Annotated in this window: 120 protein-coding genes, 1 pseudogene, 3 riboswitches and 2 other annotated features (2 of these 126 cut by a window edge); of the genes and pseudogenes, 44 read left to right on the top strand and 77 right to left on the bottom strand. The window is 46.6% G+C overall.

Annotation, left to right across the window (positions count from 1 at the left end; genetic code table 11):
* On the top strand, positions 1-483 hold the final stretch of the coding sequence (locus tag ACFPTP_RS17470) for a site-2 protease family protein (protein WP_381447765.1). Its footprint begins 591 nt before the window's first position; only the last 483 of its 1074 coding nucleotides appear in the window; the start codon falls outside the window, past its left edge; the stop codon is at positions 481-483.
* 76 nt (positions 484-559) lie between these two features.
* Positions 560-1243, top strand: a complete 684-nt coding sequence (locus ACFPTP_RS17475) for an MOSC domain-containing protein (protein WP_381447472.1) — start codon at positions 560-562, stop codon at positions 1241-1243.
* 46 nt (positions 1244-1289) lie between these two features.
* On the opposite strand, the gene ACFPTP_RS17480 is transcribed toward ACFPTP_RS17475, so the two are convergent.
* Genes ACFPTP_RS17480 through ACFPTP_RS17490 form a run of 3 tightly spaced genes read right to left on the bottom strand, consistent with a single transcriptional unit; the run spans position 1290 to position 4944 of the window.
* Positions 1290-2351: a ribonucleotide-diphosphate reductase subunit beta gene (locus ACFPTP_RS17480; protein WP_381447474.1), complete on the bottom strand. Its 1062-nt coding sequence runs from the start codon at positions 2349-2351 to the stop codon at positions 1290-1292.
* Complete coding sequence (locus ACFPTP_RS17485) at positions 2297-2746, bottom strand: flavodoxin (RefSeq protein ID WP_381447477.1); 450 nt, start codon at positions 2744-2746, stop codon at positions 2297-2299. The genes ACFPTP_RS17480 and ACFPTP_RS17485 overlap by 55 nt, the downstream gene beginning before the upstream one ends.
* Complete coding sequence (locus tag ACFPTP_RS17490) at positions 2731-4944, bottom strand: ribonucleoside-diphosphate reductase subunit alpha (RefSeq protein ID WP_381447480.1); 2214 nt, start codon at positions 4942-4944, stop codon at positions 2731-2733. The genes ACFPTP_RS17485 and ACFPTP_RS17490 overlap by 16 nt, the downstream gene beginning before the upstream one ends.
* A gap of 164 nt (positions 4945-5108) precedes the next feature.
* Positions 5109-5289, bottom strand: a riboswitch (cobalamin riboswitch).
* A gap of 149 nt (positions 5290-5438) precedes the next feature.
* Here ACFPTP_RS17490 and ACFPTP_RS17495 point away from each other — a divergent pair.
* Complete coding sequence (locus ACFPTP_RS17495) at positions 5439-5804, top strand: PH domain-containing protein (RefSeq protein WP_381447482.1); 366 nt, start codon at positions 5439-5441, stop codon at positions 5802-5804.
* A 31-nt stretch (positions 5805-5835) separates the two neighbouring features.
* Here ACFPTP_RS17495 and ACFPTP_RS17500 read toward each other — a convergent pair whose 3' ends face one another.
* From ACFPTP_RS17500 to ACFPTP_RS17510, 3 genes are all read right to left on the bottom strand, one after another.
* The gene (locus ACFPTP_RS17500; RefSeq protein ID WP_381447485.1) at positions 5836-7092 is read right to left on the bottom strand and encodes an erythromycin esterase family protein; all 1257 of its coding nucleotides are present in this window, start codon (positions 7090-7092) and stop codon (positions 5836-5838) included.
* 435 nt (positions 7093-7527) lie between these two features.
* Positions 7528-8709: a DUF3221 domain-containing protein gene (locus ACFPTP_RS17505; RefSeq protein WP_381447487.1), complete on the bottom strand. Its 1182-nt coding sequence runs from the start codon at positions 8707-8709 to the stop codon at positions 7528-7530.
* Between the two features lie 243 nt (positions 8710-8952).
* Positions 8953-10101 (bottom strand): DUF3221 domain-containing protein, encoded by a 1149-nt coding sequence (locus ACFPTP_RS17510; protein WP_381447489.1) that lies wholly within the window; start codon positions 10099-10101, stop codon positions 8953-8955.
* Positions 10102-10198: 97 nt separating this feature from the next.
* Positions 10199-10415 (top strand) — a binding site (T-box leader).
* Positions 10416-10462: 47 nt separating this feature from the next.
* Here ACFPTP_RS17510 and argS point away from each other — a divergent pair.
* Positions 10463-12127 (top strand): arginine--tRNA ligase, encoded by a 1665-nt coding sequence (gene argS, locus ACFPTP_RS17515; RefSeq protein WP_381447491.1) that lies wholly within the window; start codon positions 10463-10465, stop codon positions 12125-12127.
* A gap of 56 nt (positions 12128-12183) precedes the next feature.
* Here argS and ACFPTP_RS17520 read toward each other — a convergent pair whose 3' ends face one another.
* The 5 genes from ACFPTP_RS17520 to ACFPTP_RS17540 all read right to left on the bottom strand — a co-directional run bounded on the left by ACFPTP_RS17520 (position 12184) and on the right by ACFPTP_RS17540 (position 18364).
* Complete coding sequence (locus ACFPTP_RS17520) at positions 12184-13569, bottom strand: alanine/glycine:cation symporter family protein (RefSeq protein WP_381447494.1); 1386 nt, start codon at positions 13567-13569, stop codon at positions 12184-12186.
* A gap of 282 nt (positions 13570-13851) precedes the next feature.
* Entirely contained in the window at positions 13852-15792 is a 1941-nt protein-coding gene (locus tag ACFPTP_RS17525; protein ID WP_381447496.1) for an FtsX-like permease family protein, read from the bottom strand.
* Positions 15770-16546 carry an ABC transporter ATP-binding protein gene (locus tag ACFPTP_RS17530; RefSeq protein WP_381447498.1) on the bottom strand — a complete coding sequence of 259 codons (777 nt, stop codon included), beginning with the start codon at positions 16544-16546 and terminating at the stop codon, positions 15770-15772. Before ACFPTP_RS17530 ends, ACFPTP_RS17525 begins: the two co-directional genes overlap by 23 nt.
* Before the next feature lie 101 nt (positions 16547-16647).
* A complete protein-coding gene (locus ACFPTP_RS17535; protein ID WP_381447500.1) occupies positions 16648-17664 on the bottom strand; it encodes a sensor histidine kinase in 1017 nt (338 codons plus the stop codon).
* Positions 17665-17680: 16 nt separating this feature from the next.
* Positions 17681-18364 (bottom strand): response regulator transcription factor, encoded by a 684-nt coding sequence (locus tag ACFPTP_RS17540; protein ID WP_408020210.1) that lies wholly within the window; start codon positions 18362-18364, stop codon positions 17681-17683.
* Positions 18365-18916: 552 nt separating this feature from the next.
* Between ACFPTP_RS17540 and ACFPTP_RS17545 the strand changes: the two genes are divergently transcribed.
* The 3 genes from ACFPTP_RS17545 to ACFPTP_RS17555 are packed head-to-tail and all read left to right on the top strand — an operon-like array spanning position 18917 to position 21605.
* A complete protein-coding gene (locus tag ACFPTP_RS17545) occupies positions 18917-20056 on the top strand; it encodes a betaine/proline/choline family ABC transporter ATP-binding protein (RefSeq protein ID WP_381447502.1) in 1140 nt (379 codons plus the stop codon).
* Positions 20053-20712 carry an ABC transporter permease gene (locus ACFPTP_RS17550; RefSeq protein WP_381447505.1) on the top strand — a complete coding sequence of 220 codons (660 nt, stop codon included), beginning with the start codon at positions 20053-20055 and terminating at the stop codon, positions 20710-20712. Before ACFPTP_RS17545 ends, ACFPTP_RS17550 begins: the two co-directional genes overlap by 4 nt.
* Entirely contained in the window at positions 20709-21605 is an 897-nt protein-coding gene (locus tag ACFPTP_RS17555; RefSeq protein ID WP_381447507.1) for a glycine betaine ABC transporter substrate-binding protein, read from the top strand. The genes ACFPTP_RS17550 and ACFPTP_RS17555 overlap by 4 nt, the downstream gene beginning before the upstream one ends.
* 199 nt (positions 21606-21804) lie before the next feature.
* Here the strand turns inward: ACFPTP_RS17555 and ACFPTP_RS17560 are convergent, their stop codons facing one another.
* The 4 genes from ACFPTP_RS17560 to ACFPTP_RS17575 all read right to left on the bottom strand — a co-directional run bounded on the left by ACFPTP_RS17560 (position 21805) and on the right by ACFPTP_RS17575 (position 24491).
* On the bottom strand, positions 21805-22722 hold the full coding sequence (locus tag ACFPTP_RS17560; protein ID WP_381447509.1) for a nuclease-related domain-containing protein: 918 nt from the start codon (positions 22720-22722) through the stop codon (positions 21805-21807).
* A 127-nt stretch (positions 22723-22849) separates the two neighbouring features.
* On the bottom strand, positions 22850-23203 hold the full coding sequence (locus ACFPTP_RS17565) for a VOC family protein (RefSeq protein WP_381447511.1): 354 nt from the start codon (positions 23201-23203) through the stop codon (positions 22850-22852).
* The gene (locus ACFPTP_RS17570; RefSeq protein WP_381447513.1) at positions 23200-23985 is read right to left on the bottom strand and encodes a nucleotidyltransferase domain-containing protein; all 786 of its coding nucleotides are present in this window, start codon (positions 23983-23985) and stop codon (positions 23200-23202) included. Before ACFPTP_RS17570 ends, ACFPTP_RS17565 begins: the two co-directional genes overlap by 4 nt.
* Positions 23986-24050: 65 nt before the next feature.
* Positions 24051-24491: a YybH family protein gene (locus ACFPTP_RS17575; RefSeq protein WP_381447515.1), complete on the bottom strand. Its 441-nt coding sequence runs from the start codon at positions 24489-24491 to the stop codon at positions 24051-24053.
* A gap of 196 nt (positions 24492-24687) precedes the next feature.
* Between ACFPTP_RS17575 and ACFPTP_RS17580 the strand changes: the two genes are divergently transcribed.
* Entirely contained in the window at positions 24688-25281 is a 594-nt protein-coding gene (locus ACFPTP_RS17580) for a uracil-DNA glycosylase (RefSeq protein WP_381447517.1), read from the top strand.
* On the opposite strand, the gene ACFPTP_RS17585 is transcribed toward ACFPTP_RS17580, so the two are convergent.
* Complete coding sequence (locus ACFPTP_RS17585) at positions 25278-26012, bottom strand: hypothetical protein (protein ID WP_381447520.1); 735 nt, start codon at positions 26010-26012, stop codon at positions 25278-25280. The two genes, ACFPTP_RS17580 and ACFPTP_RS17585, sit on opposite strands and share 4 nt — an antisense overlap.
* A gap of 194 nt (positions 26013-26206) precedes the next feature.
* Here ACFPTP_RS17585 and ACFPTP_RS17590 point away from each other — a divergent pair, with 194 nt between their 5' ends.
* Entirely contained in the window at positions 26207-26383 is a 177-nt protein-coding gene (locus tag ACFPTP_RS17590; RefSeq protein ID WP_381447522.1) for a hypothetical protein, read from the top strand.
* 71 nt (positions 26384-26454) lie between these two features.
* On the opposite strand, the gene ACFPTP_RS17595 is transcribed toward ACFPTP_RS17590, so the two are convergent.
* From ACFPTP_RS17595 to ACFPTP_RS17610, 4 genes are all read right to left on the bottom strand, one after another.
* Complete coding sequence (locus ACFPTP_RS17595; protein WP_381447524.1) at positions 26455-27000, bottom strand: P-loop NTPase family protein; 546 nt, start codon at positions 26998-27000, stop codon at positions 26455-26457.
* 6 nt (positions 27001-27006) lie between these two features.
* The gene (locus ACFPTP_RS17600) at positions 27007-27531 is read right to left on the bottom strand and encodes a GrpB family protein (RefSeq protein ID WP_381447526.1); all 525 of its coding nucleotides are present in this window, start codon (positions 27529-27531) and stop codon (positions 27007-27009) included.
* Between the two features lie 360 nt (positions 27532-27891).
* Positions 27892-28206: a hypothetical protein gene (locus ACFPTP_RS17605; RefSeq protein WP_381447529.1), complete on the bottom strand. Its 315-nt coding sequence runs from the start codon at positions 28204-28206 to the stop codon at positions 27892-27894.
* Positions 28184-28579: a hypothetical protein gene (locus tag ACFPTP_RS17610; protein WP_381447532.1), complete on the bottom strand. Its 396-nt coding sequence runs from the start codon at positions 28577-28579 to the stop codon at positions 28184-28186. Before ACFPTP_RS17610 ends, ACFPTP_RS17605 begins: the two co-directional genes overlap by 23 nt.
* Before the next feature lie 73 nt (positions 28580-28652).
* Here ACFPTP_RS17610 and ACFPTP_RS17615 point away from each other — a divergent pair, with 73 nt between their 5' ends.
* Positions 28653-28859 (top strand): hypothetical protein, encoded by a 207-nt coding sequence (locus ACFPTP_RS17615; protein WP_381447534.1) that lies wholly within the window; start codon positions 28653-28655, stop codon positions 28857-28859.
* Here ACFPTP_RS17615 and ACFPTP_RS17620 read toward each other — a convergent pair.
* Positions 28849-29340 (bottom strand): GNAT family N-acetyltransferase, encoded by a 492-nt coding sequence (locus tag ACFPTP_RS17620; RefSeq protein WP_381447536.1) that lies wholly within the window; start codon positions 29338-29340, stop codon positions 28849-28851. The two genes, ACFPTP_RS17615 and ACFPTP_RS17620, sit on opposite strands and share 11 nt — an antisense overlap.
* Positions 29341-29454: 114 nt before the next feature.
* Between ACFPTP_RS17620 and ACFPTP_RS17625 the strand changes: the two genes are divergently transcribed.
* The 3 genes from ACFPTP_RS17625 (at position 29455) to ACFPTP_RS17635 (ending at position 32324) form a co-directional block, all read left to right on the top strand.
* Positions 29455-30204: a class I SAM-dependent methyltransferase gene (locus ACFPTP_RS17625; protein ID WP_381447538.1), complete on the top strand. Its 750-nt coding sequence runs from the start codon at positions 29455-29457 to the stop codon at positions 30202-30204.
* A 66-nt stretch (positions 30205-30270) separates the two neighbouring features.
* Complete coding sequence (locus ACFPTP_RS17630) at positions 30271-30981, top strand: hypothetical protein (RefSeq protein WP_381447540.1); 711 nt, start codon at positions 30271-30273, stop codon at positions 30979-30981.
* A 116-nt stretch (positions 30982-31097) separates the two neighbouring features.
* Positions 31098-32324, top strand: a complete 1227-nt coding sequence (locus tag ACFPTP_RS17635; protein WP_381447542.1) for an eIF2A family protein — start codon at positions 31098-31100, stop codon at positions 32322-32324.
* An 11-nt stretch (positions 32325-32335) separates the two neighbouring features.
* Here ACFPTP_RS17635 and ACFPTP_RS17640 read toward each other — a convergent pair whose 3' ends face one another.
* Positions 32336-32893 carry a carbon monoxide dehydrogenase gene (locus ACFPTP_RS17640; RefSeq protein WP_381447545.1) on the bottom strand — a complete coding sequence of 186 codons (558 nt, stop codon included), beginning with the start codon at positions 32891-32893 and terminating at the stop codon, positions 32336-32338.
* 140 nt (positions 32894-33033) lie between these two features.
* Here ACFPTP_RS17640 and ACFPTP_RS17645 point away from each other — a divergent pair, with 140 nt between their 5' ends.
* Complete coding sequence (locus ACFPTP_RS17645) at positions 33034-33468, top strand: hypothetical protein (RefSeq protein WP_381447547.1); 435 nt, start codon at positions 33034-33036, stop codon at positions 33466-33468.
* A 28-nt stretch (positions 33469-33496) separates the two neighbouring features.
* Here the strand turns inward: ACFPTP_RS17645 and ACFPTP_RS17650 are convergent, their stop codons facing one another.
* The 4 genes from ACFPTP_RS17650 to ACFPTP_RS17665 form a co-directional block, all read right to left on the bottom strand.
* Entirely contained in the window at positions 33497-34042 is a 546-nt protein-coding gene (locus tag ACFPTP_RS17650; RefSeq protein ID WP_381447769.1) for an HAD-IIIA family hydrolase, read from the bottom strand.
* An 18-nt stretch (positions 34043-34060) separates the two neighbouring features.
* A complete protein-coding gene (locus ACFPTP_RS17655; RefSeq protein ID WP_381447549.1) occupies positions 34061-34765 on the bottom strand; it encodes an SRPBCC domain-containing protein in 705 nt (234 codons plus the stop codon).
* Positions 34749-35072 (bottom strand): ArsR/SmtB family transcription factor, encoded by a 324-nt coding sequence (locus ACFPTP_RS17660; protein ID WP_381447552.1) that lies wholly within the window; start codon positions 35070-35072, stop codon positions 34749-34751. The genes ACFPTP_RS17655 and ACFPTP_RS17660 overlap by 17 nt, the downstream gene beginning before the upstream one ends.
* Before the next feature lie 82 nt (positions 35073-35154).
* Complete coding sequence (locus ACFPTP_RS17665; RefSeq protein ID WP_381447554.1) at positions 35155-35442, bottom strand: YciI family protein; 288 nt, start codon at positions 35440-35442, stop codon at positions 35155-35157.
* An 81-nt stretch (positions 35443-35523) separates the two neighbouring features.
* Between ACFPTP_RS17665 and ACFPTP_RS17670 the strand changes: the two genes are divergently transcribed.
* Positions 35524-35817 carry a hypothetical protein gene (locus ACFPTP_RS17670; RefSeq protein WP_381447556.1) on the top strand — a complete coding sequence of 98 codons (294 nt, stop codon included), beginning with the start codon at positions 35524-35526 and terminating at the stop codon, positions 35815-35817.
* Positions 35818-35990: 173 nt separating this feature from the next.
* On the opposite strand, the gene ACFPTP_RS17675 is transcribed toward ACFPTP_RS17670, so the two are convergent.
* The 10 genes from ACFPTP_RS17675 to ACFPTP_RS17720 form a co-directional block, all read right to left on the bottom strand.
* Complete coding sequence (locus ACFPTP_RS17675) at positions 35991-36863, bottom strand: dioxygenase family protein (RefSeq protein WP_381447559.1); 873 nt, start codon at positions 36861-36863, stop codon at positions 35991-35993.
* A complete protein-coding gene (locus tag ACFPTP_RS17680; protein ID WP_381447562.1) occupies positions 36811-37926 on the bottom strand; it encodes a muconate cycloisomerase family protein in 1116 nt (371 codons plus the stop codon). Before ACFPTP_RS17680 ends, ACFPTP_RS17675 begins: the two co-directional genes overlap by 53 nt.
* Positions 37923-38558, bottom strand: a complete 636-nt coding sequence (locus ACFPTP_RS17685; protein WP_381447771.1) for a 3-oxoacid CoA-transferase subunit B — start codon at positions 38556-38558, stop codon at positions 37923-37925. Before ACFPTP_RS17685 ends, ACFPTP_RS17680 begins: the two co-directional genes overlap by 4 nt.
* Positions 38512-39237: a CoA transferase subunit A gene (locus ACFPTP_RS17690; RefSeq protein WP_381447564.1), complete on the bottom strand. Its 726-nt coding sequence runs from the start codon at positions 39235-39237 to the stop codon at positions 38512-38514. The genes ACFPTP_RS17685 and ACFPTP_RS17690 overlap by 47 nt, the downstream gene beginning before the upstream one ends.
* A gap of 1 nt (position 39238) precedes the next feature.
* Positions 39239-39946, bottom strand: coding sequence for a carboxymuconolactone decarboxylase family protein (locus ACFPTP_RS17695; RefSeq protein ID WP_381447567.1), 708 nt, complete (start codon positions 39944-39946; stop codon positions 39239-39241).
* Positions 39939-40790, bottom strand: a complete 852-nt coding sequence (locus ACFPTP_RS17700; protein WP_381447569.1) for an alpha/beta fold hydrolase — start codon at positions 40788-40790, stop codon at positions 39939-39941. The genes ACFPTP_RS17695 and ACFPTP_RS17700 overlap by 8 nt, the downstream gene beginning before the upstream one ends.
* Complete coding sequence (locus ACFPTP_RS17705; RefSeq protein ID WP_381447571.1) at positions 40787-42334, bottom strand: 4-hydroxyphenylacetate 3-hydroxylase family protein; 1548 nt, start codon at positions 42332-42334, stop codon at positions 40787-40789. Before ACFPTP_RS17705 ends, ACFPTP_RS17700 begins: the two co-directional genes overlap by 4 nt.
* Positions 42335-42475: 141 nt before the next feature.
* Positions 42476-42943 (bottom strand): flavin reductase family protein, encoded by a 468-nt coding sequence (locus ACFPTP_RS17710; RefSeq protein WP_381447573.1) that lies wholly within the window; start codon positions 42941-42943, stop codon positions 42476-42478.
* A 476-nt stretch (positions 42944-43419) separates the two neighbouring features.
* Positions 43420-44766, bottom strand: a complete 1347-nt coding sequence (locus ACFPTP_RS17715) for a GntP family permease (protein WP_381447575.1) — start codon at positions 44764-44766, stop codon at positions 43420-43422.
* 3 nt (positions 44767-44769) lie between these two features.
* The gene (locus ACFPTP_RS17720; protein ID WP_381447578.1) at positions 44770-45906 is read right to left on the bottom strand and encodes a glycerate kinase; all 1137 of its coding nucleotides are present in this window, start codon (positions 45904-45906) and stop codon (positions 44770-44772) included.
* A 253-nt stretch (positions 45907-46159) separates the two neighbouring features.
* Between ACFPTP_RS17720 and ACFPTP_RS17725 the strand changes: the two genes are divergently transcribed.
* Complete coding sequence (locus ACFPTP_RS17725; protein WP_381447580.1) at positions 46160-47242, top strand: CdaR family transcriptional regulator; 1083 nt, start codon at positions 46160-46162, stop codon at positions 47240-47242.
* 580 nt (positions 47243-47822) lie between these two features.
* On the opposite strand, the gene ACFPTP_RS17730 is transcribed toward ACFPTP_RS17725, so the two are convergent.
* The 3 genes from ACFPTP_RS17730 to ACFPTP_RS17740 form a co-directional block, all read right to left on the bottom strand.
* Positions 47823-49160, bottom strand: a complete 1338-nt coding sequence (locus tag ACFPTP_RS17730) for a vWA domain-containing protein (RefSeq protein ID WP_381447582.1) — start codon at positions 49158-49160, stop codon at positions 47823-47825.
* Positions 49161-49536: 376 nt separating this feature from the next.
* Positions 49537-49671 carry a hypothetical protein gene (locus ACFPTP_RS17735; RefSeq protein WP_381447584.1) on the bottom strand — a complete coding sequence of 45 codons (135 nt, stop codon included), beginning with the start codon at positions 49669-49671 and terminating at the stop codon, positions 49537-49539.
* 5 nt (positions 49672-49676) lie between these two features.
* Complete coding sequence (locus ACFPTP_RS17740) at positions 49677-49913, bottom strand: glutaredoxin family protein (RefSeq protein WP_381447587.1); 237 nt, start codon at positions 49911-49913, stop codon at positions 49677-49679.
* A 92-nt stretch (positions 49914-50005) separates the two neighbouring features.
* Between ACFPTP_RS17740 and ACFPTP_RS17745 the strand changes: the two genes are divergently transcribed.
* Positions 50006-50740, top strand: a complete 735-nt coding sequence (locus ACFPTP_RS17745; protein ID WP_381447589.1) for an MBL fold metallo-hydrolase — start codon at positions 50006-50008, stop codon at positions 50738-50740.
* Between the two features lie 97 nt (positions 50741-50837).
* Positions 50838-51854: an AI-2E family transporter gene (locus ACFPTP_RS17750; protein WP_381447591.1), complete on the top strand. Its 1017-nt coding sequence runs from the start codon at positions 50838-50840 to the stop codon at positions 51852-51854.
* 62 nt (positions 51855-51916) lie between these two features.
* On the opposite strand, the gene ACFPTP_RS17755 is transcribed toward ACFPTP_RS17750, so the two are convergent.
* The 11 genes from ACFPTP_RS17755 to ACFPTP_RS17805 all read right to left on the bottom strand — a co-directional run bounded on the left by ACFPTP_RS17755 (position 51917) and on the right by ACFPTP_RS17805 (position 63854).
* Entirely contained in the window at positions 51917-52453 is a 537-nt protein-coding gene (locus ACFPTP_RS17755; RefSeq protein WP_381447593.1) for a PepSY domain-containing protein, read from the bottom strand.
* A gap of 87 nt (positions 52454-52540) precedes the next feature.
* Positions 52541-53158 (bottom strand): PepSY domain-containing protein, encoded by a 618-nt coding sequence (locus ACFPTP_RS17760; protein WP_381447595.1) that lies wholly within the window; start codon positions 53156-53158, stop codon positions 52541-52543.
* Positions 53159-53197: 39 nt separating this feature from the next.
* Positions 53198-54559 carry a sensor histidine kinase gene (locus tag ACFPTP_RS17765; protein WP_381447598.1) on the bottom strand — a complete coding sequence of 454 codons (1362 nt, stop codon included), beginning with the start codon at positions 54557-54559 and terminating at the stop codon, positions 53198-53200.
* Positions 54549-55250, bottom strand: a complete 702-nt coding sequence (locus ACFPTP_RS17770; RefSeq protein ID WP_381447600.1) for a response regulator transcription factor — start codon at positions 55248-55250, stop codon at positions 54549-54551. Before ACFPTP_RS17770 ends, ACFPTP_RS17765 begins: the two co-directional genes overlap by 11 nt.
* Before the next feature lie 88 nt (positions 55251-55338).
* Positions 55339-56166: an undecaprenyl-diphosphate phosphatase gene (locus tag ACFPTP_RS17775; RefSeq protein WP_381447602.1), complete on the bottom strand. Its 828-nt coding sequence runs from the start codon at positions 56164-56166 to the stop codon at positions 55339-55341.
* A 3-nt stretch (positions 56167-56169) separates the two neighbouring features.
* Positions 56170-56781, bottom strand: coding sequence for a DedA family protein (locus ACFPTP_RS17780; protein WP_381447604.1), 612 nt, complete (start codon positions 56779-56781; stop codon positions 56170-56172).
* Positions 56782-57112: 331 nt separating this feature from the next.
* Positions 57113-58396 (bottom strand): DUF4139 domain-containing protein, encoded by a 1284-nt coding sequence (locus ACFPTP_RS17785; RefSeq protein WP_381447606.1) that lies wholly within the window; start codon positions 58394-58396, stop codon positions 57113-57115.
* Between the two features lie 550 nt (positions 58397-58946).
* The gene (locus ACFPTP_RS17790) at positions 58947-60569 is read right to left on the bottom strand and encodes a long-chain fatty acid--CoA ligase (protein ID WP_381447608.1); all 1623 of its coding nucleotides are present in this window, start codon (positions 60567-60569) and stop codon (positions 58947-58949) included.
* Between the two features lie 108 nt (positions 60570-60677).
* Positions 60678-61826 carry an acyl-CoA dehydrogenase family protein gene (locus ACFPTP_RS17795; protein WP_381447610.1) on the bottom strand — a complete coding sequence of 383 codons (1149 nt, stop codon included), beginning with the start codon at positions 61824-61826 and terminating at the stop codon, positions 60678-60680.
* A gap of 13 nt (positions 61827-61839) precedes the next feature.
* Positions 61840-62607 (bottom strand): 3-hydroxyacyl-CoA dehydrogenase, encoded by a 768-nt coding sequence (locus tag ACFPTP_RS17800; RefSeq protein ID WP_381447612.1) that lies wholly within the window; start codon positions 62605-62607, stop codon positions 61840-61842.
* Between the two features lie 98 nt (positions 62608-62705).
* Positions 62706-63854 carry a thiolase family protein gene (locus ACFPTP_RS17805; RefSeq protein WP_381447614.1) on the bottom strand — a complete coding sequence of 383 codons (1149 nt, stop codon included), beginning with the start codon at positions 63852-63854 and terminating at the stop codon, positions 62706-62708.
* Positions 63855-64053: 199 nt separating this feature from the next.
* Here ACFPTP_RS17805 and ACFPTP_RS17810 point away from each other — a divergent pair, with 199 nt between their 5' ends.
* The 5 genes from ACFPTP_RS17810 to ACFPTP_RS17830 all read left to right on the top strand — a co-directional run bounded on the left by ACFPTP_RS17810 (position 64054) and on the right by ACFPTP_RS17830 (position 67600).
* Complete coding sequence (locus ACFPTP_RS17810) at positions 64054-64407, top strand: lmo0954 family membrane protein (protein WP_381447617.1); 354 nt, start codon at positions 64054-64056, stop codon at positions 64405-64407.
* A 13-nt stretch (positions 64408-64420) separates the two neighbouring features.
* Positions 64421-65059, top strand: coding sequence for a PspA/IM30 family protein (locus ACFPTP_RS17815; protein WP_381447620.1), 639 nt, complete (start codon positions 64421-64423; stop codon positions 65057-65059).
* 189 nt (positions 65060-65248) lie between these two features.
* Positions 65249-65950 (top strand): cell wall-active antibiotics response protein LiaF, encoded by a 702-nt coding sequence (gene liaF / locus ACFPTP_RS17820; protein WP_381447622.1) that lies wholly within the window; start codon positions 65249-65251, stop codon positions 65948-65950.
* Complete coding sequence (locus tag ACFPTP_RS17825; protein ID WP_381447624.1) at positions 65947-66993, top strand: sensor histidine kinase; 1047 nt, start codon at positions 65947-65949, stop codon at positions 66991-66993. Before liaF ends, ACFPTP_RS17825 begins: the two co-directional genes overlap by 4 nt.
* Complete coding sequence (locus ACFPTP_RS17830; RefSeq protein ID WP_381447626.1) at positions 66968-67600, top strand: response regulator; 633 nt, start codon at positions 66968-66970, stop codon at positions 67598-67600. Before ACFPTP_RS17825 ends, ACFPTP_RS17830 begins: the two co-directional genes overlap by 26 nt.
* 381 nt (positions 67601-67981) lie before the next feature.
* On the opposite strand, the gene ACFPTP_RS17835 is transcribed toward ACFPTP_RS17830, so the two are convergent.
* Positions 67982-69793 carry a mechanosensitive ion channel gene (locus tag ACFPTP_RS17835; RefSeq protein WP_381447628.1) on the bottom strand — a complete coding sequence of 604 codons (1812 nt, stop codon included), beginning with the start codon at positions 69791-69793 and terminating at the stop codon, positions 67982-67984.
* 145 nt (positions 69794-69938) lie between these two features.
* On the bottom strand, positions 69939-73025 hold the full coding sequence (locus ACFPTP_RS17840; RefSeq protein ID WP_381447631.1) for an efflux RND transporter permease subunit: 3087 nt from the start codon (positions 73023-73025) through the stop codon (positions 69939-69941).
* 99 nt (positions 73026-73124) lie between these two features.
* Here ACFPTP_RS17840 and ACFPTP_RS17845 point away from each other — a divergent pair, with 99 nt between their 5' ends.
* On the top strand, positions 73125-73961 hold the full coding sequence (locus tag ACFPTP_RS17845; RefSeq protein WP_381447633.1) for a TetR/AcrR family transcriptional regulator: 837 nt from the start codon (positions 73125-73127) through the stop codon (positions 73959-73961).
* Positions 73962-74013: 52 nt separating this feature from the next.
* Here ACFPTP_RS17845 and ACFPTP_RS17850 read toward each other — a convergent pair whose 3' ends face one another.
* Entirely contained in the window at positions 74014-74478 is a 465-nt protein-coding gene (locus ACFPTP_RS17850) for a DinB family protein (protein ID WP_381447635.1), read from the bottom strand.
* A 77-nt stretch (positions 74479-74555) separates the two neighbouring features.
* Positions 74556-74891 carry a hypothetical protein gene (locus tag ACFPTP_RS17855; RefSeq protein ID WP_381447637.1) on the bottom strand — a complete coding sequence of 112 codons (336 nt, stop codon included), beginning with the start codon at positions 74889-74891 and terminating at the stop codon, positions 74556-74558.
* A gap of 174 nt (positions 74892-75065) precedes the next feature.
* On the opposite strand from ACFPTP_RS17855, the gene ACFPTP_RS17860 reads away from it, so the two are divergent.
* Positions 75066-75716 (top strand): CPBP family intramembrane glutamic endopeptidase, encoded by a 651-nt coding sequence (locus ACFPTP_RS17860; protein WP_381447639.1) that lies wholly within the window; start codon positions 75066-75068, stop codon positions 75714-75716.
* On the opposite strand, the gene ACFPTP_RS17865 is transcribed toward ACFPTP_RS17860, so the two are convergent.
* From ACFPTP_RS17865 to ACFPTP_RS17880, 4 genes are all read right to left on the bottom strand, one after another.
* Positions 75685-76719 carry a potassium channel family protein gene (locus ACFPTP_RS17865; RefSeq protein WP_381447641.1) on the bottom strand — a complete coding sequence of 345 codons (1035 nt, stop codon included), beginning with the start codon at positions 76717-76719 and terminating at the stop codon, positions 75685-75687. The genes ACFPTP_RS17860 and ACFPTP_RS17865 overlap by 32 nt on opposite strands.
* 128 nt (positions 76720-76847) lie before the next feature.
* The gene (locus ACFPTP_RS17870) at positions 76848-79055 is read right to left on the bottom strand and encodes a sensor histidine kinase (RefSeq protein WP_381447643.1); all 2208 of its coding nucleotides are present in this window, start codon (positions 79053-79055) and stop codon (positions 76848-76850) included.
* The gene (locus tag ACFPTP_RS17875; protein WP_381447646.1) at positions 79055-79234 is read right to left on the bottom strand and encodes a hypothetical protein; all 180 of its coding nucleotides are present in this window, start codon (positions 79232-79234) and stop codon (positions 79055-79057) included. Before ACFPTP_RS17875 ends, ACFPTP_RS17870 begins: the two co-directional genes overlap by 1 nt.
* Positions 79212-79901, bottom strand: a complete 690-nt coding sequence (locus ACFPTP_RS17880; protein WP_381447649.1) for a response regulator transcription factor — start codon at positions 79899-79901, stop codon at positions 79212-79214. Before ACFPTP_RS17880 ends, ACFPTP_RS17875 begins: the two co-directional genes overlap by 23 nt.
* Positions 79902-80542: 641 nt before the next feature.
* On the opposite strand from ACFPTP_RS17880, the gene ACFPTP_RS17885 reads away from it, so the two are divergent.
* The 6 genes from ACFPTP_RS17885 to ACFPTP_RS17910 all read left to right on the top strand — a co-directional run bounded on the left by ACFPTP_RS17885 (position 80543) and on the right by ACFPTP_RS17910 (position 85716).
* Positions 80543-80725 (top strand): hypothetical protein, encoded by a 183-nt coding sequence (locus tag ACFPTP_RS17885; RefSeq protein ID WP_381447651.1) that lies wholly within the window; start codon positions 80543-80545, stop codon positions 80723-80725.
* Positions 80726-80778: 53 nt separating this feature from the next.
* Positions 80779-81038: a binding site (T-box leader), on the top strand.
* A gap of 194 nt (positions 81039-81232) precedes the next feature.
* Positions 81233-82930 carry a methionine--tRNA ligase gene (metG, locus tag ACFPTP_RS17890; RefSeq protein ID WP_381447774.1) on the top strand — a complete coding sequence of 566 codons (1698 nt, stop codon included), beginning with the start codon at positions 81233-81235 and terminating at the stop codon, positions 82928-82930.
* Positions 82931-83101: 171 nt separating this feature from the next.
* The gene (locus ACFPTP_RS17895; RefSeq protein ID WP_381447653.1) at positions 83102-83302 is read left to right on the top strand and encodes a hypothetical protein; all 201 of its coding nucleotides are present in this window, start codon (positions 83102-83104) and stop codon (positions 83300-83302) included.
* 67 nt (positions 83303-83369) lie between these two features.
* The gene (locus ACFPTP_RS17900; RefSeq protein ID WP_381447655.1) at positions 83370-84227 is read left to right on the top strand and encodes a hypothetical protein; all 858 of its coding nucleotides are present in this window, start codon (positions 83370-83372) and stop codon (positions 84225-84227) included.
* A complete protein-coding gene (locus ACFPTP_RS17905; RefSeq protein WP_381447657.1) occupies positions 84220-84783 on the top strand; it encodes a hypothetical protein in 564 nt (187 codons plus the stop codon). Before ACFPTP_RS17900 ends, ACFPTP_RS17905 begins: the two co-directional genes overlap by 8 nt.
* Positions 84784-84825: 42 nt before the next feature.
* Positions 84826-85716: a CPBP family intramembrane glutamic endopeptidase gene (locus ACFPTP_RS17910; RefSeq protein ID WP_381447659.1), complete on the top strand. Its 891-nt coding sequence runs from the start codon at positions 84826-84828 to the stop codon at positions 85714-85716.
* Positions 85717-85889: 173 nt separating this feature from the next.
* On the opposite strand, the gene ACFPTP_RS17915 is transcribed toward ACFPTP_RS17910, so the two are convergent.
* The 3 genes from ACFPTP_RS17915 to ACFPTP_RS17925 all read right to left on the bottom strand — a co-directional run bounded on the left by ACFPTP_RS17915 (position 85890) and on the right by ACFPTP_RS17925 (position 88345).
* Positions 85890-86768, bottom strand: a complete 879-nt coding sequence (locus ACFPTP_RS17915) for a DMT family transporter (RefSeq protein ID WP_381447661.1) — start codon at positions 86766-86768, stop codon at positions 85890-85892.
* A 66-nt stretch (positions 86769-86834) separates the two neighbouring features.
* Positions 86835-87251 carry an SRPBCC family protein gene (locus ACFPTP_RS17920; RefSeq protein WP_381447663.1) on the bottom strand — a complete coding sequence of 139 codons (417 nt, stop codon included), beginning with the start codon at positions 87249-87251 and terminating at the stop codon, positions 86835-86837.
* A 77-nt stretch (positions 87252-87328) separates the two neighbouring features.
* Entirely contained in the window at positions 87329-88345 is a 1017-nt protein-coding gene (locus ACFPTP_RS17925; RefSeq protein WP_381447665.1) for a hypothetical protein, read from the bottom strand.
* 206 nt (positions 88346-88551) lie between these two features.
* Positions 88552-88596: riboswitch (PreQ1 riboswitch) on the top strand.
* 6 nt (positions 88597-88602) lie between these two features.
* Here ACFPTP_RS17925 and ACFPTP_RS17930 point away from each other — a divergent pair.
* From ACFPTP_RS17930 to ACFPTP_RS17940, 3 genes are all read left to right on the top strand, one after another.
* Positions 88603-89088 carry a QueT transporter family protein gene (locus ACFPTP_RS17930; protein ID WP_381447667.1) on the top strand — a complete coding sequence of 162 codons (486 nt, stop codon included), beginning with the start codon at positions 88603-88605 and terminating at the stop codon, positions 89086-89088.
* A 49-nt stretch (positions 89089-89137) separates the two neighbouring features.
* The gene (locus ACFPTP_RS17935) at positions 89138-89368 is read left to right on the top strand and encodes a helix-turn-helix domain-containing protein (RefSeq protein WP_381447670.1); all 231 of its coding nucleotides are present in this window, start codon (positions 89138-89140) and stop codon (positions 89366-89368) included.
* Positions 89369-89634: 266 nt separating this feature from the next.
* The gene (locus tag ACFPTP_RS17940) at positions 89635-91152 is read left to right on the top strand and encodes a glycine betaine uptake BCCT transporter (protein ID WP_381447672.1); all 1518 of its coding nucleotides are present in this window, start codon (positions 89635-89637) and stop codon (positions 91150-91152) included.
* A gap of 44 nt (positions 91153-91196) precedes the next feature.
* Here the strand turns inward: ACFPTP_RS17940 and ACFPTP_RS17945 are convergent, their stop codons facing one another.
* Positions 91197-92183 carry a homoserine dehydrogenase gene (locus tag ACFPTP_RS17945; RefSeq protein ID WP_381447675.1) on the bottom strand — a complete coding sequence of 329 codons (987 nt, stop codon included), beginning with the start codon at positions 92181-92183 and terminating at the stop codon, positions 91197-91199.
* Between the two features lie 147 nt (positions 92184-92330).
* Positions 92331-93629 (bottom strand): O-acetylhomoserine aminocarboxypropyltransferase/cysteine synthase family protein, encoded by a 1299-nt coding sequence (locus ACFPTP_RS17950; protein WP_381447678.1) that lies wholly within the window; start codon positions 93627-93629, stop codon positions 92331-92333.
* A 119-nt stretch (positions 93630-93748) separates the two neighbouring features.
* Positions 93749-93864: riboswitch (SAM riboswitch) on the bottom strand.
* A 305-nt stretch (positions 93865-94169) separates the two neighbouring features.
* Between ACFPTP_RS17950 and ACFPTP_RS17955 the strand changes: the two genes are divergently transcribed.
* Positions 94170-94805, top strand: coding sequence for a glycerol-3-phosphate acyltransferase (locus ACFPTP_RS17955; RefSeq protein WP_381447680.1), 636 nt, complete (start codon positions 94170-94172; stop codon positions 94803-94805).
* A 154-nt stretch (positions 94806-94959) separates the two neighbouring features.
* Here ACFPTP_RS17955 and ACFPTP_RS17960 read toward each other — a convergent pair whose 3' ends face one another.
* The 6 genes and pseudogenes from ACFPTP_RS17960 to ACFPTP_RS17985 all read right to left on the bottom strand — a co-directional run bounded on the left by ACFPTP_RS17960 (position 94960) and on the right by ACFPTP_RS17985 (position 98348).
* Positions 94960-95727: a sulfite exporter TauE/SafE family protein gene (locus tag ACFPTP_RS17960; RefSeq protein WP_381447776.1), complete on the bottom strand. Its 768-nt coding sequence runs from the start codon at positions 95725-95727 to the stop codon at positions 94960-94962.
* 65 nt (positions 95728-95792) lie between these two features.
* Positions 95793-96020 carry a sulfurtransferase TusA family protein gene (locus tag ACFPTP_RS17965; RefSeq protein WP_381447682.1) on the bottom strand — a complete coding sequence of 76 codons (228 nt, stop codon included), beginning with the start codon at positions 96018-96020 and terminating at the stop codon, positions 95793-95795.
* A gap of 26 nt (positions 96021-96046) precedes the next feature.
* Positions 96047-97159: an MBL fold metallo-hydrolase gene (locus ACFPTP_RS17970; protein WP_381447779.1), complete on the bottom strand. Its 1113-nt coding sequence runs from the start codon at positions 97157-97159 to the stop codon at positions 96047-96049.
* 84 nt (positions 97160-97243) lie between these two features.
* A pseudogene (locus ACFPTP_RS17975) lies at positions 97244-97513 on the bottom strand (rhodanese-like domain-containing protein); the annotation flags it as partial.
* Between the two features lie 16 nt (positions 97514-97529).
* Positions 97530-98018, bottom strand: a complete 489-nt coding sequence (locus ACFPTP_RS17980) for a DsrE/DsrF/DrsH-like family protein (protein WP_381447684.1) — start codon at positions 98016-98018, stop codon at positions 97530-97532.
* Between the two features lie 66 nt (positions 98019-98084).
* On the bottom strand, positions 98085-98348 hold the full coding sequence (locus tag ACFPTP_RS17985) for a metal-sensitive transcriptional regulator (RefSeq protein ID WP_381447686.1): 264 nt from the start codon (positions 98346-98348) through the stop codon (positions 98085-98087).
* A gap of 419 nt (positions 98349-98767) precedes the next feature.
* Here ACFPTP_RS17985 and ACFPTP_RS17990 point away from each other — a divergent pair, with 419 nt between their 5' ends.
* Positions 98768-98998: a DUF2187 family protein gene (locus tag ACFPTP_RS17990; protein WP_381447688.1), complete on the top strand. Its 231-nt coding sequence runs from the start codon at positions 98768-98770 to the stop codon at positions 98996-98998.
* A 68-nt stretch (positions 98999-99066) separates the two neighbouring features.
* Here ACFPTP_RS17990 and ACFPTP_RS17995 read toward each other — a convergent pair whose 3' ends face one another.
* Both ACFPTP_RS17995 and ACFPTP_RS18000 read right to left on the bottom strand, forming a co-directional pair.
* Positions 99067-99708, bottom strand: a complete 642-nt coding sequence (locus ACFPTP_RS17995; RefSeq protein ID WP_381447690.1) for an HD domain-containing protein — start codon at positions 99706-99708, stop codon at positions 99067-99069.
* Between the two features lie 117 nt (positions 99709-99825).
* Entirely contained in the window at positions 99826-100821 is a 996-nt protein-coding gene (locus ACFPTP_RS18000; RefSeq protein ID WP_381447692.1) for a YeiH family protein, read from the bottom strand.
* Between the two features lie 109 nt (positions 100822-100930).
* Here ACFPTP_RS18000 and ACFPTP_RS18005 point away from each other — a divergent pair, with 109 nt between their 5' ends.
* Genes ACFPTP_RS18005 through ACFPTP_RS18020 form a run of 4 tightly spaced genes read left to right on the top strand, consistent with a single transcriptional unit; the run spans position 100931 to position 104779 of the window.
* Positions 100931-101827 (top strand): LysR family transcriptional regulator, encoded by an 897-nt coding sequence (locus ACFPTP_RS18005; RefSeq protein ID WP_381447694.1) that lies wholly within the window; start codon positions 100931-100933, stop codon positions 101825-101827.
* A 55-nt stretch (positions 101828-101882) separates the two neighbouring features.
* On the top strand, positions 101883-102542 hold the full coding sequence (locus tag ACFPTP_RS18010) for a lysoplasmalogenase (RefSeq protein ID WP_381447696.1): 660 nt from the start codon (positions 101883-101885) through the stop codon (positions 102540-102542).
* 37 nt (positions 102543-102579) lie between these two features.
* Positions 102580-103806: a peptidase T gene (gene pepT / locus ACFPTP_RS18015; protein WP_381447698.1), complete on the top strand. Its 1227-nt coding sequence runs from the start codon at positions 102580-102582 to the stop codon at positions 103804-103806.
* 13 nt (positions 103807-103819) lie between these two features.
* Complete coding sequence (locus ACFPTP_RS18020) at positions 103820-104779, top strand: DMT family transporter (protein ID WP_381447701.1); 960 nt, start codon at positions 103820-103822, stop codon at positions 104777-104779.
* Between the two features lie 416 nt (positions 104780-105195).
* Here ACFPTP_RS18020 and ACFPTP_RS18025 read toward each other — a convergent pair whose 3' ends face one another.
* The 5 genes from ACFPTP_RS18025 to ACFPTP_RS18045 all read right to left on the bottom strand — a co-directional run bounded on the left by ACFPTP_RS18025 (position 105196) and on the right by ACFPTP_RS18045 (position 110174).
* Entirely contained in the window at positions 105196-106269 is a 1074-nt protein-coding gene (locus tag ACFPTP_RS18025) for an ABC transporter substrate-binding protein (protein WP_465269812.1), read from the bottom strand.
* A gap of 38 nt (positions 106270-106307) precedes the next feature.
* On the bottom strand, positions 106308-107096 hold the full coding sequence (locus ACFPTP_RS18030) for an ABC transporter ATP-binding protein (RefSeq protein ID WP_381447706.1): 789 nt from the start codon (positions 107094-107096) through the stop codon (positions 106308-106310).
* Positions 107097-107100: 4 nt separating this feature from the next.
* The gene (locus tag ACFPTP_RS18035) at positions 107101-107922 is read right to left on the bottom strand and encodes an ABC transporter permease (RefSeq protein WP_381447708.1); all 822 of its coding nucleotides are present in this window, start codon (positions 107920-107922) and stop codon (positions 107101-107103) included.
* A 193-nt stretch (positions 107923-108115) separates the two neighbouring features.
* Complete coding sequence (locus tag ACFPTP_RS18040; protein WP_381447710.1) at positions 108116-108469, bottom strand: rhodanese-like domain-containing protein; 354 nt, start codon at positions 108467-108469, stop codon at positions 108116-108118.
* A 433-nt stretch (positions 108470-108902) separates the two neighbouring features.
* Complete coding sequence (locus ACFPTP_RS18045) at positions 108903-110174, bottom strand: acetyl-CoA hydrolase/transferase family protein (RefSeq protein WP_381447712.1); 1272 nt, start codon at positions 110172-110174, stop codon at positions 108903-108905.
* A 256-nt stretch (positions 110175-110430) separates the two neighbouring features.
* Here ACFPTP_RS18045 and ACFPTP_RS18050 point away from each other — a divergent pair, with 256 nt between their 5' ends.
* Positions 110431-110982 (top strand): hypothetical protein, encoded by a 552-nt coding sequence (locus ACFPTP_RS18050; protein ID WP_381447714.1) that lies wholly within the window; start codon positions 110431-110433, stop codon positions 110980-110982.
* Here the strand turns inward: ACFPTP_RS18050 and ACFPTP_RS18055 are convergent.
* Entirely contained in the window at positions 110979-111257 is a 279-nt protein-coding gene (locus ACFPTP_RS18055) for a hypothetical protein (RefSeq protein WP_381447716.1), read from the bottom strand. The genes ACFPTP_RS18050 and ACFPTP_RS18055 overlap by 4 nt on opposite strands.
* A 71-nt stretch (positions 111258-111328) precedes the next feature.
* On the opposite strand from ACFPTP_RS18055, the gene ACFPTP_RS18060 reads away from it, so the two are divergent.
* From ACFPTP_RS18060 to feoB, 3 genes are all read left to right on the top strand, one after another.
* On the top strand, positions 111329-111643 hold the full coding sequence (locus ACFPTP_RS18060) for a CHY zinc finger protein (RefSeq protein WP_381447718.1): 315 nt from the start codon (positions 111329-111331) through the stop codon (positions 111641-111643).
* A gap of 345 nt (positions 111644-111988) precedes the next feature.
* Positions 111989-112216: a FeoA family protein gene (locus tag ACFPTP_RS18065; protein ID WP_381447721.1), complete on the top strand. Its 228-nt coding sequence runs from the start codon at positions 111989-111991 to the stop codon at positions 112214-112216.
* Positions 112213-114076, top strand: the 5' portion of a protein-coding gene (feoB, locus tag ACFPTP_RS18070; RefSeq protein ID WP_381447723.1) for a ferrous iron transport protein B. It continues 146 nt past the right edge of the window; the window shows 1864 of its 2010 coding nt (coding positions 1-1864); it begins with the start codon at positions 112213-112215; the stop codon falls past the right edge of the window. Before ACFPTP_RS18065 ends, feoB begins: the two co-directional genes overlap by 4 nt.

The raw sequence follows: 114076 nt of genomic DNA on the forward strand, positions 1-114076 counted from the left end.
AAAACGACGGAAGTTAACAAATGGAACGCGGATTTGATTAGACAAATGGAAAGGCTATTAAGTTCCGAGGATCCAACTGCGAAAAGCCTTCTGCCTACAATAGGATATTACTACTTGCCAGAGAAGCCGGAAAAAGTGCTCGATATCGGACGGACCTCCGCCTTCACTAGGGAAACCGCCGCTTTTGATTATTACGCTGATTGTGCCGATATCACCTTTGCCACGGCCCTTTTCTTTAATGAACAACTGAAGGATTACCCGTTGATTGAAGAGGAGCTCCGAAAGATCGGGAAATCGGATGCAATAATGGATTTGAAACGTGATGCCCTTCTTTCATACATCAACGGTGATTTTCCGGGAGCCTTCGAGCATCTGAACAACGCCAAGGATGCGCTCGGCAAATGGCATCCGCTCTATTTGCGGGGAGAGTCGGAGCGGAAATTGCTGCAATCGATGATCGAGACGATGAAAAAGGAATGTTGATAATTCGTGTCCTTCACTCATTTCTTAATTGATATATACTTATAATTATATAGAATGCCATAGGGGTGAATGAAACGTGCAGAACATCGAAATCCAATCATTGAATGTCGGAAAACCGAAAGAAAGACAGTTCGGGAATAAAGAAGTTTTGACCGGTATTTGCAAACAGCCGGTAACGGAACCTGTATTTTTATCCAAAGCAAATTTTGACGGCGACGGGCAAGGCGATCTTGTCAACCACGGTGGAGTGGATAAAGCGGTATGCGTCTATCCGTACGAGCATTATCTTTATTGGGAAAAGGAGTTAGGAAAGCCGCTGGATGCAGGTGCATTCGGCGAAAACTTGACGTTGCGGGGATTGATTGAGGATGAAGTTTGCATCGGGGATTCATTCCAAATCGGTGAAGCGGTCGTACAAGTGAGCCAGCCGCGGCAGCCTTGCTTTAAATTGTCACTTGTTCATGACCGGAAAGACATGCCGGTTCTCGTGCAGGATACAGGTTTTACGGGGTTTTATTTCCGAGTATTGAAGGAAGGAATGGTCTCCCCTTCCGATAAGTTGGAGCATATCGCGCGTCCTGAACTCGCCATTACTGTATCCGAAGCGAATCGACTTATGCACCACACGAAAGATGACTTGGACGGCGCACGGAAAATTCTTCAGTTGGATGAATTATCGACAAGTTGGCGAAAAACGTTCAACAAGCGGATCGCAGGCGATGTAGTGAATACAAGCGAACGATTAACGGGGAATAAATGATAAAAAGAACGCATGGCCACTTCGAATAGCCAGCGTTCTTTTCGTTTTATAAATCATCAAACCCATTCAAATCACTCGTCTTCACGTATTGCCTCGATGTCTGCTCGAAGAAATCCGTTTTCGTGTCATCGAAGTTGTCGACGTATGCACGGATCCATTTCATCGGGTTGTCCGTGAACTCGGGGTAAATTTCGCTTAGCCCAAGCATGCGCAACATTTTATTCGCGCGGTATTTTACGTAGCCCGCCATCTCATCCAAGTCGATGCCATCAATCTCCCCTAACACGTAGCGGCTCCAAATGATTTCATGTTCGACAGAGTGACGGAATTGATCGTAAATCCATTCTGTAAACGCTTCGGTATTATACTGTGGATTTTCGGCAAGCGTTGCACGGAAAATGTCGCTGATTGCCTTGCCGTGCTGCAATTCGTCACGATTGATGTACGATATCATCGTCGATGTACCGACCATTTTCTGATGGCGTGCGAGATTATAAAAGAATGCGAAACCGCTATAAAAGAATAAGCCTTCCAATAGAGTCGTGTACACCATCGCTTTCAGCACCGTTTCAATCGTCGGGCTCTCTGCGAATTCATTATAGATGTCGACGATCCGCTCGTTCCGCTTCATGAGCACTACATCGGTGCGGCCCATTTCAAATGAAGCCATCTGCTTGTCCAGCGTCGTGACAGAGGAAAGGACGTACGCATAGCTGTGATTATGCTCGCTTTCCTGATCGGCGATTGTCGCCATGATTGATTTCACCGAAGGATCGGTTGCGAAGTCTGCAATTTTCATGGCAATGACCGTTTGAGGTCCATCCAATGTCGCGAGCAATCCGATGATTTTGAGGAATGCTTCCTGCTCCGCTTTCGTCAAGTTCGGAAATTGCTTCACATCCTGCGTCATATCGACTTCATTCGCCGTCCAAAATAGGGAACGGATCCTTTGTCGCAATGTGTAGAAATGGGGGTGGGCAAGGTCGTTCCAATTTAAGATACCGCTCGCTTCCCCCCCGAAAATAGCCGTTGATTTATTCGGTTGAGCCGGATTCAATACTTTAACGCGTGTAAGTGTTGCCAATGTTGAACTACTCCTTTCGACCATTCAATGACTTTCTTCTCTTGCGTGCCGCGGGGGCTTTGCTCGATTTTAAGAGGGGCAATTGCAGATTCATAAAACCGTGCCAGTTTGACAGCGGCATGGCAAAAAAGATCCTCCCCTCCAAACTGCGTATCTCCTGTTCCGAAAACATACACATTCCTCGGTTTGTAGCCGATGTCCGCGACGAAATCCTTCACTTCTTCGGGTGTGGCCCCCTTATCCCAAGTGAATGAACCGAGGACCAGCGCTGCAAACTGCCGCGGATCAGGCATTGGACCAATTCCGATCCGATGCACTGCCACGTCCATCCCTTCAGAAAGCAGCGTCTCCTCCACAATTTCCGCCACTTCCTCCGTATTGCCGCTCCACGAAGCATAAGCGATCAGGAATGACACCATTCGCACTCCTCAATATCCGACGCGGTTGACCGCATGTAATACGTCGTTTTCATGCCCGATTTCCACGCCTGCACATGCATATCAAGGAGGACCGATGCGCGGATATTATTCGGCACGTAGACATTGAACGAAATCGCCTGGTCGATATGGCGCTGCCTTGCTGCATTTTGCTTGATCGACCAGCGCTGATCGACGATATACGCGGAGCGGCGGTACACGTCATACGTGTTGTGATCGAGATCCGGCGCAATGACCGGCAGCTTGTAGTCTTTCTTTTCCTCATGATAGAACGGCTTGAAAATCGGGTCGATGGAAGCCGTCGACCCCGCGATGACCGATGTCGAGCTGTTCGGCGCGACCGCCATCAAATAGCCGTTCCGGATGCCGTTCGTCGCTACGTCGATCCGCAGTTCACGCCATTCTTTCGAGTCATAACCCCGTTGTTCGAAATAATCCCCGTTCTGCCAATCCGATCCTTCGAATAAAGGGTAAGCCCCTTTTTCGCTCGCCAATTCCATTGAAGCCTTGATCGTCAAATAGGCAATTCTCTCATACAGTTTATCTGCATAATTGACCGCTTCCTCCGACTCCCATTGGATAGTTTTCAAAGCGAGTAGATGATGCCAGCCAAACGTTCCGAGTCCAATGCCTCGGTATCTTGCATTCGTCCGTTGCGCTTGGACGACCGGTATTTTATTCAAATCAATGACATTGTCGAGCATACGAACTTGGATCGTGATGAGTCGTTCCAATACATCCGCTGTAACGGCACGTCCAAGATTCACGGACGACAAGTTGCAAACGACAAAATCACCTGGCTTCGAGCGAGTCACGACGATATCATCTTCAAGCGTGACGGATTCGAATTCGGTCGGGCTCTGATTTTGCGCTATTTCTGTACAAAGATTACTCGAATACACCATGCCCCGATGCTTATTCGAATTCGCCCGGTTCACTTCGTCGCGATAAAACATGAACGGCGTCCCCGTTTCAAGCTGGCTGCGCATTATGCGCTTCATAATTTCAATCGCCGGCACGGTTTCCTTCGTCAATTCAGGATTGTTGACGCATTCCTCGTACTTCTCACGGAACGAACCGGACCCCTTCGTTTCATCATAATGATCCTCAAGCGAATACCCCATCACCGTTCGCACTTCATGCGGATCGAATAAATGCCAGTCACCGCGGGCTTCGACTTGCTCCATGAAAATATCCGGCAAGCAGACGCCCGTGAAAATATCATGTGCACGCAAACGATCGTCGCCATTGTTCAGTTTTAGGTCGAGAAATGTAAAAATATCTTTATGCCATACGTCAAGGTAAACCGCGATCGCCCCTTGGCGTTGGCCGAGCTGATCAACGCTGACGGCTGTGTTGTTCAGCTGCTTAACCCACGGAAGAACGCCGCTTGAAGCGCCTTTGAAACCGCGGATGGAAGACCCGCGGGAACGGACCTTGCCCATGTAAACACCGATACCGCCGCCGTATTTCGATAGATTCGCAATGTCGGTATTACTGTCATAAATGCCTTGAAGCGAATCATTGACCGTATCGATGAAGCAGCTCGACAGCTGTCCATGCGGCTTTCCTGCGTTCGCGAGCGTCGGCGTCGCGACAGTCATGTACAGGTTGCTCATCGCCCAATACGCCTCTGCCACCTTGTCGAGACGGTTCTCGGTTTCATTTTGCATAAGCGTCATCGCAATGATGAGCCAACGTTCCTGTGGGAGCTCGACCGGCTGTTTATTGAAATCAACCGCAACGTAACGGTCTACGAGCGTTTTCAATCCTATGTAAGTGAAAAGCTTGTCCCGCTCCGGCTCAAGGATTGTTCCCAGCTTTTCCAATTCCTCATGCGAATATTTTTCAATCAAAACAGATGTATACAAGCCTTTCTTAACGAGTCGCTCTACGTTGTCGGCAAAATCCGTATATGCTTTTGCGCCCCTTATGTTTTCCTGGCAGGAATAAATTTCCTGCAGGTAAATCCGCGCAGCAACAAATGTCCAGTAGGCAGATGCCTCATCAATATTGCTAAGCGCCTCCAGAATCATCGCTTTCGACCAGTCAGAGTCAGTCCCTTCAGGATGCCGCTCCTTCCACCGTTCACTCGCCTTCAAAAGTAGCTCCAGCTTGTCCGCTCCGAATTCGGCTTGCAGCTTGTCCATAATGCTTGTCGTTTCAGTGATAATCGTCATTCAATCCATCTCCTTTAGGTTAGCTTCGCAATGAAAAAAGCGATGATTCCACCTTTTTCGGTAGAGTCATCGCTCATGGATTTTGATTAGGAAACAGATCGGGATCGCCTGAAAAATGAAAGCAAAAACCCGCTCGCTTCCACCTCTCAACCCCCGAAGAAAGTGTCGCTTGACGATGGACGGCAGGTCTACTGGCTAACGCTTCCTCCTTCCATCTCCCCTTCCCGCGGCATCATGCTGCAGTGGTTTTTGAGACGGTCGTCTGCGTTTACAGTTGCGGGGACAGCTCCGATTTGCGGATTCCCTTTTAAACCGATAACGGTACCATTCCATCGTTCAATACTATATATTGTGCCTTATGTACATCTATTACCCTAACATGTTGTGTTTCAATCGTAAATAGGTAGAAAGATATTTTTCCATAATTCAATTTCCACCTATACTTCTTATCTCGCATATGTGATGATAATTATTAAAAAGAAGGAGGGTTTCCGATGGCTGATTTAACTGCACTGATGACTTGGACGTTTATGGAGGAAGTTCCAGTCCCCGAGGAAATCAAGGAATTGCTCATTGACGGTGAAGTGGCTGAGGTTGCGTATAAAACAATTCGCGACGTTGCTGTCGTTACGAATAAACGATTCATCATCGCAGACAAGCAAGGTCTTACAGGTAAAAAGGTGGAAATCTACACAATCCCGTTCAATTCGATCAATATGTATTCCACTGAAAATGCGGGCCGCATCGATTTCAACGCAGAAATCGAACTATGGACCAAGGCTGGAAAACTCAAACTCAATTTAAATAAAAAAGTAGATATCCGCAAACTTGATAAAATCATCGCAAATGCCATACTTTGAAGGTAAGAGCCGTGCAAACGATGCATGGCTCTTATTTGTTGAAGGGCTTCAACGCATTGGTTTGATCCACAAAAATAAATCCATCATATCGGCTGCCAACTCTTGATGACACATAATTCCCATAAGCTTCAAACTCCGGATTATAAACGACCCCGATGGCGCGATGTCCGATCCATTCATTGAATAAATGACGGTTCTCCTCAGTAAATAAAATCACTTGATCCTCGGCCGCCGCTGCATGCATCTGCCCTTCCCATGAATTGAACTTAGCTGGAGGAACATCCATCACTTCATAAGGCTCCCCCCAGCTTTCACCGGCAATGACGGTCCCTTCATACGTCCCAAAGCCAATGGCAAACGTGTCCGTCCTACCATATTTCTCCCGGACGAGCTGACCGACGTTGGTCATATCGTGGTCGGCCATCGTTGTTTCCGACGCATCGCCGACATGGGTGTTGTGCTCCCAAATAATGATTTTCGTTTCGTCACCGTGATAGTTCAAAATCTCTCCGATCGCCTCCACCATATGCATATCACGGATATTCCACGAAATAGCGTCGTCCTGCATCATGGCGCGATAATACGATTCGGCATTTTTCGCGACTAACGCATTCATCGTCATATTCAAGTCCTTCTCCTGCTCGTTCGAATAAAGGTCTTCATGACTGCGGATTGTTGTCAGCAAGTTCGTCACCTCACGAATGCATTCGTCCGTGAAATGGGCGGTCGACAGGGCATAATGCTCTGGCATCCGGTTATACGGCTCGAAACAGGAGAATGCCTTTTTCGCCAACTCCAAATCTGCCTTAAACTGCGGGTTTTCCTGGAGAAACCGAAGCAATTCATCGATCGATTCGTACAAGCTATACATGTCGATGCCGTAAAATCCGGTTTTGTCAGCTGCATCCTTTCCATCATTTTCACGTTTTAGCCATTCGACAAGCTCCCCAACTTCTTCATTCGCCCACATCCACGTCGGCCAGCGATTGAAAGATTGTTCCAGTACTTGCCTTGCGGACTTCCCCTTTTCATCAAACTCTTTCACATAACGATTGACCACCTGCGCAGATGGCCAATCGCCCTCCACAGCAATGATTGTGAACCCCTTTTCCTGAATGAGCCGTTTGGATATGGCGGCGCGGATTTTGTAGAATTCCGAGGTCCCATGCGTCGCTTCCCCTAACATGACAATCCGGGCATCCCCAATTGCGTCCATAACTGTATCAAGCGCTTGATCATTCAACGTGAAGGCGTGCTCCTGTATGGCAGACACTAATCTTTTCGACAAATCAATCCTCTCCTTCATCCATAGCATACCCATGGCAGTTGGATGGAAACCGGGGGAGTTTTTATTGCAGCGTAAAATGGTTACCACCGACTCAGGCGGGTTTACCACCGACTCTCGGGCGGTTACCACCGATTCGCCAGTGTTTACCACCGATTCGGAGCACTTTACCACCGACTCTAGTGAATTTATCACCGATTGACTACAATTTGAGGGGTTTTTGAATGAATTTCTGCGCTTCTCGTAGTAATTTTCAGTTCCAAAAACGTTTATCACCGCTCAGGCACACTTTATCACCGATTAGAAGGAGTTTATCACCGCTTAGACAACCGTTATCACCACTCAGCCGAGGTTTATCACCGCTCAAGCAGCCTTTATCACCGTTCGCCACTTTTCCACCATAAAAAACAACCGCCAGAAGTGACGGTTGCCCCCAATTTATTGATCTGCAACTTCCAGCGTTGCTTCCTTGTCATCTTGCATTATCTTTAAAATCCACTTCGTTTCTTTCTCATCAAAAGTAATTTCTTGAATAACCAAGAAGCCAAATGTTGTTTTCCCATCGGTCATTTCGATGGCCTTCGCCACAGCCTGCGATTCGGAAAGCGTTGCACCAGCCGGTTTATAATCCGGCAATACCTCCACAAACTTCGCCTTCCCCTGGCCTGGAAGGGATAACATTATCCCTCCGGATGCCTCCACTTTGACACGTTGCCCTATTTGCAGCTTATCTGCTTCAGGAAACTCATAATAAACAGCACCTTCTGTTCCGCCCGCAACAAAAATCTTCCCTTCACCAGCGGACAATATGAATCCGCCTTCCGTCACCGGAGTATCCGTGAATGTCTCTTCAGGCATGATGATGCTGGATTCACCAGGCTCCGCAACTATTCTGCCATCTTGTTCAAAATGGAACTTGTTGTCCGGGAACATTCCCTCCAGTTCCTTTTGCTGCGCTGGTTTCAGAAAGTCATGGCTGATTTCCACGACTCCAGTAATTGTATTAACCGATAATCCATATGACCCCCGTTCCGATCTCATCCCTTTCAGCGCTAGTCCGACTTCATCCTGTTGTTCATGCAGTTCCTTTTGTGTATGCGGGCTACGGAAAATATAGATCGGCTCCGCTAGGATTTCGCCTGCATCCACTTTCGGTTGCAGCTCATCAAGCAACTTTTGCACACGCTCATCCGGCTCCTTCACGCCGATCCAAATGCCGGATTGCTCCGCACCACTCATTTGATTTTCAAAAAAGAGGATGCCTTCGTTTTCGAAACTTTCGTGGCCGCCATAGACCTTCTCCATCGCCTCTATTGCGATCGGTCCCTCGATTGCCTGCACCGCCATATCCTCCGCCAATTCTGGATTCGGTTCTCCGTATAATCCCTCTTTGTATTCATAGCTTTCCGTTTGTGCAGCAGCTGCCTTGTCCCGTTTAGGCGATTCTTTAACTGTTTGCTTCAATTCAGCAATGACTTCGCGTCCACTCACTTTTTTCAACGTCTTCCATCCGCTCTCCTCAACCGCACCATTTTTCAGGGTTGCACCCGAGCCAGCCGTTCCACATCCTCCTAGCAATAAAACAGCACTTACCGTTATCAAAGACATTCTATATTTCATTCCAAAACCTCCCAGTCAATAAATTAGACGGGCAACCCTAGTTAACGTTACGCATTTTTTGTTCCAAAATCGTTTATCACCGTTCAGGCACACTTTACCACCAATTAGAAGGAGTTTTTCACCGCTTAGACAACCATTATCACCGCTCATCCGAGGTTTATCACCACTCAAGCAGCATTTATCACCGTTCGTACACTTTTCCCCTTTAAAAAAACCGCCAACAAGTGACGGTTTCTCAAACTTCTATTGATCCTCAACTTCCAACGTCCCTTCCCCGTCATCCGGCCAAAACTTGAATACCCACTTCTTTTCATTTTCATCAAACGTAACTTCCTCGATCAGAACAAAGCCATTCGACAATTTCTCACCGGCTATGTCCATTGCTTTCGCTACAGCTTGTGACTCGGAAAGCTTTGCATTCGCCGGCTTATAGTCCGGCAAAACTTCCACAAACTTTGCAGTTCCATGTCCAGGATACGATTTCGAAATCATTCCTGATGCTTCCACATTCACACGCTGGCCGACTTTCAATTTGTCGGCTTCCGGGAATTTGTAAAAGACAGGGTCTTCAGTTCCGCCTGCTACAAAAATTTTTCCATCGCCGGCGGCCAATACGAATCCACCTTCACTCACCGGAGTATCCGTGTATGTTTGTTCAGGAGCAATAAGGGTTGATTCCCCCGGCTCCGCGACCATCCTTCCATCTTGCTCGAAATTGATCGTATAGTCGGCGAATAAATTCCGCAACTCCTCTTGTTGCTCCGGTTTCAGGAAATCATGGGTGACATCAATATCACCTGTTTTGACATTGACGTAAAGGTTGAAAGATCCCAGCTCCGATTCGATGCCTTTCAATACTTCCGCAACTTCCTCCTGTTGATCATAAAGTTCCTTTTCCGTATGAGGGCTACGGAAGATATAAATCGCTTCCGCTAGAATTTCGCCTGCATCCACTTGTGGCTGTAATAGATCAAGTAATTGTTGAACACGTTCATCCGGCTCCTTGATCCCGATCCACACGCCGGATTGATCAGCACCTCCCGTTTGATATTCATTGAAGATGACGCCTTCATGATGAATCCCACCCTCGCCGTAAACTTTTTCCACCGCCTCGAAGACAGCGAGCCCTTCAATTGCTTTGACATTTAGATCTTCCACCGTTTCTTTCGAAGGCTCCTCAACCCCAGGGGGCGTTTCTATAGTCGCCCTCTCGTCCCGTTTAGGCGTCTCTTCAACGGTTTGCTGCAGTTCGGCAATGATTTCACGTCCACTCACTTTTTTCAACGTTGGCCACTCGCCATCTTCAACCGCAGCATTTTTCGGTGATGCATCCGTTCCACATCCTCCCAACAATAAAGCAGCGATAAACAAAGTTGATAAGATATTTTTCATTCCGATACCTCCCGCTTATTAAGTTAGACGAATGAGTCGTGTAAAAGTTTCGACAATTCCCTATTGACACCTAGCCTCCAATTTGATACATTCAACTACAATATCGATGACGAAGAGAGTAATGGGTCGGAACTTCTGTAGCGAGCCGGGGTTGGTGGGAGCCTGGCGGGGTGGATTCATGAAGCGCACTTCGGAGATGCTTTTCTGAATGAAGTAGGAGAAGCCGGTGACTCGCCGTTAGGAGAAAGGGGCCTCTATCCATACATGACAGGGGCAATTTGAGTGGTACCGCGGAACAAGCTTTCGTCTCATTTATTGAGATTGAAGGCTTTTTATTTTTCCTGAAAAGGGGTTCATATAAATGAAAAACGATATTTTACAAGCTTTACAGACAGTCAGCCCAATCCAATTGGAGGAGCATATGCTGGAGCGGCCGGCCAATTCAAAATTAGGCGATTTTGCATTGCCTTGTTTTCCGTTCGCAAAAGTCTTGCGGAAATCCCCCGTTGCCATCGCGGAAGAAATTGCGAGTTCCGTTAAGCACCCGTTGATCCGCAAAGCAGAAGCCGTGAATGGGTACGTCAATCTTTTCATGGATCGGGAAGTTATCGCCGATTCGCTCCTTCAAACAATCCTTAAGCAATCCGCCGCATACGGATCATCCAATGAAGGCAACGGCGGAGTGGTGACAATCGATCTATCCTCGCCAAATATCGCAAAACCGTTTTCGATGGGGCATCTGCGCTCAACAGTCATCGGGAATTCCATCGCTTTATTGCTCGAGGGAAATGGCTACCAGCCGGTGAAAATCAACTACATCGGTGATTGGGGCACGCAATTCGGGAAGTTGCTCACCGCGTACCGGAAATGGGGCAACGAGGAAGATGTCCGTAAAGAGCCCATCAAGACATTACTGAATCTGTACATCCGTTTTCACGAAGAAGCAGAGGCGGATCCTTCCTTGAACGATGAAGGACGCGCCGCATTCAAAGTACTTGAGGACGGCGATGCCGACGCACTCGCTCTGTGGGAATGGTTCAAAACCGAGTCATTGAAAGAATTCCAAAGGATTTATGATTTGCTCGGCGTCTCCTTTGATTCCTATAACGGAGAGGCGTATTACAACGACAAAATGGAACCGGTCGTGCAAGAACTCGAAGACAAGGGGCTATTGGTCGAATCGGACGGTGCCATGGTCGTGGAAATGGAAGACGGCATGCCTCCTTGTTTGATTAAAAAATCGGATGGAGCGACGTTGTACGCAACACGTGATTTGGCTGCTGCCATCGATCGAAAAAACAAGTACGACTTCGTCAAATCCATTTACGTCGTCGGGAATGAACAAAGCCTCCACTTCACACAAGTAAAGAAAGTGCTCAACAAAATGGGCCATGAATGGGCGAACGACATCGTTCACGTACCATTCGGGCTCATCTTGCAAGGCGGCAAGAAGATGTCGACGCGGAAAGGCAAGATTGTCCTGCTTGAGGAAGTCTTGAAAGAAGCGATTGCACTCGCACAGAAAAACATTCAGGAGAAGAATCCGGCGCTTGCCAATCAATCCGAAGTGGCAGAAGCTGTCGGAGTCGGCGCCATCCTTTTCAGCGACTTGAAACAGCATCGGAAGCATGACATCGAATTCGATCTTGAAACAATGCTTCAGACAGAAGGCGAAACGGGTCCATATGTCCAATATGCGCATGCGCGAGCGAACTCCATCGTGCGGAAAGCGGGAGCAACCGACGAGTTCGCGATTAACGAAGTGAACGATCACGAATGGGATATCGTCAAACTGCTGAGCCAATTCCCGCAAGCAGTCAAGCGCGCGAACGACGAATTGGATCCTTCCGTCATCGCAAAATACGCGGTTGACCTCGCCCAAGCGTTTAACTCGTTTTATGGGAATGTGCAAGTCTTGTCCGACTCCGCAAACAAGGCATACCGAACTGCGCTAACCGAATGTGTCATCATCGTATTGAAAGAATCATTGCGCCTGCTTGGCATGAGAGCGCCTGAAGAGATGTAAGTACAAAGTAAAAAGCAATCGTTCCACCATTCACTGGCGGGACGATTGCTTTCAATTCATTTATCCTTCCAACATTCGGCACCTTTCAAACTAGGATCCGCTTTAAACACGGGATTCTTCCCTTGTTTCCGCTGCTTCGTATAATCATCCAACACGTGGAAAGCGACTTTTCCGAGAAGAAGGATGACGAGAAGATTTATGATTGCCATAAGGCCCATGAACAAGTCCGCCATGCTCCAGACGATATCCACTTTTGCCATTGCACCGAACATGACCATTACAAGAACCGCAATTCGGTAAAACGTCATCCACGACTTATGCGCATTGATGAACTCGATGTTCGTTTCACCGTAATAGTAATTCCCGATGATCGAGCTAAACGCGAAGAACAAGATTGCGATTGCGACAAAATAGGGCGCCCAAGAACCGACATGAACGGCCATGGAGGACTGCGTCAGCAAAATGCCGCTCTCCTCTCCTTTGTCATATAGGCCCGCAAGAATAATGATGAATGCGGTCGCTGAACAAATGATGATCGTATCGAAAAAAACGCCAAGGCTTTGAACAAGACCTTGCTTCGCCGGGTGCGTGGCACTCGCCGTTGCAGCAGCGTTCGGCACACTCCCCATCCCAGCCTCATTCGAGAATAAACCACGCCGGATCCCCTGCATCATAGCTGCCCCGACACCACCTCCAGCCATTTCCTTAATGCCGAAAGCATGCTCGAAAATCAAGGCAATCATAGCGGGCACTTCCGTAATATTTATGATGACGACAAATAAAGCGATAAGAATATAAAACGTTGCCATGATCGGAACAATCGCTTGCGTCACTTTCACGATCCGCTTCACACCGCCGAAAATGATGACCGCCGTCAAAATGACGAGTATCAAACCGACTGCCCAATAAGGAATATTGAAAACATCATTGAACGATTGACTGATCGTGTTCGATTGGACCGAGTTGAAAATGAATCCAAAACACATCGTCAGGAGAATCGCGAAAACGATTCCGAGCTTCCGAAGGCCTAGCGCCTTCTCCATGTAATATGCCGGCCCTCCGCGGAATGTATCGCTGTCCCGCACTTTATACACTTGTGCTAGCGCGCTTTCCACGAACGCCGTCGCCATGCCGATGACGGCGATCACCCACATCCAGAAAACGGCGCCCGGCCCGCCAATTCCAATGGCAAGCGCCACGCCGGTGACATTTCCCGTTCCGACCCGCGAAGCAGCACTGATTGTGAACGCCTGAAACGCCGAAACTCCATGGTCGCCCTCCTTCTTCTCGAAGATGAGACGGAACATCTCCCCGAAAAGGCGAATTTGGACAAACTTCGTCCGAAGAGTAAAATAAAGACCGATGACAAGTAGAAGACCAATCAATATATAAGTCCAAATAAAATCATTCGCCGGCCCGACGAGCCACTCCAATACACGCATCAAAAACACTCCTTCCAATTCACGAGTCTCCAACTCTCTACCCTTTTCATCCTTGGAAATCACCTGCTTCAAGAAGAAAAGCAACCGAGTCGGCATGGGCTCGATTGCTTGGATTGGTTATCACCGACTTAGGGCGGTTTACCACCGACTTTGGGCACTTTACCACCGATTCGGGCGAGTTTACCACCGATTCTCGGCACTTTACCACCGATTAGGGCGAGTTTACCACCGACTCTCAGCACTTTACCACCGAATCGTCATTTTTCACAGGCTTTTCGCCAATCAAAGCGCAGCCTTCACCGTCTTCCGATAATATCCGACCGTCAAAAATGCGAACACGAGATAAATCAACGCATAGATGCCCATGGCGATGGATGCGGGCAATGTAATGTCGGACATGAACATGAAGGATGCCGCTTTTATCGCAAAAATCGAGTGCAGCAAGCCAATCAGCAACGGCAAGCCGAAGACGAATACTTGCTTACGGACGATGCCGCGCATAATGTCCTGCACGGTGAAGCCCAGTTGGCGCAACGTTGCATAGCTGCTTTTCTCCTGCTCCGCTTCCGTCATTTGCTTAAAGTATAAAATGCTGCCTGTCGAAATGAGGAACACGAGCCCCAAGAAACCGGAGATGAAAATGAATAGGCCATTATTCTCCATGCCCGAAGCGTATTGGGAATAGTAATCAAATCCGTGCTGTTCATCTTCCTCATTCATTCGCTTGAAAATCGCGGAAGCTTCGGCAAGCTGATCTCGTTCCAACACATCGATGGCGTAGGTGTTTAAAATGCGCCACTCATTTTCATCATTCAGAAATAGAGCTTTTAATTCTTGATAAAATTCATCTTTTACAATAAGTTGAGTCGCCGCTGCAGAATTCAATGCATTTCCTTCGTTCACTTTCACAACTTTCATGTCAGATTCTATTTCTGCATTCGATAATTTGACATTGAATGGAACTTCCATCGTTTTCAACAACCAATAGATACTCGCATCATAAAGGTACGCGGCATCGGAATGGGGAATTTGAATATCCACTCCCGCTTGCTGCAATTGTTTGTCGCTTATTATTTTTGCCCCAAACGAATTGGACATCAATTCCGATACACTGCCACCTTCAAATTCCCCGTCCACTTCCAGCGTTTCAACTGTTGCAGACGTATACGTAATCTCTTGCTTATCCAGTTCGCCGATGAATTTCTCTGCAGAGCCTTGACCGTCTTCATACCAAAAATCATCAAATGAAAAATCAAACGGATAAATCAGGCGGACTTCCTTTTCCGTTGAATAATAAAGGGAGTACACGCCCGCCAACATTGTCAGCGTCATTGCGGACAATACTGTAATGATCGTCAATGAATTCGCATTCCCCTTCATCCGATGCATGATCGGCGCAAGCGACAAGCTGTTATACAGTCCGAGATGGCCTTGCTTTCTTTTGCGGATTTGATAAAGCACCCAGCTGATCGCGACGCGGAACAATAAATACGTACCGAGGATTGTTGAAGCCAAAACGACGATCATATTGATGAGCAGCCAGGCATTCAACATCCGTCCGGATAACCAGTAACCGAATGCGATGAGTGCCATCCCTAAAATTGCTAGAAAGGTTGATCTGAATGCTTTCGGCTTCTTCGGATGCTCGCCGGTTTTCTCTGCATTGAATAATCCAAGCAACGTATTGCGGTAGACCGCAACGAGCATTTGCATCGATGTAAGAATCGTAATTCCAAGGAATACAATGACCGTCTGGATGACTGCCGCCGTCGAGAACGTCACTTCAATAAAACCGTCGAATCCGATGAGCTTCATTAACAACAATAAAAACACGCGTGATACAAGAATTCCCGCGCCAATCCCGATCGCCAAAGCTCCTGCGCTTAGCAAAGCGTTTTCGATGATCAACAAACGCGAGACAGAACCTTTCGTCAGGCCAATCAATTGATAGAGCCCGATTTCACGGCTCCTTCTTTTCAAGAAAATCGCATTCGCATAGACAACGAAAATTCCTGCGATGAATAATAATAGAATTCCTGCCACTTTGAACGCCGCACCCATGCTGCCGCCTGATCGCGCCACAACCGACGGGTCATGCTGCAAAGTCGCAAAAACGAAATACAGGACGACGCTTAAAATAAGCGCGAAAAAGTAGAGATAGTAATGCTTGATGTTTTTCCGCATGCTGCGGATGACAAGGTCAAAGAGCGTCAACGCTGTCACCCCCGAGGACACCTTGCACATTCAGGATTTCCTGGAAGAAGGCCTGTCTCGTTTTGTCGCCGCGGTACAGCTCCGAGTAGATGTTGCCGTCTTTCAGGAAGACAACCCGGCTGCAATAGCTCGATGCGACGGGGTCATGCGTCACCATCATGATCGTGACGCCACGTTGTTTATTGACGTCTTCCAAAGTCCCGAGCAAGGATGACGCCGATTTCGAGTCAAGCGCGCCTGTCGGTTCATCCGCGAACACCATCGACGGCTTGTTAATGAGCGCCCGCGCTGCAGACGTCCGCTGTTTTTGACCGCCGGAGATTTCGTGTGGATATTTATCCGCCAATTCCTTGATGCCTAAAATATCTGCGATTGATTTGAATTGGTCTTCCGCCACCCGCTTTTTCATTTTGCCGAGCGACACCGGCAACAGGATATTCTCCTTCACTGTCAATGTATCGAGGAGATTATAATCTTGGAAGATGAACCCTAATTTATCGCGCCTGAATGCGGATAGTTCCCTGTCCTTCATCTTCGAAATATCAGCATCTCCAATGAGAATCGACCCTTCCGTCGTACGGTCGATCGTCGCGAGGACATTCAACAGCGTCGTTTTCCCGGCACCCGATGCGCCCATGATCCCGACGAACTCCCCTTCCATCACACGTAGGTCGATTCCTTTCAATACTTGTTGCACATTGCCGCGAGTCCCGAACGATTTGCGGACATTCCGTGCGTGTAAAACTGTTTTATGTTGTTCCATCATTGTCCCCTCCCTGTTTGCTGTACCTTAATTGTATCGGGCGGACTTTTTCCCGTCGTGCGATTCAGATGACAAACAGGCCGGCCAATGTGACATTATTGTCACGTTCGGGTTGCGTCGAATTCATTTTCGGTTGAAAACGTCATGTTCATCGTCGTTCCTTCGTTCATTCCAGATTGCGCCGACAGGGAAATCCCGATTTTCTTAGCCACTTGTTGGGCAAGATACAAACCGAGTCCCGTCGCCGCATTATGAAGCCTTCCCGTGCCCCCGGTGAACCCTTTGTCGAAAATACGGGGCAAATCGTGAGACGGGATTCCCGGACCTGCGTCTTTGATGGATAAAACCGGATGTCCCTCCGTTGTATGGACTGCCTTAATGCAGATGGTGCCCCCGTCCGGACTGTATTTCACAGCGTTCGTCAACAATTGGCGGATGATGAAGCGACACCATTTGCTGTCCGTGAGTACTTCCCTCTCCTCGCCTTCGAGTTCAACCGCGATATTTTTCTCGATGCACCAAGATCGAAGCTCGCGGATTTCCGGTGTGATGAGCTGCTGCACTTCAATTTTCTCCAATACATAATCCGTATTGAGCGACGGCAAACGTGAAATATATAGCTGCCGGTCGATGAGTAAATGGACACGGAGCCAATCGGACTCGACTTTCCGGATGGCCGGATCTTGCCGATTCGCATCGATCGTCATTTTCATCGATGTGAGCGGCGCCTTCACTTCGTGCACCCAAGCCGCGGTATAATCGCTTTCCATAAGGTTGGCGGCATTCATTTCCGACAACTTCTTCAAATGATCTTGTGCAACTTGCTGCAGCAGATCGTTGATTGTTTCGTCTCGATTGAAAAGCGGTTCCGGCAGTCCTTCCTGCCAATCCCGTGAACGGTCCTCCGCTTGATGCTGGAGCCCTCTCATGTATTGCGTCTCTTTTTTGAAGCGCCATAAGAGGAATGAAATGAAGAGCGCCATGAGCAGCAGGTTGAGGTAGATAAGAGATCCCGTCCTCATTGCCAGTCCCTTATCAATTAAAACCAATAAGTCCGTCAATACAATTGAACCGATGAACAACAGTATCCAGCTTTTCATGTCTCTCAGATATGCCATGAACATCGAATCCCCCCTACAGGCTGACCGCCATATACCCCATGCCTTTTTTTGTGTGAATCGCGTCACCAAGTCCGATGTCCGCAAGCTTTTGGCGCAGCCGCGTCACATTGACCGTCAGCGTGTTGTCGTTGACGAATCGCTCATCATCCCATAATTTGCGGATCAGCTCGTCGCGTGACACGATTTCGTCTTTCGCTTGGACAAGCACAGCTAAAATGAAAAACTCATTTTTTGTCAATTCCACTTCATTGCCTTTCGCTCGGATGACGCCTCGCTTCATATCGATCATCGCGCCGTTCCACTCAAGCACATCTGCCGCCTCATCCGTGTACGCATACGTGCGCCGAAGCGTCGCCTGAATTTTCGCCAGCAGCACGTCCGTATGGAACGGCTTCTGAATATAATCATCTGCTCCCATATTCATCGCCATCACCATGTCCATCGGATGATCGCGCGACGACAAGAAGATGATCGGCACTTTTGAAACTGCCCGTATCTCCCGGCACCAGTGGAATCCGTCGTAGGCGGGCAGTTGAATATCGAGGATGACTAGATGCGGCTTCGCTTCAACAAATGCCCCCATCACATCATGGAAGTTTGACGGCCCCGATACATGAAGCGACCACTGCCCAAGCCGCTCTTTCAGGGAATCGAAGATCGCTTGATCATCCTCCACTATGAAAATATTCATATCCATCCGCTGCACACCCTTTCGTTAGTTAGTATTATAATCCATTTCCGTTGAAATCGGACACTTCCTCTAGCGGTTCGGCGTTTACCACCGATTCTTGGCACTTTACCACCGAATCTCACCGCTTTACCACCGATTCGGCATTTTTAATCGATTTGCCTCGCTAAATCCCAGGACGCATAGTAGGATTAAAGACTCATTTCCATAGGTGTTTTCCATTATCATCGACTCTCGGCACTTTATCACCAATTCAGGCGAGTTTATCACCGACTTTCAACGCTTAATCAGCGACTCTGCATGGTTTATCACTGCTTCACTAATTTTTAACAAACAGCGACCACCTAGACCTTACCGACTATTAATTTCTTATACTAATAACCTACCGAATTTCCAGATTTGCAATACTTCCATCTCCGAAGTGTGTTATACTGTTTACATAAGACATCGCACCTGGCTTGTTCAGGCAGCATATATGTCTTCTTTTTTTTAGCCGTTGTTTAATATTTTCATTCCAAAACGAACGGCGTACAGTTTTGTAAAAAAACATAGGGGGATTTTATGCTTAAGTTTGAAAACGTCAGTAAAGTGTATGAAGACGGGTTCAAGGCTGTTGATTCTGTCAGCTTTGAGATTCCGGAAGGCGAGCTGCTCGTTCTCATCGGTCCGAGTGGTTCAGGTAAATCGACTACGATGAAAATGATCAATCGTATGCAACCGCATACAAGCGGGAAGATTTCGATAAACGGAAAGGATAACAAATCGTACGTCGCTTCCGAGCTGCGTAGAGGGATCGGCTATGTGATCCAACAGATCGGTTTATTCCCGCACTATACGATTGAAAAAAACATTGCCATCGTGCCCGAGCTGAACGGCTGGAGCCCTGATAAAATCAGAACACGGGTAACCGAACTGCTGGAATTGGTCGGACTCGATCCTGAAATTTACGCTAGCCGCTACCCGAAAGAACTTTCCGGCGGACAGCAGCAGCGTGTCGGCATCGCCCGCGCACTTGCATCCGATCCTGAAATCATCTTGATGGATGAACCGTTCAGCGCATTGGATCCGATTACAAGGGAACAGTTGCAGGGCGAACTCATTTCATTGCAAAAAAAACTGAATAAGACAATCATTTTTGTTACACATGACATGGACGAGGCACTCAAAATGGGTGACCGCATCGCCATTATGAAAGACGGCAAGCTCCTTCAGTTGGACACTCCAGAAAAATTACTTCATGAACCTGCCCACGGTTTTGTCGAGGAGTTCATTGGCAAGCATCGAATCATTCAAAACCCTGAACTGATGCCTGTCATTGACATTATGTCCGAATCGGTCGTCACGACTCTTCCTCAAAGTTCTCCTGAAAAGGCAATTTCACTTATCCGCCAGAGGAAAATCACAGATCTCATCATTGTGGATGAATCAAAAGAATTGCTAGGCATCGTGTCCGCCTATGATGTCATCAAGAAAGTGAACGATATCCGCACCATCGCAGAAATCATGCAGCCGATCGGGTACTTCTTGGAAGATACCGCTTCCGCAAGAGACGCTATTATCATGATGGATGAATCGCCGTTCGGCTTGATTCCGATCGTGGATGAAAAGACTAAGGTTGTCGGCCTTGTCACGCGCGGTTCATTGCTATCCGCATTGTCCAGCCAATGGACGGAAACGAAAGTTGAGGTGGTTGCCATATGAATAATTTATCGATTTGGCAACAATTGACCGAACAATCACAGTTGCGCTGGAGGGAAGTTCTCGAAGCGACATCCGTCCATATCCAACTTGTGTTCTTCTCAATGCTGATCGCCATCATTCTCGGCGTTTCACTCGGCATCCTTGTCACCCGGGTTCCGCAACTGACGACTCTTGTGCTCGGCGGTACGGGCGTCATGCAGACGATTCCTAGCCTTGCGTTGCTCGGTTTCATGATTCCTATCTTCGGGATCGGCGTGAAAACAGCGATTGCAGCGCTATTCCTTTACTCACTGCTGCCGATTGCCCGAAACACGTACGCAGGAATCACCGAAGTCGACCCGGCTACGCGGGAAGCCGCTAAGGGAATGGGAATGACGAGCGCTCAAATCCTTTTCAAAGTGGAGCTGCCACTCGCGATTCCCGTCATCATGGCTGGAATCCGAACAGCCGCTGTCATTAACGTCGGTAACGCTACCCTCGCCGCATTCATCGGCGCAGGCGGACTTGGCGATTTCATTTTCCTCGGCATCACGCGCGGAATTGACGGATTGATCCTGCTCGGTGCAATCCCAGCCGCACTGCTTGCAATCATCCTCGAAGTGTTCTTCAGTTCGGTTGAGCGCTGGACAACGCCGAAAGGATTGAAGACGGAATGAGGAAGAAATTCTTTGGTTTTTTACTCATTGCAGTTGTAGCAAGCATGCTATCAGGCTGTATTTTCATTGAGAAGGATTCGCTGATCCTCGGTTCCCGGAACAACACGGAAAGCATTATTTTGTCGCATGTGATGGGACAGTTGATTGAGAATAAAACAGATATCAAAGTCATTTATAAAGAGAACCTCGGCGGCTCGAACGTCGTGTGGAATGCGATGTTGAACGGCAATATCGACGTCGTTCCCGATTATACGGGGACGATTGTCGTCAACTATTACCACGAAGAGCCGGGGAACGCAGAGGAGACGTTGGAATTGACGAGACACCTCGTCGGTGAAGACGGCATCATCGCCTTCAACACATTCGGCTTCAACAACACGTACACTCTCGCGCTAGACGAATCAAAAGCGGAAGAACTCGGCGTCGTCACATTCAGCGACTTCGCTGCGTATTCGGAAGACTTCACGCTAGGCGCTGTCTTCGAATTCATCGACCGCCCGGACGGATTGCCCGGCTTTCAGAAGGAATACGGGTTGAAGTTCAAGAATGTCAAAGGCATGGACCACGGCATCATGTACCGCTCGATCAATGCTGGCGAAGTTGACGTCATCAACTCCTACACGACAGACGGCCAGCTGCAGGAATTCGACTTGCGTGTATTGGAAGACGACAAATCCTACTTCCCTCCGTACCACGCGCTCCCGCTCGTACGGAAAGAAACGCTGAAAGAGTACCCTGAAATCGAAGCGGTCTTAAGGCAGCTCGAAGGCGCAATCAACGAAGAAGCAATGCAAAAAATGAACGCCAAAGTCGACAACGATGGGATGATGGTGGAGAGGGTTGCGGAGGAGTTTTTGGTGGAGAGTGGGTTAATTGAGGGGGTTGCACGGTAGGTTATTGCCGACTTCTGGAGAGTTATCACCGATCTGGCAAGTCAAACTCAGCAAGTCGCCGGAGGGATTTCAGTTACCACCGACTCGTGGGAGTTTACCACCGACTTAGGCGACTTTACCACCGACTCTCGGGGCGTTACCACCGACTTTCGAAGGTTTACCACCGACTCGGTATTTCACCATCAAAAAAGCGCACAATTCATGTGCGCTTTTTGCGTTCCGAGTGAAGTTCCATTGTGTAAACTCGATCCCGATAAGTCCCCTCCGACTCTAAATCCATTGACACCAATAGCCGATGAGCAGTCTGCTGCCGATTAACTCTCAAAAACTCCCGACAATCCATATTCCGCATTCCACCGCCAAACAAAAGGAACCAATCTCGGATAGCCTGCTTATGCGCGTCCCGACTTGCACCGTTACAAGCTAAACAGCGCCACCCACCCATATATTTCTCCATGCCAACAAACCCACACCCCGGACAAATCACACCCGTCCGGATGTCGCTACGTCGAATCGAATACGCTTCACAAACAGGAGAAGGGATGAAATCGCGATGGGAGCTGCTGAGCTGTACTAAAAGGTCGGCGAAAGTTTCGTCATCCAACAATGGGGAGGTTGTTGGGAGTTTGCGGATGAAGGAGGGAACCGCACTTGGGAATAAAATAGGGATATTCGTGTCGAAAACTTCGATGCGTTGCTTGGCATACGCCAGCACAACAGCACCGTATACCGGCAATGAAGCATCTCGGCTGTACAGCCAGTCTTGAAACAGTTCACAGTTGTTTTCCAGTTGGGCAATCGGGCTTTTGAATCCGCTCACTTGTCCTGAATCCAGCACGCGGATCAATTGCGGCGGGTTTTCCGTCACCGTCAGTTCGCCCGCGATGTTCTTCACTTCAAATAAAACCGCGTACCACGGGGTGATAAACAGTGTATCTACTTGAAAATATGTACTGGAGGCCAACGATAGATCGTGAAAAACGCCATGCTTCATTGAAAAAGCATAGCTCTCAAACACCTTGTCCAACTCCTGCTCGCCGCCAAATCCGGCTTGTACCGCCGCATGCTTTGAACGCAAAACAGGAGTCGCTTCGTGGTGGCCCGGCAATCGCCTCATCGCCGCCTCCAGCCCCTCCAACAATAGAGGCGCCTTTCTCAGTTTATGGATGAATATGACTCAACTCCTTAAATAATATTCCGTTATTTACTAGTTTAGCATATTCATCCAATAAAAAACTAATTATTCAATCAAACTGCAAATACTCCCAAACATTCCCGAATGGATCTTTGAAACTGATATATTTTCCTGGCGGGCAGTCCGCAGGTTCGGCGATAATCAATTCCACGCCTTTCTCTTTCAACTTGCTTAAAGATTGATGGATATCATCCGTTTTCAACGTCAACACAACACCTGAAGAACCCACATGATATCCCGCATTCTCCGACTCCTCCAACACGATCGGCAACTCCCCGTGGACAAGCGTTACAATCTTCGGCCCATATTCTTTATTTACCTCAAACCCCAATACCCCCGTGTAAAATTCAATCGCCTCCTGCATATCCGGTACATGAATGCCAATCACACAAACTTGCGTCATACCGTTTCCCCCTCCGCTATATATTTGTTAATCATTTTCCTCAAAAACCTCATCTGCTGACTTTCTTCACTCCACTGCAACCGAATCCAGTCATACTCCCTCTCCAACAAACGTCCAATTCGCCCCACTGCCTGCGCATGCTTTCCGGGTGTAATGAACTCCAGAATTTCCGTCAACTCCGATACAACGGACTCCGGCAATGACCGCTCAATCGTTTTTAACCCCAGCTTCGCGCGTTCCGGCGCATATCGAAATAATAAAACCCTTCCCAAATGATGCACGACATTCGTCAACATCCGAACCGACCAAATGTCATTTCCCCTAGCCGCTGATTTGGAATATTGGAATAAAAACCACCCAACATCCATGACATCATCCCGATATTCTTCCTCCGTCAGCGCCAGCCCTTGCGTCTCCATCAATTCCTCCATCAACCGATGCGGATCAAACAGCACCTGGAAATGGTCGCCGCCAACAAACGATTCCTTCGTCACTGTGAATAAATCAATATGCAACAGATCGTCAAACACCGCAATGATCTGAGGGGCGACAATGAAAATATCATCCATTAGAATGATATCGCGATACGCCCGCAAATGCCCTACCCGGTTCGCGAGGAATTCCTCCTTCCCCTCCTCATTAACTAAGCAATACAGGTCGACGTCTGAACACTCGTCATGCTCTCCTCTTCCCATTGACCCTTTCAGAAAAACTGCCTGCACTAGCGGGTCCTTTTTCAAACTGGCAGTAATTTTCCTAACGGCCAAATCCTGCGATAACATGGTCTTCCCCCTTACCTCGGCAGCAGTAAGTCTTACTCAACTAGAGCAGCCGTTGGTTTTAATTTTTACTTCAAGTTAAAAATCCCCTTACCAGTTTCTATATTTATAGGCAATGATGAATGTTCATGAGCTATGATCCAAGATCCATTCACTTTTTTCAGACCATATGTGAACCGATTCGTCAATTGACGAAGTTTCTCACCAGATTCTTCTTGGTAAGCAGTATATATAACAGCACAATGTACAAATGCGAGATGTGAATTCTCTTCAACTACTAGGTTATTAAAGGCAACTTCAAGTAAAACGCCATCTTCACTCAATCCATTAAACCACTCTAAAACGCTTTCCTTCCATGAAGAAATCCCCTTGCTCTCCCAGTTCCCCCAACAATCGTAAATATGAATTTCAGAAGCATACATGGATAAGAATTTTTCAACATTTTTTTCGTAAACTGCTGTTTTATAATTTTCAAGTACGTCTTGGACTTCGAAAAAACCTTCCGCCATTAAGGACATCCCCTTTACTAATTCCCAAATTGTAAGAATGTTACTATAGATGAATTCTATATCAAACCATTTTTTCCTCCTTCAATCATCCTACCCAGTTAGTTTCCTATGGTTGATTGCCTAACCAGCGCCTTTTACAATACCTGCATCATTTACCCGGTAAAGGGTATTCTAATCCGTTAGGAGGGTGATAAAAATGACTTCATTTTGCCCAGAAAGTTGGCCCGAAGATCCGACGCCGGCGAGCCAGGTGAATTGTGAGGAATGCGGTCTGTATAAACAAGGAACACGGATGGTGTGGGGAGAAGGGAATCCGAAGGCGCCTATCATGGTGATTCTCGATAATCCAGGTGCACGTGAGGATCGCGAAGGAAATCCGATGGTTTGCGGGACACGGCAGACATTGCAGCAAGCCGTTCATGAAGTCGGTTTGGATAAAGAACAAATCTACGTAACGTATATCCTAAAAAGAAGGCCCATTCGAAAATACGATAAAGAACGGACCCGTGAAATCTGCATGCACCGCCATTTAGATGAACAGCTGCAGCAGCAAAAACCCGAACTCATTCTATGCCTTGGGAATGTCGCCGTCCAATCCGTCTTCGACAATACCGAAGTGGATGTAAAGGGGTTACGCGGCAGCTGGCATGACGTAAAAGGATATCAAACTGCTGTCGCCTACCACCCGCTTGCCGTCAGACGCCGCCCGAATCTGTATAAATTGTTTTTGGAAGATCTACTTCTCCTGAAGTCTAAAATTGAACATAAATCCAATAAAAATCGCGATTAATTTTCTAAATTGGAGACTTCATCGTTAATAACTTCCTCTATTTCATCGTTTCCAATGGCGCCACTATGGAATGTATTCGTATCACTCCAATAAAGCTGGCGAAATGAAACGCCATTATTGAGTTCAATCTCCAAAAATATTCGATTGCCATCTAACTTGCCCTCATCAATTAATGACTGCACGTCTTCTAGTTTTAATTCATTAAACGCGGCTAAAAACTTATCTTTGGAAGACGGTGAAAATGTATGCAATCTCCTGCCATCTTCGGTACTTTGAATATGGATATTCCTCACCAACTTATCCATAGGATACAGTTCTCCGGCCGTTTTCGCCTTTTTATTCCTATTGGCTACATATACAACATCATTGGCAACGACAATTAAGGAAGTTGGATAGCCTTTAATTTCATAAATGATTGTTCCTTCTTCCAAAAATGTTGCATCACCATTTTGCACTTTGTGATAAGTGCATGCACTACCAGCCATTTTGTAATTCACCTTCCCTAGTTCTCTACCTTTTTCAATCGTTGCATCCGCCGGCTCAGTAAAATCGTTTTCATATTTAATATCACCAATCATGAGCATATCCACCCATTCAATTTCTGCGTCGGGACATCCTTTTGGAGAACTGAATGGACTGCCAGGTGACCCTTTAGAAGAAGTAAAGTTGCTGCAAGATGATAACAACAAAGCGATAAAGGAAATAAAAATCGTATTTCTTAAACTTTCCAAACCGACACCTCCTAGTTATTAGACTCTTGTCTCAACTATAAGTTACACCAAAGTACGAATATTCAGTTCGGAAATTCGTGAAATTGGACGAAGGAATTAAAGAAGGTTGCTGAAAGAAAATAAAGGCACATCAAAACGAACAAACCAGACCATATTAAGAACGCAAATGCAAAATAACTTGGGAGGTTTTCGTAATGAAACAAGGCGCGCATAGCAATTTATATTCCAATCCGAAAACACCGGGAAATCGTCAGGAAGTAAAAGAAGAGATTTCGATGGAATTGGCGGAGCTCGGTAATCTACAGCCGAAGCGTGAGCCGATGACGCCGAACCATCGGGAGACGGCCGAGAGGGATAAATACAAAGGATAACCATAAAAAGCCATGTCTGTGGATAATTCAGACATGGCTTTCCCTAATTCATCGGCTTCATACAAATTTTTTCAGCTGAAACTCTCAGTAATCAAGCTGCCATTCTCTTTCAAATTACAAATAGCTCCATTGACTACATAATTACTCGCTGGATCATCCCGTACAACGATTAACTTATCCAAATAAGGTTGAAGAATCCCGTCCAGCCCTTCTCGTTCCCCTTCAAACTGTTTCGTCCATTTATACATGTTGCGGAGCATTTGAAAGTCTGGCACATACGCACATTCTTCCATCCCAATCACTTGCTTCACATGCCTGCTCAATATCCGGAATTTCCTTTTCCATAAAGGTGGATCGAGCCAAATGATAATATCTGCCATGTCCAAAAGGAGGTGATAAGACGGGCGATATACGCCTTCCGCAATCCAGCTTCCCATGGCATTCATCTCGTGAACGATTTGCATTTGCTCTTCGGGCAGCCGCTTCACCCGAACTCCATCCACGTTATGATAAACAACCGCATCCAATTCAACAAAGGGGAAACCCTTTTGCTTCGACAATTCCTTTGCGTACGTCGTTTTCCCGCTTGCGACTATTCCCATGATGAAGATTTTCATTTTTTCTCAACCCCGTTTTTGGTTCATATCCCATTCCATTGCTTCTCGTTCAATTTGAGCCGCTAATTCGGCCTTTCCATTTATGTACGCTTCAACATCATAAGGGAATTGCTGTGCTAGCTTCTCTTTCAAATCCCCATATGCCTTCGCCCTCTTGGGATGCACCCGAAGAAAGTTCCGAAATGCAAGATGGCGCTCGATTTCCTGAGAGCCACTCTCGTAAATATGGACATGGTGCGTCCGCTCGTCCCCGCCTTTTTGAAAATAGCGGCGGCCCGCAATTCCATTCTCACCCTTCGCTTCGTAGCCAATCACCGCCATCCTTATGTTATATTGATCCATTAGCGAAATATCACTCACGACAGGCATAATGTCAATGATCGGTTTTGCGGACAACCCATGTACGGACGTGCTGCCGATATGGTGGATTTCAATCATCTCGGAGCCAAATATCGCACACAATACCGCCGCTTCCTTTTCAAAATCAATGCTCCATCTTTCGGAAAAAGGCATCACTTCCACTTTCCGCATAGCGCACCTCCATTCATTTACTTATGTCCGTTTTTTATGCCGCTGTTTCTTACTTGAATGGCAATCATATTCACCCACGTAATAATTGGAATAAATATTATTAAAACCATAATTCCTAAACTTTCAAATAAACCTTGAGCGTTTTTAAGGAAATTATAGGCATCAATTTTATATAGTATTAAAAACGCCGAACCCAACATAACTGTATTTAGCAAGAAAGAAAAAACGACTAACCTTGCCCTACTCCATCTCCTAGGCATCGCAAGGCATAGGTACGTGGAAACAATCAAAGAACATAACAAGACAATAATCGAAATTGAATTCATGAACATCCACTCCATTTGCCTAATCTGTTATAAATTAACCTCTATTTATCATTTTTTTAGAGTTCTTGATAATATCATAAACCTCCTTTTCACTAACTCTTCTATTGTCCTCAGAATAATAAATCCCATTTTTCTTTCTTACAAATTTCGAACCAGAGGCAAACATGTAGTACTGTTCTATTTCGAAACCATCCGGCACCTGCGTCATTTGTTCGGGTTGATACAACTGAAACAGCATCACCTTCTCACCTACAGTGAAATGTTCTTGCTTTACGATCTTTACAAAGTTATCTAATCTGCCCCCATCGCGGCGCACAACTATTTCTTCAAAAATCAGGCTTGTTTTCACCTAAGAATTTCACCACTTTTAATACAACGTCTGTATGAACGATGTTGTATCCTATATCGCGTAGTTCCGCCGCTTCCTCCTTTGAAACAAAATCGTTCGTTTCCACGGTAGGCAGTATTTCCTTCACTTCAGCCATTACGACAATCGTTGAATTTTTCACTAGTTCTTCAATTGTCATTTCTTCTGCAGTATGAAAAACAGTAACGGATTTATCATTCTCTTTTGCCTCAACAAAGGTGCTATTCTCACTCTCAACAAGTCCATTTACTTCATTGACATCCCGAAATGTGAAAAACATAGCGATTAGTATTACAACAACAAAGATTGAAGAAATAATCGTCTTGAACAATCCATCCACCCCTTTAGTTGTCATAACCCATCCTTACTTGTATGGTATGCCAAAAATTGTTATAATAATTAAAAAGTTAAGAAGAGGAGGATGGACAATGGAGTTTGAATTAAGCTTTAAGAATCCTGTAGTTCGGGCATGGGTGATTATTATGGTGCCTTCTATCATTATTGCGACGCTTCTCTTGTTTTTGACTGATATCCCTGGGTCTTATATTTCTTTATCCCAGTCTACCGGTTCATGGGCAATTTTCGGTGCTTGGTTTTTATTTCATAAACGAAGAAAAAAATTAGCTAAATGCTGACCTTCTGAAATTTACAATGCCCATCCTTCGTCGTTCCGATCAATGTAAACCCATTCTCTTCGTAATACGCACATAACTTTTGATTATGTGCGACACAATCAAGCCTGATCGTTTTATAGAAGTTTTCATCTATCCAACCCAAAATTTTGTGGCCAATCCCCTTTTTCATAAATTGTGGACAAACTGCCAATCTATGAAGATAGAGAACCTCCGAATTTTCTTCCTGCCTCCAAACATGCTGGTCCCAGTCACTTTGCCGTGAATAGAGCGTAAAAGTAGCTACAATTTCACCGTTCTGACAAGCGACATAGGTGGCGCTATCTTTTATCGCTTGCTGGATTTCGTCATCTTCCCCACCCTCCAATAAAAATCCCCATTGGTTGATGTCATTGTTTTGCAGCCAAGCAGCAACTTCTTTTAGCAAGGCAATTACAGTCTGAGTTTCCTCTTCAGTTGCCTTACGAATTTCATATGTATTCATAATATCTCCCCCATTCTTTTTATGAATTCTCCCTTCAAAGGGTAAATACCTTCATTTCAAATAAAGGAGAAGAAGGATTAAATGTCGAATGTATATTCCCATGGAGGGATGATCATGGGAAATGAATCATTAGTATTGAATAAAAAAAGTTGGGATGAGGTGGCGCCGCGGTTTTTCGGGCGGAATCCGTTGCCTGAGTACGGACCACTTGCGCCTCGCGAAGAAGATTTAAATTTACTTGGCAATGTGGCTGGCATGAAGGTATTGGATATTGGCTGCGGGAGTGGGCATTCTTTGCAATATATGGATTCCAGGGGTGCGACGGAACTATGGGGAGTAGATCTTTCAAAGACGCAAATTGAAACAGCGAAAGAGTTGCTGATGGGCAGCAAAGCGCCTGTTCATTTATTTGAATCGCCAATGGAGGAAAATCCCGGGCTGCCTCTAGCCTATTTTGATATTGTCTATTCCATTTATGCATTAGGTTGGACGACCGATTTGCATCAAACGATAACAAATATACATGACTATTTAAAACCGGGCGGCATTTTCGTTTTCAGCTGGGAGCATCCATTGCATAGCCGCGCAAGCTTGGTAGGTGAAGAACTTCATTTCAATAAGTCCTATCACGAGGAAGGCGCTTATGAACACGAAGCTTGGCATGCTCCCGCAATCATGCAGCAGTATAAAGTGAGTACATATATTAATACATTAATTGAGTGTGGATTCGAAATCATGAAGGTCGTCGAGGATGTTTCGTTGACGAAAGAGGATCGGGAAAGACATGCGAATCGGTGGTATTCGTATGAGAAGGCGAAGATGATGCCGACTACGTTGATTATTAAGAGCAGAAAGAAGGGTTAATCGGTTTAGTAATAGATGTAACGAAATACCCGAATTTCCGTCTGATGGATAAAGGGAGCGATGTCAATGAAGAAATGGAGTATGCTCATTTTCATTTCGATTTTGCTAGTAGTATCGGGTTGCCGGCCATCAGCTTTTGGTGGTCAGGTTGTAATTGATTGGGTTGACTTTATCCATATTGACGGAAAGGAATATGACGGAATCCATTCCGGAGTTTTAGCCGACGAAAGTTTTGTTGGAGACAAGGTTGGCACAGTTAAATTTAAAGTGGCGGACAATGTAAAAAATACAAGTTACAAAATCAGAGACGGTGATGCTGCTTTCCATGAGAAGGGAACTGAAATCTTTCAAATAAAGGATCATCCGCATTTAATAGCCGTCAAGAACGATCGCGCCATCAATGGATATCGAGTTTATTTTTCAAGAGATAATGATATTGAATACCATTGGAATTTCAAAGATATGCCAATTGAAAAAGTCGAGAGGATTGAGATTTACCAAACTGATCCTCCAGCAGGCAATATAATGATTTCTAAGTTGACAAAGGACGAAGATGTTAATAGCTTCCTTCAACTATTAGTGAATAGCGAAGAAAATCCTAATTTCCAGCCAAACAGAGGAAATGCAGATCCTATTTTTTATGAAATGATTTTTTATACTGATGAGCCAATTGCGTATAAATATTATATGCAGTTTGATGGCGAAACTTATTTTTGGAGTCCATGGGATACATCAATCATATCTAATGAAATCCAAATGTTTATTGATAGAAACTGAATTTGACTCAAAATAACTGGCGCATATCCATACCCTGGATTCGCGCTTTTTTAATTATAGGATAGCTGTTGGCAATGCGGGCAAAATATCATGTAAATCTTCAAGGAGGAATGGACGTGAGAATGCGGATTTTATTACTAGTCACTCTCCTCTGTTTTCATTTTTCATCAATCGCAAGTGCAGATGCCCCATTAACAGCTGCATTTATCCGTGATAATCAGTTATGGATCAAAATGGACGGGCAAGAGGTACACCTTACAAAGGACCGTTATGTATATGCTCCTAAATGGTCCTATGACGGTCGCTTCATTGGATTTATTGAAGGGGATGAGAAAGGTGAGAAATCGGATTTATTCATTTACGACACAAAGGAAAAAGAAATCTACCAAAACTATGTTAATTCCGCCACGTCGGACTTTAAATGGGCTCCGGATAAAAATCAGATAGCTTACACGGATCATGGTCTTTTAAAGGTGACAAAAATGAAGAATGGCCGACCGTATGGATTTGAAAATGTTTCTTTAGGTGTGAGTGGCTTTGAATGGTTTCCGAACGGTAAGGAATTTATCGTTTCCGCATCGTCCAACCTACTCTCTACTGGATGGAGCCCTATCCCACTTTATAGAATTCCGGTAGATGCAAATCTTGATAAAGATAAAATGAAGCCTTTTTATACGATTCAAACTGAAATTCCTGACTTGTTTGGGGTTAATGCCGATTATTTCAAGTGGAGTTCTGACGGGAAATGGGTTAGCTTTTTAGTAATTCCTACCGCCTCTTGGTCCATGGATAGCAATACATTAAGTGTTTTATCATCAAAAGGAAAACAATTTCAAGCAGTGGAGAAAATGTTGGGATTTCAAGATTGGTTCAAATGGGCGCCTTCCGCCAATGAACTAGCTTATATATCCGGCGAGGGAAGGTTTTTTGTCGAAAACAAGAAAATGACGATTGCCGAAATCCCAATACTTAAAGAACAAAAAGAATATACACCTAAGGGATTTGTAGACCTTGATTTGGAATGGTACTCAAAGGATTCCGTGATTGTGGCGCGAGCACTAGAGAACAAAGAGTGGAAAATAGGCCCTGTCCCAACGATGTTCACATCACTTTACTCTATAAACATAAGAACAGGAGAACAAAAACAAATTACATTTCCAGGGAAGAATGAAATTGATGAAAACCCTCAAGTTGTCGGACCTTACCTCACTTGGTTGCGGAAGACGGACGGGCAAACTACAGGTGATGTATGGGTGAAAAATACGTTAGACGGACAAGAGCAGATATGGCTTAAAAACGTGAATTATACCCCAACGTTTTTTACATCAAATCAGAACCCTTAACGTTCAGCCATTTAATATATCGTACATTCATTCTCACCCTGAATTTCTTTCACAGAATCAGCGATCCGCGCCAGCGTGTCGGGCATTTCCACGTCAGTCGCTTCTTGATGGACGCCTAGCAAGTATTGCAAGTTGTTTTTTTCGAAGACATAAAATTGAAAGTTAAACGATTCAAAATGGATGCCTTTTCCGCCATATTGAAGCACATACTCTTTGCCATCGAATATCAACTTATTATGAACTGGCCGAATATCAATTTTGAATATGTTCCTTCTCTGATCTTCATTTACAAACATAATTCCAAGATTGTCATTCGTCTTGTAGCGTTTATCTTCATAGAACCTTCCAAATTGATGTGTGAATGAAATAGGTGGCACCATTTCGGGCAGCTCCACCTTACAGTGGAAATGGTTTTCAAATTCGTTAACTGCCTGTTCAATGGATGTATATCCGAATTCTTTATATAATTCATCGAAAGAAGGAGGTGAATTTTGTTCGGCTGCAGAAATTCCTTTATTCGAAAGTAAAATAACGATAACAAGTATCAATTGGTAAAGTTTCTTAGTCATTGTATCATTACCTCCTCTACACTGTTAGCGTTGCTAAAAGGAGCAAAAGTATACAATGAACCTCTCCACTTAAATTTCTCGACCGATAACTGATTTTTTTCTTATAGTTGGGAAGGATAATGTTGAGGTGGTTTAGTCATATGAAAATATTAATTACATCAATTATCACTATTTCCTTTTTGTTTATTCATTCAACCCAAGGATACGCGCAACCTAAAGAATGTCCTGTGTTAAGCGAATTAATGCAAACATCAATCAAGGATAGAAAAGAGGTAATTGAAGCGTTAAATACTCTAATACCAAAAACTTATGGAACGGGTTTAGACGAATATCCTGGAATGTATACTGAGTGGAATGTAGTAACCGCCAAACCTTTTCCCAAAACAGTTGGTAATAAAGATGAAGAAGATTATTTTGGAATGGCAAAAAACTTTTGTGGTAAAGAAATTGCTGAAAAGTCATGGCTTGTACGCCTCCATTTTCCAAAAGCACCTGGAGCTGACTTAGCACAAGGGCAAATATTTATAGCCAAAAATAAGGAAAAGGGATGGTTTGTCTGGTTTCGATATCATTAACCAATATTCCACACAAAAACGCCTATGCCTAGGCGTTTTTCATACTTCCTATATTTATAAGCCAATTTACTGCATCCAGCAGATTGACTGCAATATAATCCGGCTCTATGTTAGCCCATGTATGTCTGTAATGCGTTAGGGAACTTTCACCCCACCCGGTCAAAACTAGAATTTTCTTCGCACCGACTGCATGCGCTGCTAACATATCCGTCGACCCGACATCGCCGATAAACGCGGTTTTTAATAGATCTAATCCATGCTTTTCCGCGGCTTTCCGAAGTAGACCGGGACTTGGCTTATGGCAATCGCACCCATCCGATGAGCCATGCGGGCATATGAATGCATCATCAAAACCAAACGCTTTGAATTCATCGTAAAAGTCTTCGACGCTCGCCTCTCCTTTGCTGATCCGGTGCTGGTTTGTGCAGGCGAATGTCTTGATTCCGTTTTCTTTCAATAGTTCAAGAGCTTCTTTGCTAAAAGGATAGGGAGTGAAATCTCTTGGGTGGATGAAGTGTCCAGTTCCGCCTATTGTTCCATCACGGTCGATAAAGACTGCATGCAAGTTTTTCAGTTGGCACACCCTTTCATATTAATCACCCTTCACCGTTTGCCCATAAGGCACAGTCATCAGCTCCAACTCAAGCTGTCGGCCATCCCTAATTACGGTAAGCATAATCATTTTGTTAGGCTTTGTTTCTGAAACGATGATTTCCACATCATCATAAGATGTAGTTTCGAGGCTGTTAACATGAGTGATAACATCACCAACTTCAACTAACCCGTCTGCAGGAGTATTCGGCTGGATTTTGACCACTTTTGCCCCAGAAATGCCACTTGGATTCGTCCGATGCAGAACGCCAATCCAGCTTCTCCAAAAGCGTGAGCGCAAATCTTCATTTCCTTCATAAACATTTTTCAAATTCCGCATAAACTGATATGTGCCAAACGCCATATTATCCGCTTGCATCATTTCGAAATCACCCGACCACATGCCTGTATATACAATTGCCACGACAGATCCGCCATCTTGCGGCGTGATTGTCCAAGTAGTCCGTTCCTTGTCCTCCCCTTCAAGGACAAGCTTTCGGTTCTCCTCAAGCTCAATAATTGTGCCGACATAGCTGACTCCCCAGCCATAATCGAGACTAACCGTCCCCCAAATACGGATATCTAGCTCACAATGCTTCGTTTCCCAACGATTCCGTTCTTCAGGAATCGTCAGCGCCTTCCATACCTTTTCAGGAGAGGCCTTGACAAAAATCTCCCTTTTCACTGAATCAATGACTTTCTCCATCGCTTTCTCCCTCCAAATACGTTTTCAACTTCATCAACTTGCTGTCCAATACGCTTCCGATCTCCTGTTGAAGCTTTTCATACTGGTCCTTGAAATTGTCCCGTTTTAAACGATAGACTCGGTACCTCCCCTCTTTCCTTTCCGCCACCAAATCTTCTTCGACTAAAATCGCAAGGTGCTTCTTTAAGGCTGGCTGTGAAATGGTGAATTGATTAACCAATTCAGACTGCGTATATTCATGCAACGACAATAATGTTAGTATTTTTCTTCGTGTGGGATCTGCAATTGCCCGATAAATATCCGTCATTTCTAAGCCTCCAAATCATATAACCATTTGGTTATAAATGAAGCGTAGCAAATCGCACAACTGATTGTCAATAAAAATCAGACTATTGATTAAAGATTCCTTCCAACGGCTTCCAAGGATAGATGGTCGCTTCAAATTTCTCAGCAATCACCGCGGGGTCATTTTCAGCAAAGTGCTGCGCCTCCGCCAGGCTATCCACTTCAAGTATAATCATTCCGCCAGTATGATCCGTGAACGGTCCACCTGCAATCAAAATCCCTTTCGCAACCGCTTCCCTGACATACTCCCGATGCGGAACAAGCCCTTGCTCCCAAAACGGCTTCCCTGCTTCCCAAGCCTTACCTGTCGTGAAATGAATGACGAACTTCATTCAGAATTCCCCCTCTCCATTTGCTACCATTCTATTTCGACGCCAATTGGGATAGTACCTCCTGTGTAAAGAGGAATGCGGATGGATGAGAAATTTGGTTATCACCACTCAGACAGGGTTTATCACCGCTTAGGGGGAGATTATCACCGCTTGGCGGCACTTTATCACCACTTAGACAATGTTTATCACTGTTCCACCAATACAAGGGCAAATCTTAGTTTGTCAAAGGCATTTGGCGCGACAGCGGCAATTTGTGGAAGAAATATGATTCCGCGTAACTACAATCGCGGCAACACACCGTTAGTATCAACATGCCAACTCGCGCCAAATGCCTTTCAGCAATCAACAAGGACGTTCGACGAAAGTTATGATTGAATACGGGTGGATTTTGCGCAAATTTGAGCACGTTATGCGCGAATCAGGAGGAGTTATGCGCATCTTTGAAGGAGTTATGAGCAGTTTCGAACTAGTTTTGCGCATTTCAGGACTATAGCCCCGTCAAAAAAACATGCACACAGCCCCCACTGTGTGCATCCCCATACAATCTATCAACTATAAACAGGCTTATCCTGTAGGCGCAGCTTGAAATCTAAGTGGGCTGTGTAGAAGTCAGTTTCCAACCCTTTTTCCGCCCCATCATGCTTCTCCAATTTCGTAATGAGCGTTCCGCGCACCCCATTGGCCACGTCGTTGTCCAAGTATTGATTCCCTTCGAAGAATACTTGGGAAATCAACGGATCGCCGTTTTGCGGCTTGAAGAGGAAGTGGAGATGGGCCGGCCGGAATGGATGGGAGTCAATCCATGTCAGGAACTTGCCTGTCGGACCGCCTGTCGGAATCGAGTAATCGCCCGGGACGATCGTTTGGACTTCGAACTTTCCGTTCTCGTCCGTGAACAGCACCGCGCGCAAGTTTTCGGCTGGAATCCCTTCCGCGAATCCTGAGTACTCCCCGTTCGAATCCGCCTGCCAAATGTCCACTTTCGTATTCGCCAGCGGGTTGCCGTCTACATCCGTTACAGTTCCGCTAAAGAAGAACACATCGCCTTTCTCATCGTCTCGCTTCGGCATGACGCCTGGATTTTCGATTTCCGTCGCATTTTCAAGATAAAACGGCCCGAGAATCGTAGGCTCTGTCCCTTCTACGTTTTTATACATTTCCTGAAGGGCGTGCGTTTCGAAGAACACATCCATGAAAAGTGGAATTTCACCAGCACGTCCAAGTTCGTCCGCCCAATTGACGAGCGCTTGGTAATCATTATGATCGAGCTCATGCTCCCGAATTAATTCCTTAAACTTAACGACCATTCCATTGTAAACATCCACCACTTTTTGATTCATCTCTTCATCCTTTCGATAATTGTTTTTATTAGTATTCCCTTGCGTAATGGAAGATCTTCTCCACATCCATCTCCATGCCATAGCCTGGTCCGCTTGGGACTTTTAACCGAAAATCTTCATAAGAAATCGCATTTGCCGTAACCGTATCTGTGAATAAAAGCGGGCCGAACAGCTCCGTGCCATACTTCATTTCAGGGATTGTTGAATAGAGATGCGAGGAAATGGCTGTGCCGAGCGACGATTCAATCATCGTTCCGCCGTACAGCGAAATGCCCGCCGCTTCCGCAATGGCCGCCACCTTTTTCGTCGCAGTCAGTCCGCCAACGTTTGCGGGCTTAATGGAAAACACATTCCCCGCACGATACTTCGCCACTTGATACACCTCTTCAAGCGAACTAAGGGATTCATCCGCCATAATCGGCACCTTGAACCTTGTCGTAAGGCGTGCCATCCCTTCCTTATTCCAAGCAGGCAGCGGCTGTTCAATCAAATCGATGCCGCCATCTTCCAACGCTTCGATGCAATACATCGCCGTCGTCTCGTCCCATGCTTGATTGACATCAACCCGGACGCTCGCCTCGTCGCCGACAGCTTCCTTGATCTTCAGAACGTGGGCGACATTCCGTTTCGGTTCGCCCATGCCGATTTTCAACTTGAAAATATTATGCCCTTTCGCATGCAAGCTTTCCTTCGCCTCTTCAATATCTCTTCGCGTATCCCCGCTCGCAAGCGTCCATGCGACAGGCAATGAAGCGTGGATCTGCCCGCCGAACAATTCATGGACGGGAATCCCCCTTGCCTTCGCTGCCAGCTCGACGATTGCCGCTTCCACCGATGCCTTCGCAAACGTATTGCCGACGACATGCTTGTTGACGGTATGGGAAATCGAGTCGAAATGGGCTGCATTCCGCCCGATGACGAGAGGCTTTATATACTTTTCGATATTCATTTTGATCGCTTCCGGCGTTTCCGCACAATACGAAGCACCGCCGATCGTCGCGACTTCCCCCCAGCCTTCCAGCCCACCCTCCCCGGTCACGCGGACGAGGATGATCGTCTGCATGACAATTGTATGCATCGCAAGCTGATGCGGACGGATTGTCGGAAGGTCGACGATGAGGACATCGAGCGTTTGGATGTTCATTGTCCGACCCCTCCCTCGACGAAATACGCTTCCGTACTTTCCCGGACTTGCTCGATCGTTACGCCTGGCATGAGCTCTGTCAGGATGAGCTGTTCATTCACGACAGAGAATACCGCCAATTCCGTAATGACCATATCGACGCTGCGGGTAGACGTGATGGGGAATGTACATGCTTTCATCAGCTTGCTTTTGCCGTCTTTCGTCAAATGGGAAGTCGTCACGATCACTTTTTTGGCACCTACAAGCAAATCCATCGCGCCGCCGACCCCGATAATACTTCTCCCCGGGATGGCCCAGTTGGCGATGCGTCCGGTTTCATCGACTTGAAGGGCGCCGAGGATCGCAACATCAACATGCCCGCCACGGATCATTCCGAATGATTCTGCACTGCTGAAAAACGAAGCACCGACCCGTTCGCCGACCGGCAATTTCCCTGCGTTCACTAAGTTCGGGTCCTCTTCCTCCACATCCGTAACGCCTAACAAACCGTTTTCCGTATGGAAGTGGATGAGATCATCATCGATATACTTCGCGACGAGCGTCGGGATACCGATGCCCAAGTTCACGACAGAAGGACCTTTCAGTTCATTTGCAGCACGCCTCGCAATCAGCTCTTGTACATTGTTTTCGATGGACGACACCTTCCTTCGTCAGGATTTTCTTGGCAACGAGAAGCTTGTCGACGAATAGATGGGGCGTGACGATTTCTTCCGCGGACAGCTCTCCTGCTGCGACAATTTCATCCACTTCCGCAATGACGAGATCCGCGGCGGTCGCCATGACCGGGTTGAAATTCCGGGCGGTCTTATAATAGATAAGATTGCCGAGCGTGTCCGCCTTATGCGCGCGAATCAGCGCCACATCTGCCTTCAATGCCTGCTCGAAAACATACGGTTCCCCATTGATTTCCCGTATTTCTTTTCCCCGCGCAAGTTCCGTTCCGACACCGGTTTTCGTATAGAAACCGCCGATTCCCGCGCCGCCCGCACGCATTGCTTCTGCAAGCGTCCCTTGGGGCAGTAGCTGCAGTTCGATTTCCCCTCGCTGATACGCTTCGCCGACTTCCCGGTTGCTCGTAAAGTAGGAGCCGATCGCTTTACGTATTTTCTGCTGACGGAGCAGCACGCCGAGCCCTTCACCCGCTTCGCCGAGATTATTACTGATGATCGTGAGCCCTTCGACATCTTTCTCCGTTAGGCCTACAATCAATGTGAGAGGCGCACCGACGAGGCCGAATCCGCCTACCATGATCGTCATCCCGCTTTTAATTGCAGAAAGGGCATTTTCAGCCCGTTCATAGACGATGGCCATGTCAGTGGCCCCCTTCCCGCAAGGAGTCGCTAACCTCGAACCACGCCGGAATGCCCGCGGTCAACAGGCAGATGAGACCGACTTCCGCCAACTCGCCTTCGGTCGCCCCATTCGCCCGGGCCTTCTCCATCCATTTCCCCGCTTCCGTTCCTTGGAGCCCGGAGCTATAGATGCCGACCATTAAAAGGAATTTCATCTTCGCACTGACGACTCCTCTTACTAACAGCAAATCGTTACACAGTTCCTCCGGCGCCTTCAATATATTTGATACAAACCATGCATCCTCTTCATCCAAGATGGAAATGAAATAGCTCAATATGTGCTCGTTACAAACACCGTAAGGCACCTGCCCCTCCGGCAATCCATTCAAGGAACGTGCGTACTTAACCGCTTTGATGCCGGTTTGCATCGACTCGAGTCCGCCATGCCGGTACGCGACAAGCAAGTACTCAATAAGCTCCGGAATGGTGGCGCCTCCGTCGATGGCACCTTTCGTATGGTAGACCATGCTCCGTTCGTAGCATCTTGCGGCATTGATTCCGACAAGGAGAAGGTCTTTTTCTTTCCGGGATAAAAGCCCGTCCTCCATAATGGCGCTGCGCAAGCTCGTGTAATGATCCAGCGCGTCCGGCCTGTATTCATGCATTTTCACAACCCATTCCGGTACTGCGCCATACACTTCCTTGAAGTAAGCCAAACCTTCACTCATCCAAGATCACCCCATCCAGGAACTTCCGGATTTCATCTAAAATAGCTTCCTGTTTCTCAAAGACCATCGTGTAATGATTGGAATCCGAATTGAAAGTCGTTAGTTTCGTGGTATGTTTTTTCGTCTCTTCGTAATCGGCATCCGTGAAGAACGGCGGGAACGACCCGATTCCCCCGTCCGCCTGGATAAGCAGCGTCTTGCAAGCGATTCTCCCCATCACTTTGATCGGATTGAAAAAGTCAAAGCTTGCGAAATCCTCTTCTATATTTTCATTCGCGGACTTGTGCATCCATCCGTTGCCAGTTCCATGGATTTCGTACTCCACGATTTCCTGGACGGCATCGGTCCATTTGATGCCGAGTCGTTTGTACAGCTGCTTCAGCTCCTCGACATACGCCCGCTTCGATTCATACGTCTTCCGAAGCCTTCCGAGCGACGGCCTGACAATGTCATGTTGGCGTCCCGACATCCGCGCTGCGCCGTCCAGCAAGATGAGCCCTTTCACGGACGGCAATTCGCTTGCCACAATTGCGGAGATGAAAGCGCCCATTGAATGGCCAAGCAAAATCGGATCCTTTATTCCCAAGACGGCAATCAATTCTTCGACGTCTTCCGCGTGGGAGAAGATGGAGGGGACGTCATCCATCCCCGAGCTGTCTCCCCTTCCCCTTAGATCGCAGGCGATGAACCGATAATCGCCTTGTAAGGCTTCAGCAAAATGAAGCATATTTTTATGTGTCCCGGTCAGTCCGTGCAGCGCGATGATCGTCCCCTTTTCGCCCGGGTGATCAACGATTTGCAAATAACGGCCACCGAGCTCTACCCTGTATATCCGCTTCGTCATTCTTTAAAATAGCTCACGTCATCCGGATTGACCCATGTGTCGTTCGTCCAGCCGTTCAGGTCATAGTCGTTCAAGCATTCCTCGGCGAACTTCTCGAATTGGTCCGCCTGCCCGCTCATATTGGCAACGACCAAGTTTTCAAGCCGGATGTTCTCGTGGTTGCCGGAGTAATTGCGCTCATACAGTTCATGCCTTCCGCCATATTCAGTCCCGATGGCATCCCATAGCAATTTGATGAGCTTGATTTTCTCCTCAGCCCCTACGCCGTACGAGCCGCGGTATAGTTTATCCAACAGCGGACGTAATTCAGGGTTTGCGAAATCTTTTGCACTGGACGGCTGCGCGATCAGGCTTCCTGCAACGACGTTCTCTATGATTTCCTTCACTCGCGGCCACCCTTCAGACATGAACATCCGGTAAGCGAGGCCGTAATTCAAGTTCGGCAGCTTTGTCCCATTCCTCCCTTCATCCGGGTTCAACGCCATCGCGTCGCTAAGCGCCCAGAACATGTTCTTCCAAGCAAGCACTTCGCCGACATTCACTTGGACGCCGCGGAATTGGTCGCACCCGTTCATCTTGACGGCTTTCAGCAATAAACCTGACATGAAATCAAGCTTCACAGCGAGCCTTGTCACGCCGTGGAATGTGAATCTGTGCAAGAACCCGCTATCCGCAAAGAAGCTGTTCGCCTTCTCCACGTCTTTGTAAATGATGATGTTTTCCCAAGGGATGAGCGCGTTGTCGAAAATGAGGACCGAGTCGTTTTCATCGAATCGGCTGCTCAATGGGTAATCGAACGGACTTCCCATGACAGCTGCATTCATCTCATACGAAGCACGGCTGACAAGCTTCACGCCCGGCGTGTCCATCGACGCCACGAAGACGAGCGCGAACTCCTCTTTCGTAATCGGCGCAGCCCCGTAATGGGCGACGAAATTGTAGTTCGTCAATGCAGACCCCGTTGCGACCATCTTCGCCCCGCTAACGATGACGCCTTGCTCGGTCTCCCCGACAGCTCTTACAAAAATGTCGGCAACTGCATCGAGCGGTTTATGCCTGTCCACCGGCGGATTGATGATCGCATGGTTGAAGAACCAATTCCGCTCCTGCGCCTCTTTGTACCATCTGCGCGCATTGTCCGCGTATTTCCCATAGTAATCCGGGTCCGCGCCGAGCGTTGCGAGGAATGCCGCTTTGTAATCCGGCGATCTACCCATCTGGCCGTACGTCAGCCTTGCCCATTGCGCAATCGCGTCGCGCGATTCCAGCAAGTCTTGCGAACTCTTGTCCACACGGAAATACTTCTGCGTGAAGCCGCCATTCCCCGTATCCGTCTCAACCGTCAGAACATCTTTCGTCTTTTCATCATGCAGCGCATCATACAATCGGGCGATCGAGCGAGCAGCATTCCGGAATGCCGGATGCGTCGTCACATCCTTCACCTTCTCGCCATGCAGCCAAATTTCCCGTCCATCCTTCAAACTTTCCAAATACTCCTTGCCCGTCAAAGGCAATACCGTCTTCTGTTCCTGTTCAACTGGCATGTATTCACTCCTCCTTGTCCCATTACACCTATACGTATGCCTGCCTCATAGGAAAAATGCCGAAGTGAGTGAAAAGAATGGTTCCATTAAAAATGGCTAGCTTTCAGGCAAATGTTGCTGCCGAAAAACTAGCCATTCATATTAGCGATGAGGTGCCACTTTCGTGAACTTCCCGCTATAAAAGGCGAGAGGTTCCCCATCTTCGTAATTAAACCGAACCACTTTGCCGACAAACAGGACATGATCACCGCCATCATACTCCGCCCACGGCTCACATTCCAAATAGGCAAGCGACTCTTTGATCCGCGTGCCGTCCCATTCGAATGGTGCGGGATCTTGCGTTTTTCCTGCAAAATGCATCGCCGTGTCCTGCTGGTTGTCACGTAAAATATTGACCGTGAATTGATTATCCTTCAAATAAGGCAACGCCTTCGTCCTCCGATCCACCGACACAAGCACAAGCGGCGGATCAAGCGAAACCGACGTGAAGGAATTCGCCGTCAACCCATGTTTCCCTTGCTCATGCGCACATGTCACGACCGTCACGCCCGTCGCAAACCGCCCGAAGCAATTCCGCAGCTCCCGTACATCCATCGCCATTTCAGTCATTCGTCCATCTCCTTTCCTATTGTTTTATATTTATCATTTTCACAAATGGACAACTCTATAAACAGTTTACTATATGCAGTGTGTGGAGGGGCATATGCCCTGGTTTGTGTTATCACCGACTTTGGCGAGTTTATCACCGACTTGAGGAGGTTTACCACCGACTCTCGAGGGTTTACCACCGACTCTCAGCGCTTTACCACCGACTTGGACGAGTTTACCACCGACTCGCCATTTTTCACCGCTTAGACATGGTTTATCACCGCTTATCAGCACTTTATCACCACTCAGCACAGCTTTATCACCGCTCACGGAGGGTTTATCACCACTTGCCCATTGTTTTACTAGGCTTGTCACTCACTTATCGAAGTTTGTCACGACTCTAAGGGGGTTACCACCGATTTTCGGCACTTTACCACCGATTCCACCAATTCCCCATGCAAAAACGCTGATTCCCAAAAGGAATCAGCGCCTATCTATCATACTAATATCATCCAAAGAACCATCGTAACAACAATCGTCGTAACACCTTGCAACAAAGTCGCCATCGTCTGCGCCTTATACGCATCCGTCACTTTCATGCCGCTGAACTCCGTAACGACCCAGAAAAAGCTGTCGTTCACGTGGCTCACCGTCATTGCACCTGCGCCGACCGCCATGACAACTAAAGCCAATGGAATTGCACCTTCGATTCCCATCGCCGGAAGCAGCGGGGCAACCAAAGTTGAAGTGATGACCAAGGACGCAGTGGAAGAACCTTGCGCCGTTTTCAATGCTGCTGCAATAAAGAACGGAACGAGAAGGAAGAATGCGCCGCCGGCTAGTGCATCAAAATTCATTCCACCGATCAAATCAGCGACACCCGAATTCGAAATGACTTTCCCGAACGCACCGCCAGCTCCTGTGATGAGCAAAATCGGTGCCGCTTCCTTCAATCCTTCCCCAATCCACTTCGTCAACGTCTCTTCATTCCAGCTTGGCAATAGAAGGAATGCCGCCAACACACCGAATAATAACGCAACAGACGGAGCCCCTAAAAACTGAAGGAAGTTATTGAAACCGCCCTCGTCCAACGTCAATTTTGCGACGGATCCGATACCGATGAGGACAATCGGCAACACAATCGGTAGGAATGCTTTGAACGTTGATGGCATTTGGCCAAACGACTTAACGATTTCATCATAATCGAGACCGTTATCTTCCACATCTTCCGGCACGGAAATTTTCGATCCGACTTTCACTGCCCATAAATAGCCAACAACAACCGCCGGGATGGCGACGATTAGACCGATCAGAATAATCGTGCCCAAATAACCTTCCGCACCGATGTTGCCCGCCGCAGCAATCGGCCCAGGCGTCGGCGGCACTAACGTATGCGTTGCATAGAGCCCCGTCGCAAGCGCAACCGCCATCGAAGCAATCGCCACTTTCGCCCGCTTCGCCAATGCTTTCTTCAAGCTTGATAAAATAATGAATCCTGAATCACAGAATACTGGAATCGAAACGATATAGCCGATAATGGACATCGCCAATTGAGGACGCTTCTCCCCGATCAGGCGCAACACAACTTCCGCCATCCGATACGCCGCTCCCGATTTCTCCAAAATGACACCGATGATCGTACCCGCCACAATGACGAGCCCAATTCCCTTCATCAATCCCCCGAAGCCTTCGTTCACGTTCTCAACGACAGTCAACAGCGGCATGCCGGACGTGATGCCGACGAAAAACGCACCCGCTAACAATGACAAGAACGGATGGACCTTGAACACCGCCGTTAATACAACGATGAGGATAACACTCAACACTATCATTGCAACTAACATTCCCTACACCCCTTTTTCTATAATCAATTCCATTACCTTTTTCGTCTTCCTCCGCAAATGTTCGTAAGCATTCGCAATCGCATCTTCCACGGACACATTTTCGTCCATGATCGCATGGACTTCCGTAAACAGCGGCGTCAATGCATCGCGGCTCTCTTCATCCACAGCACCCGAAATGAGGATGACCGGCTTCCCTTCCCGATGCGCCACTTTAGCAATACCGAAAGGCGTTTTACCGGAAAGCGTTTGTAAATCCGTTTTCCCTTCGCCAGTGATGATCAGATCCGCATCTTTCGCCTGCTGCTCAAATTCGATCGCATCGAGCACGACATCGATCCCCTGCCGCATTTCACAATTGAAAAACGCCTGGAATGCGCCTCCCGCCCCGCCGGCAGCACCCGCACCTTCCATTGAATGAAGGGCAATTCCCGTTTTTGTTTCAATCGCGTCGGCGAATTTTCGCAAATTCCGGTCAAGACTGTCCACGTCAGCCGGAGTCGCCCCCTTCTGCGGACCGAAAATAGCCGAGGCACCCTCGCTTCCGACAAATGGATTTTTCACATCACTTGCTATCAAGAACTCACTATTCGCAATGCGTTCATCCCAGTTCTCACTGTCTATCGAGTAAATATGCTGAAGGCCGCCTCCCCCTTTCGGCAGTTCAATCCCTTCTTGATTCAACAAACGCAAGCCAAGCGCTTGGAGAATTCCCGCCCCTCCGTCATTCGTTGCGCTTCCTCCGAGGCCGATAATGAATTTCCGGTAACCGTTATCCAATGCATGGGCGATCAATTCACCTGTGCCGTAAGTTGATGCGACATGCGGATTTTTTTCATGTTCCTGCAGCCTCATTAATCCAGAAGCCTCAGCAATTTCAATTGCGACCGTCTCTCCGTCCCCGAGTATTCCATATGTCGCGGAAATCGGTCTGCCGAGCGGATCTTCAACTGTAATAGAGACATATCTTCCTCTTGTCGCATCGACCAAACTTCTCATCGTGCCTTCTCCGCCGTCCGCTGCCGGTAGCAGAACCGTCTGGATCTCAGGGTTGATGTCCCGGATTCCGGCGGCAATCGCCTCTGCAGCTTCGATAGCTGTCAAACTTCCTTTAAACGAATCAGGTGCCACAATCACCTTCATGGGAAGCACCTCCAATAATAGTAAAATCAAATACGCCTCGGCGTATTTGCGTCCGGATTTTTATCGAGCCCGCTCGATAAATACACTTAAAAATCCGTGACATCCGCCGGAGGCTTTAACTTAATCGGATGCCAATCTGATTAAGTTAAAACGCTTTCATTTAATTATATGTTTTGAAAACCAAAATACATTATACTTGATGTATAAGTTTTCTATGAAAATGAAGATAGTTTTTATACATGGGGGTGATTTTTTGATTACGAAGAAACTGGCAGAAGAAATCGTGGAGCAGACGATGTTCAGGTTGGACAGGAATTTGAATGTGATGGATACGAATGGAATGATTTTGGCGTCCGGGGAAAAAGAGCGCATCGACCGCATCCATGAAGGGGCCGCACATGTCGCTAAAACGAGACGACCGCTTTGGATAGAGGATGAGAATACATCGGATTGGCAAGGGGCAAAGCCTGGCGTGAACATGCCCATCTATTATAAGGACCGATTGATAGGCGTCATCGGCATTACGGGCAATCCGAAAGAATTAAGAGACATCGCAACGCTCGTTCAATTGACGACCGAGATGATGGTCCACCAAGCACTCATTACATCGGAGTCTGAATGGAAGCGGAAGATCAAGGAGCTCGTATTCGAAGAGCTGATCGATAATGGTCCGCTTTCACCGATTGTCATCGACCGGCTTGCTTTATTGGAATTCAATATGACCGGACCTTATTTGACGCTATTAGTGCAAACAAATAATTTGCCTGCATCTCCTCAGCGGTTAATTGAAACGATGGAAGAGCAGTTCGAGAGAAACACAGCTCTGATCGGCCACTCACAGTTGAATGAGTTGTTCATCGTTCTATCCGACGTAAAAATGTCCGTGCTTGAGTTGAAACTGCAGAAAATCCTTTCTTTATTCCAAAAGGACTCCTCCGTCGAAATCGGCGTCGGTTTGCCTGTCAAAAACTTGGAAGGCATCTCCCATTCGTATGAAACAGCGAAATACGCAATCCAGTACGGGCATTCGGATGAGTTAATCCATTACTACTATGATGACATCGAACTGATCGCCCTCTTGAAGAGCTGCCCATCCCAATTGAAGGAACGCTTTGCCAGGCGGATCCTTGCCTTATTGAATGAGCAGCTCATCGAAACATTGGAAGCATTTTTCGAACACGACCAAGTGATCGGCGAAACGGCAGCTGCTCTGGCCATCCATCGCCACACATTGACCTATCGATTGCGAAAAGTGAAGGAGCTGACATCATTGGACCCGACCCGATTCCGCGATGCGGTTCTGTTCCACATTGCTTTGCTAGTGAGGGATGAGTGAAGGGGGATTTTTGACGGTTATCACCGCTTAACAAGTGTTTATCACCGTTCAAAGCATGTTTATCACCGCTCGGGCCGACTTTATCACCGCTTAGAGCATGGTTATCACCACTAGCATGGACTTTATCACCACTTGGCCATTATTCACCACTTTTGATGGCAGTTTTTTCGCAAGGGCTAGGTTTATCACCGACTCAGATAAATTTATCACCGTGAGCCTACAATTAACCTTCAAAAAGGAAAAGCAATGCCCGTTAATCGGTGCATTGCTTCAATCCGTTTCTATTAATTGAAATATCCCGTCATCCATCGAAATGCGAAAATGGCCGCTATAACAACGGCAGATCGACCGAGACTTTTAGTAGAAATCTTTTCTTCCTTCCTTCCCCGTGCAATCAAAAGACCAAAGATTAGCAAAGCAGTTGGGAAGAGTGTAGTAAAAACAATAGGTTTGAATAAATTGGCCAAAAGGGGAGGCACGCCCCCATTTGTGTCAAAAAAATAAACAGTTACGATTGTCACGAGAGCGATAGATCCCAGTATGCCTATCAGCCATTTTGCGGTTGAGTAATTCATTATCATTACCCCTCATTCATCGCTTCAAATAGTTCCTGTCGGGCATTTTCAATGAGTTCGAGCTTCTCTTTCTTAATGGATTGGCCATACTCTTGCATTGTTTTACGGCGTTCATCAATTAGATCCGACAAGGCGAACTGCGTCTCGTTGTCGATCAGATCCTTGTCTCGCAGTATTTTTACAGCCATTCTTAAATTACTGCTTTCTTCTGAAGTGAAGTCAAAGTAGTTGGAATGAAGTTTAAGAACTTGATCATTCAAGCGTATCGTATGATTGTTAATATTGATTCCATGCACTGCCTTTTGGTTTAATTCGCGAACGACCGCATTCGCTTCGGCTAGCATTGATTGGAATGTTTTTTGAAAGTCGACTCTCGATCTGACGTTGGCATATTTCCCGTTGCCTTCTTCTGCTACTTTCTTCAATTGCTTTTGTCCTTCACTATCTAAATTGAAACCTAATACGTTCACTTCGGCTTTCAGGTCGAAATTCGCTAATTTCTTAGCTTCCTCCACCGGATTTCCGCCGCATGTTTCCACGCCGTCACTGACTACAAAAATCATGTTCTGTGTAGTGGCAGAGGCCATTACCCGTAGATCTTCCCCGCCGGCTTTAATGGCCGCAGCAAGGGGCGTCCATCCAGCAGCATCGAATTGGGACAAAGCTTCATTAAATGAATTTTCCTCGTAAAAATCCGGGCTGTAAAAAAGCTCATTGCTTGCACAGGACATTCCTTTATCTGCAGTCGAACCCGTTCCCTCATGTCCATAAACACGAAGGGAAACGATGGATTCTTCCGGAAGCCCTGCACCGAAACGTTTTACTGCATCCTTCGCCAGCGCCATCATTTGCTCGCCGTCGACATAGGCTTTCATGCTGCCACTCGCGTCAATCAAGACTGAAATGTTCAATTGCTTCGTTTCTCTCTTATCAATTCCATATTCCCCGTAGTCCGGTTCAAAGTTAATGAGCGGATCATGGACGCCTGAATAATCCATTGCATACCATTCGACAATGCCGTTAAACATCTCTTCAACTGTCAAATTTCCGACCGGGAAATCATCCATCGCCGCAAAGTCTACTTTTGTCAATTTCCCTTTTGCAGCCACTTGGATTTCTTCCATCTTTTCTCCTACTCCTGAAGCGATGATGTCAACTGCTTCGGTAGGCGCTGGTTGGAACTCCGGTACATCCTTGGCCCCCTCTGCTCCAACTTCCTCACCCTCCGGTGAATTCACTTCCTCCGCAGATCCCTCAATATCCTTTAATGACTTGTCGTCACTATTGCATCCTGCAACTAGTAAAAATAAAGAAGCCATTGCAGTTAGTAATAACTTTTTCACGGTGAGTTTACCTCCAACTTCGTCGTGCAAGTTTACTAGGCTACTTACACTTATATGTATATGATTACCATTTCAATTTTCTATTGTCAAAAAAGGGCACATGCGCTTGGGGCATCTAGCAGGATAATAAGGAATAGGCATAAAGGCTTCATCGTTCATGTATACACTTCTGATGATTGCTTATCTGTCACCTCCGAGTGAAAAAGTATGATTAATTTCATGCTAATAAGGAGCAACGCACCTTAAGATAGGTCTTTATCTTCTTTTTTCACCTTTACATCTAAATATCTTTAACTAAGACTATCGGGTATTGAATTTGGTTTGGTTGGAATAAAAAAACCCTTATTGACTTACTAAGAGTCCATAAGGGTAAGATTTAGTTCATCAGCTCCATGATCACAAGGAAAACCCCTGTGAGGAAGAGCGCAATATGGCCGATGCAAATTCTCGGGAACAGCTTCGCGGATGGTTTGATGGCGCATGATTTGAAAGCGAGAAAGGGCTTTTTCAAACTACTTACCCTTTCAATGCTTCCTGTACAGCAACCGTATCGAAGCCTAAAATCCATTTGCCGTTCAATTCGGTTTGTGGAACGCCCATTTGGCCAGTTGTTTCCACGAGCTTCCGACCTGCTTCTTCGTCCTCTTGCACATTCACTTCACGGTATGGGATATTTTGTTCATCCAAATAATTTTTCATCATTGTGCAGTATGGGCATGTATTCGTAGTGTACACTGTAGCTGTATTTGACATTTTCATCTCTCCTTTAGTTTTGATTACACTATTATGATATACCCCTGATAGGTATAAATGCAAACATACGGATTATACGGAGGTAAGTAACTATGAAAGTAATTCCAGTTGGGATTTGGGGCGGTTATCCGAAAGCGAATGGCGCCACTTCATCATTTTTGATTGAACATGACGGGTTTCATTGCCTCGTCGACTGCGGAAGCGGCGTGCTCGCTTCCGTGCAAAATTACGTACCATTGGAAAAGCTGGATGCGGTCGTAATCAGTCATTATCATGCCGATCATATCGCGGACATCGGCAGTCTACAATATAGCAGGCTCATCAATTATTATCTCGGAAACCCATCGCGTGTGCTGCCGATTTACGGGCATGACCAAGATGGGGAGAACTTCGCAAAACTGTCGCATAAAGAGCAGACAATCGGCGTCGCCATCAAGGAAACGGATGTTGTCCAAATCGGACCATTCGAAGTGACATTCTGCGAAACGGTCCACCCCGTCTATTGTTTGGCTATGAAATTCACAGTGGACGGCCGTTCCGTAACATTGACCGCAGATACGGAATGGACTGACAAACTTGTGGAATTCGCAAGCGGAACGGATCTTTTGATCAGCGAAGCGAATTTGTACGAGGAGCATCTTGGGAAAGCACCGGGGCATATGGCGGGCAGCGAGGCAGGGAAACTTGCGAAGCTGGCGCGCGCAAAGCGGCTCGTGCTAACACATCTGCCTTTGCATGGTGACATAACGGATATTTTGAACGCAGCGAAAGATGTTTTTGTAGGAGATGCCGAATTGGCAGTTGTCGGGAAGTCATACGGGGTTTGATTACCAAGACTTCCTGCTTGTATTCTTTATCCCCCAAGTGGATACTACTAGTAATAGTTTTATTATTTACATATTATTTGGATATGCGAGGTACTATATGGATTCAATATCGGATTTTTTTCGTAAAAAAGGAGTCAAGCGGTTCATTATTTTTGCTTTAATCATCCTCATTCTATTCAGCGTAAGAAGTATGATGAATTTAATTTTGCTCACCTTTATTTTCTCGTTCTTAATGAATCGGCTTGTCGATTTTACAGTCAAACGTCTACGAATCAATCACAAAGTGACCGTGATTGTCCTCTACACAGTAATTGTCGGTATGCTGACTATCAGCCTCGTCAAATATTTACCTATTATCACAATGGAAATCAGCCAGCTTATTAAACAAATTACGAGCTTCTCCATTCAATCACATGACAATCCACTTCTTGTTTTTCTTGAATCCATTATTTCCAGCGACCAGATTAAAGGGTATGTAGAGAACGGATTTTCATTTTTACTAAAATCGTTTACAGACATTAGTAAAACGAGCGTACAAGTACTCATCGCCCTCATTTTAAGCTTGTTTTTCCTTCTTGAAAAACCGCGGTTGATTGAATTCACGAATAAATTCAAGAACAGCAAAATCGCTCCGTTTTATTACGAAATCGAATTTTTCGGCAAGAAATTTTCCAGGACATTCGGTAAAGTGATCGAAGCGCAGTTCATCATCGCATCTATCAATACGGTATTGACGGTCATTGTCCTCATGGTGCTTGGCTATCCGCAAATCATCGGCTTGACGATCATGATCTTCTTCTTAGGACTTATTCCGGTAGCGGGTGTCATCATCTCTTTGATACCACTCTCTCTAATCGGCTTTACGATCGGCGGCTTTTTGACAGTCTTTTACTTGCTCATTGCCATCATGATCATCCATGCAATTGAAGCGTATATTTTAAATCCGAAGCTGATGTCTTCGAAAACCGATTTACCGGTGTTTTATACGTTCATCGTTCTTATCTTCTCGCAGAACTTCTTCGGCGTCTGGGGGCTGATTATCGGGATCCCGGTGTTTGTATTCCTGCTCGACATACTCGATGTGACAGACAAAGAACCGGGACAGACTGCCTAAACATAAAAAATGCGGACAGTATGGCAGCTGTCCGCTTTGTTTTTATGTTTTTGACGAATTACTCAGTCTTCATCCTGTTCGAATGAAAGGATGTCACCAGTGAAGGCATCAATTTCGAGTTCGTATTCGATATTGCCGTCTTTCAATTCGATTTCGTATACATTGTCATCCAATTCGAAATCAGTTACAACGCCGCTTGCTTGCTTCTTAGCAATCGCAATCGCTTGCTCTTCCGTCAGCATCGTCTTGCTGTCCGGTTTCACAGCCTGTTTTTCCTTTGCAGGTTCAGCAACTTTTTCGTTTTCCATTTCTTTTTCAAACTTAATGATTTTCCCCGTGTATGCGTCTATCTCAAGATCGTACTCATACTTTCCTTCTTTCAAATCGACTTCATAATGGTACCGGCCATCGTCTTCATCCAGCTCGGCTTCCGTCACAATGCCGCCCTTCACTTTGTCTGTAGCGACCTTTTTCGCATCCTGCAACGAAATCATCTTGTCTGACTGCTTCCCGACGGCTGGAACAGATTCCTCCGCCAATGCAACACCGCCAATAGCTAAAACTCCTGCAACTGCAGGGATCAACATCCATTTTTTCATATTTGTTTTCCTCCTTTTTTCATCTATCTCCATCATACATTGCGAAGATGAGAGGACATTGAGAGGAATATTAGAAATTGATGAGAATCAATCATCCCAAGTGACGGTCAGAACTTTGCCTGAAATCGCATGGATTTGGTACGTGACTTCATCCATGTCATCAGCCGTATCGATATCGATCTGCACTAAATAATAGCCACCGTCCGCGGAATTCACAAAATCCACGTCATCGACCTTGCCAATCATCCCGGCCGGTAATTGGGATAATGCAATCTTTTCGGCCTTCTTCTCAGAGATGAGGACAGTTTTCTGCGGCTTGGATTGCGCCGGTGCTTTGCTTACATCCGGATTTGGAGCTTCCGTCGATTCACCATTCACTTTATCCGTATCGGCGGGCGATGCTATACTTTCATTCACATTATGAGTTTCCTTTGTCTGAATGAGCGAAAGGACTTTGCCCGATCCGGCATCGACCTCCGCGGCGTATTCAGCCCCCGCTCTTGAAACTTTCGCTTTATATACAGATCCATCCAACAGCAGATCTTTCACTTCTCCATCGTAGATCATCGCCAATTGGGAGCTGATTTCTTGCTTCGGCAAGATTTCCGCCTTCGTCAGCTTTCCTGTCGTATACAGCTGTCCCGCGACAACAATGACGATTGCCAAGATAATCGGAATGAACCAAGGTTTTTTCCATATGTTCATGCAAAAACCCCTCCTTTCCTACATCTTACTGTTCCAACATTAAAATTCACTGAGAACCTTCCTATTTGGAATGAAAACCCGGATGACTGTCCCCACATCAATGACACTTTCAATCGTCAACGTTGCGCCAAGTCCTTCGGCAATCTCCTTCGCAATGGAAAGCCCCAACCCAGTTCCACCTGTCTTTCGACTCCGATCCGACTCCACCCGGTAAAAACGATCGAATATATGCGGCAGATCCGATGGCGGAATCCCTTTGCCATAATCCTTCACGGTGATTTCCACTTCGTCCTGCAAGTCTTTGACGGAAGTGTGAATTTCCCGTTCACTGTATTTCAGCGCATTGTCAAGGAGAATGAACAATAGCTGCTTCACAAACTTTCCGTCCGTTTCGACTGGCATTGGACCGTCTACCTCGACAACGATTTCCCTTCCATACGCTTGTCTCAATGGTTTGACCACCTCTACGAGCAACGAACTCAAATCGACTTGCGCGAAATCAAACGCCTGGGACCCGCTGCTCTTTGCCAAATCGAGCATTTGCTCAATCATCTCTTTCATCCTGCCCGTCTCCGAAATAATAGCACTCAACGCCTCATCGACGACTTCCCGATTTTCGAAACCCCTTCTTGCCAGCAACTTGGAGTAACTTTCGATTACGGTCAACGGCGTTTTTAATTCATGAGATGCATTTGAGACAAACTGCTCCTGCTTCATGAAGTTCTGTTCCAATTGTCCCATCATTTCATTGAATGTCCGCTCCATTTGGGCGAGTTCGTCATTCCCGCTTACGACGTCAGTCAACTTTTCAAATGTCCCGGATTTCCGGCTTCTGTTCATCGCCGTTATGAGCTTTTCAATCGGCTGGGTAACAATCCTTCCGAGCGTCATGCTCGAGAGAGTGATCGGGATCATTGCAAATATCGTAACACCGATCAAGACATACTTCAGCACCCGCATATTTTCTTCAACATTTGTCAGCAATTGCGTCATTTGCATCGTAACGACTTCACCTGTCTGCCATATGATCGGCATCGAAATGGTTAACGCTTCCGTTCCCTCGAATCGGCCGATCGTATATGAATTGCTCGGATTCTCATGGCCTTCGACTTGTCCAAGCCCGACCAATGATTGAACATTGATGAGCCGTTTATTATTACCGTCGACGATTGAGATGGCGCCATTTGCGGGAATAAATGCCCGTAGCACGAGACCGGCATCCACTTCTGTCTCCAACTGGCTCAACGCAGCGGTCAGTTCCTTTGCCCGGCCTAGCAGCTGCTCATATTCAGTGTCATGGGACATCCTTTCGAAAAGAAAGTAGATGAGGATGTTCGCGAGCACGAGAAGAATGAACATCAATAGGGTCGAAAAAAGATGGATCTTCTTTTTAAGCTTCATGGGCCGGTTCCTTCAACGCATATCCGACGCCCCGGACCGTTTGAATGAGGGAAGGAGCATTCTGCCGATCAATCTTCTTCCGAACATACCGGATATAGACGTCGACTACATTCGTGTCCCCGTAATAATCAAAGCCCCAAACTGCATCGAGCAGCTGCTCCCGCGTGAGCACCTGATTCGGATGCCGGATCAGATGAAACAATAAATCATATTCCCGTGGCGTCAAATCGATTGATTCGCCGTTTCGCTTCACTTCACGGGTTTGCTCATGAATTGATAATCCAGCAAATTCATGAAGGAATACATCAATCACTGGTGCCTTCTTTCGGGACGTGCGAATGGCCGACCGAACGCGAGCAAGCAACTCTTCGATTTCAAACGGCTTCGTCACATAATCGTTCGCTCCTAAATCGAGTCCCGTCACCTTATCTTCCACTTCGCTTTTTGCTGTCAATAATATAACCGGCGTACCATCTTCTGCCGCCCGGATCCTCCGGAGCACGTCCAATCCGTTCATGCCGGGCAGCATGAGATCTAGCAGCACAAGATCCCATTCCTGCTCCTTGAACTTAATCAAACCTTCCGTCCCGGAATGCGCGACGCCGACCGAGTACCCTTCAAACTCAAGCTCTAACTGAAGGACGCGTGCGATTGCTTCTTCATCCTCAACGATCAATATTTGCTCACTCAAGTTCCTCACCGCCGTTTTTTCCTTTAGTGTAGCAGAAGACTGTTTCAGGGGAATAAAAAAACGACCCGTAAACGAGTCGTCAATGCCATTATAAAAATACGATTGCCGCTAAAACGATTGCCAGGAAAATTCGATAGATCGCAAACGGAACGAGTTTGATTTTTGAAACCAACTTCAGGAAGAAGCGGATCGAAACGAGTGCGAAGACAAATGCGCTTATAAAGCCGACAATATAAAATGAAAGGTAATCCATCGTCATGTATTCCCAGTTTTTCAGAACTGACACAAGGCTTGCACCTGCCATGATCGGCACCGCCATGATGAACGTGAAGTCCGCCGCAGTCCGGTGGCTCATTCCAAACAGGACGCCGCCCGAAATCGTTGCACCCGAACGTGAAAACCCTGGCCATAATGATAGACATTGGACAAGCCCAACGGTGAATGCCTGCCGATATGTAATCTGGTCCAATGATTGGATTTTTGGTCTCTTCGGTCCGAATTTATCCGCAGCAATCATGAGGATTGCTCCCGCGACAAGTGCGAAAATGACGGTTTGAATGCTGAACAAATAATCATCAATTAGATCTTTGAATGCAAATCCAAGAATAACTGCAGGAAGCATGCCGACGATGACGTGCATGAGATTGAAACGATTGGTCATTTTCTTGCCGTCGATCTTATACAGACCGACCAAACTGAGCAACCTCTTCCAGAACACGACGACAACCGCTAAAATCGATCCTAGCTGGATGACGATTTTAAATGTGTTGGCCGGATATTTTCCAAGGAACTCCTCCGTCTTCAACCACATATCGTCCACAATAATGAGATGGCCTGTTGAGGAGACCGGCGCAAACTCCGTCATCCCTTCCACAAAACCCAGAATCAACGCTTTTACTAATTCAAATAAATCCATCCACTAAGCCCTCTTTCTGCGGAAACGGATGTAACCGATACAAACCGCAATTCCGCCAATTGCTAACACCACATAAACAATGTTTGAGTAGACGTCCATGTAATGAACGATCGATTCCCAATTTTCTCCGACCGTAAATCCTATTGTAACAAGAATGGCGTTCCAAATGAAGCTCCCGAGAATCGTCAACGCCATAAAAAGCGGAAAATTCATATGGGACATTCCGGCAGGAACCGAAATTAGACTACGAACGAGCGGGACGAGACGGCAAAAAAAGACTGTCCAAGCCCCATATTTCTCAAACCAGCTTTCGGCCCTCCGCAAATCCTTTTTCGATAGGCGCAGCCAGCGTCCCCGCCGCTCCACAAACCTCTCGAGCCTTGGCACATCGACAAGCAGGCCGATGCTATAGAGAATCATCGCGCCGACAACCGAACCAATAGTGGCTGCGATTATGACGCCCATTTTCGTCATCGTTGTAAAACTTGTCGCAAATCCGCTGAACGTCAAAATGATTTCCGATGGAATTGGAGGAAATATATTTTCAATCAAAAGCAGGAAGCACACACCAAAATATCCGTGCTCACTTATGAATTCAGTTATCCAATTTTCCATGGCACTCTCCCTGGTCTTAAAATTCTTCATTCGTCCATTTTATCAGACGCATGCCTCCACATTGAGGTTCCAACCTGTCCTTTGGATTGTACGTATGAAAAAGTAAGAATATGAGTCGCTTTGTCGTGGATAAGTTTATCGAAAAATAGACTTATGCACCGAAAACTGTGGGTAAGATTGTTTATATGTTTATAATTTCTGATAAATGAGGTATTTGAGGGCGAATATTATCCACATGTGAATAAAAAACACCCGTCAAACTGGTTTTATCCCCAGCCACGGGTGCTTCTCCACATTTATTAGATATATACACAGGTTGAAATGTTATTCATTAGAAACCAATTGTCCTTCTCGCGGAGCGATCGTGGCGGATTGTGAACTTCACTTTTTCCTCCACATTGACAGGTACATGAACAGGCAACACGATCTTGTCACGTTTCTTCTGCCACTCATGTGTCGATTCATCCACGGTCCATAAGTGGCCGGGTACCGGTTGGCGGATGACCGCTTCGACCGGGGTGCCTTTTGTATTGCAGATTTTATATTCGTATTCGGTATACTCGTATCCGCCTTCTTTATATTTGCCCGATTTTTTCGCCTTCACTTCGATGTCGCAAGCCTCTCCCGATTTCAATCGGACTTTTTCATTCACTTCGGTATGTTTGATGGCGTACTCGCCGATAAATTCTGCGCTGCCATCATCCGGGTTCGTCCGATACATCTTGAAGACCCCTGCCGGCAATGGAAAACCGAGACCGTTCTCCGCCGTATTATCAAATTCGATGAAGATGTCCGGGTTTTCCGTCTGTTCATTGATTTCATAGATAACGCGCGCTTTCGAGTTGGTGGATGAAAGAAGCCGCAGCTGTTTCTGCTGACGGTCTTCCAAGTCGATCTCCCGCGGGAACGTGTACGTATGGAAATCGGAGAAAGCCTCTGTTTTCTGTTGTCCGCGCCTTGAAAGCTCGGCGCTTTTCTCTTCGTTTTCATTGCCTGCTTTACTTAATTTTCCTGATATAAGGCGAAGTTTTGCATCGTTGAACGAGACGCCGGAATAATTCTTCATCGACAGCCAACCCGACAAGTCGAATCGGTCGCCATGCATGGAGATGACATAATCCGCTTCCCATGTAACGCCGCCCGTCAAATACGAAACGCACACTTCTTCGCCCCGTTGCCCGGCGATTTTCCAGACGAGCGTCGGCTCCACATGATTCCCGCCTTCGATTTCAGGAAATCGAATTTCGCCTTTCGGATTGATGATAATCTCTTTCGTCTCGACGTCTTGCATGACGATTGGGCCGTTCCCACGCAGCAGCGTGTATGCGCGATCCTGTTTGGTGAAAGGATCCATGATCGTCAGTTGGCGGCCAAGATACCTTTCATAAATCCTCAATTCATCCATCAAGTCGTATTCATACACAAGCTCAGACACGTCCACCCCTTCAACGATGATCGATTCGGGCTTCAACTTCCTCGCCACCCCGACAAAGTGGACCTCATCATTTTCCGCAAACTGCGGAATGGAACGTGTATCCTTCACAAGCGCAAAGCCATCGTTGTAAACAGTAAGGGAACAAGCTGTCGTCTCGGATTTCGGAATTCTGTTCAGCATGGTAAAACCTCCTATGTGATTGAACATTCCTCCTTATACGCTATTCCCTTTTCTGATGGAATTAATGCGAAGGTGTGCGAATAAAGTTTATCACCTAGTTTTGGGGTGTTATCACCGACTAGGGGGAGTTTATCACCGACTTAGGGTGCGTTATCACCGACTTGGGATGCGTTATCACCGACTCTCGACGTTTTATCACCGACTTGGGGAGATTTATCACCATTTGACCGCAATTCAAGTTGTAAATCGTCTGTTTGATGATGGATTTCAATTGTAAAATGCGTTATCACCACTTAGATGGGGTTTATCACCGCTTAGGCGGAGTTTATCACCGCTCACGCACACTTTATCACCACTCAGATGAGGTTTATCACCGCTTAGGGCGTTTACCACCGATTCAGGACACTTTACCACCGACTTAACACTGTTTACCACCGATTCTCGATGCTTTACCACCGACTCTCGGCACTTTACCACCGATTCGCCGTAAAAGTGGCGATTTCCCGTAAAAAAACCACCCGCTAACAAGAGCGGGTGGCACCACACCAATTCACACTTCCAACACATGGCCTTTCAATTGATCGCGCAAGGCGGCTTTCAGGAATTTGCCGACGGATGTTTTCGGGATTTCGTCCAGGAACACGACGTCGTCAGGAACCCACAGTTTCGCGAACTGGCCCGCCAAATAGTCGAGCAGTTCGGCTTTCAGTGCATCATCCGCCGTTTTGCCCTCTTTCAACACGACGCAGGCAAGCGGGCGTTCCACCCATTTTTCATGCGGAACTGCGATGACAGCCGCCTCAAACACTGCTTCATGCGTCATTAAGGCATTCTCCAAATCGACGGAAGAAATCCATTCCCCGCCACTCTTGATCAAATCTTTCGTCCGGTCCATCAGCTTCAAATAACCGATATCCGTCATGACGGCGATGTCACCCGTATAGAGCCAGCCGTCCTTGAACGCTTCTGCCGACCGGTCGTCCTTGTAATATTCGCTCGCAATCCAAGGGCCCCGCACCGCAAGTTCGCCCATCGTCTTGCCGTCCCAAGGCACTTCACCTTCTTCATTCACAACTTTCACTTCAAGCCCCGGCATGATCAGCCCTTGCAACGCGCGGATATCGATCCGTTCATCCATCGGCAACTCCTCCATGCCGGATGTGTAGACCGACAAGCTGACGAGCGGCGACGTTTCGGTCATGCCGTATCCGACGTAGAACGGGACCCCGAGTCCCTCTTCGAACGCACGGATCAATCCTTTCGGAGATGCGGAGCCGCCGCTTACAATTCCGCGAAGCGATGAAAGTTCCCGCGGATTTTGCTGCTGCTCCTTCAAAACCGCCAGCCAAATCGTCGGTACGCCAGCAGTCAGCGTCACTTTCTCCTGTTCAATCAAATCAAGGATGAGCTGCGGGTTGAAGCCCGGTCCCGGAAGCACCTGCGTAGCCCCGTAGAATACAGCAGCGAACGGCATCCCCCATGCATTGACGTGGAACATCGGAACGATCGGCATGATGACATCGCCTTCACGCAGTCCCATCGCATCTGCCAATCCAAGTGCAAAGCTATGAAGGACGATGCCGCGGTGCGTGTAGACGACCCCTTTCGGATTGCCCGTCGTTGCGGATGTGTAGCACATCCCGGCAGGCGTGTTTTCATCCAAGTCCTCCGGATAATCATACTGATCTGATGCCTCTGCAAGCAACGCCTCATAGGAATGGACATTCTCAAGCGCCGTTTCCGGCACATCTGTGCTGTCGCCCATGATGACATAATGCTTCACCGTCTTAAGCATCGGCGCCAACTTCTCCAGATGAGGGAAAAGATTATCATCGACTAGGAGTATTTCATCTTCCGCATGATTGATGACATACGCGATATGCTCCGGTGCCAGGCGAATGTTCACCATATGCAGGATCGCTCCCGTACTCGGCACGCCGAAATATGCTTCCAAATGGCGATGATGGTTCCAGCCGAACGTCCCCACTTTCGTTCCGTGCTTCATCCCCAATTTCGTCAAGGCATTCGACAGCTTTCTCGTCCGTTTCGCAAATTCACGGTATGGAATCCGATGGATCGTGTCCGGCCCTGTACGAGAAATGATTAACTTGTTCGGAAAGAATTGCTCCGCTCGTTTAATGAACGACGACAATAATAATGGTGTTTGCATCATTTGAATCGCTCCCCTTTTGCACTTTTATATTGTGACGCATGTACTACCATCCCCAGCAGCCGCTTGTGCCCACCCAATCATATGCGGACAAGCATCCTGCTATTCTATTTACAATCCCATATTCTTCGCGATGATCATCTTCATGATTTCATTCGTCCCGGCGTAAATCGAAGCGACCGGGATATCGCGGTATCTCCGCGCAATCTTATATTCCTCCATGTAGCCGTATCCCCCATGCAGCTGCATGCATTCCGTGGAAATCTCGCGCGCGGTCTCGGTGATCCAATATTTCGCCATCGACACTTTCGTCACGACGTCCTTGCCGGCCAGATGATCTTCGATGAGCGACTCGAGAAACGCTTTGCCGAGCTCCACCTTCGTCGCGATTTCCGCGAGCTTGAACTGCGTATTTTGGAATGAACCGATCGGCTTTCCAAACGCCTCCCGTGATTTAACGTAATCAAGCGTCATTTGAAGCATATCTTCTGAAGCGGTTTGCGCGGACAATGCGACGAGAAGCCTTTCCTGCTGAAGCTTTTCCATCAGGTAGCTGAAGCCCTTCCCTTCCGCACCAATCAGATTTCCGACTGGCACCCGGCAATCTTCGAAGTAAAGCTCCGCCGTATCTTGCGAGTGCATGCCAACTTTGTCGAGCTTCCGCCCTTTCGTAAATCCAGGCGTCCCTTCCTCGATCATAAGCAGGCTGATGCCCCGATGCTTCGGCTCAGCGTGCGGATCCGTCTTCACGACGACGAGGAACAGATTCCCGTTCACACCGTTTGTAATGAACGTCTTTTGCCCATTCACGACATAATGATCGCCGTCTTTGATGGCTGTCGTCCGGATGTTGGCGAGGTCCGAACCGGTTCCGGGCTCCGTCATTGCAACGCCTGTAATGATATCGGCGGTGATGCATCCCGGCAGCCAACGCTTCTTCTGTTCGTCCGTCCCATACGATTCGATGTACGGAACGACGATGTCATTATGCAGGCCGACCCCCGTCAACCCCGCTCCGACCCGTTCCATCTCTTCTCCGATGATGACCCCGTAGCTGAAATCGAGGCCAAGTCCGCCGTATTGATCGTCTACTTGCGGACAAAGGAACCCCATTTCCCCGAGCTTCCGCCAAAAACCGACGGGAATGAGCCGGTCCTTTTCCCATTCCTCATAATGGGGAACCGCTTCCTTCGCCAAGAACTTCCTAAGCGTCTCCCTGAACAGGACATGTTCATCTGTTTCAAAACGATAGCGTGCCATTCGATTCCCCCCTTTATTTCGCTTGCATCCTTATTGCCCCGTCGAGCCTGATCACTTCCCCGTTCAGTAGCGGGTTCGTAAAAATGCTTTCGACTAATTTCGCATACTCATCCGGCCGCCCAAGCCTTTTCGGGAATAATGTCATATCGACTAGCGCATTTTGAGCTGGTTCGGGAAGTCCTGCGAATAGTGGTGTTTCCACTAGACCTGGCGCAATCGTCATAACGCGGATGCCGTATCCAGCAAATTCACGGGCAATCGGCAATGTCATCCCAACGACTCCGCCTTTCGATGCGCTATATGCCGCCTGCCCGATCTGCCCTTCGAACGCCGCCACGGAAGCAGTGTTCACGATAACGCCCCGCTCGCCGTCCGCATTCGGCTCATTGCTCATCATCGCTGCAGCCGCCACCCGGATGACATTGAACGTGCCTGTCAAATTGACGCGGATCACTTGCTCAAAACGGTCAAGCAACATCGGTCCGCCTTTCGACACGACTTTTCCTGGCGTCGCGATACCTGCGCAATTGACGACAGCATTCACCTTTCCGAACACCGAAACAGCTTCCGCCACATTCGCTTCGACATTTTCCGCAATCGCCACATCCGTTTTCAGGAACAAAACATGGTCCCCAAGCTCGTCGACCAATGCATTGCCACGTTCTTCATTCATATCGAAAATAGCAACTTTGCCACCTGCAGCCACGATTCGACGAGTCGTCGCCTCCCCTAAACCGGAAGCTCCTCCCGTGACAATCGCTGTGATATCTTGCATTTCCATTTGTCCATCCCCCTTGTATCAAGTCAACCTCGGTGTCATTGCATTTTAAATTTGAAGTTAGCCCATTTAATGAACGATAGGGCTATTTCCGAATCTGGTTAGATCCGTTCAATAATCGTCGCGTTCGCCATGCCCATCCCTTCGCAAATGGCGAGCAGTCCGTATCTTCCACCCGTACGCTGAAGCTCCTTCACCATCGACACGAGCAGTTTCGTCCCCGTTGCACCGAGCGGATGACCGAGCGCAATCGCTCCGCCATTCGGGTTGAGCTTCTCCGGATCTGCGCCCGTGTCCTTCAGCCAGGCGAGCGGCACGGGAGCGAATGCTTCATTTACTTCATACACGTCCATATCTTCTATTGATAGCCCCGCCTTCAACAGGACCTTCTCCGTCGCTTCAATCGGGCCGGTCAACATCAACGTCGGATCGGAGCCGACAACTGTACAGGCCACGATCCGTGCAAGCGGCTTCAATCCAAGTTCCCCCGCTTTTTCCTTCGACATAAGCAGGACCGCGGACGCACCGTCGCTCATTTGACTTGCATTTCCTGCGCTGATGACGCCATTTTCATCGAATACCGTTTTCAGGCCTGCAAGCACTTCAGGTGTTGAATCTGGACGCGGGCCCTCATCCTTCGCAACGGTTTCCACTTCACCATCGACGCGATTCACAGCAACCGGCACGATTTCGTCATCGAATTTTCCTTCTTCTATGGCACGAATCGCTTTCTGATGGCTTTCAAATGCAAAACGATCAAGTTCTTCACGGGACAGTCCCCATTGTTCCGCAATGCGCTCCGCCGATAAGCCTTGGTTAATAATCTCGTGCTTTTCCATCAGCTTCGGGCTCGGTTTGGCGTCTCCCATGTTTGAGAACATCGGTGCCCTCGTCATGCTTTCGACGCCGCCGGCAATGACGATGTCCATATCGCCCGATGCAATCGCCTGCGAAGCAAAATGGACCGCCTGTTGGCTCGATCCGCATTGGCGGTCGATCGTGACGCCCGGTACATGGACCGGAAAGCCTGCAATCAACGCTGCAGTCCGCGCAATATTGCCGCCTTGTTCGCCCGACTGCGTGACGCAGCCTAAAATGACATCCTCTATATCGCCTTTATCAATTCCTGCACGCTTCACAAGTTCTTCAAGGACGACTGCGGCAAGCTCGTCCGGACGATATTCAGAAAAACCGCCTTTCCGCCTTGCGACCGCGGTCCGCACGCCTTCGACAATGACTACTTCTCTCATATCGACACCTCATTCTCTGAATTAATTGATAGTTCGTATAGTTATAGCTTACAGGAAAGCGTTCCCAATATCTAGAGAATTTTAGGTGTGCCTAGTCCGGAATCGGTCTCAAGTCGTAGATGGAAATCCGCTTTGCGCCTGTTTGGATGAAGCGATGCGCATTGTAAGATGTAGATACAACGAAAGGAGGAACAACAATATGAAAAAAATTGGTCTAACGATTCTCGGCATTGTGGCGGCAATCGTTGTTCTCGCAAACTTAGGGTCGATTTTGGCGCTCGCTATTTCCGGTGCGATTGCTTTTGCAGGATTCCACTATTACAGGAAGAGTGATTCGACATTCCTGAAGCTGTTCTGGGGGATCGTTCTGCTGATCGGATTGGTGACAGCCGTTTCGAACGTGCCTGCATTCATCGGCATCATCGCTTTGCTTGGTGTCTACTATGTATGGCGTAAATGGAACGAGCGTACAAATGACAATGTGATCGAAGCTAAATATTCCGATGACCCGTTCGTCAACTTCGAACGGCAATGGGATGAAATTACAAAATAAGGAGGAAAACAGGATGAACACATTATGGAATAGAATTAAGTATACGGTGCAAGCTGACTTGCACTCGATGCTCGACAAAAAGGAATCGAAAAATCCGATTGCGATGTTGAATCAATATATAAAGGAAGCAGAAAAACAGACGGAATCGGTCGGCAAGCTGTTGGAGCGTCAAGGGAAGTTGAAAGTTGAGCTCGAGAAAGAGTTCACGGAAGCGGAAGCGATGCTTGCAAAACGCCGCCGTCAATTGGAGCTTGCGCAGTCGACGGGCGAAGAGGATTTGGTAGCGTTCACTCAGGATGAAATCCATACTTATGAGGCGCGTGCAAACGAATTGGCGGCTAGCATTACGCAGTCGGAGCAAGAGTTGATTGCGCTTGAACGCAAATTCGAGGAAATGAAGCATAAAGTGAAAGATATGAAAGTCCGCCAGCTGCAATTGATGGGGAAAGAAAACGTCACACGCGCGCATCGCCGCATGGATCAATTCATCTCCCCTGAAACTGGTGACAAGCAAGTTTCAAGCGTCGAGGAAATGAATGCATATATTGAAAATCTCGGCAGCAAGATCAACCGTGAGTATGAAGTGTCGTCGATGGAGCGTCGATTGGAAATGCTTGAGAAAAATGCCGCATCCAAGACGGAAATTGTGTAATATAGAAGTGCGGAGAGTGGCGGTTAGCTACGACAGGCGCTGGAGGGATTGAACAAAATGCGCTTTTTGCCTTTTGTTACAAGACCGAAGCGACCCGAGTAGCTGCCACTCGGAGCCGGACAACAGTAATTAGATGGGAAGGTATCCACCTTCCCTCTTCCATCTGACATCAAGAAGGGGGCGTTACTAATGAAGAAAATGGATACGAATAAGATGACGTTTTGGATTGTGGCTTTTCTTGCGCTCTTTTTCATAGAGGCGACTTTCCTATCGAACGGCAATATCATCTTCCTCCTTCTCGGTGCCGGATTTACGTATTTCGGCTTCAAAAAGCGATCCAAATGGATGGTTTTTCTAGGGCTTTTCTTCATCGTCATGGCGTTAATGACGCTTTGGAGTTTACGAATGCTCCTGCTATGCGGATTCATCTATGTTTTATTCCACTTGTGGAAAGGGATGCCTGCGGAGCAGATGATGCGCCCGTTGAAAGAATTTCAAAAGGAGACGCCAAACGGCATTTGGAAAAATAAATGGTTTTCCGTCCAAGCATCACCCTTCTCCTCGTATGAATGGGAGGACGTGCAAATCCAAGGCTTCTTCGGGGATATCCATGTCGATGTAACCGACACTGTTCTTCCAAAAGGGACGTCTTTCATTGCCATCCGACAAGGATTTGGGCGGATTAAGATCGATCTGCCTTACGAAATTCCGGTTCGCATCCATTACAATACGTTGTTCGGCGAAGCGCGGATCCTCGATCTTAGTCCGAAGCGGATGATTAATGAGACTCTTCATTATAAAGACGGCTATGACGCTGAAATCGGCGACCGGGCGGAGCTGATCATCTCCCTTTCTACATGGATCGGGGACATTGAGGTGGTGCGCAAATGAAGAACTTTTTCGGTCGCAGCCTCTTCTTATCGTTCATTTTCATCGGGATTGCAGCCTTATACTTCTATTCTCTCGTCGATGTTCCATTGAATGAAAGCTGGTTTTTCTTCTATGAAATGCAATATGCGAATGTACCATTAGGCGTCTGGATCATTTTCACTTGCATCACGCTTGGTTCGATTATTGCAAGCTGGATGGGCGGCATCGGCCGTTCCAAGGAGAAGGCAATTGAACAACAGCTCTCGGGGTTAATTAAAAATGAAGAGATCGTGAACATCTCGAAATCTTTTTCTCCTAAGATTGATAGAACGCTTGAGGACGTGTCCAATATTTTGACGACACAGCGGAAAAGCTTGCAGCGGATTACGAATGAACGCGCGGAGGCGCAAGATAAATTGATACAGGAGCAGATTGTGCAAGAACGGCAGCGTCTTGCCCGGGAGCTGCATGATTCTGTTTCCCAGCAGCTGTTTGCCGCTTCGATGCTCATGTCCGCTATTAATGAGCGCGAGCATGAGAAGTCGGTGGAAAAACCTCTTTTACAAGTGGAGCGGATGGTGCAGCAGGCGCAGCTTGAAATGCGGGCATTGCTGCTGCATTTGCGGCCAGCCGCGTTGAATGATAAATCGCTCGCGGAAGGTCTCGAGGACTTGTTAGTCGAATTAAAAGAGAAGGTCTCTTTCGATATCCGCTATCGATTGGAGGAAGTATCTTTGTCGAAAGGAGCGGAGGACCATCTATTCCGGATTGCGCAGGAAACGTTGTCGAACACGTTGCGTCATGCGCAAGCAACGGAGGTCGATGTCCTTTTCGTCGAACGCGACGGTCTCGCTATTTTCCGAGTACAGGATAACGGGGTCGGCTTCGAGGAGTCAGACGGCAAAGGCGGTTCGTATGGATTGCAAAACGTGAAGGAACGGGCGATTGAAATCGGCGGTACATGCAAAATCGTTTCGGTCCCTTCGCAAGGCACGATTGTGGAAGTGAAATTGCCGACAAAAAAGGGGGATGAACCGGATGATTCGAATTCTATTGGCGGATGATCATGAAATGGTGCGGATCGGCGTGTCCGCCTATTTGCAGACGCAGCCCGATATGGAAGTCGTCGATGAAGCGGTCAATGGGAAGGAAGCTGTCGAAAAGGCGCTCGCACTGCGGCCCGACATCATTTTGATGGATATGGTCATGCCGGAAATGAACGGCGCGGAGGCGACTGCTGAAATCATCAAGCAATGGCCGGAAGCGAAAATCGTCATCGTTACTAGCTTCCTCGATGACGACAAAGTGTATCCGGCACTGGAAGCCGGCGCCATCAGCTACATATTGAAGACTTCGAATGCCAAACGGATTGCGGAAGCAATACGCGACACGTTAAAGGGCCAAACCGTGTTGGAGCCCGAAGTGACGTCGAAAATGATGCAGAAGATGCGGTCCGGCAATGGGCATCGCCTTCATGACGATCTGACGGAGCGGGAATTGGAGATTCTTCTTTTATTGGCGAAGGGTAAAACGAACCAGGAGATCGCCGATGATTTGTTCATCGCGTTGAAGACGGTGAAAACGCATGTGAGCAACCTGTTGTCGAAGCTTGAAGTGCAGGACCGGACGCAGGCGGTGATTTATGCTTTTAAGAACGATCTTGTTGAGTGAGTAGTTGCTCGCGGGATAGGTCAAAGGTCACGAAATGATCATAACTAGGGAAAAGTTGCGCATAACCGTGTTGGATTTGCTCATAACTCGCTGAGTTTGCATCATAACTACCTTGAATATGCGCAAAACTTGTTCGGAGTTGCGCATAAAACCGCTTTGCCGTTGGCGAAGCGGTTTTTTCGATTGCCCTGGAGTAGGTCAAAGATAACAAGATGAGCGTAACCCGCAAAGATTGCGCCATAACTCTGTCGAACTCGAGCATAACTTGCCGAGATTGCGACAAAGCCCCTCCGAACTCGAGCATAACCCGCTAACAATGCGACAAATTCATAAAAAACTGCCCCACCACCGGTTTCTCGATGGATGGGGCAGTTTTCACGTTTATTTATTTCCGCGATTCGGATCGAATGGATAGTCTTCGCCCGGATCCGTCGTATTGTAGCCATCTTGATTTGCCTCATTCGTTCTCGTCGGATCGTTTTCATTAAACGCATCCGTCATATTCGAATCGGCAGGATCCGACAATGGCAGTTCATCCGACGGCAAGTTGCCTGTTCGCGGTTCATAGTCCCGCTTAGTCGGATAGTCGCTGCCATTGCCGACTGGAGGCACATGATCTTCCTTCGCCGTTTGATTCATAGCCTGTTGAGCTTTATTCGCGGATTGCTTCGCCTCCCGCTTCATCTCACTTTTCTCCTGCTCCCACTTCTCCTTGGAAACGTCTGCATTTTGCAGGCTGCTTTCCATTTTCGTCAAGTAGCGGGAAGCATGTTCACGTCCACCTAAACCGAAGGCGAGACCGAATGCCAATGCCACTCCTCCAAGAATGAGGATGAATGCCGCATTGATGATTGCCGGTGCAATGCCAAGCTGGCTCAGTGCCATGAAGAATGCAAATGCCAGAATCGCATATTTCGCTACATAGCGCAATACGTGAGGCGCCCCTGTTTGTGTCGTCATGATGCTGCCGACGAATTTCTCGGCAAGATTTGCGAGCCAGAAGCCGATCGCCAAAATGACGACAGCTGCGACAACCATCGGCAAGTATGCGAAAATGCCTGTCGCGAGCGTCACCATGAAGTTCAGGTTTAGAATTTGAAGCGCTTCAACGACGAACAGCAAAATGATAACGATTTGGACAATCGCGCCAATAATTTGGGAGAACGTCGGCATGGAAGCATTCGAGCGCATACCGATCTTTCCTGAAATTGAATTAACGCCGAGATTATCCAATAAGGAAATGACAATTCCCTTGACCCATTTCGCCAAGTAGATGCCGACCAACACAAGAACAACAGCAACCGCAATTTTCGGCAGCATCGTCATAATGTCGTTCAGCATAGCAATGGCAGGTTGGGAAATCCCTTCAAGGTCCAATACTTCCAAAGCAGAAATCGTCACTGGCAGCATGATCAGGACAAAAACGATTGTACCTATGATTCCTGAAATGCTTGTCCCATTCGATCCAGATTTCAGCTTATGTGCAAACCGGTCAACGCCAACCGATTCAAGCAGCTTCGTCACAATCGTGCGGACGATTTTCGCGACAACCCAACCAACCGCAAAAATCAATGCTGCGCCGACAAGTTTCGGAATGAAGTTCATGAAGCTCTCCAACATGCCTTCGAACGGTCCGCTAATACCGCTCAAACCAAGCGCATGAAGAACGGCCGGTACAAATAGCAGCAGGACGACATAGAACGCAATATTCGCAGCCGTCTCGACCCATTTCGACTTATCGATTTCATCGGGGGAGCCCCCTACTTTCGCTACGTACTTATTGAGCTTCATCTTCCCGCCGACTGCCAAAATCACCTTCTTGACAATCAATGCAAGAACCCAAGCCAGTAGCAGAATGAGTGCCGCTTTCAAGATGCTGAGAACCGCTCCGCCGATTCCCGAATACATCGTCATGAATGGTGTTGCAATCATCGATGCATTCATGATGTTAAAGAAGAGAAGGAATGCTAATAGAAGGATACCGAAGAAGAAGACTTTGCTGATGATCTTTTCCACATTCCATTTTCCTTCTCTAACGTCAAGCCTTTCGTTGACTCTGGATTTTTTCAAACGTTTGTGCACCGCATTTTCCACTGCTTTGGCAATGAAAAAGCCGATTAGCAAGACGATCAGTCCGAGAATCAATTCGGGCAACCAGCTTAGCATATTGGCAAAATACATATCTCTGAACATTCCGTGTCCTCCATTCATTAAGTAGTCTAGTTAAGACTATTCCTATAAACGCGGAGGTCTAAACTTATTAATCTATTAAGAATGGAAGAGAACGTACAAAAAAACAGAAGAAGGAACAAGTTTCTGCCCCTTCTTCTGCACATAATTAATCCTCTTCCATATCCACGCGATTCTTCTTGAACATCTTCGACAAAATCTCATACACGATCGGCACGACGATCAACGTCAACAATGTGGAGCTGACCAAGCCGCCGATAACTGTGATGCCGAGACCTTTCGAAATCAATCCGCCGCCTGCCCCATTGCCAAGCGCCAATGGAATGAGGGCACCAATTGTAGCAATCGCCGTCATCAAGATCGGACGTAAACGTGTAGCGCCCGCTTCGAGTACTGCATCGCGCATTTTCATTCCGCTGCGTTCCATGCGGACAATGCGGTCTACGAGTACGATTGCATTCGTGACAACGATACCGATTAACATGAGCAGACCCATCATAACCGGAACGGAAATCGTTTCGCCCGCGATGAGCAAGCCGACGAACGAACCGATCACTGCGAAAGGCAGCGAGAAGAGAATCGCAAACGGCGCGACACCTTCACGGAACGTCACAACTAAGATGAAGTAAACAATCGCAATCGCTGCAACCATTGCAATGCCAAGCTGTGTAAATGCTTCTTGCATGTCAGCCGCGACACCTGCCGTATCGAATGCGACACCTTTCGGCAGATCCAATTCGGCAATCGCCTTGTCGACTTCGGAAGTTGCTTTCGAAATATCCGCGTCTACGAGCTTACCGGAAACAGTGGCATAATATTGGCCTTTGCTTCGGGCAAGCGTATTGAATGTCGATCCTTCTTCCACCTTCACTAACTCTGAAAGTTTCATTGTCGTTCCCATTGCCGTCGGAATTTCCTGTTCCAGCATTTCATCGATCGATTTCGGCTGTTCAGTTGCCTTCTGTTTCACGACAACTTCCAATTCATCGCGATCTTTCCCGACCGTCGTGACAACTTCCTGCGTCCGCGACGGGTTCAGCATCATGATGATCTGCCCAGTCGTCAACCCATACTGCAGCAACTCATCTTGCGTCGCTTTCAATGTATATTGAACGTATGCATCTTCGGCGCTTGAAGAGACATCCTCAATGCCTTTGTTATCTCCCATGACTTTTTCAACCTGTTGAACAGCTTCCTTCAGGCTGCTTAAATTTTCACTGTAGAACGAGTAGCTAATTTCATTTGAGGACATTCCCATGGAACCGAAATCCTGGCTCTTCCATTCCCCGGACTGACCGATGTTGAATACATAGTCTTCAACCTCTGCACGGGCCCCTTGGAAATCTTCCATGTCCGGGTCAAAGATGAGATACATCAGCGCACCATTCGAGCCGCCGCCCATCATCGCGGTCATCGGGTCGGCGCTGTCCATGATGGATAATTGAACGATGTCAATATCATCGCGTTTCAGCATTTCCTTCTCGACAACTTCGACGTTTGCCAATGTTTCATCCTGAAGCTCACCTGTTGCAGGCGTGTACGTAATGTACATCACTTTATCCTCATCGCTGCCTAAGAAACTGAAACCGATCAGCGGCATGAGCCCTAGGCTGCCCGCCAATAGAACGACGGAAATGATCGACGTAATGACTTTATGGTTCAGCGACCACCCTAGGATACGCTTATACCCATTCGCCATTTTGCCGGCTTCCTTATGCTGGCTTTCCTTCTTTTCACCATACAATTTTTTCTTGAATAAAAAATGGGACAATGCCGGCACGATTGTAATCGCGACGAGCAATGAAGCACCAAGTGCAAACGACATCGTCAATGCGAACGGCATGAACAGCTCTCCGACCATTCCGCCTACAAAGATAAGCGGCGCAAATACCGCAACAGTGACAAGCGTCGAGGACATGATCGGCTTGAACATTTCAATCGTCGCTTCACGAATTAACGCGCGCCCTGACAGCTTCTCCGTTTTCAAATGAAGTCGCCGGTATATATTTTCCACAACGACGATGGAGTCGTCGATGACACGGCCGATGGCGACGGTGATTGCACCGAGCGTCATAATATTAAGCGTTATATCCATCCAATGCAGCAGCAATAACGCCATGAACACTGAAACTGGAATAGAAACGATAGAGATAATTGTAGATTTGAAATCACGCAAGAAGAGCAGGATGATCAATACTGCAATCAGACCACCGAAAAGCGCTTTTTCAACCATTGTCGATACGGATTTCTCAATCGGTTCACCTTGGTCAAGCGATACATCGACAACTAATCCTTTGATCGCTTTTTCTTCATCTTTCATCAACTTCTTCACGTCATTCACGACATCGACCGTATTTGCCCGTTGCCCTTTGACGATTTGAATTGCAATCGCATTTTCACCGTTCGTACGGGAAACGGACTGCACTCTACCTACTTTTTCAATCTTTGCAATATCGCCGAGCTTAACGAACGGCGTTGGATTTGCCTCCGACGGTGTGACAGGGATAAGCATACCCTTCAGCTCATCGATCGTCATGAACTTGCCATCTACAGCGACACCTTGCTCGCCTTCCTCAAACTCAAATAGTCCGAGTGAAACTTCCATATTGCTCGCCTGGATCATTTGCTTAACGTTGTCTTCCGTCAAACCAAGCTGAGCCATTTTTTCCTCGTCGTACGTCAGCTCCACTTCTTCAATATGCTGCCCCGAAATCGTCGCAGAGGCAACCCCGTCGATCTTTTCGATTTTCGGCAGCAAAATATCTTCGACTGTGGATGTTAGCTCAACGATATCCTCCGTTGTACTGCTCACACTTAGCGCAACGACTGGCATCATATTCATGCTGATCGCAGTGATGACCGGTTCTTGCGCGCCTTCCGGCAACTTCAATGAATCCATCGCGGACGCCAATTCCCGCTTCGCTTCATCCATATCAATGCCGTAATCGTATTCCACTTGAATGCTGGACATATTAGAATAGGAATTGGAGTAGACGGATTTCACATGATCTAAGTTCTCTACCGCCCTCTCGATAGGTACCGAGACTTCCTCCATGACCTGCTCCGGCGTTGCACCGGGATAGACACCCATCACCATTAAGTACGGTATTGAAATATCCGGCAGCGTCTCTGTTTTCATTTGCGTTGCTGAATAAACACCAGACACCGTTATAATAATGGTGAGTAACCAAACTGCTAATTTATTCTTAAGAACAAAATTGACTAAGCCTTTCACCCTTACACCTTCCCCTACATTGACAGTTTTAACTCATTTCTTTATACTAATGACTACCTGGTCAATTGTCAAGAAATAGCATAGGAGCGATTCGCATATATGACGAAAAAACAACTAATTATGGAGAAAGCCTTGGAGCTTTTTGCAAAGCAAGGATTTGAGTCAACGTCTATCCAGCAAATAACTGATCATTGCGGTATTTCCAAAGGTGCTTTCTATTTATCGTTCAAGTCGAAAGACGAGTTGATCGTCGCGTTGATTGATCATTTCATGAAACAATTCACCTCCGATATTGACTATGTGGTCAATCATACGCAAAATGATGAGGATTTATTATACAAATTTTACCACACATCATTTGACTCATTTCAAAAGCACTCTGATTTCGCCAAAATCCTGATGAAGGAATTAATGCAATCGTTTGACGAAGAGCTGTTTTCAAAATTCCATTCATATAATAAGTCGATGGAAAAAGTGATTTTGACGATGATTGAAAGACTATATGATGATACAGACAAGTATTTGAAATTTGACTTGGCCTTTTGCATTAAAGGCTTTTTGAAAACCTATTCAGAGCTGTTTTTACTATACAAAGCCCCATTGGACATAGACTTGTTAATCCGATCCCTCGTGGAAAAGACAAACCTGCTTGCGAAAAACATGACGGTTTCCTTCATTTCCGACGAACTGATCCAAGCACTCGATCAGCCTTTGGATGAAGAGTATTCACTGGGGCAGATTGTTGAAATCGTTGAGAAGAACATTGTGGACATGGAGGAGTCAACCGAAAAAGACTCGTTGATGCTATTGAGGCAGGAGCTATTGGCACCGTCGTTGCATCCGGCAATCATAAAGGGATTATTGGAAAATATCCAGCGCCATCCACATTGTAAATGGACCGCTTATATATTGCGGAGGCATTTTGGAATAAAGTAAGCAAAAACGCTTTGATAGCTATTTCAAGCTACCAAAGCGTTTTAATCTTTATTCATTCTCCAATCGCACGGTTCAATCCATGGATGACGCCTGCGTGCACGCCTTCATGCCACAAAGAGAACTGCATGACCGCGTCGACTGTCCCCATCGTCAACATATCACCAATTTTGAGCGGTTCAGCTAGCACTTGGTCGAGATTCCCTTCTAATGCTTGTAGGACGCGCGGCAACTGCTCTTGAAGTGCGACAAGCACTTCCTCTTTCGAAGGAGCCTGACCTTCCCATTTCGCCGGGCTCGTTCCCATCGTGAAAAACGCATCCCACTCATTGTGCTTCGGCTCAAAAGATGGCAAAGCCTTTGCTGCGAATTGTTCCAATGAAATATAAATATGCCCGGCGTTCCATCGGATCGTATTATTGAATCCGGCCTGCTGTTTGTCCCATGCATCTTCCTTCGCCTTAGCTAAACGCCCCATCGTATACATCCTTGCAAATTTCAACTGTTCGATTGTCGCCATTTCCCATTCCCCCTTTTCTTCATCATACTAGAGGGCAATGAAAAAGGAAAAGCGGACGTCCGCTGTCAGGAGTCCGCTTATGCTAGATCTATGGGCTTGTCATTTCTTTTCTGGTTGTTCCATTTTTCACGGGTCTCGCTGTTGAATTCCCGATTTTCGCTCGCCTGCATTCTTACAGGCACCTCATTTTCCATCACTTGGAGTTCATTGACTAGCGGCTTATTTTTACTATAAGCGGATGGGTCATCCATGCCTGTTCTATCTTGTGCGTTTTTGCGGAATTCATTTGTCCAGTTCGAGTCGGCAGGATCCGCCAAAGGCAGTTCATACGTTGGCCCGACCCCTTTTCCAGGGTGTAGGATCTTCGGTTCCAAGTCCTTTTTATTCGGATATTTACCATCAACGATCGTCATATGGATTCCTCCTTTTTCTCTCATCAAACACGTAAATCCCGCGCGTGGCGAGAGGTGGTTTTTATCTATACCCTTCGATACTTAAGCCCAAACCTCTTTTTTCGAAATAATTTGCAAAGGGAACATCAGACTATTAGTTTCGTCAAAGTAACATAGAAATCGCGGGGTGATGATATGCAGAAATGGTTCGGAGCTGTCTTTCCTATTTTGAGCATTTTACTATTGCTTTGGATTGAGCAAAGTGTCGGTGTGACGTATGGAGTCAAAACGGTCGCAAAGGTCATACTATTTCTCGCAATCCCTTTGATGCTTTTCCGTGCGACAAGGTTTCCATTTCTCCGGTTTCGGAAAGCTGATCGAAAGAGCATTCGACTCGCCTTCATTTTAGGAATATCAATCATGGCGCTTATCATTGGTGCATTCCTTTTATTGCAACCGCATATCGACATCGCTTCCTTGCGTGACGACTTGTTGCAATCCGGCATCACCCCTGCCGTTTTTCCGTTCATCGCACTTTACATTTTACTTGGAAACTCGGTCATTGAGGAATTCTTTTTTCGCGGATTGTTGCCAAGCTTATTCGGCGAGTCAAAAATACGTTTCATCCTACCGCCGTTCTTTTTCTCCATTTACCATATCGCGATTTTCCTGCCATGGTTCACATTGCCGATTCTATTGCTTGCGGTTGGCGGGCTTTGGGCAGGCGGGCTGATTTTTCAGCTTGTGAATGAAAAATGCCGCACGATCCTGCCGTCTTGGATCATCCATATGTTTGCGGATCTCGGCATATTACTTATCGGGGTGTATATCCTTTATTTTTATTGACACGGAAGTGCTCAATTTTTTTCGGATTGCCGATGACGATCAGCGTATCTCCCCGCTGGAATTTTTCACTTAGATCCAGATTGCTAAGCAGTTCTTCATTCCGTAAAATCGCGACGAGGGTGATTTCAAAGTGCTTCTGCAGGTTCGCGTCCTCGATTGTCATGCCGATTAACGGTTCCGAATGATCCAGGGCGACTTCCCCTACCATGAACTCTTTTTTCTCCGAACGGATCAAATCATTGATGAAGTCCGTGCCGTTCGGTTTCATGACAGACATCGCCAACTCCCTTCCTCCAATGACGGAAGGATTGATGACGCTCGTGGCACCCGCTTTTTCCAATATGTCTTCCGAGTCATCCCGTTCGGCACGCGCTGCGATGACAATGTCCTCATTGATGCTTTTCGCAGTCAACGTGATGAACACATTGTCGGCATCATTGGAGAGGGCAGTGATCAAGGCGCGGGCTTGACCGACACGCGCCTGCAGCAAGATGGCTTTGTCAGTCGGATCGCCGATGATTCTTAGAGTGCCTGGTTCGACGACTTCCAGTAGATCACTTTCATTTTCGTGAATGAATAATATCTGAACGCCTTCCTCTTTCAGCTGCTTATACACTTGTCTTCCGACGCGACCAAAACCGCAAATGACGATATGATCGTTCAAATTGGCAATTTGTTTTTCCATCCTTCTCACCCACACCCTATTCGATAATTGCTGCTCGATAAAATAAGAAGCACCGACTCCTAATGCGTACGTCACAATTCCTGCTCCTAGCGGCACGAGAAAGAGTGCAAACCACCGGCCTTCCTGCGTCGTCGGATAAATGTCCCCATAGCCGATCGTCATGACCGAAATGATTGTCATCCAAAAGGCATTGAAAGGTGATAAATCTTCAAAATACATAAACCCGGTCGTCGCCACAACGAGCAGAAGCACCGTTATGCCGATCAAAAAAATGACCCGCTTATATCGCCTATCCAAATCCATCCATCGGCTATACAAACCGGTCACCTCCGCACAAAAGTTTTTCTATCTGTATTCCTTTGCTTGGTCGGTTGTAAACCTTCTTCGATGCCCACAAACAAAAAAACGCATGCCTGCCAATTTTCCCGGCATTGCATGCGGATTTTTTATTTTGTCAGCACGGATACTGTCACTTTGAACAGATCGCCGTCCAGATCGATTTTCATCCTTCCGCCGTGCATGTCGACGATTGATTGTGCGATGGCTAAACCGAGTCCTGAGCCGTCGGTATGTCGCGATGTGTCTGCACGCTTGAAACGCTCGAACAGTTCATCGACATTTTCACCAAGCTCGTATTTCGTAATATTTTTCACGACAAATTCTGCAGACTCCCCTACTTTACGCAGTGTTACGTATACACGAGTTCCCGGCAATGAGTATTTGATTGCATTGACGATCAGGTTATCAAGTACGCGCCACCATCTTTGGCCGTCTACGTAGGCGATAAGCATATCTTCAGGGAATGTCGTCCTGAAATCGAGCCCCGATTCTGCGATTTCTTCAGCATGTTCAGCAAGTGCTTGCTGGAGCAATTGCGTCAAATCGACACGCTGCTTGTGCAGTTCCAGATTGCCGCTTGCCATTTTCGACACTTCGAATAAATCCTCGATGAGCGTCTTCAGTCTTTGCGATTTCTTATCCAATATATCGACATATTTCGCGCGTTCTTCCGGTGTGATCGTTTCATCTTTTAAAAGGTCGGTGTACGTAATGATCGACGTCAACGGCGTTCGCAGGTCATGGCTCACATTCGTGATCAATTCCGTTTTCAGCCGCTCGCTTTTCGCCTGCTCGCTCATGGAAACCCGTACGCCTTCTCGAAGATTGTTCAAGTTTTTCGCGTGATCCGCGAGTGGTGAACGGCCTTCGATTTTGATGTCTTCATTCAAACGTCCGGAAGCCATTTGTTCTGTCGCAACGATGATTCGGTTTAAGTACGCGGAACGCCGAATGAAAACATAAAGCGCTGGCAAGCCAAGAAATAGGACGCAAGCAATATAGACGACAAATAAAAACGGCGCTATGAATCCTCCGACAAATCCTATACCCGCAAGGAAGAATCCGATAAGCAGGATAAATGATTGAACGCCGATCGATCTCTTCAAGAACATCTCACGGATTGCCCTTAAGAACTGGAGCGTGAAACTGTTTTTCACATCCTTCGCAAACATACCTTCCCGCTTCCATCGCTCCACACTGTTCACAAGCTGGAATGCAAGCAAGGCTGTCATGAGGACGCCTCCAAAAAAGATGGTGCCCAGCCAAATAACCCAACTTTCCAGTCTTTGTTGCATAAAGAAGTTCAGCAGATTGTAGGACTTGCTGTTGATGGATTCTACTAAAATTAGCGCTGACATGAAAAATGCCGCTGCTTTTACATCGATTTTCACATCAGAATACCAATCAGCAATCGGTGTTCCTGTCACCCATTCCTTCCGAAACTTCATAACAGTTAATAAGGCAATGAGTGCTAGTAAGCCAAGAGCCCAAAAGGCATACATGCCATATTTCCCTCTGTTGAAATCCTTGTATTGTGCATATAAAGCGCCGCCCTTCTCAAAGGCCGCCTTAGGAACAATGACAACACCTTCAAAGGATTGCACAGGGTTTGCCATGGCAGTTATTTCTTCATCGGACACATAATCATCTTCATAATATTTAACGTATGTCGTTGTCCATTCCGAATAGCGTCCCGGTAATGAGCTCGCCTTAAAGTAATTACTATTTGCATTGAAATTCTTTTTATAGACAGCAGGTTTCGAAATATCACCTTTAGAAAACGTCTCGCCAGTTTCGACATTCTTTAATTTATAAGCAACATGTAATGAATAGGTTTTATTTTTAACTTCATTCAAATAATTCTCTAAAACCTTTTCTTTCCCTTTACGGATTTTCGCCTCTACATGGCCATCTTGCTCAAAGTTCTTTCGGATATCCTCCAATTTCATATCCCGTTCTTCAATCAGAGAGCTTTGCAATAATTCATTTCCAGCATCTTTCGCATCAGCTATTCTCTGTGCATATTGGTCGTGGATATTGGAAAGCTGGTCTGCCAGTGTCCCATATCGGTACCGATGTCTCTCGATTTCATCGTCGGATACCGTAATTTTCTTCTTCGCCTCTTCTATGTTGATCGGATTTAGAACGGAAGGACCGATTACATCGTAAAACTCGTCTAACTGCCATTTCATATCATTCGAATCGGAAAAATCCTTTCCAATCAAACCCGTCCCCTGTCTTGCAAATGTAAGGCTGGCAAGCAGCACAATTGTAACAAGCGCGGACCATACTAATAGAAGTGCTTTATTTTTCATCAGGCCGTGCCCCCTCTAATGATGCGTGAAAAATATGCGATAGCCCTTGTTGATCGTTCCCATCCACTTTCGATCATATCAAGGATGTGCGGGAAGCAATAACCGATGCTGACCATGGCGATACAGATGGAGAATACCGAAAAGACGACGCCCCAATCACTTCTCGATTTTGTAACCAATGCCCCACACCACCTTTACATATCGCGGATTTTTCGGGTCCGCTTCAATTTTTTCGCGAATTTTACGGATGTGGACCGCCACGATATTTTCCGCATTGTACGCTTCTTCATTCCATACACGTTCGTAAATTTCATTTATCGAAAACACACGCCCCGCATTTTTCATAAGCAATTCCGTAATCTTATATTCAATCGGCGTCAGCTTCACCGGTTTCCCATCAACCGATAACTCTTTCGCATCTTCATCGAGCGCCAACCCGTCAATCTCAATCTTTTTCTGGCCTTCGTATGTACCGAACTGGACATACCGACGCAGCTGTGACTTGACGCGCGCCATCAATTCAAGCGGGTGGAACGGCTTCGTTACATAATCATCTGCTCCGACCGACAGACCATGGATCTTATCCGTATCCTCCGCCTTCGCGCTGAGCATGATGATCGGAATGTTCTGCGCCTCCCGGATTTTGAACGTCGCCGTAATCCCATCCATATTCGGCATCATAATGTCGAGGATGAGCAGATGGACTTCATTCGTTTGAATCAAATCAAGCGCCTCTTTCCCATCCGCTGCCTTCAACACGTCGTATCCTTCATTTTTCAAATAAATTTCGATCCCATCGCGGATCTCCTTATCATCATCCGCCACGAGAACTGTGAACTTCGCCATCATCCGCACCTCACTTTCCTCTATGATACCAATTGTAGTGGTTAAATCTTAACATTCGATGAGGGGAATTATGAAGAAATTCTTAAGATGGTGGTTCGTTGGCTTAAGATTTATGTCTGATAATGGTTGAGTGGTGTTAAAGTCGGTGTGAGTGGTGATAAAGTGCGTCTAAGTGGTGATAACGGTCGTCTAAGTGGTGATAAACTTTTGCCGACTTCAAAATCGATGGATTTGTTCGCAAGTCGTCCTGGAAATCGCTTGAAATGTGGCGCAGCGGTGGTAAACCGGGGAGAATCGGTGGTAAAGTCCCGAGATTCGGTGGTAAACTCTTGCAAATCGGTGGTAAACCCTTGCAAGTCGGTGGTAAGCTGTTGCATTCGCGGAAAATGCATGGAGACTGCCATGGAAATCCCTCAAATTGCATCGAAGCGGTGATAAATCGGTATAAGTCAGTGATAAATGCCTAAGAGTCGGTGATAAAATCGGACAAGACGGTGATAAATGCTTGAGAGTCGGTGATAAACTGCCTGAAGTCTGTGCTTTTGGTAGACTTATTCCCTAAGGGAGATCTGCTTTTCTCCCACTTGTTATAAATCAAACCAAAATGTCCATCCTTCCCATATATCGGGAGGTGAATCGACTTGGCGAATGAGAAGAAAAAGAAAATCAAAAAAGGCAATACGCTGGATCGTGAGGAATTCGGGTATGGATTCGATATTAGCCCTGATGATATGGGTGTAATCGGGAAGAATGACAACGTGAAAAATAAAAACAATACGAAAAGAGAAAAATATGACAAAGACCGTCCGCCGACAAATTGGTAGACACTATTGATTTCTCTGAATCAAACGACTATAATCATTTCAACTACATCTTACTAAAGGCAATGAGAGGGAAAAGTAAAAAGCGGATGTCGCATAGAGAGCTTCTGACGGTGGAAATGAAGCGGACAAAACTTTTGAACATGATCCTTGAGCCGCGCGCTGAACGTCTTTTGACTAGTAGGATGCGACGAGTTTTGGCGCTTGTTATCCACGTCAAAGTATAACGCTTTTTTGGCGCGTACTTTTGGAGGCAATCAGTGTGAGCTGCTTGCGAAGTAAGGTGGTACCACGGGTGATAGACCCCGTCCTTATCGGTTTTTATCGATAGGGGCGGGGTTTTTTATTTTCTCAAGAAAGTTTTGCGCAAATTTATACCGGTTTTGAGGAATTTTGTAGGAGTTATGCGCACTTTCAGCATAGTTATGAGGCATTTCAGCAGAGTTATGCGCAACTTTTGATGGATTATGCGCATTTCGGGACTTTAAACCTACTTCAAATCTAGCCTTCATCTCCAATCAATGGAGTAGAAGGCGATCAAAAACTAAGGGGGAGTCGAACATGTCAGTTTTTATCGGAGGAGCTTGGCCGTATGCAAATGGGTCGCTGCATCTTGGGCATATCACGGCATTGCTGCCGGGGGATATTTTGGCGAGGTATTACCGGTTGAAAGGCGAGAAGGTACTTTACGCTTCGGGAAGTGATTGCAACGGTACGCCTATTTCGATCCGGGCGAATGCCGAAGGAGTATCTGTTAAGGAAATCGCGGACCGTTACCATACGGAATTCATCGTTTGCTTTTCAAGACTGGGATTCTCGTATGACATTTACACGCGAACAGACGGAAGGTTTCACCATCAAGTCGTCCGTAATGTATTTTTAACGTTATTGGACCGCGGTTTTATTTTCAAAAAGGAAGTGGAACAGACGTATTGCGAGGTTGACGAGCGTTTTCTTCCCGACCGATTCGTCGAGGGAATTTGTCCGCATTGCGAAAGTCGGGCACGCGGCGATCAATGCGACAATTGTGGCTCGATTTTAGATCCACTTGAATTGTCGGAGCGCACGTGCAAGCTTTGTGGAAATGAACCGACTGTGCGGAAAACGGAGCATTTTTATTTCAAATTAAGTGCTTTCCAAGAGGAACTTGAGAAGTATGTCGGTGCAGCGAAGACCGAAGGAAGATGGCGTGAAAATGCGATTCATCAATCCGAGCGCTATTTACGGGAAGGACTCCGTGATCGAGCCGCCTCCAGGGATTTGGCGAATGGTGTCGGTATTCCTGTAAGAGGCTATGAGGATAAGAAAGTGTATGTGTGGATTGAGGCAGTGACGGGCTATTATTCCGCGAGCCAGGAATGGGCCGCTTTGAACCGTGTTGATTTCGTGGAGTTTTGGAATGAAGATACGGTCTCCTACTATGTGCACGGCAAAGACAACATCCCTTTCCATACGATCATTTGGCCCGCGATTCTTATGGGAATCGGGAAAGAGTACGCATTGCCGACTCGTGTCATTTCCAATGAATATTTGACATTGGAGAAGCGGAAATTGTCGACGAGCCAGAACTGGGCGGTATGGGTGCCGGATATTTTGGAACGTTATCATCCGGATTCAGTGCGCTATTTTCTGACCGCGAACGCCCCAGAAGGCAGGGATGCAGATTTTTCATGGCGGGAGTTCATTTATAGTCATAACTCCGAACTGTTGGGCGCGTATGGGAATTTCGTGAACCGGACGTTGAAGTTTATTGAGAAATCGTATGATGGGGTTACGCCGGTTGCGGAGATTAATGGGGAAATAAAAAAGACCATTGTGGATCTTTACCGAATTGTTGGCGAGCGTATCGAGACTGGACATATTAAAGAAGCGATTGAAACGATATTCGATTTTATCCGACAAGCTAATAAATACTTCGATGATGAGAAGCCTTGGATTCAGATCAAGGAGGACGAAGCAGTATGCGCGCGGACGATGTCGACTTGTGTGTACATTATTGCCAACTTGGCGCAGCTCCTCTCCCCTTTCCTGCCGTTTTCGAGTGAGGAAGTCGGGAGGATGTTGGGGGTTAGGAAATTTGAATGGAATGAGATTCAAATTGGGGGTAGAGCATTGGTTGATGTGAAGCCGCTGTTTGAGCGGATTGATGTTGCGCAAATTGATGTGGAGTTGGAACGGTTGAAGGAGAAATCTGCAGGGGTTAAATAATTCTTGGCCTTCTCGGCATTTGAGAGGGCTTTTTCTTTTGAAATTGGAGGAGGATTGTAGCGAGTCGGTGATAAACTTATTTTTGTACGAAAATAAGTTAGCAACTAGAAAAAATCGCTCGTTTGCTGTAAAGAAACGCCTAAAAAATGGGCGAACGGTGATAAAGTCGTGTTGAGCGGTGATAAACTCACTCTAAGCGGTGATAACAGCGGTGTAAGCGGTGATAAAGTGAGCCGAAGCGGTGGTAACGAGGCGAGAAGCGGTGGTATTCGGTTGAAAGTCGGTGGTAACCTGCCGAGAGTCGGTAGTAAAGTCGCCCAAGTCGGTGGTAACTTGCTGAGAGTCGGTGGGAAACTCCCCTCCTCCAAATAATTGGTGCAATCTCGCCTTCCGTTTGAGACAATATACTGACAAAGGAAAAGTTGGAAGGAGGAATCACGTGAAAGAACGTTATTTTTGGGTAGCACTCGGACTTATTGCAATCAGTTGGATTGTGAATTCATTATATGCACATTCGAACCAGTTGGAGGAGCCTATTTTTCTGGATCATTATATTGAAACGACTACGGATGAAAACGACCATAACTATGTCACCTTCTACTACTTGGCGAATAAAAATGATCGCTCACATATCAATTACATAAGATTAGGTGATGTCGAAGGCTTTCCGCAAGGTGACTACTTCTATACGGATACCACCGCCCCTCATGCGATTGACACTTTTAGACATCAAGAACTGAGAAGCATAACCGTCAAATTACGGTCATTCAGCGATAATACGGAGAAACAGTCATTCAATGAAATGGCCGTGTTTTATTCAGACGGAAGATCATCAACCGCGGCCATCGGGGAAGTAATCATCCATCCAAATAGGTTTTATGCGAATGACGATAGTAGAGCGTTAGAGCAACCATCCAGCGGAGGCAGCAATGACGGTTCGAGTTGGGATACATTCCGAGCAACCGAGCCGTTGGCAATCGAGAAGATCGATTTCCCTTTCAATGAACCGATTGAAGACTGGTTCCTCTTCACGATCAGCGGCAAACAAACAGAACAACCGCTGGATTCCCTCAAACTTCCGATTCATTTAGAGAAGGATAAATCTGTGACATTGAGAGTCGATTTTAAAGAAAAAAGTTTTGTGAACCCTTTCGCATTCGCCATCCGTATATCTGGAACAACAGCGGATGGAAAACCTTTCACAAACTATGCTCACTACAATCTGTTTCCGTATGTAACACAAGATGACGTGAACCGAATCATCGAGGAAAAGACAGGGAGGGTTTCGAGTGAATAAAGCGTTGCGGTATATGTTTTGGGGATACCTTTTCATCTTTTTCCGACTTCATGTCATGATCGATCTGTTGATGGACCCTGTTGGTTATTATTTGATCTATGCCGGATGCTCTAGGCTCGTGGATGTCTTTCCGAAGGCGAAAAAGGCGATGATTGTCGGATTCATTGGCATGCTTGTATCAGTGCCTTCTGTATTTGTGAATCTCTCTGATCCGGCACTTTCAACGGGCTGGACTACCTACGCTCTGTTGCTTTCAGCGTTCAAACTGATCACAGCGTATTACTTATTTGTTTTATTGCAGGATGTCGTAAAAGTAGTCGGCGATCAGGCATTGCAAAATCGGACAAATACGACATTCACATTTTTCGCGGCCATCCATCTTATCACACTGGCCATCATGTCTTTTTCAATGAATATGCCAGGAAACGATTCGGACGCGATCACTTTATTAGTTTTCGGTATAGCTGTTGTCATAATGGATATTCTGTTTTTACTTTTAATCGGTGCCATCCGGCGCGTCAGCCCCAAGCAACTGCATATAGATACACTCATTTGAAACTTATTTTCAGCATTAAGTTAGAAACAAGGGGGTTATCATTTGTTCAAAAACAATTCAAACCAAGTACGCGCTGGATGGATCATCTTTTTAGCATTTTTAGCGATGTTCATTGCGCAGCAGATTTTCGCGATACCGGGAGGCGTTTTGCTAGCGATCGCCGATTTCCCGTTCCAAGACGGAAATTACAATATGGATATTATGGCCACGTTCGACAGGCACCCATGGATTTTCCTGTTGACGCAAGGCGGCGGGACAGTCGGCGGCATGCTCGCGACGGTATTGTTATGGCGCTTTGTCAATAAAGGAACGTTGAGAGAGCTGGGCTTCAGTGGGCCGTTGAAAGATTTAGGGTTCGGCCTTCTGCTTGGGGCAGTTTCGATCGCGGTCATTTTCTTTATTCTATTGGCTTCCGGAAATGTGGACATGGTTAATTCGTTCACGAAACCCGAGTTCACAGTGTACTCATTGTCGTTTCTTGTCTTATTCATTCTCGTCGGCTTTTTTGAAGAGATGTTTTTCAGGGGTTATGTCATGTCGACGATGGAGAGGCGCGGGAATCCCAAATGGCTCATTTATGTCGTCTCCGCCGTCGTGTTCAGTTTGGTTCACGGCACGAATCCGAACGTCAGCCTATTGGGCTTGGTCAATATCGCGTTGGTCGGCATTTTATTCGCCTATATGTTTGACGCGACGAAAAGCTTATGGCTGCCGATCGGTTACCATATAACGTGGAATTACTTTCAAGGGAATGTTTTCGGATTTGCAGTTAGCGGCACAGCTCCGCATGGGATTTATAATGTTTCTATTGAAGATGGAAATACGTGGCTGACGGGCGGACCGTTCGGATTGGAAGGCGGCTTACTGGCGACGTTGTTAATTATTTTAGGATTTTTTGGGACGAGGCTTTATGTGAGGATGAAGGCGGAGTAGGCGTTATGCGTGCTTTTCTTAATTTATGAGCGAATTTAGCGGTTTATGGACTTTTGGGGAAGTTTATGCGCGTATGGAATGATTTATAAGCTTTTGTGGCGTTTTATGCGTGATTGGAACGATTTATGCGTTTCTATAGCTATTTATGCGTCTTTTGAAAACCTTGAGGCTGCCTAGCTTATGGCAGCCTCTTCTTTTCGTCCGCTGAGCGTTAATACGAGGATTCCGCCTAAGAGGAGCGCGATTCCTGACCATGAAATAAAGTCGAGCCTTTCCCCGACGACTAACACACTTAAAATCGCGGCAGTGAGCGGTTCAGCAAGTGAGAGCGTCACCGCGGATGACGAAGGGATGTGCCGCAAGCCGGTGGAAAACAGAATATACGCGACGCTTGTCGTGGCAATTCCAAGATAGATCATTGTCGATATACCGGGAAGCGTTAACAATCCGTCCGTTTCAAAAATGAAAAGAAATGGCATAAGCATAATTGCGCTCACCGAGAAAATGACGGCGACTGAGGGAATCGCGTCCGCTTTCTCCAATACTTCTTTATTAAATAACGTATAGAAGGCGAACAATAGGCCGGCACAAAGGGATAACGTGACGCCTACCGGATTGACAACCAACCCTTCTTTATTCGAAAACAATAATACACATCCGACAATGGCAAGCGATGTTGCCGTCAGCCATATTTTCGTCGGGCGTACTTTGAGAATCAGCCACTCGATGAGCCCCGAAAACATCGGCGCGCTTCCGATTGCGACAACCGTTCCAATGGCGATTCCCGTTAAGCGGATTGACGTGAAAAAGCAATATTGGAAGATTGCCATCGCCAATGCTGAAAAAATCGTCGCTTTCCACGGCCAGTTCCGAAAATCGATTTTCCGAAGAATAAGCATAATGATGAGCAATGTGAAACCGCCGACAGCGAGCCTAGAGGCACCGACCGCCAAAGGGTGTACCGTTTGTGGCATGAATGTTTGTGCGGTGCCGGTCGTTCCCCAAAGCATCGCCCCTAATAAGACAACTATGAATGCAATGCGCTGTGACAAAAAAATCCCTCCCCCGATATATTGAATATATCATGATATCGAAGGAGGGTGTATGAATTCTCTAAATTATTTTGCTGTTGATTCAATCGTGTTTTTCAGCTTTGCCAATAACCCATCCCAACCTTCGGACATGCGTGGTCGAACGATGTCATGCGATTCGCCGAACTCGGTCTGCTTGCCATCCTCCCAGCCGGCATGAATGAAGGTCAATTCGGTTTCGCCATCGACTTCCTTCAGTTCAAAATGGACTTGCCAATCCTTGCCCCAGACGAATGAAAAATGGTTCGGCGGTTGGATTTCCGTCACTTTACATGGCGATTCGCCCCAGGGACCCGCTTGCAAGGTGAACTCCTTCCCTTCGACCGGTTCCATGTCGCTCGGCATGAACCAAGCGCCAATTCCATCCGCCGTTGAAACGTACGGCCATACTGTTTCGATTGGAGCATTGATAACGATGTTTTTTCTGATTTGTGTTGTAGACATTTAACTTCTCTCCTTAATTCTTAACTGGCTTATCCTATTATTATTTTAGCATCAACCACTTCGGAATTGCATTTTCGTTAAGGAATGAAATGAATTCTTTGAAGCTTCTCCTGAACATCGGGATGAATCTGATTCTCCCCTTTACTGATAAGCTCATCCGTTTCGATACTTTTGAATACATCATGAATGGCTCGTAATTGATCCATCTGCTCAACTGTCGGTGGTATTTTTATCATTTTGTTCAGCAGGTCAATCGCGCCATCTAAAGAAACATTCAGCTCCGGGTTCAACTCCGCAACCATTTCCAGCAATCCTCGGGCATTATAAACATCAGCTAAGATCGGCTCAATGATCAGCCTTCTTTCATCTTCTTCCTTATGCGTCTCCTCACCGGCTTCTAGAACAGATAATGTTTTCGTTGCAAAAGCCAGGTCCATCAATTCAAATGCATCGTTGAAAAAGGCATAGGAGGCCGGCTCGTTATCCACATTATTCGTGTTTTCTTTCTTATAAAAGGTTTCTTTCTGATAGCCATTTTCATTTTCATCGTAGGTGAATTTCTGCACCTTCCGATCGGAATGAGACGACATAATCATTACGATTCCTGGTTTCTTGTTAAATCTTCCTGTACTAAACTCTATTGAGCCGTTCTGAACAAATTCATCAAAAAGCGGATACGTTTTCTCGCCGTCTTTCACGACCAACAACCAGCTCTGTCCGTCATCCCAAGCAAAGAGCCCATTTTCCATTTTTCCTGCATTCACATATAACTCGATTATTTCATCTTCCCCATCCCCGTCCAGATCCAACGTGGTTGATTTATAAAGCGTCTTCGGATATTTCTCAATATCTTTTGCAACAATCATCGAATAATCATTATTCACTTGTTGATTCATTGCTAGTTCAAGCGCTTCTCTTTCTTCCTCAATTGTATTTACAAGAGCTTCTTTTTCCGATGAAATTTGCTCGATCCGCTTTTTTAGTTCGTTTATTTCTTTGGTCTGATCTGTGTTTGATTGATCACTGTTTGACCGATCCGTGCAACCGCCAAGTATACCTGCTACGCAAACGATTCCCAGTAAGAGTCTCCTCATTCCCTATCCCCCTATTTGTACTCAATTCAACACTTCTAGTATTGATACGTTCTTAACGCCCCATTTGTTTCAATAGATTTAAAGTGGAAGAATGGACTTTTGTATGAGAACTCGTCGTGCTCCGCCTGTTGCACTCCAAACGTTTTCAATTGGAAAAAGATATTGAAGGGTAGAATTTGCTATGTTACACTATAAGGTAGGCTTTTTGCCGCGTGGTTCGTAACCATCCCACGAAAAAAAACTAAGGAGAAATGAATATGAAAGTAAAAATGATGGCAACGAGCGGGATTATCGCTGCGTTGTATGTTGCTGTGACGTTTTTGATTGCCCCGTTCGGGTTCACTAACATCCAGTTCCGTCTATCGGAGATGTTCAATCATCTCGTTGTGTTCAATAAAAAATACATCGTCGGTGTCGTATTGGGCGTATTTATCGCCAACTTGCTCTTTTCAGAACTTGGGCCGATCGATCTTGTATTCGGTGTCGGGCAATCCGTTCTTGCACTATCGATTACAATCCTCTCCGCTAAGTTCATTAAAGGGCTATACCAACGGATGTTTTTCAATACATTGGTATTCACGTTTACGATGTTCCTTATCGCTTGGGAATTGAACATCGCGCTGGAATTTCCGTTCTTATTGACATGGCTTTTCGTCGCGGTCGGCGAGTTCGTCGTCATGGCAGTCGGCATACCAATTATGGCTGAATTGAATAAACGACTTCAGTTCGATAAACTGATTTAAAAAGAGGCGCACTGTCGCCTCTTTTTTTCGATAAAAGGAGAATTTATAAATGTATATGACGATAGAAGAAACAGCAGAATACTTGGGTATGCCCGTCGAGCAAGTCCGGAAGTATGTATGGGAAGGACGCATTCGATCCGTTCATGACGGCGAGCAGTTTTTCATCAATCAAGATCAATTCGCCAACTATTTCAACCAACTGGAATTTGTAAAAAGACAAATCGAAGACTATTTGAATGAACCGATTCCACCCGACCGCGATATCAAGGATGAAGATTAAAAACCTTAATAAAGGGTAAACTGAAACCAGGGATGCGCCGTAGTCTAAAAGACACAATTTTTTTATTCAATGCGAGCTGGATTTCGAATTCGAAAGTTTCTTTTTATTTCTACTAGGCACCTTTGGGATGCATTTTGTAAGTGTTAATAAAAAAATAAAATACGCTATTTGTGTAAGTGTTTACATTTTTACTCCCTTTGCTTTCCCGCTACATGATTGGTATAGTTTGTAGTCGTTTCAAAAATCCATTATTCATAGGGGGAAACATGCGAAAAATATCAAATGTATTTTATATAACAATTGGCCTGATCATATTGGCTGTTGGATATGGAGTGATAGCGGCGGAAAGCTTTGAAACCGTCACAAATTCCATCAAATCATTCGTATCATCCTCATTCGGATGGTATTACATGCTTCTGCTTTCTTTTCTTCTAGTGCTCAGCATTTTCTTCATTTTCAGCCCATTCGGCAAAGTGCGATTAGGGCGGGACGAAGACCGTCCATCATTTTCAACAATCACCTGGATTGCGATGCTTTTCTCTGCCGGGATGGGAATCGGCTTAGTCTTCTATGGGGCTGCGGAGCCGTTATCCCACTATGCCATCAACCCTGCTACTGCCGAACCCAATACAGACGCCGCCTTCAAAGAGGCAATGCGCTATACATTCTTCCATTGGGGATTGCATGTATGGGCAATGTACGGGATTGTCGGACTTGCACTGGCGTACTTCCAATTCCGCAAAGAGGAACCGGGGTTAATTTCAGCAACATTGAAGCCGATTTTCGGTAAAAAAATGGAGGGGCCATGGGGCGTTCTCGTCGATGTACTTGCCGTATTTGCAACAGCTTTTGGCGTTGCCACTTCTCTCGGCTTCGGTGCTGTTCAAATTAACGCAGGGTTGGATTACCTATTCGGCTTTTCTATCGGATTCAAGTCACAACTGATCATCATTGCGGTCGTTACTGTCCTATTTGTTGCATCTGCCTGGTCTGGACTTAGCAAAGGAATTAAATATTTATCCAACACAAACCTGATACTTGCGCTTGCCCTATTAGGTTTCGTCCTCATCTTAGGACCAACTTTGCTTATCTTTAATGTGTTCACTGACTCCATCGGGGGATATCTCGCCAATCTAATTTCAATGAGCTTCCGTACTGCCCCATTAAACAATGCACATCGGGAATGGCTTGATAGCTGGACGATTTTCTATTGGGCTTGGTGGATTTCGTGGGCACCTTTCGTCAGCATGTTCATCGCACGGGTATCAAAAGGACGAACAATCAGGGAATTCATGGTCGTCGTCATGCTGGCGCCAACCATTCTGAGCGCCTTCTGGTTTTCAGCTTTTGGATCTACAGCGATCAATATGCAGCGTAAAGGGATTGTGGACTTAGCGAATACTGACACTGAATTAACGATTTTTGAAATGTTCCATGCAATGCCTTGGTCAATCCTCATTTCGATTGTCGCAGTTCTGCTCATTGCCTCATTTTTCATCACCTCAGCAGACTCAGCGACATTTGTATTAGGTATGCAGTCCACGTACGGTTCATTGACGCCACCAAATAGCGTAAAAATCATTTGGGGGGTCATCCAATCCGCTATTGCAATCATACTGCTCTCTGTAAACGGATTGACGGCACTGCAAAATACAATCATCATTGCCGCCTTGCCGTTCTCGTTCATCATTTTGCTCATGATCGTTTCACTGATCAAAGCATTACAGAGCGAACGACCGAGGAGTGAACGGCCGAGAAGAAGGAAAGCGAAAGAAAACGTTTAACGGCACAGAAAAGTGGAGGGGAATCCAATTCCTCCTCCACTTTTTTAATTTGGCACCAAGATTGCTTCGTGTTGGCGGATGACATGCAACAAGTCCGCAACCATCGCACTCCCTGTCGGATACATTCCCGCACCCGGACCGACTAACGTCAACTGCCCGAGATATTCCGTATTTACAATGACGGCATTGTCGACGCCATCGATGCCGAACAGCGGGTGATCCGCTCCTATTAAAACTGGTCCTACAGCCGCCTGCAGCTTCCCTTTTTCGTCTTTCCAAATATCCGCCACGTGACGATAACGAAGATCGCCTTTGGATGCATCGAGTATTTCGTCCGGCTCAAGATGATCGATTCCGAGGACAGGTACATCCTCCCAATCAGGCTGCCGGCCGAAAGCGAGCGAACTCAAAATCATCAGCTTACGGAAAGCGTCCGTTCCACTGACATCATCTGTAGGATCCGCCTCTGCATAGCCGTTTTGCTGTGCAGCCGAAAGCGCCTGCTTGAATGAGGATCCTTCATCACGCATTTTCGTCAAAATGAAATTCGACGTCCCATTTAAAATGCCCTGGATCCGTTTGACGCGGTCGCCAGCTAGAAGATTGGTCACTGTCCGGATAATCGGGACACCGCCGGCGGTTGTCGCTTCGAATCCGACTTGCACATCACGGAACTCGGCATGTTTCAATAAAGCAGGTCCGTGTTTTGCAAACATCGTTTTATTCGCAGTGATGATGTGACAGCCCTTCTCGATCGCATCAGACAAATACGTATAGGCAGGCTCTTCCCCGACAATCGCTTCGAAAACGACATCGATTTCCGGGTTATTCAATATTTCCTGAATGTTATCAGTAATTTGCGCGCCTTTAATCGGCATGCGTTCTTTCGCCTTGTCTTTCACAAGGATGGATACGACATCAACGGTGAAACCAGTGCTCTTTTTAATCTCTTCCCGCTTCTCCTGCAGGATTCTGTAGACACCTTCACCGACCGTACCGAAACCGAGTATGGCCACTTTGATTGACGGCATGAAACCACCCTTTCCTTTTCTAAAGCGGAGGGCGCCTGCTTAGATGCGACAGGCATAAGGCGAAACTGCGAAGTGGCGCTTTTTGCCACACTGCAGCTTCGACTTATGACCCGAGCATCTGGCGCCCGCAGCTAGCTGTTATTCCGTTTAGCGTACTTCAACAGGTGTTGCTTTCTCGATCGCCTGCTTGAGGTCTGCAATAATATCTTCCGTTGACTCAAGCCCGACAGACAGACGGATCAATTCCTCTGGCGTACCTGTCTTTTTCAAGTCTTCCGCAGACAATTGCTGATGTGTCGTTGATGCCGGGTGAATAATCAGTGATTTTGCATCGCCCACGTTCGCGACATGCGACCATAGCGTAATATTATCGATCACTTTGCGCCCTGCTTCACGTCCGCCTTTAATACCGAAAACGATGATCGAGCCGAAGCCGTTTTTCAAATATTTCTTGGCATTTTCATACGTCGGGTGATCTTCAAGTCCTGTGTAAGTGACCCATTCCACAGACGGATGAGCCTGTAGGAATTCAGCCACTTTCACAGCATTTTCATTATGGCGTGTCACACGCAAATGGAGCGTCTCCAGCCCTTGAAGGAAGTTGAATGCACTGTCAGGATCTAGACATGGCCCGAAGTCGCGCAGCAATTGGACGCGGAGCTTCGTAGCGAATGCCGCTCCCGCCGTGTCAATTCCGTAGCGCAAACCGTGGTATGTTGCATCAGGCTCCGTGAAGCCCGGAAACTTGCCTCTCGTCCAGTCGAATTTCCCTGCATCGACAACGACACCGCCGATTGTCGTTCCGTGGCCGCCGATCCATTTCGTTGCGGAATGAATGACGACGTCCGCTCCGAACTCGATTGGATTCGATCCGTATGGGGATGCGAATGTGTTATCGATAATGAACGGAATTTCATTCTCATGGGCGATGTTTGCGACCGCTTCGATATCGAGCACTTGAAGGCTCGGGTTTCCGATTGTTTCAGCGAAAATCGCTTTCGTTTTATCTGTAATCGCGGCACGGAAGTTCTCAGGTTCGTCCGCGTCCACGAATTTCACATTGATACCGTAGCGAGGGAGCGTGACGGCGAATAAGTTATACGTACCGCCGTATAGATTGCCCGCAGCGACGATTTCGTCCCCTGCTCCTGCGATGTTCAAAATGGAAAAGGCAATGGCAGCCATTCCGGAAGACAGAGCGACTGCGGCAGTCCCGCCTTCTAAAAGCGCAACCCGCTCTTCAAAAACGGCAACGGTCGGATTCGTGATCCGTGTGTAGATATTGCCTGCTTCCTGCAGGGCAAATAAGTTTTGGGCATGTTCAGTGTCGCGGAAAACAAATGCGGTAGTACGGTGGATCGGCACAGCGCGTGAGCCTGTAACAGGGTCCGGCTTTTGGCCTCCGTGTAAGAGAAGAGTTTCTGGTTGAAGTTGATGGTTTGTCATTGTTATTACCTCCAGTGGATTTTTTAAGATGAAAAGGCAATGCGGAGGCGTTGGGGGTTTTGGAATAAAAAAAATAACCCCTTTCGCTAAGAGAAGGGTTACGCTTTCGCTTATTCCTCCTCTTATCTTTCAGACCGTTTTCACGAATCTGTAGGAAGTAGCACCTTTGCAAGTTCGTCACTTGCCGGTTGCCGGGCATCGCAGGGCCTAGTCCCTCCGCCGCTCTTGATAAGAGTTTGGGTATTCAGTTTTTCATCTTGTTGAACAGTATAGGAGACTATTTTTTAAAAGTCAAGGGGTGAATTTATTTTTTTCTGAAACTTGCGCTTTATCTGAGGTGTTATAATAGTTTTTAGTAGTTGGACTGGGCGTGCTTGGCTCTGAGCAAGGTTAAGCCGCATGATGCGCTCGTTTCAGGCGGTTGGAACAGCGTTTCAGGCGGTCGCCAGTCTACTTCAGGCGATTGAAGCATCGTTTCAGGCGGTTGCCAGCCTACTTTAGGCGAAGGATAACGTAATCTATGTATCGTGGGGGATTCTTATGACATTATGGATTTTAGCTACTATAGTTTGTGGATATTTGGTCGGCTGCTTGCATGGATCAACAGTCGCTCTCTGGATTTCGGGGGTTAATTTGAAAGAGACCGGAGTGAAAAATGCCGGGGCGTCGAATGCGATGATCGTTCTCGGGAAACGGTATGGCGCACTTGTTGCATTGATTGATATTGGCAAAGGCATCTTCTCGGTCATTGCTGTAAGATTACTTGCCGGACATTTCGGACTGCCGGCGGAAGCCATCACATTGCTATTATTCGTTGTCGGGGCCGCTGTCATATTTGGCCATAACTTTCCTTTCCATATGAAGTTCAACGGCGGGAAAGGTACCGCAACAGTGATTGGGGTTTTATTCGCCATCGACTGGCGGTTCGGACTTGCCGGGTTCATCCTATTCATTCTTGTGGCCATCCTGTCAGACATTCTTGTTTTCGGCGTCATCATGTTATATATTACTCTCTTGGCTATGGCCGTTTGGCTCGAAGGCTATTGGCCGATACTGATTGCAGTATTGCTTTTCATAATGGCCATCTGGAAGCATATTGAAAACTTCAAACGGATACTTAAGGGGACTGAGCCGCGTATTCGCACTTCATTCAAGAAAAAACAGAAGCACTCGTGATGAGGCTTCTGTTTTTTCTCGTTTTGCGCGAGTATTGGAGGTTTTTGCGCATATTCAGGCTGATTATGCGCGAGTTAAGGCATGTTTTGCGCGAATTTAGGCTAGTTATGCGCGAATTAACACTAGTTATGCTCATTTCAGGACTTTAGACCTTCTAAAAATCCATCCAAATCTTCACAGCGGTCGCTAAAATCAACACCGCCAATACCCCCTGCAACACTTTCGTATTCATCTTCTGTCCTGCTTTTGCACCTAGTGGCGCGGCGAGGATGCTTGCTATGATCATGACCGCAGCCGGCCCGTAAAGAACCTGGTCCGTCATAATCTTCCCTACAGTCGAGCCGATCGACGAGATGAATGTGATCGCAAGCGATGTTGCAATTGTCATGCGCGTCGGGATTTTCAAGACGACGAGCATGATTGGTACAAGAATGAATGCCCCTGCAGCGCCGACGATGCCAGCCGCAATCCCAACGATGAAGGCAAGCACGGCTGCAAGCCATTTATCGAAAACAACTTGATCCGCCGGGATATCATCCAATCCTTTTTTCGGAATGAACATCATGATGGCCGCAATCGTTGCCAAGACTCCATACACAAGATTGATGCTTCCTTCAGAAATCAAATTGGAACCATATCCCCCGATGAAGCTTCCGACTAAAATTGCACTGCCCATATAGATGATCAACGTCTTATTGAGATAGCCGCTTTTTCGATACGCCCATACGCCGGAGATTGTCGCGAAGAACACTTGAATCGCGCTGATTCCTGAAACTTCATGCGCAGAGAATGCGACAAGTCCGAGCATTGGCGGAATATATAACAGCATCGGGTATTTGATGATCGATCCGCCGATTCCGACCATGCCGGAAACGAAGGATCCTATAAATCCGATGAGGAAAATCGTTATAAGAAATGTCATATCCAAAAGTTCCAACCTCCTTAATTAGGAAAAGGGTATCTGCTCAGATACCCCCTTCCCTACTATTAGCCTTTCTTAATATAAAACGTGAAGACGCCTGCTTCTTCTTTTTGGTCGACCATTTCGTGGCCGCTGGATTTTGCCCATGCTGTCAGATCTGCCATAGATCCTTTGTCAGTCGCCTGAATTTCAAGGATTTCCCCTATCTCCATTTCCTTCATCGTCTTTCTTGCACGTACAACCGGCATTGGGCATGCCAACCCTTTTGCGTCTAATAGTTTTGTAATGTTCATTTTTCATCTTCTCCTTTTTGATTAAATTACCTTACCGCACAGCGATTCGGTCCGATTTCCATTTCACGCTGTGTTTCTTCGTCAGGCGTGATTTTACCCATGTTCGTCTGGCGGATTTCTTGGTAAGCATTTGGTTGAGGCGGCAAGTTTCCTGTCACCATTTGACGGAATTCCTGTTCATCCTCGATATTCAAGCCGTGGTTTTTCGCGAACAGAGTCCCTAACTTTTCCGAAACACTTCCGTCATCATTCAACTCTTCGATGATCATGAAGTGTGCTGGAAGAACGAGCAGATCTTCCGCCAACTGACGGTAACGGCTATATAGAGTTTCACGTAGATCACCAACCCAATCTTCTGCCAATCCCGCAAGGTCCGGACGCCCGATCGAATCGATGAATAAAATATCTCCTGACAATAAATAAGCATCATCGACAATAAACGAAGTGGAGCCGATTGTATGGCCTGGTGAGTAAATCGCCTGAATATCGATTTTCGATGTCCCTACCGTTATGACTCGGCCATCTTCCAGCGGTTCGTAATCAAATGTCACTTCTGTTGCATCTTTCGGTGGCAGCCAGTACGTTCCATTCACAGCTTCGGCAATTTGGCGTCCGCCGGAGATGTGGTCTGCATGCAAATGTGTATCGAGCACATTCGTAATCTTCACGTCCAATTGATTTGCAAAATCAAGGAATACATCCGTCATTCTTGTCGCATCCACAATCGCTGCTTCTCCATTCGATACGACCATGTAAGAGAGGCAGCCTTTTCCGATGCGCACGAATTGATAGATCGCGCCGCCGTCCTTCAAGTCTCCCACCTTCACCGTTTCCAAATGTTCGCTCCATGCCTTCATGCCGCCTTGCAAATAGGAAGCCTTGCGTCCTGCCTCGGCAAGCATTTCCGCAACAAAAATCGAGGAACCTTCCTTCGCGCAGACGACGAGAACGTCTTGATCCGTCGGAAGTTGATCGAGGATTTCTTCCACGCCATCAAGTAATTCGAAATAAGGGATATTCAAGTACTGGATGTTTTCCCCTTCAATCTTCCAATCTGCAAAAGCATCTTCATTACGAACATCCAAAATGAAGAAACTGTCTTTATTGATTACTTTCTTTGCGACTTCTCCAGCGGTCATCGGTGTTACTGCGCTATCCCACTTCATGCCCACGGGGGTATTTTTGTTTGTAAAAAAATCCTCAATCGGACCTTCCCAGGCCAACATTCCGCCCGCCATGTTCACAGCTTTGTATCCGTAACTTTCCAAGAGATTTGTCGCCTGTCCGCTGCGGCCTCCAGAACGGCAAACCATAATATATTCCTTCGATTTATCCAATTCATTCATACGGAACTCCAACAATCCAAGCGGGATATTAAGAGCGCCTGGGATTTTCCCTTCAGCAACTTCGTCCACTTCACGGACATCGATCAGATTGAGGGCCTGCCCTGCAGTTAGTTTTGCTTCGATTTCTTTTACTGTCACTTCATTCATCTTAATTCCTCCTTAATTAAATAAATAAATTCACATTGCCATCTTGTGCATCAGCTAAATAAGCGGCTACGCCTGCATAGTCAACGCCATCGAGCAACTCTGCTTGATCGAGACCTAATAAATCCATTGTCATCGTACATGCGACAAGTTTGATGTCTTGTTCCTTTGCCAGCTCAATCAACTGGGGAAGCGTCATCGCATTATGCTTTTGGATCACATGCTTGATCATTTTAGGGCCCATTCCAGCCATGTTCATTTTTGAGATGCCCATCTTATCCGCACCGCGCGGCATCATTTTCCCGAACATCTTTTCAAGGAACCCTTTCTTCACAGGAACTTGTTCCTCTTTCCGAAGTGCATTCAATCCCCAAAATGTATGGAAGATTGTCACTTCATGGTCATAAGCCGCTGCCCCGTTTGCAATGATATACGCAGCCATCGCTTTATCGTAGTCACCACTGAACAAAACAATGGTCGTCTTTTTCGTTTCTGACAATACGATCATCCTTTCCTTTTTAATTACCATTACCCGTAGGGGTATATTAAACCTTTAAAAGAAAAGAGTCAACTGTTAACGACTCTTTACGAGAAGATCTACCGCTTCTTTCACAATATCCTCTTGGGACATCGAATTGCTTTCATCAATATTCTGCATGCATGCAATGATATTTGAGCTGACAATGACACCGATTGTACGGTCAATCGCGGAACGGGAAGCTGATAACTGGGTGACGACTTCTTTGCAATCTTTTCCTTCTTCAATCATCCGTAAAATCCCTTTGATCTGGCCTTCGATCCGTTTTAATCGATTTACGACTTTATCATCGTATTCCAACTGCGTTCAGCTCCTTTCTCGTTAATTACAACACCGATTGTATACCCCTCTAGGTATAATGTCAAGCGTATATGATTTCGGATTCATATTTTGCTCAAGTTCAGCGGTGTTATGGAGCATACTTGTGGTGTTTTGCTCGAGTTGGGGCAGGTTATGCTCGAGTTCATACAGGTTATGGTGCAATCTCACGAAGTTATGCTCATCTCGTGACCTTCGACTTATACCACCTCAAGATGCGGCAAGCGAAAAAACCCAGCAAATCATGCTTTCTGCAAAGTTCGACAATTTATGGTATACTAGTAGTAGACAACTTGATAGGGATCGGTTTCAACTAGTTGTTTTCCATCATGATTCGATTGCTTAGGGCATGCCCAAGCAATTTTTTTCATTAGGATCTATGGTGAGAATGAACAGTAGGAGTGATTCGTTTGGCTTTTCCACGTAGGGAGAGACCTGTTTCAGATTTTGTCGCTGCTCGTCATATCGATGAGGAGATTTCGTTCGTTCGCAATGATCATGAAGTGAACGGTACCATTCATAAGATTCTCGAGAACTCCGTCATCGTAAAGATTTCGGAGGAAGATGCCGACCGTATTGGCGTCGCATCCAACCTCACCGTTGTTTCCCACAAGAACTACTCTGTTGATTAATTCATACTGAAAGGGCATCTCCACCACGGAGTGCCCTTTTTCTTGTGTTCGACTTTTATGTATGCCGTTTATCTTTTACATTCTTCAATTATCCGCATCGCGATGCCCATTAACTCTCCATGTTCAGTGAAACGTTCGCTGAGCATATCCGTTAGAATATGTTCCATGAAGTATTTTACACAGTTCATATCTTGAAATAACAGTATCGTCCTTAACGCTTCCTCGTAGATCTCTATAAACAATGGCTCGGGATTATCCTTTTGAATTTCACCAAATGCTTCATAAAGCAAATCAACTTTATCGGCAACAGATAAAATGCGCCCCTCCAATGTTTCATCTTTACCTTCTTTAAATCGCTCCAAATAAATAGCTTGAAACTCGGATGGAAGTTCCTTTTCTACAAACTTTCTCGTCATTTCTTCCTCTACTTCACTGAATAGTTGTTTCAACTCTTTCGAAGCATATTTTACAGGCGTCTTTATATCCCCTGTAAAAAGTTCCGCGTAGTCATGGTTCAATGCCTTTTCATAAAGGATTCTCCAATCCACTTTCTGTCCGGCCATCTCTTCGACTGTTCCAAGAAATTGCGCGATTTTGGTCACCTTAAATGAATGACTGGCGACGGAATGCTGCTGGTATTTGAACTTTCCTGGACAACGAATGATTTGTTCTAAGTCAGATAAGCTTTTAAAGTATTGATGTACACCCATCCTATTCATCACCTTTCTATAGTAAGCACTACCCATACTTCCCCTCTTTATATCTAATTTATGCATGAAAGGGATTAAAGGCGCCTTTTCCTATTCCGGAAAAAGGCGCCCTTGATTTCATAGTATAAAATACACTAAAACAGATAAGCAGACTGAGGTAATTGTCACCGCGATCAACGGTCGCATCGCGCGTTCCCGCAAATCTTTCAAGCTTACGTTCAAGCCGAGTCCGACCATGGCGGCCGTCAATAACCAAGTCGTTGCGGTGCTGGTTCCTGCCATTACACTGTCAGATACCGGAATCGAGTGGCCTAGCACATAGCTTCCGAATAAGCTCATCGCAATGAACCCGACAAGGAACCAAGGGAATTCGATTTTATTCTGCCCCTCTTCTTCCCCCTTGCTTTTGCGCTTCATGAAATAAATGAAAATGAAGCATAACGGTACTAATAAAAATACCCGGCCGAGTTTCGCAAGCAGCGCAATTGCAAGCGCATCTTCGCCCGCGGGGGCCGCTGCAATCGCAACATGCGCCAATTCGTGAAGACTCATGCCAGACCAGATGCCGTACTCAGTTGGGAGCAACGGCACAATCGGCCGCAATACTGTATAGCCGATCGCAAACACAGTACCGAGCATGGCGATGATGCCGACGCCGATTGCGGTATCTTCGTCCTTCGCCTTGATGATCGGCGCAACTGCGGCAATGGCCGCTGCCCCACATACCCCCGTCCCTACCCCAAGCAGCATGGAAATATCTTTATCCGCCTTCAACCACCTGGCAAGAAGGACCATAAGCCCGATGGCAAATGCAATGACGAGCACATCACGCGCCAGCAAACCCAGTCCGTCGCGGAAAACGACATCGATGTTCAATTTCAATCCGTATAAAATGATCGCTAGCCTCAGTAGCTTTTTCGATGAAAACGTGATCCCTGCACGAAGCCTTTCCGGGTAACCGAAAAATTGCCGGTATGCAACGGCAATGATGATGGCACTCGCCAATTGTCCAATATGATTGAATCCGGGGACTTTCGCTAATAAAAAACCTACTAATGCAATAAAAAATGTGAAAGCGATCCCGGCAATCCATATGCTTCTCTTTTCGTTCATATGTACACCTCCTATGCAAGCGTAATATGCGATATGCTATAAGTAAAATAAATTATTATAATGCCTATGATAAGTAAAATGATATGATTGATTGCAAGGAGTGATGGATTTGGATCTACAACTTCAAGTATTTGTCACGGTAGCGGAAAAAGAGAGCTTTTCACGCGCTGCCGAAGAGCATCATATGACCCAGCCCGCTGTCAGCCAATATATCCGCCAGTTCGAGGAGCAGATCGGAGCCAGACTGCTAGAGCGCACGAATAAATACGTCCGCCTGAACAAGGCGGGGGAAATCGTTTATCATCATGCGAAAGAAATTCTAGCATTGTATACGAAAATGCAAAATCTTGTTGATGATCTGGCGAATAAAGCGAGCGGCCCACTGTCGATCGGGGCAAGTTATACATTCGGCGAATACGTGCTGCCACGCATTATCGCCAATTTGAAACAAACTTATCCCGATATCCAACCGACAGTGACAATCGGCAATACGGCGACCGTTGCCGATCTTGTCGCAAGCCATCAGCTCGACATCGGCATTGTGGAAGGGAAATTCAATGCTGCCCGACTCATCGTAGAGGATTTTGCAGAGGATACCATGGTGATCGTCAGTGCAACCGACCACCCGCTTACATATAGGAAAGAACAGCTTGAAATGGCTGATTTGGAGAACGAGACTTGGATTGTACGCGAGCACGGTTCCGGTACGCGGGAAGCGATGGATAATTTATTCGAGCAATACGGAATTGCACCGACGAAGCTTATGGATTTCAGCAGCACCCAGCCAATCAAGGAATCCGTCGAGGCGGGCATCGGAATCAGCCTGCTTTCCCATTGGTCGATTAAAAAGGAGCTGAAAAATGGATATTTGCGAGTGCTGGATGTGAAAGGACTCCCCTACCGCCGCCAATTTTCCATTGTGACAAACACACCGTTCCAAACGAAGGCGCTCGAGGTTTTCATTGACATCCTACGGACAAAAAAACTGTTGACGACACTCAATTAAAAGGAATTCCGCCTCCCTGCATCGAATTGAACAGGAGGAGAGGAGCTGTTAAGCAGTGAGGAATATCGTATTGACAGCTATCATCATAATGGGTGCCATTTATATCTTTTTCATCCCGCCTGAGCCGGTCGGTTTCAAGATTTTCATGAAGCTCATTCCGATGGCGCTCATTATCATGTTCGCTGCAATGACGCCGCCACTCGTATCAACGAAGTATAAACGAATCGTCATTGCCGGATTATTCGTCTGCATGATTGCGGATGGCGTCATCTATTGGTTCATGGCCGGTCTTGTCACCTTTTTCATCGGGCATCTTTTTTACATCGTCGCCTTTAAGTCTGCAGGACGTAAACGTGTGCCGTTATGGGCAGCAATCTTGCTTGTGCTTTACGGTGCCGCCATGGCCATCTGGATTGCAGGATCCCAATTCGCCAAGGGGGAATTCATTCTTACGGTGGCTATCATTGCCTATATCTCGGTCATTTTGACGATGGGATGGATGGCGATCCGGACAGGCATGGTACTTGCCATTACGGGTGCGCTGCTCTTCATGTTCTCGGATTCAGTACTTGCAATCGACCGGTTCATCGTCGACATTCCATACCGGGACGCCTTCGTCATGGTGACGTACTATGCTGCGCAAATCTTCATTGCTGCAAGCATTGGCAGCCGGATTGTCAAGTATTCCGTGAATCGAAACAATCTGATAAGATAAAAGAAACTATGCTTTTCATTAACTGGAGGTATTTGGAATGAAGGAAAAATTGATCGAACGCCTTACACGCTATGCAAAAATCGATACACAATCGGATGCGAACAGCACATCCACTCCATCCACGCCAGGCCAATGGGATCTGTTACATGTACTTGAAAAAGAGCTTGCTGACATCGGCATGGAGGAAATCAATCTAGACGAGAACGGCTATCTATTCGCCACACTCCCTGCCAATACGGAGAAGGAAGTTCCGACAATCGGCTTCTTGGCGCACGTCGACACTGCGACAGACTATACGGGTAAAAACGTGAATCCACAACGCGTGGACAATTACGACGGCAATGATATCCAGTTGAATGCATCAACTGTCATGTCTGTGGATACATTCCCAGAGTTGAAAAATTACATCGGCCATACACTCATCACAACAGACGGCACGACTTTGTTAGGTGCTGACAATAAAGCCGGAATTGCCGAAATCATGACAGCGATGGAGTATTTGATTCAACACCCTGAAGTCAAACACGGAAAATTGCGTGTCGCTTTCACACCTGATGAAGAGATCGGGCGCGGGCCGCATAAATTCGATGTGGAAGCATTTGGTGCGAAATATGCATACACAATGGATGGCGGACCGCTTGGCGAATTGCAATATGAAAGCTTCAATGCGGCCGGAGCGAAAGTGACGTTCCACGGAACGAATGTGCATCCGGGATCTGCGAAGGACAAAATGGTGAATTCGATCCTGATTGCAAACCAATTCCAAGCGGCGATGCCAGCGGATGAAATCCCGCAAGTGACGGATGGCTATGAAGGGTTCGTTCATTTGATGGATGTGAGCGGTTCAGTTGAGAAGACCGAGCTGCATTATATTATCCGCTACTTCGACCGTGAAACGTTCGAAGCGCGAAAGCAATTGTTCATCGACACGGCTGCGCAATTGAAGAAAGAGCACGGCGACCATGCTGTCGAACTTGATCTCAACGACCAATATTTCAATATGGGCGAGAAAATCGAGCCGGTCATGGAAATCGTCGATATCATTTCGGACGCATTCAAAGTACTCGACATTAAGCCGGATATCGTGCCGGTGCGAGGCGGTACTGACGGGTCGCAACTATCGTATATGGGCATGCCGACACCTAACATTTTCACGGGCGGCGAGAATTACCATGGGAAATACGAATATATTTCCGTCGACAATATGGAGAAGGCGACGAATGTCATCATTGAAGCTGTAAAACTCTTCGAAGAACGCGCATAAGGGGGACGTCACTGTGAAGGCTATTTGGATTGGTATACTGTCATCTCTGTTTTTCGCAGTGACATTCGTGTTGAATCGGTCAATGGAAATTTCGGGAGGCAGCTGGTTATGGAGCGCCTCTCTCCGTTATTTCTTCATGGTCCCGTTTTTGATTGCCATCGTGGCTTATCGGAAAGGGCTGCGGGATACAGGCAAGGCAATGGCCGCGAAGCCCCTTCCCTTTTTCGTTTGGAGCGTCGTTGCGTTCGTACTCTTTTATGCACCCCTCACTTTTTCCGCTGCGTATAGCCCAGGTTGGCTGCTTGCGGGGACATGGCAATTGACGATTGTGGCGGGTGTTCTGTTGGCGCCGTTGTTCATAATTGTCGTGAAGACGAATAAAGGGGAAAAGAGAATTCGGCAACGGATCCCATTAGTTTCATTAGCCATTTCATTGATCATTTTGGTTGGCGTCATCCTTATTCAAATTCCGAATGCGAAAAGTGTCGATGTGCGTACGCTGTCGCTCGGTATTTTTCCGGTGCTGATTGCTGCCTTCGCCTATCCTTTAGGCAATAGGAAGATGATGGATTTATTGCAAGGAAAGCTCGATACTTTTCAAAGAGTGCTAGCAATGACGTTGATGACGATTCCGGTTTGGATCGGTTTTGCTGTTTACGCGATGTTCACTGTCGGACCGCCTTCCATGAATCAGGTCATCCAGTCGTTAATTGTCGCAGTCAGCTCGGGAGTCATTGCGACAACGCTGTTCTTCATGGCTACCGACCTCGTCCAACATGACCAAGGCAAGCTCGCTGCGGTGGAAGCGACCCAATCGACAGAGCTCATTTTTGCGATGATCGGGGAAATGCTCATTCTACATATTGCATTGCCTGGCGCTCTTTCTTTGATCGGTATAGTGGTGATTATTATCGGTATGGGGCTGCATAGTTATCAGACATCCATAGCAAAGAAAAAAATGCCCGTTGTGTAGCGACGAGATCAATTGATGGATAGAAAACATTAAGTAACAGCAAAAAGGAAAAAGCCTTGTGGTATTTAATTACCATAAGGCTTTTTGGAATTTAGTAAAGGGTCGGAGTAGGATAACAGGCAACAGCATCAATAAATCTTGGGTCAATGCCATAAAATTGCCAGTAGGCACCGTTCCACCTATATCCGGATACTTCACCAAATTCCACACGTGTAGGATAAAACCAAAATTGGCTGCCATTGATAAGCCATACATAAGTGTTTTGATATAGACAGTCGACGATATAGGACACAGAAGGTTTAGATGGTATGAATGTTGGAGGAGGGGATTGTGGACTGGGTGTCCCTTCGAGTGGGAAATATCCCATGTGGTTTCACTCCTTTTAGGTTCTCAGCATGGAAGGGGCATTTTTTCTTTTATTTATACGTTCCGATGACCTCCACCGCTTCTTCTGCCAGTGATGTATCCACTGCTTTATCGAAATCGATGTCACCGAGGATTGCTCCATTCGCTTTATACGTTTCGTATTGCTTTTTAATATCATCGACGAACATTTTTCCATCCGGATCAAGACCGGTGACATTCACTTTATCCCACAATGCAGGATCTTTCAAAGCCGTATGCTTCACCATGATGTCGACGATTTCGTCCTTGTTGATATCTTTGAAGAAGGCATCATTGTAATCCCGGACACCTTTCAAATAAGCGGCCATGAAGCGGAGGGAGATTTCCTCCTCGCCCATGAACTTCGGCGAAGCGAGAACCATGGCAATCTGCGATTCAGGCGCATAATCGGTTGCATCTTTAAAGCGGACATGGAAACCGTTCGCGACTCCTTGCGCAATAAGCGGTTCGATGTTCAATGCCGCATCGATTGTTCCTGCGTCAATTGCGCCTAGCATTGAACTAAAATCCGCGATATGAACGTATTCGACGTCATCTTCCGTCAAGCCAGCATGTTTCAGCATTTCCTCATAAATATATCCATCAATCGAGTTTCTGGAAGACACTGCGATCTTCTTCCCTTTGAAATCAGGATAATCCTTAATTTCATCTACCATATGGTTACCGATGACAAAGGTGAAATACGATTTCCCCGGCATATTATGCCCTTTATCGGCAATGATCCGAACGTCGATGCCTTGCGCAATCGCGTTGAAGAATGATGCGGTGGAGACACCGCCCGCTATGTCGACTTCTCCAGCGGCAAGGGCCGGCAGCATGTCATCGCTATTAGCGAAATCCGCAAAATCGACTTCGATATTATAGTCTTCAAAATACCCTTTTTCCTTCGCGATGTAGAACCCTGCTCCGGAAGCCGCACCGTCTTCTGCAATCAATATTTTCACCCGTTTATCAAGCGGCGCCAAATCCCCCGATGGCGGCTTAACGACTGTATCGCCAGGCGGTGTTTCCACTTTCGTCTGCGGAGCGGGCTCTTTTTTGGCGCATGCTCCGGCAAGTAAGAGCATGGCAGCCAAAATCATCATCCAACCATATTTGAACCCTTTCACCTTTTCTCCCCATTTCATCTATTCTCATTCCTGGAACGCTGCACTTCATCTTGCAAGTGTTTCCAAATGTCAACAAACTGCTCAGCGAGTGTCGGATCTTTTCGTATATCTTCCATCGTCCTCGGCCTGGGTGTGTCAATCCTGATTTGCTGAATGATTTTACCAGGCTGTGCACTCATCAATAGAATCCGATCGCTCAGCAACAGTGCTTCATCAATGCTATGTGTGATGAAAATGACCGTTTTTTTCGTTTCCGACCATATGGAGAGCAACTCTTCCTGAAGGATGAATTTATTCTGTTCATCCAAAGCAGCGAACGGTTCATCCATAAGGAGGATTTCGGGGTCATTTGCGAACGCACGGGCGATGCTCACCCGCTGTTTCATCCCCCCGGACAGTTCCTTCGGGTAGAGATGCGCAAACCGGTCAAGTCCCGTCTTTTGTAAGTAATAGTCCGTCCTCTCCCGAATGATGTCCTTCGGCAACTTTCGCATTTTCAACCCAAACGCAACATTATCCTTCACAGTGAGCCAAGGAATGACGCCCCTTTCCTGGAAGACCATCGATTGGAGAGGCCGGCCTTCCTGCTCCGAACGGATTTCGAATTCACCGACACTCGGCTGCTCAAGCCCCGCCAATATGCGCAATAATGTCGTTTTGCCACAGCCGCTCGGTCCGACAATGCAGACAAATTCCCCTTCTCCGATTGAAAGGGAAATATCGTCGAGTGCTGTCACACTCGATTGTTTCTTGTAAAAAGCCTTTGTCAGATTACGGATTTCAATCTTCGCTTTCTTCCTCATCCAATCACCTCCAAGGTAACAACTTTTTCTGAAGACCGCGAAGCATCAAGGAGAAGAGATAGCCAAAAAATGAAATGAGGATGAGTCCGACGAACATTTCCTTCAGAAGGAATGCCTTATACGATGTCCATATCAGATAGCCGATTCCCGAAGTCGCCCCCATCATTTCCGCGGCGACAATCGTAAGCAGAGCAATCGCCTGCCCCATCTGGATCCCTTCCAGCATGACCGGCAATGCGCCAGGTAATGCAATTTTGAAGAAGAATTGCATTTTACCGGCTCCGTAATTATCCGCGACATCCAAATAGATCCGATCAATGTTCAAGACACCTGCCGCCGTATTGATGACGACCGGGAAAAACACGCTTCCTGCAATTGTCACAACTTTCGACAGATCACCGATGCCAAACAGGATAATGATGATCGGCAGCAATGCAAGCGTCGGAATGGGCATAAGAGCCATGACAATCGGCTGAACAAAATGCCGGATTGGCGAATATAGCCCCATAAGCAAACCGATGACTACTCCAGGTATGACACCTGCAAGGAAACCTGCAAATATCCGATATAACGAAACGCCGATATGATCCGCCATCACCCCGTTCGCTATCATTTTGCCAAATGTGCCTAAAATGGCCGATGGCGGCGGGAAAAACCGGATATCCATCACACCCGTCCTTGACATCACTTCCCACAACAATAAAAGGAAGATTGGCGAAGCGATCGTCAATAGCTGCTTATAGCGTTCCTTCGATTGTCTCTGCTTCCATTCCCTCTGTTCGATCTCATACGGATCGCGTCCAATAGTCGCCTTATCTTTCTTCAACGTTCACCACCTCTTCATAACAATAGTATGTGAACGCCTATGGGTTTGGCTGGGCAAATGACGTGGTTTTTAGCGAATGGGCGGGGTTTGTACGTGGGTGGAGAGTCGGCTTTGGTCGCGGGAAGGCTTGCTTTGGACGCAAAAAGCATCAGCCGCGATTTCCCCACAGCTGATGCTTTCGTGTTTTATTAACCTATGCGCGCCATGCACTCATCCCGCCTCTGACATTAGTTACGTCCGTGAATCCCGACTTTTTCAGAATGCCCGCAGCTTGCGAACTGCGCATACCGCTTTGGCAAATGACGACAACTTCCTTATTCTTATCGAGTTTATCCAACTTGGACTTCAATAAGTTCAATGGGATATTTTTGAATTCATTGATATGGCGCCCTTTATATTCCGCCGGTGTGCGGACGTCGATGAATTGCTTCGACTGATCTTTTAATATAGATTTCAATTTGTCGGTCGATATTGACTTGACACCTTTTGCCGGCATCATGCGCCATGCGAAAAAGGCGATGATTGCAAAGATGATGATCCATTTCATTGATTTTCCCTCCTGAGGGATGACTTCTTGTCATCACGCGTACCCCGCATGGTATTTATATTGTAAATTCACTATACCACCACGGGTATGATGGAGGCAACAATTTTGTTTATCACCGCTTAGGAGGTCGTTATCACCGCTTAGATGGACTTTATCACCGCTGATGTGGGGTTTATCACCGCTCAGACGTAGTTTATCACCGCTTGACCAATTTTTTCCGCTTCAAGTGGCGCTTTTCTGCAACTTTCAACGACCTTTGAAACATTATCACCGACTTCGGGCAGTTTACCACCGACTCTCCACGCGTTATCACAGACTTTGAAGACTTTACCACCGATTCGAGTTGAATTTGCCGCCGATTGACGACAATTCAATAAGAAATTACCCTGTGGGGCACGAAACAAAAAAAGAGAAGCCCTATCGGCTCCTCTCCTTACTCGATCAATCCAAATTCCCTTGCTTCCTGCATCAATTCTTCTCTAAAATTCGGATGTGCGATTGCAATCAATGCTTCCGCCCGCTCGGACAAGGACTTGCCATGCAATCTGGCAATCCCGTATTCCGTCACGATATTGTCGACATAATTTTTCGATGTTGTCACGACGGAACCCGGCGCCAACTGCAGTTTGATTCTCGAAATGGTATCATTTTTCGCCGTCGAATGCATGCACACATACCCTTTGCCGTATTTCGATAGCCGGACGCCTCTTGCAAAATCGGCTTGGCCGCCACTTGACGAGTAATAGCGTCCCGCCACGGTTTCAGAAGCGCATTGGCCATATAAATCGACTTCGGTCGTCGCATTAATGGACACCATATGATCTTCTTTCGCAATTTCATATGCATCATTGACGACGCTTACCGGCAGGAACTCCACGGAAGGGTTGTTATTCAGGAAATCATACAAGCGTTGGGAACCGAAGGCGAATGTCGCAATGATCTTCCCTTTGCGGGATGACTTTTTCATTCCATCCACAGCGCCCGCCTCAACTAGATCGACGATGCCGTCCGTCAGCATTTCCGTGTGGATGCCTAAATGCCTGCGGTCTTTGAGCATTTTCATGACAGCATTCGGAATAGCTCCGATGCCGATTTGCAGCGTATCGCCGTCCTGGATATCCTCTGTAATATATTCCGCGATTTTCTGATCCTTCTCGGTAATGACTGGGGATACCTCTTCAGTCAACGGCAGATCATTTTCAATGAACCCGGCAATTTGGCTAATATGGATTTGATTCGCCCCGAAAGTGCGCGGCATATGCTTATTAACTTCCAAAACAAAAGGAACATCCCCGATAAAATCCGCGGCGTAATCCGCATTCGTGCCAAGCGAAAAATAGCCATGTTCGTCCATCGGTGATGCGACTGCCATCACCATCGGCTTTTTCGTCGTCTTTTGCAACAATCGAAACATTTCCTGGAACACATTCGGAATTAATTCAACATGCCCTTCCCAATATGCCTTCCTCGTCGCTCCACTCAGGAAGTACGAAATATGTGAAAGATGGCCTTTCATCTTACCATTTATATAATCACGTTCACGCAATGCCAACATTTGGTGCACTTTGACGTTCTCCAATTTCTCGTAATTTGCTTCAAGCAAATCCAACAAACCATGCGGCTCGCCATTTGAAAGAGGAATAATGATGTCAGTACCTTTATCAATCAATCCGATAAATTCCTCCGGATTTAAATGCTTTGTCATCTGTCACACTTCCCTGCTGTTGTATTGAAATCAGTATAGTACAGACAGAGAGCCTGCTCAACTTGTTGAAAAGTTCGATAATATTTATAATAAAATTATGACAAAACTAACAAGTGATCAAATTAGACAATTGAATAGCTATAGTGTTTACGTAAATCATCCGCAACATCTCTTATTCACTTTACATGATTTGCTAGATAGTGAAAAAACGGAGGATTGCATTCGAGCTGTACAAACAGTGAGCGGAAGCCCGAATATGACGGTCGCCGCTTCTTTCTTCATGCGGCGTGTCGGAATGTTCATTAATATGCAGCTGTATAACTTGTCGGTCTATGACGAAATTTGGGATGGCGATGCTGCGAAGTTTTCTTTTGGGGCAGTTGAAGAGTATGGAAATCGTACGGTGAGTACATTTATCAATGAAAGCGATTGGCAGGAGGTGGATGAAAATGAACATCGGGATGTCACCCGGAACATTTTGCTGCAAGCAGACAACATCATCCGACAAATACGTACAGTCGCATCCGTCTCTCCGCTGACGCTTTGGGAAAACATCTTCGGCTTTTTACTATGGCAGTATCATGTCTTGCTGAATGATCCTGGCTTGAATGAAGAAGCGCGAAACGATCTGGACATATTAAAAGAGGACGAGACATGGAAAGATATCGCACGCAACTCTTTATTCAAAGCATTTTTGAAAGGAAGGGAGCCGTCCGAACTGCTGAATACGACAGTCCGGACGACATGCTGTTTGTCGAAAGACGTACCAGGGCTAATGCAATGCGGATTTTGTCCACTCAAAAACTAACTTGCCCGGTAAGCCAAATATGATTGTTTAATGGAATAAAGGACACCGATGGCTGCTCCCGAATAAAAGAAGCCCATAAAAATTCCTGCAGCCAAATTATCGCGATGGCTGATGAATATGGATAAAATCAATGCTGCCACTGTGGCAATCGTCGACAACCAGCTTGAGTGTACGCCGAACAACCATTTAGCCGCTAAAACAATCAACAAAACAACCGGAACCGCCCAGATTGCATCCCACATATTCGTGTGGATGATCGGATATTCGGTAAACATGAAAATCAATCCTTTTTTAACTAAAGGATTTCCGGAAGTGTCCAATTTATTCATTTTGAGGAGGTTTATCAATGATACATGTAGCGGGCAATGTCATAGATAGCGAGACGCGTTGTACGCATTATCATTCTGAGCTTGATATTATTGCCATCAAATTTTATTGCTGTGATACATATTTTCCTTGCTACTCTTGCCACCAGGAAGCTGGGTGCGGCAACCATAAAGTTTGGCCGAAAGAGAAATTTGGTGAGAATGCAGTACTTTGTGGTAAATGTAAAAATGAATTGACGGTTACTCAGTATAAGGATAGCGGATATAAATGTCCTTCTTGCGGTGCAGATTTTAATCCAGGATGTGGGTTGCATAAGCATTTGTATTTTGAGTGAAAATCGCCCTGTCCGCGCAGGCTCAAAAAATTCACGGTAATTACGCAAAACTGCCAAGGAACGTACAAAATCATGTAATCACGCATAACTTTTCGCACTCGCAAATAACTATTTTTTTGCGCATTTCGGAATGGTTATGTGTTTTTTTGACGCCACTATGCGCAACCGGCGAGGTTTTATGAGGGTTTTATGCACTTTATACTCAGTTCAAGGAATGTGCTTGTCCCTCTTTCAATTTATGTTTCCACTAAAATCTAATTGACACTGATAATCATTATCATTTATAATACAACTAGTAAAAGCGGCAATCCAATTGTCTGCAAATCGGAATAATGAGGTGTCCCTATGCAATTAACGGATATTCCGGTCGGAAAACGGGTTCGGATCACTGACCTGAGTCGAATGAATGGTCTTGTGCAGCGTCGATTGCTAGACCTCGGAATTTTGGAAGGCGCGATTATCAATATTAAAAGAAGTTTGCCGTTAGGAGGCCCAATCGCAATCGAGGCGAAGGGGCAATTGATCGGAATCCGCCGCAGTGAGGCGAGAATGGTGAGCGTGGAAATTCTATGAATACGATTGCTTTAGCTGGAAATCCGAATACTGGTAAAACCTCCTTATTTAATAAATTGACAGGCTCTTATGAATACGTCGGAAACTGGACGGGCGTTACGGTCGAGAAAAAGGTTGGCATCTTGAAAGATAAAAGTGCATATCTCGTAGACCTTCCGGGTGTTTATTCCCTCAATCCTTTATCCAAAGACGAAGGGGTTGCAACCAATTTTCTATTGTACGAAGATTGCTCCGCTATTTTAAATATCGTTGATGCATCCCAATTGGAACGGAACTTGTACTTAACGCTGCAGCTGTTGGAATACGGGAAACCTCTTATAGTTGGACTGAATATGGTGGATGTCGCAGAAGGTCGTGGGATTCAAATTGACAAACGGTTGTTGGCGGAGCGGTTAGGATGCCAAGTAGTCCCTGTTGTCGCCCGCTCCGGTACAGGTTGCGGGGAATTGGCCAATTCGCTGTCCTTCTCCAACCCAGTGCAGAAGCCACTAAAGCTGGATTACGGAATCGTCTTGGAAAAAGCGATTGCTGAAATCAGTTCCTTACTCAGTTCAAAAGAAGGGTTGCCGCCAAGCAGATGGTTGGCCATCCAATTTTTCGAGGGAAATCAGTCGGTGCGCCAATTGCTCACCCAGCATATTCCGGAAGCACGATTGGAAGAACTTCATTCACTTGTAGAAACAGAAATCAAAGCGAAAACCTCGTCTAGATCACTAGTGCATCATATCCATGTGGTACGCAGCCATTACTTGCAAGCATTGCTCCTCTGCTGTGTGAATGAAACTGAAAAAGTTGCAGTCACCTTGACAGACCGGATCGACCGGATCGTCACCAATCGGATTGTCGGCTTGCCGATTTTCCTATTGCTCGCTTATTTCATTTTCAAGATCACCTTCGATTGGTTAGGCACACCGCTTTCCGATGGGCTGGATCAATTAATTACAGGGCCTATCACGGATGGGCTAACCTACTTCCTAGAACTTGTCGGGGCAACGCCTTTCATCGAAGCGCTTATTTTGCAAGGAATTGTAGCGGGTGTCGGGGGCGTTCTCGTGTTCTTGCCGCAAATCTTCATGCTATTCCTCTTAATCTCGTTCATCGAGGACTCCGGCTATATGGCTAGGGTCGCAATGGTAATGGACAAAATCATGGAAAGCATCGGCTTGAACGGTAAGGCTTTTATTCCAATGATCATCGGATTTGGCTGCAATGTCCCGGGCATAATGGCTGCGCGGACGATTGAGCAGCCGAAGGAACGTCTTCTCACAATCATCTTATCGCCATTGATGTCCTGTTCTGCACGGCTTACGGTGTATAGCCTATTCGTCGGTGCATTTTTCAAACAAAACCAGGCGTTGATCGTGCTATCTCTATATTTATTGGGAATCCTCCTTGCACTATTATTGGCAAAAGTCTTTTCCAGCACGATTCTCAAGCAGGAAGATTCCTTTTTCGTCATTGAATTGCCTCCCTACCGCCTGCCTCAATGGAAAACGTTATTGCAGAGCACATGGGAAAAAGGGAAAGGTTTCGTGAAGAAAGCTGGCACATTCATCTTCGGCGGCTCGGTCATCATTTGGTTTTTGACCTACGCGGGTCCAAGCGGATTAGATGTCCCAATGGATAAAAGCTTTCTAGCGATGATAGGCGGAGTTATCGCACCGCTCATGCAACCGCTCGGTTTTGGCAATTGGCAGGCAGGCGCAGCATTGCTGACAGGCTTCTTAGCAAAAGAAGTTGTCGTTTCGACAATGAACATCATCTATGTGGCACCTGACTTGGCAACGTTGAAAGGGGTAATGTCTGACTTCTTCACTCCTCTTTCGGCATACAGTTTCTTAGCTTTCATCCTGCTGTACG

It is taken from the genome of Sporosarcina koreensis, assembly GCF_042655825.1.
Classification (GTDB): Bacteria; Bacillota; Bacilli; order Bacillales_A; family Planococcaceae; genus Sporosarcina; species Sporosarcina koreensis.

Excerpts from the sequence above, each read along its gene's own strand:
- ACFPTP_RS17480 (WP_381447474.1), bottom strand. The coding sequence starts at position 2,351 with ATGGTCGAAAGGAGTAGTTCAACATTGGCAACACTTACACGCGTTAAA.
- ACFPTP_RS17485 (WP_381447477.1), bottom strand. The coding sequence starts at position 2,746 with ATGGTGTCATTCCTGATCGCTTATGCTTCGTGGAGCGGCAATACGGAG.
- ACFPTP_RS17490 (WP_381447480.1), bottom strand. The coding sequence starts at position 4,944 with ATGACGATTATCACTGAAACGACAAGCATTATGGACAAGCTGCAAGCC.
- ACFPTP_RS17495 (WP_381447482.1), top strand. The coding sequence starts at position 5,439 with ATGGCTGATTTAACTGCACTGATGACTTGGACGTTTATGGAGGAAGTT.
- ACFPTP_RS17505 (WP_381447487.1), bottom strand. The coding sequence starts at position 8,709 with ATGAAATATAGAATGTCTTTGATAACGGTAAGTGCTGTTTTATTGCTA.
- ACFPTP_RS17510 (WP_381447489.1), bottom strand. The coding sequence starts at position 10,101 with ATGAAAAATATCTTATCAACTTTGTTTATCGCTGCTTTATTGTTGGGA.
- argS (WP_381447491.1), top strand. The coding sequence starts at position 10,463 with ATGAAAAACGATATTTTACAAGCTTTACAGACAGTCAGCCCAATCCAA.
- ACFPTP_RS17520 (WP_381447494.1), bottom strand. The coding sequence starts at position 13,569 with ATGCGTGTATTGGAGTGGCTCGTCGGGCCGGCGAATGATTTTATTTGG.
- ACFPTP_RS17530 (WP_381447498.1), bottom strand. The coding sequence starts at position 16,546 with ATGGAACAACATAAAACAGTTTTACACGCACGGAATGTCCGCAAATCG.
- ACFPTP_RS17535 (WP_381447500.1), bottom strand. The coding sequence starts at position 17,664 with ATGGCATATCTGAGAGACATGAAAAGCTGGATACTGTTGTTCATCGGT.
- ACFPTP_RS17540 (WP_408020210.1), bottom strand. The coding sequence starts at position 18,364 with ATGGATATGAATATTTTCATAGTGGAGGATGATCAAGCGATCTTCGAT.
- ACFPTP_RS17545 (WP_381447502.1), top strand. The coding sequence starts at position 18,917 with ATGCTTAAGTTTGAAAACGTCAGTAAAGTGTATGAAGACGGGTTCAAG.
- ACFPTP_RS17550 (WP_381447505.1), top strand. The coding sequence starts at position 20,053 with ATGAATAATTTATCGATTTGGCAACAATTGACCGAACAATCACAGTTG.
- ACFPTP_RS17555 (WP_381447507.1), top strand. The coding sequence starts at position 20,709 with ATGAGGAAGAAATTCTTTGGTTTTTTACTCATTGCAGTTGTAGCAAGC.
- ACFPTP_RS17560 (WP_381447509.1), bottom strand. The coding sequence starts at position 22,722 with ATGAGGCGATTGCCGGGCCACCACGAAGCGACTCCTGTTTTGCGTTCA.
- ACFPTP_RS17565 (WP_381447511.1), bottom strand. The coding sequence starts at position 23,203 with ATGACGCAAGTTTGTGTGATTGGCATTCATGTACCGGATATGCAGGAG.
- ACFPTP_RS17570 (WP_381447513.1), bottom strand. The coding sequence starts at position 23,985 with ATGTTATCGCAGGATTTGGCCGTTAGGAAAATTACTGCCAGTTTGAAA.
- ACFPTP_RS17575 (WP_381447515.1), bottom strand. The coding sequence starts at position 24,491 with ATGGCGGAAGGTTTTTTCGAAGTCCAAGACGTACTTGAAAATTATAAA.
- ACFPTP_RS17580 (WP_381447517.1), top strand. The coding sequence starts at position 24,688 with ATGACTTCATTTTGCCCAGAAAGTTGGCCCGAAGATCCGACGCCGGCG.
- ACFPTP_RS17590 (WP_381447522.1), top strand. The coding sequence starts at position 26,207 with ATGAAACAAGGCGCGCATAGCAATTTATATTCCAATCCGAAAACACCG.
- ACFPTP_RS17595 (WP_381447524.1), bottom strand. The coding sequence starts at position 27,000 with ATGAAAATCTTCATCATGGGAATAGTCGCAAGCGGGAAAACGACGTAC.
- ACFPTP_RS17600 (WP_381447526.1), bottom strand. The coding sequence starts at position 27,531 with ATGCGGAAAGTGGAAGTGATGCCTTTTTCCGAAAGATGGAGCATTGAT.
- ACFPTP_RS17610 (WP_381447532.1), bottom strand. The coding sequence starts at position 28,579 with ATGACAACTAAAGGGGTGGATGGATTGTTCAAGACGATTATTTCTTCA.
- ACFPTP_RS17615 (WP_381447534.1), top strand. The coding sequence starts at position 28,653 with ATGGAGTTTGAATTAAGCTTTAAGAATCCTGTAGTTCGGGCATGGGTG.
- ACFPTP_RS17620 (WP_381447536.1), bottom strand. The coding sequence starts at position 29,340 with ATGAATACATATGAAATTCGTAAGGCAACTGAAGAGGAAACTCAGACT.
- ACFPTP_RS17625 (WP_381447538.1), top strand. The coding sequence starts at position 29,455 with ATGGGAAATGAATCATTAGTATTGAATAAAAAAAGTTGGGATGAGGTG.
- ACFPTP_RS17630 (WP_381447540.1), top strand. The coding sequence starts at position 30,271 with ATGAAGAAATGGAGTATGCTCATTTTCATTTCGATTTTGCTAGTAGTA.
- ACFPTP_RS17640 (WP_381447545.1), bottom strand. The coding sequence starts at position 32,893 with ATGACTAAGAAACTTTACCAATTGATACTTGTTATCGTTATTTTACTT.
- ACFPTP_RS17645 (WP_381447547.1), top strand. The coding sequence starts at position 33,034 with ATGAAAATATTAATTACATCAATTATCACTATTTCCTTTTTGTTTATT.
- ACFPTP_RS17655 (WP_381447549.1), bottom strand. The coding sequence starts at position 34,765 with ATGGAGAAAGTCATTGATTCAGTGAAAAGGGAGATTTTTGTCAAGGCC.
- ACFPTP_RS17660 (WP_381447552.1), bottom strand. The coding sequence starts at position 35,072 with ATGACGGATATTTATCGGGCAATTGCAGATCCCACACGAAGAAAAATA.
- ACFPTP_RS17665 (WP_381447554.1), bottom strand. The coding sequence starts at position 35,442 with ATGAAGTTCGTCATTCATTTCACGACAGGTAAGGCTTGGGAAGCAGGG.
- ACFPTP_RS17670 (WP_381447556.1), top strand. The coding sequence starts at position 35,524 with ATGGATGAGAAATTTGGTTATCACCACTCAGACAGGGTTTATCACCGC.
- ACFPTP_RS17675 (WP_381447559.1), bottom strand. The coding sequence starts at position 36,863 with ATGGCATGGAGATGGATGTGGAGAAGATCTTCCATTACGCAAGGGAAT.
- ACFPTP_RS17680 (WP_381447562.1), bottom strand. The coding sequence starts at position 37,926 with ATGAACATCCAAACGCTCGATGTCCTCATCGTCGACCTTCCGACAATC.
- ACFPTP_RS17690 (WP_381447564.1), bottom strand. The coding sequence starts at position 39,237 with ATGGCCATCGTCTATGAACGGGCTGAAAATGCCCTTTCTGCAATTAAA.
- ACFPTP_RS17695 (WP_381447567.1), bottom strand. The coding sequence starts at position 39,946 with ATGAGTGAAGGTTTGGCTTACTTCAAGGAAGTGTATGGCGCAGTACCG.
- ACFPTP_RS17700 (WP_381447569.1), bottom strand. The coding sequence starts at position 40,790 with ATGACGAAGCGGATATACAGGGTAGAGCTCGGTGGCCGTTATTTGCAA.
- ACFPTP_RS17705 (WP_381447571.1), bottom strand. The coding sequence starts at position 42,334 with ATGCCAGTTGAACAGGAACAGAAGACGGTATTGCCTTTGACGGGCAAG.
- ACFPTP_RS17710 (WP_381447573.1), bottom strand. The coding sequence starts at position 42,943 with ATGACTGAAATGGCGATGGATGTACGGGAGCTGCGGAATTGCTTCGGG.
- ACFPTP_RS17715 (WP_381447575.1), bottom strand. The coding sequence starts at position 44,766 with ATGTTAGTTGCAATGATAGTGTTGAGTGTTATCCTCATCGTTGTATTA.
- ACFPTP_RS17720 (WP_381447578.1), bottom strand. The coding sequence starts at position 45,906 with ATGAAGGTGATTGTGGCACCTGATTCGTTTAAAGGAAGTTTGACAGCT.
- ACFPTP_RS17740 (WP_381447587.1), bottom strand. The coding sequence starts at position 49,913 with ATGTCAAATACAGCTACAGTGTACACTACGAATACATGCCCATACTGC.
- ACFPTP_RS17745 (WP_381447589.1), top strand. The coding sequence starts at position 50,006 with ATGAAAGTAATTCCAGTTGGGATTTGGGGCGGTTATCCGAAAGCGAAT.
- ACFPTP_RS17750 (WP_381447591.1), top strand. The coding sequence starts at position 50,838 with ATGGATTCAATATCGGATTTTTTTCGTAAAAAAGGAGTCAAGCGGTTC.
- ACFPTP_RS17755 (WP_381447593.1), bottom strand. The coding sequence starts at position 52,453 with ATGAAAAAATGGATGTTGATCCCTGCAGTTGCAGGAGTTTTAGCTATT.
- ACFPTP_RS17760 (WP_381447595.1), bottom strand. The coding sequence starts at position 53,158 with ATGAACATATGGAAAAAACCTTGGTTCATTCCGATTATCTTGGCAATC.
- ACFPTP_RS17765 (WP_381447598.1), bottom strand. The coding sequence starts at position 54,559 with ATGAAGCTTAAAAAGAAGATCCATCTTTTTTCGACCCTATTGATGTTC.
- ACFPTP_RS17775 (WP_381447602.1), bottom strand. The coding sequence starts at position 56,166 with ATGGATTTATTTGAATTAGTAAAAGCGTTGATTCTGGGTTTTGTGGAA.
- ACFPTP_RS17780 (WP_381447604.1), bottom strand. The coding sequence starts at position 56,781 with ATGGAAAATTGGATAACTGAATTCATAAGTGAGCACGGATATTTTGGT.
- ACFPTP_RS17785 (WP_381447606.1), bottom strand. The coding sequence starts at position 58,396 with ATGCTGAACAGAATTCCGAAATCCGAGACGACAGCTTGTTCCCTTACT.
- ACFPTP_RS17790 (WP_381447608.1), bottom strand. The coding sequence starts at position 60,569 with ATGATGCAAACACCATTATTATTGTCGTCGTTCATTAAACGAGCGGAG.
- ACFPTP_RS17795 (WP_381447610.1), bottom strand. The coding sequence starts at position 61,826 with ATGGCACGCTATCGTTTTGAAACAGATGAACATGTCCTGTTCAGGGAG.
- ACFPTP_RS17800 (WP_381447612.1), bottom strand. The coding sequence starts at position 62,607 with ATGGAAATGCAAGATATCACAGCGATTGTCACGGGAGGAGCTTCCGGT.
- ACFPTP_RS17805 (WP_381447614.1), bottom strand. The coding sequence starts at position 63,854 with ATGAGAGAAGTAGTCATTGTCGAAGGCGTGCGGACCGCGGTCGCAAGG.
- ACFPTP_RS17810 (WP_381447617.1), top strand. The coding sequence starts at position 64,054 with ATGAAAAAAATTGGTCTAACGATTCTCGGCATTGTGGCGGCAATCGTT.
- ACFPTP_RS17815 (WP_381447620.1), top strand. The coding sequence starts at position 64,421 with ATGAACACATTATGGAATAGAATTAAGTATACGGTGCAAGCTGACTTG.
- liaF (WP_381447622.1), top strand. The coding sequence starts at position 65,249 with ATGAAGAAAATGGATACGAATAAGATGACGTTTTGGATTGTGGCTTTT.
- ACFPTP_RS17825 (WP_381447624.1), top strand. The coding sequence starts at position 65,947 with ATGAAGAACTTTTTCGGTCGCAGCCTCTTCTTATCGTTCATTTTCATC.
- ACFPTP_RS17830 (WP_381447626.1), top strand. The coding sequence starts at position 66,968 with ATGATTCGAATTCTATTGGCGGATGATCATGAAATGGTGCGGATCGGC.
- ACFPTP_RS17835 (WP_381447628.1), bottom strand. The coding sequence starts at position 69,793 with ATGTTCAGAGATATGTATTTTGCCAATATGCTAAGCTGGTTGCCCGAA.
- ACFPTP_RS17845 (WP_381447633.1), top strand. The coding sequence starts at position 73,125 with ATGACGAAAAAACAACTAATTATGGAGAAAGCCTTGGAGCTTTTTGCA.
- ACFPTP_RS17850 (WP_381447635.1), bottom strand. The coding sequence starts at position 74,478 with ATGGCGACAATCGAACAGTTGAAATTTGCAAGGATGTATACGATGGGG.
- ACFPTP_RS17855 (WP_381447637.1), bottom strand. The coding sequence starts at position 74,891 with ATGACGATCGTTGATGGTAAATATCCGAATAAAAAGGACTTGGAACCG.
- ACFPTP_RS17860 (WP_381447639.1), top strand. The coding sequence starts at position 75,066 with ATGCAGAAATGGTTCGGAGCTGTCTTTCCTATTTTGAGCATTTTACTA.
- ACFPTP_RS17870 (WP_381447643.1), bottom strand. The coding sequence starts at position 79,055 with ATGAAAAATAAAGCACTTCTATTAGTATGGTCCGCGCTTGTTACAATT.
- ACFPTP_RS17880 (WP_381447649.1), bottom strand. The coding sequence starts at position 79,901 with ATGGCGAAGTTCACAGTTCTCGTGGCGGATGATGATAAGGAGATCCGC.
- ACFPTP_RS17920 (WP_381447663.1), bottom strand. The coding sequence starts at position 87,251 with ATGTCTACAACACAAATCAGAAAAAACATCGTTATCAATGCTCCAATC.
- ACFPTP_RS17925 (WP_381447665.1), bottom strand. The coding sequence starts at position 88,345 with ATGAGGAGACTCTTACTGGGAATCGTTTGCGTAGCAGGTATACTTGGC.
- ACFPTP_RS17930 (WP_381447667.1), top strand. The coding sequence starts at position 88,603 with ATGAAAGTAAAAATGATGGCAACGAGCGGGATTATCGCTGCGTTGTAT.
- ACFPTP_RS17935 (WP_381447670.1), top strand. The coding sequence starts at position 89,138 with ATGTATATGACGATAGAAGAAACAGCAGAATACTTGGGTATGCCCGTC.
- ACFPTP_RS17940 (WP_381447672.1), top strand. The coding sequence starts at position 89,635 with ATGCGAAAAATATCAAATGTATTTTATATAACAATTGGCCTGATCATA.
- ACFPTP_RS17945 (WP_381447675.1), bottom strand. The coding sequence starts at position 92,183 with ATGCCGTCAATCAAAGTGGCCATACTCGGTTTCGGTACGGTCGGTGAA.
- ACFPTP_RS17950 (WP_381447678.1), bottom strand. The coding sequence starts at position 93,629 with ATGACAAACCATCAACTTCAACCAGAAACTCTTCTCTTACACGGAGGC.
- ACFPTP_RS17955 (WP_381447680.1), top strand. The coding sequence starts at position 94,170 with ATGACATTATGGATTTTAGCTACTATAGTTTGTGGATATTTGGTCGGC.
- ACFPTP_RS17960 (WP_381447776.1), bottom strand. The coding sequence starts at position 95,727 with ATGACATTTCTTATAACGATTTTCCTCATCGGATTTATAGGATCCTTC.
- ACFPTP_RS17965 (WP_381447682.1), bottom strand. The coding sequence starts at position 96,020 with ATGAACATTACAAAACTATTAGACGCAAAAGGGTTGGCATGCCCAATG.
- ACFPTP_RS17970 (WP_381447779.1), bottom strand. The coding sequence starts at position 97,159 with ATGACCGCTGGAGAAGTCGCAAAGAAAGTAATCAATAAAGACAGTTTC.
- ACFPTP_RS17980 (WP_381447684.1), bottom strand. The coding sequence starts at position 98,018 with ATGATCGTATTGTCAGAAACGAAAAAGACGACCATTGTTTTGTTCAGT.
- ACFPTP_RS17995 (WP_381447690.1), bottom strand. The coding sequence starts at position 99,708 with ATGGGTGTACATCAATACTTTAAAAGCTTATCTGACTTAGAACAAATC.
- ACFPTP_RS18000 (WP_381447692.1), bottom strand. The coding sequence starts at position 100,821 with ATGAACGAAAAGAGAAGCATATGGATTGCCGGGATCGCTTTCACATTT.
- pepT (WP_381447698.1), top strand. The coding sequence starts at position 102,580 with ATGAAGGAAAAATTGATCGAACGCCTTACACGCTATGCAAAAATCGAT.
- ACFPTP_RS18025 (WP_465269812.1), bottom strand. The coding sequence starts at position 106,269 with ATGATGATTTTGGCTGCCATGCTCTTACTTGCCGGAGCATGCGCCAAA.
- ACFPTP_RS18030 (WP_381447706.1), bottom strand. The coding sequence starts at position 107,096 with ATGAGGAAGAAAGCGAAGATTGAAATCCGTAATCTGACAAAGGCTTTT.
- ACFPTP_RS18040 (WP_381447710.1), bottom strand. The coding sequence starts at position 108,469 with ATGAAATGGATCATCATCTTTGCAATCATCGCCTTTTTCGCATGGCGC.
- ACFPTP_RS18045 (WP_381447712.1), bottom strand. The coding sequence starts at position 110,174 with ATGACAAAGCATTTAAATCCGGAGGAATTTATCGGATTGATTGATAAA.
- ACFPTP_RS18050 (WP_381447714.1), top strand. The coding sequence starts at position 110,431 with ATGACGGTCGCCGCTTCTTTCTTCATGCGGCGTGTCGGAATGTTCATT.
- ACFPTP_RS18055 (WP_381447716.1), bottom strand. The coding sequence starts at position 111,257 with ATGTTTACCGAATATCCGATCATCCACACGAATATGTGGGATGCAATC.
- ACFPTP_RS18060 (WP_381447718.1), top strand. The coding sequence starts at position 111,329 with ATGATACATGTAGCGGGCAATGTCATAGATAGCGAGACGCGTTGTACG.
- ACFPTP_RS18065 (WP_381447721.1), top strand. The coding sequence starts at position 111,989 with ATGCAATTAACGGATATTCCGGTCGGAAAACGGGTTCGGATCACTGAC.